106 protein-coding genes, 1 tRNA gene, 2 pseudogenes and 1 riboswitch (1 of these 110 running past the window's edge) are annotated in these 115,343 nt (G+C 57.0%); of the genes and pseudogenes, 60 read left to right on the top strand and 49 right to left on the bottom strand.

All coding sequences use genetic code 11. From position 1 onward, the window contains the following. From DS906_RS11805 to DS906_RS11785, 5 genes are all read right to left on the bottom strand, one after another. Positions 1-820 carry the start of a Na/Pi cotransporter family protein gene (locus DS906_RS11805; RefSeq protein WP_113790364.1) on the bottom strand. It extends 866 nt beyond the left edge of the window, so the window shows 820 of its 1,686 coding nt (coding positions 1-820); its start codon is at positions 818-820; the stop codon falls past the left edge of the window. Between the two features lie 148 nt (positions 821-968). Next, positions 969-2,003 carry a TRAP transporter substrate-binding protein gene (locus tag DS906_RS11800; RefSeq protein ID WP_113790363.1) on the bottom strand — a complete coding sequence of 345 codons (1,035 nt, stop codon included), beginning with the start codon at positions 2,001-2,003 and terminating at the stop codon, positions 969-971. 50 nt (positions 2,004-2,053) lie between these two features. Continuing rightward, positions 2,054-3,373: a TRAP transporter large permease subunit gene (locus DS906_RS11795; protein ID WP_113790362.1), complete on the bottom strand. Its 1,320-nt coding sequence runs from the start codon at positions 3,371-3,373 to the stop codon at positions 2,054-2,056. After that, positions 3,370-3,954, bottom strand: coding sequence for a TRAP transporter small permease subunit (locus DS906_RS11790; RefSeq protein WP_113790361.1), 585 nt, complete (start codon positions 3,952-3,954; stop codon positions 3,370-3,372). Before DS906_RS11790 ends, DS906_RS11795 begins: the two co-directional genes overlap by 4 nt. Next, positions 3,951-4,673, bottom strand: a complete 723-nt coding sequence (locus DS906_RS11785) for an N-formylglutamate amidohydrolase (RefSeq protein WP_233494765.1) — start codon at positions 4,671-4,673, stop codon at positions 3,951-3,953. Before DS906_RS11785 ends, DS906_RS11790 begins: the two co-directional genes overlap by 4 nt. A gap of 187 nt (positions 4,674-4,860) precedes the next feature. Between DS906_RS11785 and DS906_RS11780 the strand changes: the two genes are divergently transcribed. Both DS906_RS11780 and DS906_RS11775 read left to right on the top strand, forming a co-directional pair. Further along, positions 4,861-5,730 (top strand): MurR/RpiR family transcriptional regulator, encoded by an 870-nt coding sequence (locus DS906_RS11780; RefSeq protein ID WP_113790360.1) that lies wholly within the window; start codon positions 4,861-4,863, stop codon positions 5,728-5,730. A 78-nt stretch (positions 5,731-5,808) separates the two neighbouring features. Beyond that, a pseudogene (locus tag DS906_RS11775) lies at positions 5,809-6,564 on the top strand (hypothetical protein); the annotation flags it as partial. 7 nt (positions 6,565-6,571) lie between these two features. Here the strand turns inward: DS906_RS11775 and DS906_RS11770 are convergent. After that, a complete protein-coding gene (locus DS906_RS11770; protein WP_113790359.1) occupies positions 6,572-7,246 on the bottom strand; it encodes a TIGR04283 family arsenosugar biosynthesis glycosyltransferase in 675 nt (224 codons plus the stop codon). 74 nt (positions 7,247-7,320) lie between these two features. Here DS906_RS11770 and DS906_RS11765 point away from each other — a divergent pair, with 74 nt between their 5' ends. Together DS906_RS11765 and DS906_RS11760 are read left to right on the top strand one after the other, a co-directional pair. After that, the gene (locus tag DS906_RS11765; RefSeq protein ID WP_113790358.1) at positions 7,321-8,058 is read left to right on the top strand and encodes a folate-binding protein YgfZ; all 738 of its coding nucleotides are present in this window, start codon (positions 7,321-7,323) and stop codon (positions 8,056-8,058) included. A gap of 106 nt (positions 8,059-8,164) precedes the next feature. Then, positions 8,165-9,109, top strand: coding sequence for an ABC transporter transmembrane domain-containing protein (locus tag DS906_RS11760; RefSeq protein WP_113790357.1), 945 nt, complete (start codon positions 8,165-8,167; stop codon positions 9,107-9,109). Positions 9,110-9,168: 59 nt separating this feature from the next. Here DS906_RS11760 and efp read toward each other — a convergent pair whose 3' ends face one another. Then, positions 9,169-9,732 carry an elongation factor P gene (gene efp / locus DS906_RS11755; RefSeq protein ID WP_058274164.1) on the bottom strand — a complete coding sequence of 188 codons (564 nt, stop codon included), beginning with the start codon at positions 9,730-9,732 and terminating at the stop codon, positions 9,169-9,171. 218 nt (positions 9,733-9,950) lie between these two features. Between efp and DS906_RS11750 the strand changes: the two genes are divergently transcribed. Then, positions 9,951-10,271, top strand: coding sequence for a DUF6280 family protein (locus tag DS906_RS11750; protein ID WP_008757056.1), 321 nt, complete (start codon positions 9,951-9,953; stop codon positions 10,269-10,271). Between the two features lie 67 nt (positions 10,272-10,338). Here DS906_RS11750 and DS906_RS11745 read toward each other — a convergent pair whose 3' ends face one another. Further along, positions 10,339-10,908: a cobalamin biosynthesis protein CobQ gene (locus tag DS906_RS11745; RefSeq protein ID WP_113790356.1), complete on the bottom strand. Its 570-nt coding sequence runs from the start codon at positions 10,906-10,908 to the stop codon at positions 10,339-10,341. A gap of 60 nt (positions 10,909-10,968) precedes the next feature. Here DS906_RS11745 and DS906_RS11740 point away from each other — a divergent pair, with 60 nt between their 5' ends. Further along, the gene (locus tag DS906_RS11740; RefSeq protein WP_113790355.1) at positions 10,969-12,426 is read left to right on the top strand and encodes a cobyric acid synthase; all 1,458 of its coding nucleotides are present in this window, start codon (positions 10,969-10,971) and stop codon (positions 12,424-12,426) included. 3 nt (positions 12,427-12,429) lie between these two features. Here the strand turns inward: DS906_RS11740 and DS906_RS11735 are convergent, their stop codons facing one another. From DS906_RS11735 to DS906_RS11725, 3 genes are all read right to left on the bottom strand, one after another. Beyond that, positions 12,430-13,194, bottom strand: coding sequence for a hypothetical protein (locus DS906_RS11735; RefSeq protein ID WP_113790354.1), 765 nt, complete (start codon positions 13,192-13,194; stop codon positions 12,430-12,432). Positions 13,195-13,268: 74 nt separating this feature from the next. Then, entirely contained in the window at positions 13,269-14,687 is a 1,419-nt protein-coding gene (locus DS906_RS11730; protein ID WP_113790353.1) for a TolC family outer membrane protein, read from the bottom strand. A gap of 95 nt (positions 14,688-14,782) precedes the next feature. Continuing rightward, positions 14,783-15,436, bottom strand: a complete 654-nt coding sequence (locus DS906_RS11725; RefSeq protein ID WP_113790399.1) for a protein-L-isoaspartate O-methyltransferase — start codon at positions 15,434-15,436, stop codon at positions 14,783-14,785. Between the two features lie 227 nt (positions 15,437-15,663). On the opposite strand from DS906_RS11725, the gene DS906_RS11720 reads away from it, so the two are divergent. Continuing rightward, positions 15,664-15,737, top strand: a tRNA-Cys gene (locus DS906_RS11720). Between the two features lie 427 nt (positions 15,738-16,164). On the opposite strand, the gene DS906_RS22205 is transcribed toward DS906_RS11720, so the two are convergent. The 6 genes from DS906_RS22205 to DS906_RS11690 form a co-directional block, all read right to left on the bottom strand. After that, positions 16,165-16,341 carry a hypothetical protein gene (locus DS906_RS22205; RefSeq protein WP_158541318.1) on the bottom strand — a complete coding sequence of 59 codons (177 nt, stop codon included), beginning with the start codon at positions 16,339-16,341 and terminating at the stop codon, positions 16,165-16,167. Then, positions 16,338-16,889: a hypothetical protein gene (locus tag DS906_RS11715; RefSeq protein WP_113790352.1), complete on the bottom strand. Its 552-nt coding sequence runs from the start codon at positions 16,887-16,889 to the stop codon at positions 16,338-16,340. The genes DS906_RS22205 and DS906_RS11715 overlap by 4 nt, the downstream gene beginning before the upstream one ends. A 209-nt stretch (positions 16,890-17,098) precedes the next feature. Continuing rightward, a complete protein-coding gene (locus DS906_RS22730) occupies positions 17,099-17,446 on the bottom strand; it encodes a cupredoxin domain-containing protein (protein ID WP_113790350.1) in 348 nt (115 codons plus the stop codon). Next, entirely contained in the window at positions 17,446-17,967 is a 522-nt protein-coding gene (locus DS906_RS11700; protein WP_113790398.1) for a DUF4142 domain-containing protein, read from the bottom strand. Before DS906_RS11700 ends, DS906_RS22730 begins: the two co-directional genes overlap by 1 nt. A gap of 182 nt (positions 17,968-18,149) precedes the next feature. Continuing rightward, positions 18,150-18,701, bottom strand: coding sequence for a carboxymuconolactone decarboxylase family protein (locus DS906_RS11695; RefSeq protein WP_113790349.1), 552 nt, complete (start codon positions 18,699-18,701; stop codon positions 18,150-18,152). A 109-nt stretch (positions 18,702-18,810) separates the two neighbouring features. Then, on the bottom strand, positions 18,811-19,221 hold the full coding sequence (locus DS906_RS11690; RefSeq protein ID WP_113790348.1) for a VOC family protein: 411 nt from the start codon (positions 19,219-19,221) through the stop codon (positions 18,811-18,813). A 126-nt stretch (positions 19,222-19,347) separates the two neighbouring features. Here DS906_RS11690 and DS906_RS11685 point away from each other — a divergent pair, with 126 nt between their 5' ends. Continuing rightward, positions 19,348-20,250: a LysR family transcriptional regulator gene (locus tag DS906_RS11685; RefSeq protein ID WP_113790347.1), complete on the top strand. Its 903-nt coding sequence runs from the start codon at positions 19,348-19,350 to the stop codon at positions 20,248-20,250. Positions 20,251-20,314: 64 nt separating this feature from the next. Here the strand turns inward: DS906_RS11685 and DS906_RS11680 are convergent, their stop codons facing one another. Next, positions 20,315-20,623 carry a hypothetical protein gene (locus DS906_RS11680; protein ID WP_147235235.1) on the bottom strand — a complete coding sequence of 103 codons (309 nt, stop codon included), beginning with the start codon at positions 20,621-20,623 and terminating at the stop codon, positions 20,315-20,317. A 174-nt stretch (positions 20,624-20,797) separates the two neighbouring features. Beyond that, the gene (locus DS906_RS11675; RefSeq protein WP_147235233.1) at positions 20,798-21,100 is read right to left on the bottom strand and encodes a hypothetical protein; all 303 of its coding nucleotides are present in this window, start codon (positions 21,098-21,100) and stop codon (positions 20,798-20,800) included. Positions 21,101-21,117: 17 nt separating this feature from the next. Here DS906_RS11675 and DS906_RS11670 point away from each other — a divergent pair, with 17 nt between their 5' ends. The 5 genes from DS906_RS11670 (at position 21,118) to DS906_RS11650 (ending at position 25,335) form a co-directional block, all read left to right on the top strand. Beyond that, positions 21,118-21,867, top strand: coding sequence for a glucose 1-dehydrogenase (locus DS906_RS11670; RefSeq protein WP_113790344.1), 750 nt, complete (start codon positions 21,118-21,120; stop codon positions 21,865-21,867). A 53-nt stretch (positions 21,868-21,920) separates the two neighbouring features. Then, complete coding sequence (locus DS906_RS11665; RefSeq protein ID WP_113790343.1) at positions 21,921-22,295, top strand: nuclear transport factor 2 family protein; 375 nt, start codon at positions 21,921-21,923, stop codon at positions 22,293-22,295. 92 nt (positions 22,296-22,387) lie between these two features. After that, positions 22,388-24,043 (top strand): pyridoxamine 5'-phosphate oxidase family protein, encoded by a 1,656-nt coding sequence (locus DS906_RS11660; protein ID WP_113790342.1) that lies wholly within the window; start codon positions 22,388-22,390, stop codon positions 24,041-24,043. 120 nt (positions 24,044-24,163) lie between these two features. Next, complete coding sequence (locus tag DS906_RS11655; protein ID WP_113790341.1) at positions 24,164-24,586, top strand: hypothetical protein; 423 nt, start codon at positions 24,164-24,166, stop codon at positions 24,584-24,586. Further along, on the top strand, positions 24,586-25,335 hold the full coding sequence (locus tag DS906_RS11650; protein WP_113790340.1) for an SDR family NAD(P)-dependent oxidoreductase: 750 nt from the start codon (positions 24,586-24,588) through the stop codon (positions 25,333-25,335). The genes DS906_RS11655 and DS906_RS11650 overlap by 1 nt, the downstream gene beginning before the upstream one ends. Positions 25,336-25,869: 534 nt before the next feature. On the opposite strand, the gene DS906_RS11645 is transcribed toward DS906_RS11650, so the two are convergent. The 3 genes from DS906_RS11645 to DS906_RS11635 form a co-directional block, all read right to left on the bottom strand. Then, complete coding sequence (locus DS906_RS11645; protein ID WP_113790339.1) at positions 25,870-27,162, bottom strand: type II toxin-antitoxin system HipA family toxin; 1,293 nt, start codon at positions 27,160-27,162, stop codon at positions 25,870-25,872. Beyond that, positions 27,162-27,407: a helix-turn-helix domain-containing protein gene (locus tag DS906_RS11640; RefSeq protein WP_036560649.1), complete on the bottom strand. Its 246-nt coding sequence runs from the start codon at positions 27,405-27,407 to the stop codon at positions 27,162-27,164. Before DS906_RS11640 ends, DS906_RS11645 begins: the two co-directional genes overlap by 1 nt. Before the next feature lie 97 nt (positions 27,408-27,504). Beyond that, positions 27,505-28,368 (bottom strand): hypothetical protein, encoded by an 864-nt coding sequence (locus DS906_RS11635; protein WP_113790338.1) that lies wholly within the window; start codon positions 28,366-28,368, stop codon positions 27,505-27,507. A gap of 1,103 nt (positions 28,369-29,471) precedes the next feature. Here DS906_RS11635 and DS906_RS11625 point away from each other — a divergent pair. Then, positions 29,472-30,386, top strand: coding sequence for a Hachiman antiphage defense system protein HamA (locus tag DS906_RS11625; RefSeq protein ID WP_199528553.1), 915 nt, complete (start codon positions 29,472-29,474; stop codon positions 30,384-30,386). Next, positions 30,376-33,501 carry a DEAD/DEAH box helicase gene (locus tag DS906_RS11620; protein ID WP_113790336.1) on the top strand — a complete coding sequence of 1,042 codons (3,126 nt, stop codon included), beginning with the start codon at positions 30,376-30,378 and terminating at the stop codon, positions 33,499-33,501. The genes DS906_RS11625 and DS906_RS11620 overlap by 11 nt, the downstream gene beginning before the upstream one ends. A gap of 181 nt (positions 33,502-33,682) precedes the next feature. Here DS906_RS11620 and DS906_RS11615 read toward each other — a convergent pair whose 3' ends face one another. Together DS906_RS11615 and DS906_RS22490 are read right to left on the bottom strand one after the other, a co-directional pair. Next, complete coding sequence (locus DS906_RS11615; RefSeq protein ID WP_113790335.1) at positions 33,683-34,957, bottom strand: McrC family protein; 1,275 nt, start codon at positions 34,955-34,957, stop codon at positions 33,683-33,685. Beyond that, positions 34,954-37,911: an AAA family ATPase gene (locus DS906_RS22490; RefSeq protein ID WP_113790334.1), complete on the bottom strand. Its 2,958-nt coding sequence runs from the start codon at positions 37,909-37,911 to the stop codon at positions 34,954-34,956. The genes DS906_RS11615 and DS906_RS22490 overlap by 4 nt, the downstream gene beginning before the upstream one ends. Before the next feature lie 656 nt (positions 37,912-38,567). On the opposite strand from DS906_RS22490, the gene DS906_RS11605 reads away from it, so the two are divergent. Beyond that, positions 38,568-39,494, top strand: a complete 927-nt coding sequence (locus DS906_RS11605) for a Fic family protein (RefSeq protein WP_158541316.1) — start codon at positions 38,568-38,570, stop codon at positions 39,492-39,494. A 68-nt stretch (positions 39,495-39,562) separates the two neighbouring features. Here DS906_RS11605 and DS906_RS11600 read toward each other — a convergent pair whose 3' ends face one another. From DS906_RS11600 to DS906_RS11570, 6 genes are all read right to left on the bottom strand, one after another. Beyond that, positions 39,563-42,961 (bottom strand): AAA domain-containing protein, encoded by a 3,399-nt coding sequence (locus DS906_RS11600; RefSeq protein ID WP_158541315.1) that lies wholly within the window; start codon positions 42,959-42,961, stop codon positions 39,563-39,565. Positions 42,962-43,454: 493 nt separating this feature from the next. Next, the gene (locus DS906_RS11595) at positions 43,455-43,877 is read right to left on the bottom strand and encodes a hypothetical protein (protein ID WP_113790331.1); all 423 of its coding nucleotides are present in this window, start codon (positions 43,875-43,877) and stop codon (positions 43,455-43,457) included. Between the two features lie 186 nt (positions 43,878-44,063). Further along, entirely contained in the window at positions 44,064-44,354 is a 291-nt protein-coding gene (locus DS906_RS11590) for a hypothetical protein (protein ID WP_113790330.1), read from the bottom strand. After that, the gene (locus DS906_RS11585) at positions 44,351-45,871 is read right to left on the bottom strand and encodes a YfjI family protein (protein WP_113790329.1); all 1,521 of its coding nucleotides are present in this window, start codon (positions 45,869-45,871) and stop codon (positions 44,351-44,353) included. Before DS906_RS11585 ends, DS906_RS11590 begins: the two co-directional genes overlap by 4 nt. Before the next feature lie 416 nt (positions 45,872-46,287). Continuing rightward, on the bottom strand, positions 46,288-46,953 hold the full coding sequence (locus DS906_RS11575; RefSeq protein WP_113790327.1) for a hypothetical protein: 666 nt from the start codon (positions 46,951-46,953) through the stop codon (positions 46,288-46,290). Positions 46,954-46,965: 12 nt separating this feature from the next. Beyond that, on the bottom strand, positions 46,966-48,138 hold the full coding sequence (locus DS906_RS11570) for a tyrosine-type recombinase/integrase (protein ID WP_369934725.1): 1,173 nt from the start codon (positions 48,136-48,138) through the stop codon (positions 46,966-46,968). Between the two features lie 773 nt (positions 48,139-48,911). Beyond that, a riboswitch (cobalamin riboswitch) is annotated at positions 48,912-49,122 on the top strand. 83 nt (positions 49,123-49,205) lie between these two features. Here DS906_RS11570 and DS906_RS11565 point away from each other — a divergent pair. From DS906_RS11565 to cobJ, 7 genes are read left to right on the top strand one after another with little or no spacing between them, the layout of a single operon-like run. Next, positions 49,206-49,595, top strand: coding sequence for a DUF1636 domain-containing protein (locus DS906_RS11565; protein WP_113790325.1), 390 nt, complete (start codon positions 49,206-49,208; stop codon positions 49,593-49,595). After that, on the top strand, positions 49,592-50,647 hold the full coding sequence (gene cobW / locus DS906_RS11560) for a cobalamin biosynthesis protein CobW (RefSeq protein ID WP_113790324.1): 1,056 nt from the start codon (positions 49,592-49,594) through the stop codon (positions 50,645-50,647). The genes DS906_RS11565 and cobW overlap by 4 nt, the downstream gene beginning before the upstream one ends. Before the next feature lie 3 nt (positions 50,648-50,650). After that, positions 50,651-53,944 (top strand): cobaltochelatase subunit CobN, encoded by a 3,294-nt coding sequence (gene cobN, locus DS906_RS11555; RefSeq protein WP_113790323.1) that lies wholly within the window; start codon positions 50,651-50,653, stop codon positions 53,942-53,944. Next, positions 53,941-55,068 carry a cobalamin biosynthesis protein CobG gene (locus tag DS906_RS11550; protein WP_113790322.1) on the top strand — a complete coding sequence of 376 codons (1,128 nt, stop codon included), beginning with the start codon at positions 53,941-53,943 and terminating at the stop codon, positions 55,066-55,068. The genes cobN and DS906_RS11550 overlap by 4 nt, the downstream gene beginning before the upstream one ends. Beyond that, positions 55,068-55,697 (top strand): precorrin-8X methylmutase, encoded by a 630-nt coding sequence (locus DS906_RS11545; RefSeq protein WP_113790321.1) that lies wholly within the window; start codon positions 55,068-55,070, stop codon positions 55,695-55,697. Before DS906_RS11550 ends, DS906_RS11545 begins: the two co-directional genes overlap by 1 nt. After that, a complete protein-coding gene (locus DS906_RS11540; RefSeq protein ID WP_113790320.1) occupies positions 55,694-56,422 on the top strand; it encodes a precorrin-2 C(20)-methyltransferase in 729 nt (242 codons plus the stop codon). Before DS906_RS11545 ends, DS906_RS11540 begins: the two co-directional genes overlap by 4 nt. Continuing rightward, positions 56,419-57,171 carry a precorrin-3B C(17)-methyltransferase gene (gene cobJ, locus DS906_RS11535; protein WP_113790319.1) on the top strand — a complete coding sequence of 251 codons (753 nt, stop codon included), beginning with the start codon at positions 56,419-56,421 and terminating at the stop codon, positions 57,169-57,171. The genes DS906_RS11540 and cobJ overlap by 4 nt, the downstream gene beginning before the upstream one ends. On the opposite strand, the gene DS906_RS11530 is transcribed toward cobJ, so the two are convergent. Then, positions 57,144-57,893 (bottom strand): cobalt-precorrin-6A reductase, encoded by a 750-nt coding sequence (locus DS906_RS11530; RefSeq protein WP_113790318.1) that lies wholly within the window; start codon positions 57,891-57,893, stop codon positions 57,144-57,146. The genes cobJ and DS906_RS11530 overlap by 28 nt on opposite strands. On the opposite strand from DS906_RS11530, the gene cbiE reads away from it, so the two are divergent. The 13 genes from cbiE to mdoH all read left to right on the top strand — a co-directional run bounded on the left by cbiE (position 57,892) and on the right by mdoH (position 72,620). Next, positions 57,892-59,091, top strand: coding sequence for a precorrin-6y C5,15-methyltransferase (decarboxylating) subunit CbiE (gene cbiE / locus DS906_RS11525; protein ID WP_113790317.1), 1,200 nt, complete (start codon positions 57,892-57,894; stop codon positions 59,089-59,091). The genes DS906_RS11530 and cbiE overlap by 2 nt on opposite strands. Then, positions 59,088-59,456 (top strand): cobalamin biosynthesis protein, encoded by a 369-nt coding sequence (locus DS906_RS11520; protein WP_113790316.1) that lies wholly within the window; start codon positions 59,088-59,090, stop codon positions 59,454-59,456. The genes cbiE and DS906_RS11520 overlap by 4 nt, the downstream gene beginning before the upstream one ends. After that, positions 59,453-60,247 carry a precorrin-4 C(11)-methyltransferase gene (gene cobM, locus DS906_RS11515; RefSeq protein WP_113790315.1) on the top strand — a complete coding sequence of 265 codons (795 nt, stop codon included), beginning with the start codon at positions 59,453-59,455 and terminating at the stop codon, positions 60,245-60,247. The genes DS906_RS11520 and cobM overlap by 4 nt, the downstream gene beginning before the upstream one ends. Next, positions 60,240-61,568 carry a cobyrinate a,c-diamide synthase gene (locus DS906_RS11510; RefSeq protein WP_113790314.1) on the top strand — a complete coding sequence of 443 codons (1,329 nt, stop codon included), beginning with the start codon at positions 60,240-60,242 and terminating at the stop codon, positions 61,566-61,568. The genes cobM and DS906_RS11510 overlap by 8 nt, the downstream gene beginning before the upstream one ends. Further along, the gene (gene cobA, locus DS906_RS11505; RefSeq protein ID WP_113790313.1) at positions 61,565-62,293 is read left to right on the top strand and encodes a uroporphyrinogen-III C-methyltransferase; all 729 of its coding nucleotides are present in this window, start codon (positions 61,565-61,567) and stop codon (positions 62,291-62,293) included. Before DS906_RS11510 ends, cobA begins: the two co-directional genes overlap by 4 nt. Then, on the top strand, positions 62,286-63,029 hold the full coding sequence (gene cobF, locus DS906_RS11500) for a precorrin-6A synthase (deacetylating) (RefSeq protein WP_113790312.1): 744 nt from the start codon (positions 62,286-62,288) through the stop codon (positions 63,027-63,029). The genes cobA and cobF overlap by 8 nt, the downstream gene beginning before the upstream one ends. 100 nt (positions 63,030-63,129) lie before the next feature. Beyond that, entirely contained in the window at positions 63,130-63,588 is a 459-nt protein-coding gene (locus DS906_RS11495) for a DUF302 domain-containing protein (RefSeq protein WP_113790311.1), read from the top strand. A gap of 78 nt (positions 63,589-63,666) precedes the next feature. Next, the gene (locus DS906_RS11490; protein WP_113790310.1) at positions 63,667-65,286 is read left to right on the top strand and encodes a thiamine pyrophosphate-binding protein; all 1,620 of its coding nucleotides are present in this window, start codon (positions 63,667-63,669) and stop codon (positions 65,284-65,286) included. After that, positions 65,273-66,457, top strand: a complete 1,185-nt coding sequence (locus tag DS906_RS11485) for a CaiB/BaiF CoA-transferase family protein (protein WP_113790309.1) — start codon at positions 65,273-65,275, stop codon at positions 66,455-66,457. The genes DS906_RS11490 and DS906_RS11485 overlap by 14 nt, the downstream gene beginning before the upstream one ends. Positions 66,458-66,638: 181 nt before the next feature. After that, entirely contained in the window at positions 66,639-68,009 is a 1,371-nt protein-coding gene (locus DS906_RS11480; RefSeq protein WP_113790308.1) for a tetratricopeptide repeat protein, read from the top strand. A gap of 32 nt (positions 68,010-68,041) precedes the next feature. Next, positions 68,042-69,259: an OpgC family protein gene (locus DS906_RS11475; RefSeq protein ID WP_113790307.1), complete on the top strand. Its 1,218-nt coding sequence runs from the start codon at positions 68,042-68,044 to the stop codon at positions 69,257-69,259. Then, positions 69,256-70,755 (top strand): glucan biosynthesis protein, encoded by a 1,500-nt coding sequence (locus DS906_RS11470; RefSeq protein ID WP_113790306.1) that lies wholly within the window; start codon positions 69,256-69,258, stop codon positions 70,753-70,755. The genes DS906_RS11475 and DS906_RS11470 overlap by 4 nt, the downstream gene beginning before the upstream one ends. Then, complete coding sequence (gene mdoH / locus DS906_RS11465; protein WP_113790305.1) at positions 70,752-72,620, top strand: glucans biosynthesis glucosyltransferase MdoH; 1,869 nt, start codon at positions 70,752-70,754, stop codon at positions 72,618-72,620. Before DS906_RS11470 ends, mdoH begins: the two co-directional genes overlap by 4 nt. Here mdoH and DS906_RS11460 read toward each other — a convergent pair whose 3' ends face one another. Then, the gene (locus tag DS906_RS11460) at positions 72,621-73,436 is read right to left on the bottom strand and encodes a PHB depolymerase family esterase (RefSeq protein ID WP_113790304.1); all 816 of its coding nucleotides are present in this window, start codon (positions 73,434-73,436) and stop codon (positions 72,621-72,623) included. Continuing rightward, entirely contained in the window at positions 73,433-73,906 is a 474-nt protein-coding gene (locus DS906_RS11455) for a rhodanese-like domain-containing protein (RefSeq protein WP_113790303.1), read from the bottom strand. Before DS906_RS11455 ends, DS906_RS11460 begins: the two co-directional genes overlap by 4 nt. 218 nt (positions 73,907-74,124) lie before the next feature. On the opposite strand from DS906_RS11455, the gene DS906_RS11450 reads away from it, so the two are divergent. From DS906_RS11450 to selD, 7 genes are read left to right on the top strand one after another with little or no spacing between them, the layout of a single operon-like run. Further along, entirely contained in the window at positions 74,125-76,995 is a 2,871-nt protein-coding gene (locus DS906_RS11450; protein ID WP_113790302.1) for a monovalent cation/H+ antiporter subunit A, read from the top strand. After that, positions 76,995-77,354 (top strand): Na+/H+ antiporter subunit C, encoded by a 360-nt coding sequence (locus DS906_RS11445; RefSeq protein ID WP_108860216.1) that lies wholly within the window; start codon positions 76,995-76,997, stop codon positions 77,352-77,354. The genes DS906_RS11450 and DS906_RS11445 overlap by 1 nt, the downstream gene beginning before the upstream one ends. After that, complete coding sequence (locus DS906_RS11440) at positions 77,351-78,895, top strand: monovalent cation/H+ antiporter subunit D (protein WP_113790301.1); 1,545 nt, start codon at positions 77,351-77,353, stop codon at positions 78,893-78,895. The genes DS906_RS11445 and DS906_RS11440 overlap by 4 nt, the downstream gene beginning before the upstream one ends. Further along, positions 78,892-79,392, top strand: a complete 501-nt coding sequence (locus DS906_RS11435; RefSeq protein ID WP_369934673.1) for a Na+/H+ antiporter subunit E — start codon at positions 78,892-78,894, stop codon at positions 79,390-79,392. Before DS906_RS11440 ends, DS906_RS11435 begins: the two co-directional genes overlap by 4 nt. Continuing rightward, complete coding sequence (locus DS906_RS11430) at positions 79,389-79,658, top strand: K+/H+ antiporter subunit F (RefSeq protein WP_113790300.1); 270 nt, start codon at positions 79,389-79,391, stop codon at positions 79,656-79,658. Before DS906_RS11435 ends, DS906_RS11430 begins: the two co-directional genes overlap by 4 nt. 7 nt (positions 79,659-79,665) lie before the next feature. Continuing rightward, on the top strand, positions 79,666-80,052 hold the full coding sequence (locus DS906_RS11425) for a Na+/H+ antiporter subunit G (protein WP_113790299.1): 387 nt from the start codon (positions 79,666-79,668) through the stop codon (positions 80,050-80,052). A gap of 5 nt (positions 80,053-80,057) precedes the next feature. Beyond that, positions 80,058-82,217, top strand: coding sequence for a selenide, water dikinase SelD (selD, locus tag DS906_RS11420; protein WP_113790298.1), 2,160 nt, complete (start codon positions 80,058-80,060; stop codon positions 82,215-82,217). Here the strand turns inward: selD and mnmH are convergent. From mnmH to DS906_RS11405, 3 genes are all read right to left on the bottom strand, one after another. Next, positions 82,208-83,260 (bottom strand): tRNA 2-selenouridine(34) synthase MnmH, encoded by a 1,053-nt coding sequence (mnmH, locus tag DS906_RS11415; RefSeq protein WP_113790297.1) that lies wholly within the window; start codon positions 83,258-83,260, stop codon positions 82,208-82,210. The two genes, selD and mnmH, sit on opposite strands and share 10 nt — an antisense overlap. Before the next feature lie 42 nt (positions 83,261-83,302). Next, positions 83,303-83,968 carry an SOS response-associated peptidase gene (locus tag DS906_RS11410; protein ID WP_113790296.1) on the bottom strand — a complete coding sequence of 222 codons (666 nt, stop codon included), beginning with the start codon at positions 83,966-83,968 and terminating at the stop codon, positions 83,303-83,305. Between the two features lie 131 nt (positions 83,969-84,099). Beyond that, positions 84,100-85,677 carry a bifunctional UDP-sugar hydrolase/5'-nucleotidase gene (locus DS906_RS11405; protein WP_113790295.1) on the bottom strand — a complete coding sequence of 526 codons (1,578 nt, stop codon included), beginning with the start codon at positions 85,675-85,677 and terminating at the stop codon, positions 84,100-84,102. Positions 85,678-85,785: 108 nt separating this feature from the next. Between DS906_RS11405 and DS906_RS11400 the strand changes: the two genes are divergently transcribed. The 4 genes from DS906_RS11400 to arsC are packed head-to-tail and all read left to right on the top strand — an operon-like array spanning position 85,786 to position 87,945. Beyond that, positions 85,786-86,124, top strand: coding sequence for a DUF952 domain-containing protein (locus DS906_RS11400; RefSeq protein WP_113790294.1), 339 nt, complete (start codon positions 85,786-85,788; stop codon positions 86,122-86,124). After that, complete coding sequence (locus tag DS906_RS11395) at positions 86,121-86,552, top strand: DUF1330 domain-containing protein (RefSeq protein ID WP_113790293.1); 432 nt, start codon at positions 86,121-86,123, stop codon at positions 86,550-86,552. The genes DS906_RS11400 and DS906_RS11395 overlap by 4 nt, the downstream gene beginning before the upstream one ends. Next, on the top strand, positions 86,549-87,607 hold the full coding sequence (locus DS906_RS11390; protein WP_113790292.1) for a quinone-dependent dihydroorotate dehydrogenase: 1,059 nt from the start codon (positions 86,549-86,551) through the stop codon (positions 87,605-87,607). Before DS906_RS11395 ends, DS906_RS11390 begins: the two co-directional genes overlap by 4 nt. Further along, positions 87,604-87,945, top strand: a complete 342-nt coding sequence (gene arsC / locus DS906_RS11385; protein ID WP_113790291.1) for an arsenate reductase (glutaredoxin) — start codon at positions 87,604-87,606, stop codon at positions 87,943-87,945. Before DS906_RS11390 ends, arsC begins: the two co-directional genes overlap by 4 nt. Here the strand turns inward: arsC and DS906_RS11380 are convergent. The 3 genes from DS906_RS11380 to DS906_RS11370 are packed head-to-tail and all read right to left on the bottom strand — an operon-like array spanning position 87,942 to position 90,202. Next, positions 87,942-89,258 (bottom strand): MATE family efflux transporter, encoded by a 1,317-nt coding sequence (locus DS906_RS11380; RefSeq protein WP_113790290.1) that lies wholly within the window; start codon positions 89,256-89,258, stop codon positions 87,942-87,944. The genes arsC and DS906_RS11380 overlap by 4 nt on opposite strands. Before the next feature lie 6 nt (positions 89,259-89,264). Next, complete coding sequence (locus DS906_RS11375) at positions 89,265-89,783, bottom strand: PaaI family thioesterase (RefSeq protein WP_113790289.1); 519 nt, start codon at positions 89,781-89,783, stop codon at positions 89,265-89,267. Further along, a complete protein-coding gene (locus DS906_RS11370) occupies positions 89,783-90,202 on the bottom strand; it encodes a PaaI family thioesterase (RefSeq protein WP_113790396.1) in 420 nt (139 codons plus the stop codon). The genes DS906_RS11375 and DS906_RS11370 overlap by 1 nt, the downstream gene beginning before the upstream one ends. Positions 90,203-90,319: 117 nt before the next feature. Between DS906_RS11370 and DS906_RS11365 the strand changes: the two genes are divergently transcribed. The 8 genes from DS906_RS11365 (at position 90,320) to DS906_RS11330 (ending at position 98,151) form a co-directional block, all read left to right on the top strand. Further along, on the top strand, positions 90,320-90,688 hold the full coding sequence (locus DS906_RS11365; RefSeq protein WP_113790288.1) for a MerR family DNA-binding transcriptional regulator: 369 nt from the start codon (positions 90,320-90,322) through the stop codon (positions 90,686-90,688). Positions 90,689-90,972: 284 nt separating this feature from the next. Next, complete coding sequence (locus tag DS906_RS11360; protein WP_058274210.1) at positions 90,973-91,374, top strand: MerR family DNA-binding transcriptional regulator; 402 nt, start codon at positions 90,973-90,975, stop codon at positions 91,372-91,374. Between the two features lie 49 nt (positions 91,375-91,423). Then, positions 91,424-93,205, top strand: coding sequence for an acyl-CoA dehydrogenase C-terminal domain-containing protein (locus DS906_RS11355; RefSeq protein ID WP_113790287.1), 1,782 nt, complete (start codon positions 91,424-91,426; stop codon positions 93,203-93,205). A 54-nt stretch (positions 93,206-93,259) separates the two neighbouring features. Continuing rightward, positions 93,260-93,472: a hypothetical protein gene (locus DS906_RS11350; protein WP_058274212.1), complete on the top strand. Its 213-nt coding sequence runs from the start codon at positions 93,260-93,262 to the stop codon at positions 93,470-93,472. Between the two features lie 135 nt (positions 93,473-93,607). Continuing rightward, a complete protein-coding gene (locus DS906_RS11345; protein ID WP_113790286.1) occupies positions 93,608-94,246 on the top strand; it encodes a glutathione S-transferase family protein in 639 nt (212 codons plus the stop codon). 11 nt (positions 94,247-94,257) lie between these two features. Beyond that, on the top strand, positions 94,258-95,469 hold the full coding sequence (locus DS906_RS11340; RefSeq protein ID WP_113790285.1) for an acetyl-CoA C-acetyltransferase: 1,212 nt from the start codon (positions 94,258-94,260) through the stop codon (positions 95,467-95,469). Next, positions 95,469-95,957, top strand: coding sequence for a cupin domain-containing protein (locus DS906_RS11335; RefSeq protein WP_113790284.1), 489 nt, complete (start codon positions 95,469-95,471; stop codon positions 95,955-95,957). Before DS906_RS11340 ends, DS906_RS11335 begins: the two co-directional genes overlap by 1 nt. After that, positions 95,950-98,151, top strand: a complete 2,202-nt coding sequence (locus tag DS906_RS11330) for a 3-hydroxyacyl-CoA dehydrogenase NAD-binding domain-containing protein (RefSeq protein WP_113790283.1) — start codon at positions 95,950-95,952, stop codon at positions 98,149-98,151. Before DS906_RS11335 ends, DS906_RS11330 begins: the two co-directional genes overlap by 8 nt. Before the next feature lie 63 nt (positions 98,152-98,214). Here the strand turns inward: DS906_RS11330 and DS906_RS11325 are convergent, their stop codons facing one another. Both DS906_RS11325 and DS906_RS11320 read right to left on the bottom strand, forming a co-directional pair. Next, positions 98,215-98,973 (bottom strand): Hint domain-containing protein, encoded by a 759-nt coding sequence (locus tag DS906_RS11325; RefSeq protein ID WP_233494762.1) that lies wholly within the window; start codon positions 98,971-98,973, stop codon positions 98,215-98,217. 322 nt (positions 98,974-99,295) lie between these two features. After that, positions 99,296-100,231, bottom strand: coding sequence for a DMT family transporter (locus DS906_RS11320; RefSeq protein WP_113790281.1), 936 nt, complete (start codon positions 100,229-100,231; stop codon positions 99,296-99,298). A 153-nt stretch (positions 100,232-100,384) separates the two neighbouring features. On the opposite strand from DS906_RS11320, the gene DS906_RS11315 reads away from it, so the two are divergent. Then, positions 100,385-101,398, top strand: coding sequence for a hypothetical protein (locus tag DS906_RS11315; protein WP_113790280.1), 1,014 nt, complete (start codon positions 100,385-100,387; stop codon positions 101,396-101,398). 5 nt (positions 101,399-101,403) lie between these two features. On the opposite strand, the gene upp is transcribed toward DS906_RS11315, so the two are convergent. The 7 genes from upp to DS906_RS11280 form a co-directional block, all read right to left on the bottom strand. Further along, positions 101,404-102,036, bottom strand: a complete 633-nt coding sequence (upp, locus tag DS906_RS11310; RefSeq protein ID WP_058274218.1) for a uracil phosphoribosyltransferase — start codon at positions 102,034-102,036, stop codon at positions 101,404-101,406. Then, positions 102,033-103,019 carry an adenosine deaminase gene (locus DS906_RS11305; protein WP_113790279.1) on the bottom strand — a complete coding sequence of 329 codons (987 nt, stop codon included), beginning with the start codon at positions 103,017-103,019 and terminating at the stop codon, positions 102,033-102,035. The genes upp and DS906_RS11305 overlap by 4 nt, the downstream gene beginning before the upstream one ends. Further along, the gene (locus DS906_RS11300; RefSeq protein ID WP_113790278.1) at positions 103,016-104,227 is read right to left on the bottom strand and encodes a phosphopentomutase; all 1,212 of its coding nucleotides are present in this window, start codon (positions 104,225-104,227) and stop codon (positions 103,016-103,018) included. The genes DS906_RS11305 and DS906_RS11300 overlap by 4 nt, the downstream gene beginning before the upstream one ends. Then, complete coding sequence (locus tag DS906_RS11295) at positions 104,224-105,531, bottom strand: thymidine phosphorylase (RefSeq protein ID WP_113790277.1); 1,308 nt, start codon at positions 105,529-105,531, stop codon at positions 104,224-104,226. Before DS906_RS11295 ends, DS906_RS11300 begins: the two co-directional genes overlap by 4 nt. Before the next feature lie 4 nt (positions 105,532-105,535). Further along, positions 105,536-105,928, bottom strand: coding sequence for a cytidine deaminase (locus DS906_RS11290; RefSeq protein ID WP_113790276.1), 393 nt, complete (start codon positions 105,926-105,928; stop codon positions 105,536-105,538). 103 nt (positions 105,929-106,031) lie between these two features. After that, complete coding sequence (locus DS906_RS11285) at positions 106,032-107,135, bottom strand: cupin domain-containing protein (protein ID WP_113790275.1); 1,104 nt, start codon at positions 107,133-107,135, stop codon at positions 106,032-106,034. After that, the gene (locus DS906_RS11280; RefSeq protein ID WP_113790274.1) at positions 107,098-107,802 is read right to left on the bottom strand and encodes a hypothetical protein; all 705 of its coding nucleotides are present in this window, start codon (positions 107,800-107,802) and stop codon (positions 107,098-107,100) included. The genes DS906_RS11285 and DS906_RS11280 overlap by 38 nt, the downstream gene beginning before the upstream one ends. Positions 107,803-107,987: 185 nt before the next feature. Here DS906_RS11280 and DS906_RS11275 point away from each other — a divergent pair, with 185 nt between their 5' ends. From DS906_RS11275 to DS906_RS11260, 3 genes are all read left to right on the top strand, one after another. After that, positions 107,988-110,261 carry an NADP-dependent malic enzyme gene (locus tag DS906_RS11275; protein ID WP_113790273.1) on the top strand — a complete coding sequence of 758 codons (2,274 nt, stop codon included), beginning with the start codon at positions 107,988-107,990 and terminating at the stop codon, positions 110,259-110,261. Positions 110,262-110,535: 274 nt separating this feature from the next. Further along, the gene (gene prpE / locus DS906_RS11265) at positions 110,536-112,425 is read left to right on the top strand and encodes a propionate-CoA ligase PrpE (RefSeq protein WP_113790271.1); all 1,890 of its coding nucleotides are present in this window, start codon (positions 110,536-110,538) and stop codon (positions 112,423-112,425) included. 91 nt (positions 112,426-112,516) lie between these two features. Next, entirely contained in the window at positions 112,517-113,950 is a 1,434-nt protein-coding gene (locus tag DS906_RS11260) for an amidase family protein (RefSeq protein ID WP_113790270.1), read from the top strand. Between the two features lie 258 nt (positions 113,951-114,208). On the opposite strand, the gene DS906_RS11255 is transcribed toward DS906_RS11260, so the two are convergent. Further along, positions 114,209-114,970: an NAD kinase gene (locus DS906_RS11255; protein ID WP_233494761.1), complete on the bottom strand. Its 762-nt coding sequence runs from the start codon at positions 114,968-114,970 to the stop codon at positions 114,209-114,211. Positions 114,971-115,138: 168 nt separating this feature from the next. Between DS906_RS11255 and glyA the strand changes: the two are divergent. After that, positions 115,139-115,343 (top strand): annotated as a pseudogene (glyA, locus tag DS906_RS11250) (serine hydroxymethyltransferase); the annotation flags it as partial.

Genomic DNA, 115,343 nt, shown 5'->3' with positions numbered 1-115,343 from the left:
CCGGGCTCGTCACCAATAGCGCTTCGTGCAATCCGCCAACATTGACAACGATCAGCATCACCAGCGCCGCGCTGCCCCGCAGTAGCAGGTTGGCCAGAGGGATGCGCCGGGCTGAGACGGTCATATCGCGCGTCAACCACATTGGAATGAAGGCCGAACCCAGATTTGCGCCCAACACCAGTGACAACCCGGCAGCAAAAGGTATCGCACCGATTTGAACCAAGGCGACGCACATCAGGATCGTCGCGACCGAACTGTGCATGACAAAGGCCAGCACTGCGCCGACAATGAAGGCACTGAAATAGTCGGTCTCAAGATACCCTGCGATTGCGGGCAAAAACGCACTTTCGCGGATCGGCTCAACTGCTTCGCGCAGGAACTGAAGCGAAATCAGGATAAAGGCGACGCCCAGAACGATCCGCCCCATAAGCCGAACATTCGACCGTTCGGATTTCAGATACAGCCAGCCGCCCAAGGCCAGCAATGCGGGTTGAAGCCAGCCCAGATCATAGGACAGAACCTGAATGACCAGCGCGGCACCCAGATCAGCACCCAGCACACCTGCCAGCGCCATCCCAAACGTCACCATCCCCGCCGCAGCGAAACCTGTTAGCAAGACCGTAACCGCGGCCGAGCTTTGCAGGATGGTCGCCAAAACCATACCTGCCCCCCCTGCAACAAAACTGTTGGAGTGGCGCGTCAGGATCGACTGGAACAGCGCGCCAAAACGCCGTTCGATACCAGTGCGTACCAGACGCACGGCAAATAGCAGCAACATGGTTGCGGCAAAAATCTCAATCAAAAAGCTCGCGATAGCCATATGTTCAAACCTCGTCTGACCGGTGCGCACAAATGTGCTTCCGGTTTCGTTTTTCTATTCTTGGAACAGACGAGAGCATAAATGGTGTCGCTTATTGATGTCCAATCCCGACGCACGGGGTGCCCCACGCGTCGGGAAGAAGGGTTTCTTAAGTGTAACGATAGGGCCGACCGGCCTTTAGCATCTCGGCGTTGTAACGCTTGAAGATGTCGACAACTTTCGCTTTGGTCTCGGACTCGGCGGCTACTTCGTCCCAGAACTTCACGGCGGCTTCCTCAACGGTTACCCATTCTTCGTCCGGGATCGTTGTCAGTTGCATCTTGGTGCCGTTGACGCGCAGATTTGCCTCACCACCCCAATACCACCACTGACGGTAGTAGTGCGACTGATCACAGCAGACCTTGAACAGAGTCTGCAGATCTTCGGGCAGCTCGTTCCAGCGGTCCATATTGGCAAAGAAGTGACCCGCCCAAGCACCCGACACGTTGTTGGTCAGGAAGTAGTTGGTCACATCGGCCCAGCCGACGGTGTAGTCTTCGGTGATGCCCGACCAAGCGATACCGTCCAGTTCGCCCGTTTGAACCGCAACCTCGATGTCTTCCCACGGCAGGGTTACCGGCACGACGCCGAACTGAGACAGGAAGCGCCCCGCCGTCGGGAAGGTGAAGATGCGCTTGCCCTTCATATCCGCCAACGAATTGATCGGGTCTTTGGTCGCAAAGTGGCATGGGTCCCATGCACCGGCGCTGATGTGCTTGACGCCGACCTTCGAGTATTCCTCGTCCCAAATCTCGTTCAGGCCCCACTGGTTGAACAGCACAGGCACGTCCAGAGAATAGCGCGAAGCGAATGGGAAATAGCCACCGAACACTGTGACTTCGGTCGGTGATGCCATCGAGTCATCGTCCGACTGAACCGCGTCGATAGTGCCTTTCTGCATCGCGCGGAACAGCTCTCCCGTGGGAACCAGCTGATCAGCATAGAACAGCTCGATCTGCATCCGGTCACCGGCGATCTGGTTGAACATCTTGATCGCAGGATCAATCACATGCTCAGCCAGCGCAGGACCTGCATAGGTCTGCATCCGCCATGTAATCTTGTTCTGCGCCAAGGCAGGCGTCGCCAGTGGTGCGGCTGCTACGCCGACCCCAGCGGTTTTCAGAAACTTACGTCTTGTCGTCATGTCAATTCCTCTCCGTTAAAGTTCCTGTGCCCGTTCACCGAGCATTCTTGTTAATTTCCATATACATATCCGGGCAACCACAGAGCGATTTCCGGGAAAATCATGATAATTGTCAGCGCCAGCACCATCACCGCGACAAAGGGGAAGATCGAGCCATAGATGTCCCGCAGAGTGATCTCGGGTGGGGCCATCGCGCGCATCAGGAACAAGTTATAGCCGAAGGGCGGCGTCATATAGGCGATCTGCGTCGTGATCGTATAAAGCACCCCGTACCAGATCAGATCAAAGCCCAACTCGCCGACCAGTGGGACATAAAGCGGTGCCACGATGACCAACATCGCCGTGTCGTCCAGGAACGTGCCCATGACGATAAAGCTCAGCTGCATCAAAATCAGGATCATCCAAGGCGACAAGCCCAGTTGATCGGTGAACAGATTGTCGATGGCTTTCACCGCACCCAGCCCGTCAAATACGGCCCCAAAGCCCAGCGCGGCCAGAATGATCCACATGAACATGCAAGAAATGGCCAGCGTTTGCTTGGTGCAATCCTCAAAGATTTTCCATGTCATGCGGCGTTTGATGACGGACACCGCCAAGGCGGTCAGCGCCCCAATGGCTGAGCTTTCGACCAGTGACGTCCAGCCATTCACAAACGGCACCATCATCGCCGCAAAGATGATCAGCGGCAGCGCCCCTGCCCCCAGCAGCCGGATCTTCTCGGCCCACGGCACCTCATGCGCGTCTTCCATCGCAGGGCCAAGCTCGGGCTGAATGCGGCAGCGGATCCAGATGTACAGAATGAACATCGCGGCCATCAGCAGGCCGGGGATAATCCCCGCCAGCCACAGTTGCCCAACAGGTTGCCGCGCGATCATCGCATAGAGGACCAGAACCACCGAGGGTGGAACCAGAATACCAAGACTGGACCCCGCCTGAATGACCCCGGTCACCATCGTCTTGTCGTAGCCGCGCCGAAGCAGTTCCGGCAGCGCAATGGTCGCGCCAATGGCCATACCTGCAACGCTCAGGCCGTTCATGGCCGAGACCAGCACCATCAACCCGATGGTGCCGATGGCCAGACCACCATTGATGGGCCCCATCCAGACGTGGAACATCTTATACAAGTCATCCGCCAGCCGGCTTTCGCTGAGCACATAGCCCATGAAAATAAACATCGGCAGCGTCAGCAGCGGATACCATTTCATCAGCTTCATCGCGGCCGAGAACGTGATGTCCTGCCCGCCTGTGCCCCACAAAGCCAGCGCAGCGATGGTAGCCACCGCACCGATCGCACCAAAGACACGCTGACCTGTGAAAAGCATCAGCATCATCAGTGCGAACATGAAGATGGCGATATATTCCTGGCTCATGCCCGCGAAACCCCGATTTCCTGCCCGTTGATCCGGGCTATGTCTTTGAAAAATTCCGATATCGCCTGCAGCAGCATCAGGAAGAAGCCGAACACCATGATGGTTTTGACCGGCCAGATATACGGCCGCCACGCCGTTGATGAGCGTTCAAGCCGGCCAATTTCCTCACTGCCCGTCAACAGTCCGAAAAAGTAGGAGACCGGTTCATCACCCCAATAGCCAAGGCTGTAGGCCGTCGAACCCAGCCCGCCATAAAACAGAACTCCCAGATAGAAGATCAGCAGCAGAACGGTGAAGGCATCGAACCAGGCTTTCCGGTGCGGGCTCCAGTTGTGATAAAACAAGTCCATGCGTACGTTCGATCCCAGCTGGATCGAATACGGTCCGCCCATAATGTAATAGGTCACCATCGCAAACTGCGCCATTTCTAGCGTCCAATGCGATGGCACGAAAAACGTTTTCGAGATCGAGGACCACAGCAGGATGCCCATCATCACGAACAGGCCCCACATCATGACCCGCCCGATCCGGTAGTTGACCGCATCAACGATCCGCACATATGACGCCATCGCTTTGATCACGCCGCGCCCCCTTTCTGAAACTCTGCAAGGGTCCGCGCGATCCATGACGCCAGACAGTCGGCCATCGCCTCTTGCTGCTCGGGCGTTTGTATCAGGTCATTGCGGATCTCGATCATGACGTTCAACAGCCCGTTCGGCAGCGCCTGCGCGTCAAGGGTATGGGCAACTCCGTCCGCCGCCGAATACGGCTCGTTCAAGCAAGTCTCATAGGGTTGGTCGGCGGGTGCTGTCATCATCATTGCCTGGGCGAACCGGTCGTCCGTCCCGTGTAATATGCCCAGTTCCACCTCACGCGTCTGACCATGATAGACTGGTGTAAAGCTGTGGACCGTGACCATAAGTTCAAGCGTATCCCCGTTTTGAGAGATTAGTTCAGACAGCGCCCTGCTGAAGGGTTGGTAGATGCTCTCAATCCTGCTTTCGCGCTCTTCCTCGGACAGATCGACATTAGCTGGGATTTGATAGTCCTCGCTGCGCGCCGGCATGGCCCCTGCGGCTTCGGGCGGGCGATTGCAGTCATAGACCAGCCGGGACACCCCGCCATACAACAGCGGTGCCGACAGGCGTGCCGCCATCAGCTTGGCCACAGCCAATGCCCCCGGATCCCACGCGATGTGGCTTTGAAGCGCGTCCACGGGCAATCCCATATCACCCAAAAACGCGGGAATGCGGCTGGACGCGTGTTCGCAGACCAGCATTACCGAAAGGGGACCATCCACTGTGTCCGTGTGAACGACTGTTCCGAAGTCCAAAATACCGCCTTGTGATTCCAATTAAGATGCGTGTGGAAAAATTTCCACAAGAGACCTTAACCTGTCAATATTTTTCCTGTACAAATTTCACCACTCTTGATCTTGCTGAATAATTATTCACACTAAGATCGAAAAGATACAGGAGGAACGCCGCGTGCGGGTGACGGACAGGCTGCTGGCCCAGAAAGACAAGATGACTCCATCCGAGCGGCAGCTGGTCAGTGTATTGCTGGACGACTACCCCATGGCCGGCCTTGGCAGTATTACCGAATTGGCCAGCACGGCCTCGGTTTCGACCACGACCGTCGCACGGATGCTGCAGAAAACCGGCTTTGACGGCTATCCGCAGTTTCAGGCCGCCCTGCGGGGTGAGGTGAAAGAGATGATCTCGGGCCCGGTCGCAAAACGTGACCTGTGGCAGAACGACCTGCCCGAAGAACACATCCTGAACCGGTATTCCCAACAGACTCTCGCCAATCAAAAACGCACGATTGATGAGGTCGACCCCGGTGAATTCGACAGCTTCTGCAATCTGTTATGTGATCCAAACCGGCGCATATTCATAACCGGCGGGCGCATTACCGGTACGTTGGCACAATACCTGTACCTGCACCTGCAGATGATCCGCCCGGATGTCCGACTGCTGCCCGTTGCGGCATCGTGGACGCATGACTTGCTGGACATACGCAAGGATGATGTGCTGGTGACGCTAGACGTGCGCCGCTATGAAAACGCGTCACTACTGATCGGCCAGTTGTGCCATGAACGTGGGGCCGAAATCGTCCTGTTCACTGATCAATGGCGCTCACCCATTCACCGGTTGGCAAAGCACACCTTTGCAGCACGCATTGCCGTGCCGTCCGCGTGGGATTCAATGGCAGCCATTCTGGTTCTGATGGAATGCGTCATCGCCGAAGTACAAGAAAGGCTGTGGGATTCGGTTAAAGAGCGCACGGATGAGCTGGAACAGGCATTTGACCGGACCAAACTGTTCCGGAAATTCGGCCAAAGCTCGGGCTCATAACGGCTTTTTACCACCCAAAAGGAACAACTGAGCGTGAGGAGTGTTGCCAGCCGCATGGCAGGCCGTCACTTTGAAGGCATGAGTTTCGTGACCCAAAACCAACTGCCGCTTTTGATCCTGTTCTTTCTGATTGGATTGATTGGCACCGCCTTTCTTTTCCGTAAACCCGCCGGGCATCGTGCCTGGAAACTAGCGGACCTCGTCTGGGTTGTGCTGGGTGGAGTTGGCGCGCTGGTCGCGGTTTTGGCCGGACTTTACACTTCGGATAGCTCGCGACTGGACCGCCAGATAGACGTGGCTTATGCCGCTGGGCTGGCCTTTGACCGCGATGCCGCGCGATTCCGGTTGCGGTTTTGCGACCCGGCTTTTGACCCGGATACCGAAGTGCTGTGCGAAAAGGTCGAATTCCTGTCGGCCTCAACCGCCAGTAATGCCGACCTGCCATTGTTCATCGCAGTCACAAATGAGGTCGCGCCACTGCAGGGGCTGCATTTTCTGTTTGGCGGTCAGGCAAAAGACGAACAGGACGAAATGCGCGCAATGGCCGACAAGGCTGATGCGTTCAACATCGATCAGTTCCTAGTCTTTACCACGTTGGACGACATGACTCAGGCCGCGATCGACAATATGCGCCGCAAGGTCCCCGCGATTGCTGGCGATTACCTGATCCTGGCGCAAAGCTATGATGATCTGGTGGAACAGGTCGGCAAGTTGAAGGACGAATGGGAATATCTGCAGGACAATGCGCATATACTTGTGCTGCAGATCATCGCGCTATGTCTGGTCAGTTTCGCGGCGCCTTTCCGGTTGGGCAAATCCGTGGTCGAGCTGCGCGCGTCGCTCAGCGCCGATAGTCCTGCGCCAACTTCGCAGGATCTGCCCCCAGAAAATACCGCGTCAGAGTCCACAGGTTCCGCCCTCCCCGACGCAACCAGCCCGCACGCTCATAGCGATCCGCGCTCGTAACGGCCCGGCTGGGCAGCAAAGTGATGCCGCGCAAGCTCCGGACCAAAGCGACGTCCTCCATCAAGGGTTGATCAGGAAAACCCCCCACCTTTCGATACATCGCACCCGGGACCAACAGGCCCTGATCGCCATACGGCAGGCTAAACAGACGACTGCGCACGTTGGCCCAGCCCGCCACCCATGTCGGCGCAAAGCCCGACGCCCGAAACGCCAAGCGAAACGCCGCCGGGGTTCCAGTGCCAAGGTGGTCGCCTACGACCTTGCTCCACCCCGCTTGCAAAACCGTGTCCGCGTGCAGGACCAACAGCCAGTCCCCTTTGGCTGCGGCGCATCCTCGGGCCAATTGCCCCCCGCGCGAAGGTGGCCCTGTCACAATCTCAGCCCCGGCCTCATCCGCAATCTTTAGCGTCTGATCAGTCGACCCACCGTCCGAGACGATCAATTCGCGGATCAGCCCCGCATGCAGGCCTTCCATCAAGGCCGCAAGGGTCGCGGGAAGGGTTCCTTCCGACTTAAGGGTCGGGATAACGATGCTAATCGGCGCAGGCACGGCGGAAACCCTCTGGTCATGGCAGCGGAAACTCCTATATCACGAGGTCCGAGGAAAAGACGAGGACAACCCAGATGCCCAACCGCCGAATATTGCGCCTGAGCGGCTCGGACACCGACAGCTTTCTTCAAGGGTTGATCACCAACGATATTGCAGGGTTGGACAATGGGCTGGTCTACGCCGCCCTACTGACCCCACAAGGCAAATACCTGGCGGACTTCTTCCTGAAGCGCGAGGGTGACGCGGTTTTGCTGGATGTTGCCGAAGTCCTTGCCGATGGATTTGCCAAACGGTTGGGCATGTACAAGCTACGCGCAGATGTCAGTATTGAAGACAGCGGCCTGAGCCTGCAGCGCGGCACTGGCCCTGCCCCCGAAGGCGCCCTGCCCGACCCAAGGCACCCGGATATGGGTTGGAGGGCATATACAGAGGGTGCAGAAAGCGATGACGGCACCGATTGGGATGCAATCCGCGTGCGGCACTGCATTCCCGAAACCGGAATCGAACTGACCCCTGACAGCTATATTCTTGAGGCCGGGTTCGAGGCGCTAAACGGCTTGGACTTCAAGAAAGGCTGTTATGTCGGGCAAGAAGTCACCGCGCGGATGAAACACAAGACTGAACTGCGCAAAGGTCTGCGCAGCGTTAGCGTCGCTGGGTCTGCAGCGGTTGGAACTGCGATTACTTCCGGCGGAAAACCGGCCGGTACATTGTTCACCCAATCCAATGGCCGCGGGATCGCCTATTTGCGATTGGACCGCGTGGGTGACGACATGCAGGCCGGCGACGCCACCATACAGTTGGACACTTAACGTGTTGCCGAACCGGCACGGCTGATCAGCTGACTGAATTGGCGTGGTTTGAACATAGCCAAGTGCGCTGTCACACTGGTTTGAATTCAGCAATCCGGATGCACGTATGTTCCAGCTATACAGGGCAATCTGGCGCGCCAGCGCCGGACGACAGATCATCCTCATCGTTCTGTCCATCGCAATCGCGGGTCTGGCTGCAGTTCCGCTGGAGTTTCAGCGCGACATCATCAACCACCTAACCTCGGCCGACGTAAGCACGGACAGGCTGATCTACCTGGGTGCTGGAATGATGTCGGTCATCTTACTCAGCCTCGCCCTAAAGTGGCTTTTGAGCTATCGCGCGGGAACGTTGGGCGAAGACCTGATCCGCATGATCCGCCAAAGGCTGCTGCTGCGCGCCTCAGATATCAATGTCTCGGGCGAAACGATGCGCACGGGCACAATGACCACGGCGATTTCAGCCGAGGCAGAAGAGCTGGGGAAATTCGCGGGCGGCGCGTTCTCGGACCCGGTCGTTCAAATCGGCACGTTGATCAGTGTGATCGGCTATATCTCGTCAACGCAACCGGGGCTGGGCATGATCGCCTTTTCGATGATCGTGCCGCAGATCATCATCGTGCTGGTGTCCCAACGCAAGGTGAACGTGTTTGTCGCCGAGCGTGTCCGGATATTGCGCGGAGCCACGGACAAGTTGAACATCGAGCAGATCAATGAAATCGCGCGCGAGGTTGAGGCGCAGTTCGACGATATCTACGAAACACGGCGCAGGATGTTCATCTGGAAGCTTTCGGCCAAGTTTCTACTGAGCGTCATAAACGGAGCCGGAACCGTCGGCGTCCTTATGTTGGGTGGTTATTTGGTTCTGAACGGGAAAACGGATGTCGGCACTGTGGTCGCCGCCACAAGCGGCCTCAGCCGCATTCAGGGCCCCACGGCATTCCTGATCGCCTTTTACCGGCAGGTCAGCGCCAATCGCATCAAGTATGAACTGATGCTTGAACTGTTTGGCCCCAACCCCGAACGGTATCGCCAAATCAGACGGGGCAGCTGACAAATAAAACCGCGCGGCACGGGTCCACACGGTTCTTCTTTACTCTGGCAAACGCGTGGTTAGGCGCGTTCGGAATAATCCATGGTTTCGGTGTTCACAACGATCATCTCATCCTGACCGACAAATGGCGGCACCATGACTTTGACACCGTTGTCCAGAATGGCCGGCTTGAACGAATTCGCGGCGGTCTGACCTTTGACCACAGGCTCGGTCTCAACGATCTTGCAGGTCACTTTCTGAGGCACCGTAGCGTTCAGAGCCTCGCTTTCATAAAATTCGACGACAATTGTCATGCCGTCCTGCAGAAACGGGCGGCGTTCGCCCAGCAGTTCCGCAGGCAGTTCGATCTGCTCATATGTCTCGGAATCCATGAAAACCAGCATGCCGTCAGATTCGTACAGAAACTGCTGGTCTTTCTGCTCAAGACGCACGCGTTCCACTTTGTCAGCCGAGCGGAACCGCTCGTTCAATTTCGAACCATTGCGCAGATTGCGCAGTTCGACCTGTGCAAAAGCGCCGCCTTTACCGGGCTTTACGTGGTCAACTTTGACTGCGGCCCATAGCCCGCCGTTATGCTCAAGCACATTTCCGGGGCGAATTTCGTTCCCATTTATCTTGGGCATGACTTAAATCCTTCACAAACGGTTGATGCGTCAGTTCCCGCTCCTATATCTGGCGGGAACACACCTGACAAGATGACGAGACTTAGTGCTGCACCTGCAGCAAGCTATGCAAATGACGCAACGCAACTATGCATTTTAAGTGTATCCGAATCGCACTTAATCGGTCATAAGAACCGTCACGCCGAAAATGCAAGAGCAAGAACAACAAGGAAGACGAGATGAGAGATTTCGTTGACGGCACTGCCTTTAACAACGAGCAAGGCAATCGTGCACGCAAACTTTTCGCGGCTGTCGTACTGGCTGCGCTGGATGACGCTATTGCCGATGACAAAAAATATGGCAATGGCCCGGAACAAATCGCCCGCTGGGCGCGCTCTCGTGATGGTCGCGAGGTCCTGTCCTGCGCGGGTATCGACCCGAATGAGCGCGTTGTTGGCGGACTGATGGAGTTCGTTGGACGTGGTGTCCGCACCTCGGTTGCGCTGTCGCGTGAAGAAAGCGAACGTCGCAACGCGGCCCAACAAGCAGAAGCCGCCTGATCCAAGGCGACTTTCGCATGAAAAAGCGCGCTCCCTAGCTGGGAGCGCGCTTTTCTTATGCCATCAGTCAAAAGAACAACAACCACTGCCGCGCGACCCATAGTTCGGCCATCAGCAGCACGGCAAAGAACGCTTTCGCCCAGATGGATATGCCGCGACGCCACAAAATGGCGTAACACGCGACACAAAGCACGGCCGAAATTGGCGCCACCCATAAGGCATGATGTGTGCTGTCCCAATAGCTGACGGGGCTGTGAAACACCCAATCACTGAATGGCCAGAACTGCGGCCGCCCATCCCCGGCATGCAGCAGAAAATCCATCGAAAGATGCAGCAACCCGGCGGACGCCCCAACGGCCCAGACCTTCCAGCGCATCCATACCCCGAAAAGCAAGGCAATCCCCCAAAGGACAAAGGAATTGTCGATCGCAAACACCGTCTGCCAGCCGTCGGAAAAATAAAGCTGGTCGAAGACCACGCTTGGTGGAATCCCAAGTACGTAAAGGGACGTGCCCGCCATCAGGTAAAGCGACAGGTCCGGCAATAGCGAACCCAACAGAGCGGCCCACAGGATACGTCCCTGGGCTGGGCGGGCAAAGGCGGCAGCTCCGATCAAAAGATGCGCTGGCGTGTTCAACTTTGGCTTTTCCTTTGCCCGCAAATCAGGTCATCTGCGCGTCAACATAGGAGACAGGCCATGGTTCGGTCCATCATGATTCAGGGCACCGGCAGCAATGTCGGGAAATCGGTTCTAGTGGCCGGTCTGGCGCGGGCTTTCACCCGGCGCGGGTTACGTGTTGCACCGTTCAAACCACAGAACATGTCGAACAATGCCGCCGTCACCGAAAATGGCGGCGAGATCGGGCGCGCGCAGGCCCTGCAAGCGCTGGCGGCGCGGCGTGCGACGCATACAGACATGAACCCGATTCTGCTGAAGCCGGAAACCGACACTGGTGCTCAGATCATCGTTCAGGGTCAACGCGCCGGCACGATGAAAGCGGGCGATTACCGCAAGGGTAAATCCAAACTGCTGGGCGCAGCGCTTGAAAGCTTTGGCCGTTTGTGCAGCGACGCGGATCTTGTCTTGATCGAAGGCGCGGGCAGCCCGGCCGAAACCAACCTGCGCAAGGGTGACATCGCCAATATGGGATTTGCGCGCGCTGCAGGCGTACCCGTTATTCTGGTAGGTGACATTCACCGCGGGGGTGTCATTGCCCAGATCGTAGGCACCCAGGCGGTATTGGATGCAGGCGATCTGGAGATGATCCGGGGTTTTGCCGTCAATCGGTTCAAAGGCGACGTATCCCTTTTCGATGAAGGTCGCGATGAAATCGCTGCACGTACCGGATGGCCCTGTCTGGGCATCGTTCCCTGGTTCCATGACGCGTGGAAACTGCCAGCCGAGGATATGATGGATATCCGGTCCCACTCTGGCGGGGCTTGCAAGGTGGTTGTTCCGCAGTTGGAACGCATGGCAAATTTTGACGACCTCGACCCTTTGTCTGCCGAACCCGGTGTCTCGGTCGAGATCGTGCCAGAAGGGCGCCCCCTGCCCGGTGATGCCGATTTGGTACTGCTGCCCGGCAGCAAATCCACCATTGGCGATCTGGCTTATTTCCGGGCCCAGGGCTGGGATATCGACCTATATGCCCATGTCCGCCGGGGCGGCCATGTTCTGGGCCTGTGCGGCGGCTATCAAATGCTGGGCAAGACGATCGCTGATCCGGATGGCGTCGACGGACAACCGGGGACTGTGGAAGGGTTGGGCCTGCTGGATGTTGAGACCGTGATGGCAGGGAAGAAACAGGTAACACTCACATCGGCCCGCGCCCTTGGCGGAGGAGAACCGGTGTCGGGCTACGAAATCCACATGGGCCGTACCGAAGGCCCTGATTGCGCCCACGCTTGGCTAGAGGTCGAGGGGCGGCCAGAAGGTGCCGCAAACGCCTCTGGTCGTATCCGCGGCAGTTACCTGCACGGTATCTTCAGCTCGGATGCATTCCGCGCGTCATACCTGTCGCAGTTGGGCGTGATCTCGGACTTGGCCTATGAAGACGGGGTCGAAGAGACGCTGGACGCGCTGGCGGATCACCTTGAACAGAATATGGATCTGGACCGCCTGCTGGCGCTTGCAGAAACGCCCCAAAGGGCCTGAGCGCTACTCGAGGTCCTGCTCGGCCAGGGCCTTGTAGATTTCGCGCCGAACCATCTTGCGGACGTTGCGGGTGATGCGTTCGCCCAAAACACCCTGCAATTCTTCACGGACAACATCAGCGATCATTTTGCGCAATGCGTCTTCGCTTATGCCAGCTATCGCTGAGTCTTCCGCTGTTGCTTCGACGGGGTGAACAGGTGGTGCGGTGATCACCTCGGGGTCGCGAACGAAAGTTGCCCTGGTCGTCGCCACAGCTTCTTTGGCCTTTGCCTGAGTGGGTTCGGCTTTCTTTCCCTCGGTATCCGTAAATTCTTTGCGCGCGCTGAATTCAAGGGCCTTCGCCGGAGTACCGGAGTACTCGTCTTCGCTGTCGCCGTCCGGCTCCCACTGGTCCTCAGTGCGTGCAATCGCCGCCTCTAGGGCTTCGATCTTTGCGCTCAGGCTGTTGGTCGGGTTTTTGGGCGGCTCTGGCGCGGCTTGTTCTTTGTTGGCGGGGTCTTCACGATTTACGATATCGCACGCGCGTAGAAGCATCGGCTTGACCGACGCGTCGGCCGTGTAGCCTGCTTTGGCTTCGGCTTCAATCTCCGGGCTGTCTTGAATGCTGGACGTTCCGCCGACTCGCAATGCATCGGTAAGCACCAATCGCCCGGGCTTGCGGGCGATTGAAGGCGTCGGCTCCGAGGTTTGTTCACCTCTTTCACCGACCAGCCGTTTGATCGAGGACAGCACGTCCTCTACTCTGCCGTTCACGACTTTTTCCGTCATTGTTCTCTACCGCTCTATCCTCAGGATTGAGTGTAGCCAAACAAACCGGGCGTCACAACAGATAGTATTGGCCCTTAGTCGCGACGCAACGCTTTGAGAACACGATCCAGGTCTTTGCTTTGCCTGCTGACCTGAGCCGGCGCTTTCTTGACCAGGTTGTAGTACAGCGTCGGATCATAGATCTGCACGGCCAGTCCCAGACGTTCGGCAGTCAACAGACCCTGTGCCTGCACTAGCTGGTAAGCTGCACGCGAACGCTCGATACGCGACGCAACCTCGGCCAGCTGCGCATCCAGCAGATCCTGCTGGGCGTTCAAAACGTCCAGCGTGGTCCGTGCACCCAGAGTGGCCTCTTCGCGGATACCGTCAAACGCCACTTTCGATGCGCGAACCCGTTCGCTCGACGCCCGCAAACTTGCAGATGCCGCCTGAAAACGGGCATAGGCTTCCGTCACACCCTGAGTGATATCTTTTTGCACATTCAATAGGTTGGCGCGCGAAGCATCCCGTGTAGCCATGGCACGGCGCACGCTTGCAGCCAAACGACCACCAGCGTAAATCGGCTGACTGAAGTTCAGCGAAACACTGCCGTCTTCGATATTGTCATCGTTGTCATAGGTCTCAGTGATACCGGCGTCGGCGTTCAGGCTGACATTCGGACCCAGATTGGCGCGCTGTTGCGCAACGATCAGGTCGAAGGCACGCACCTGATGCTGTGCCGAAAGAATGGCGGGGTGATTGCGCTGCGCCAGGCTGACGGCCTGCGGTTCCGAGCCTGGCAGATTTGGCAGGCTCGGTTGACCAGCTGTGCGTCCGGGCGATTTGCCAACGGCATTGACGTATTCCGCCCGCGCCGTGTCGAGGTTACCGCGGGCAACGGCCAGATCAGCTTGCGAGCTTGCAAGCTGAGCTTGTGACAGCGCAACGTCCGTACGCGTGACTTCGCCTACATCGAACCGGTCCTGCGATGCGCGCAGTTCTTCGGCCGACACGTCGACGTTGTTCAGGCGAATCTGTACGGTTTCTTCCTGCAGAAGCACTTCGAGATACGCATTGGCACCGCGGAAAAGAACCTGCTGTTCGATATCAACAAGGGTCTGTCTGGTCGACAGCACCGTTTCTTGCGCCGATTGCTTGCCCAGAACAGCAGCCCCACCATCATAGAGCAGTTGGCTGAGAGTTAGCCCTGTAAAGAAGTTGTTCGGGTCGGTTCTTGTCACCACATCGCTGATGTTGCGACGGTTGTAGTTGCTGCTAACAGCAACCGTCCAGTTGATGATCGGTCGAAGCGCTGACAATGCGATTGCCACGTCTTCGTCCGCTGCACGCAACAATGCACGGTTCTGTTCCAGCAACCCGCTAGTATTGTACGCGCCAATGAATGCGTCAGTAATATTGTCGGCCCAAACGGCCCGTCCCGGTACAAAGCTAAGTGCGACCCCCGCAGTCAGCGCCAGCGCCTTGACCAGCTTTCCTCCCGCCATAGAACTCATAACGAAATCCTCTCAAATCAAAATTACGCTGCTCTGCCGACAGTTTGCGCGTTTGTGTTCAACTAATCAAGGCGGCAGAACAATCCGCCATAAAACTATAGCGAAAATACACGGCCCGTGGAAAATGCCTGCAAAATCGGTGCATTGGCATTAAACGCGTCCCGCCAGGTCACACGATCCCCGGATTTATGGCCAATACGGACGATCCCCAGTGCACCTTGGACAAAAAGGCACGCAATTCGCCCATGGTCCTTAAGTTGCGCGATCAACGCATCCGGAACCTGTTCCACACCACCCTGGATCATAATCACGTCATAGGGCCCATGTTCGGGGGCACCTTGTTCAAGCGGGCCGACATGGACAATCGCATTGTCTGCCTCCGCCTCCATCAGGATAGACTGAGATTCGGCCGCCAGACTTTCGTCTTCCTCTACGGCAACAACCAGCTGTGCCATGCGCGCGGCAACAGCGGTCGAATACCCCAAGGCCGGAGCAATATCCAAAACCGACTCGTCGTTCGAAATGTTCAAAATGTCCAAAATCTTAGCCAGGGTCCGCGGCTCCAACATGCAGCGCCCTTCACCCAGTTCGATCAACCCCTCGACATAGGCGGCCTCGCGCTGTGCATCCGGTACGAAATTTTCGCGCTTGACGGTCAGCATCGCGTCTATGATGGGAAACTTCGTGACATCAGAAGGACGTATCTGCGTATCGACCATCGTCCGGCGGCGGGCTGCGAAATCTGTCATTGGATCGCTCATCTTGTTCCCTTGGGTGATTGAGTTCTGCCACATCCTTGAAAAACCGGCAACGGCCCAGACATGGAAAGTTACCAATCTTCACAAGATACAACGTCGCAACCGAAGACTAAGATTGCACCCGGCCCTGAAAATTGCGCTCCCCCCTCTGGACGCTCCTGTCGAAAGCTGCTAGAACGCCGGTCACACCACGGCAAGTATTTGATTTTACTTGAAAAGGCGAGTTGGCGGAGTGGTGACGCAGCGGATTGCAAATCCGTGTACACCGGTTCGATTCCGGTACTCGCCTCCAAACAAAATCAATGACTTAGCCGAATTCTCGAAGCTAAATGCGAATTTCAAACACGGATATTTGAAATTATTGCCCTGAGCCATCCTTACAGCTCCAACTTCCAGCGAAAGCGCATGTGCGAGACATTGAGGTGGCTGACCGACCTTCACGGGCAATCAAAAGACCAAAACACAACGTTTTCAGCACTGTTTCCGCATCGCTGCCGTTCATAGAAAACCAATTTAGGTCTGGAGTGCGGGACAATCCGGACTTATGCCATCGCAGCGAATGCAAGTGCAGAAAGTTCAAAGTGACGTTCGCGCGTGCAGCAGCAGCTTTTCGGCGATGCAGCGGTTTTCCCCGGAGCGGTCGTTCAACAGGGCTCAGGTAGGCGGATTCCAATCCGATCATTCGCTGCGGTTGAATTCTACGATTCTGATGCGCGGCCTTATGGGCCTTTGAGATCGCTAACAATCTTTTCCAACTCGGACACTCTCCGATTGAGATCGCCTATTGCTTGATCAACAGGATCGAAATCGAGCGCTTCGTCGAAAGCTTGCAACCATCCGAACAGTCTTTTCCAGCCGGTGATGCCGGCATTTCTGCTTTGGGATAATATCGTCATGGGGTTTTCCTTTGCTGGTTGGCCAGGGGTGTGAAGCCGCTGGTCACGCGGCGATAGGCGACGGCCTGCGAAATCAGGCCGAACAACATCGGGAGAATGAAACCTTGGCCGATAGGCACGGCGGAGATATCGCCGCCTTCCGACATTGCCGCGCCAACGACTATCATTGTGTTTGCGGCGCCGATGGTCAGGGCCAACAAAAGGGCTCTCGCCGGAATGCGGTGAGACAGAGCTGTGCGGAGGAATGTGTCGCGCGGGAACTTGGCCAGTTGTCGTTGGCATATTTCCCGGCTTGCCTGGCGTACACCGAGGACTTGCGAAATTGACGCCACCGCGAATGGCATCACGTAGGCAGTCGCGAGAGGTAGAACCTGCAGACGATTTTCGCCTAAGAGGGCATCCGTCTGGTTCACAAGCGTGAGCAAGCTTCCGAGGATCAGCGCGACAGCCCCTGCTCGGCGGGCGACAGCTATGTCGACGAATGAATAGAGTGACGGCTGACCCGAATCTGCGTAACAGTTTGGTTGGATTTGATAATTGGCAATCATGTGATCTATCCAGTACTTTTCAGATTGGTCTTAATACTCGCCAAGCGGCCAAGACCGAGTGCGTTGGCCAAAATCAGTTTGGCAGTTTCTTCCACCTCATTGTCGGTGTCAGATCCGAATGGGAAGCCGTGGACGGTCATGGCCGTACGCTGGACAGCCAACCTGCCCACCTGAGGGAAAATTGCTCTGGCAATGCCCATCGGTTCATTTCACGCAATTTCGAACGAACCCTTCATATGAGGGTGAAAGGCGCAAAAGTAGCTGGTTTCCATACCCTCAACGACAGTAACTTCTGCGCTGGCACCTTTCGCGAGTTCTTCTGTATCCCATCCAAATTCATCTGCCGTCGCAGTGTGCGGCGCGAGATCTTCGTTTGTCCATTTGATGACGTCTCCAAATCTGACCCGGATGCGATCCGGGACAAATTTAAAGCTCTGGATTTTGAGTTCATGGACGGTTGGCTGACCAGCGGCTGGCGTCTTGGGCACCAAGGGTAGGGCGATCACTGATGCAACCGCCCCCGCTATCGCTTTGCGTCTGGTGACGAGCGCCACCATTAGTTAACCGCATTAACCATCATTTCAGCATGGCCTTCATGGACTTTGAAGATGTCGAGCCCCTGTTGAAACAACGCTTTCACTTCGGCGTTGTCGATGTTCGGGATCATAGTCCCTTCGACCAGGTCATTTACTGTTTGGTGATAGGCCAATTCGTTCGCCGCGTAGGCTTTGTCGAATTCCGCGCCACGCAGTTCTGACAAGTCGTTGATGATCGTTTCAGCGCCTTCATTGAGAGCCTGGCTGAAGAAGTTGTCCTGTGCGGTTGCACCCAGCTTATCAAGCAGACCAAGAGCGGCTGCATTCACAGCCGTGTGGTCGCTGATCATGGTGTTTGCGAACGTATGAATTTCAGGATTGGCCGAGATCGCAAGCGCCAGATGAGCATAGCGGATATCGATGTTGTCGGCTGTATAAGCGACATGCGCCATTTCAAGATCGTTGAGGTCTGCAACTTCTTGGGCCGATGCGGCACCGATCATCAGAGAACCTGCAAACAGTGCAGTGGTGAGTGTTTTCATAAACATTTTGTTTCCTTTGAGTTTGGTTGATGAGTGTGATCGCGGGCATGGGGCGGCGGCGGGGAGAGGCCGCTGCCCGCGATCGATCCGGGCACTTGGGACGAGAGCCGGATATTTGCGTCTGGGTTAGATCAGTGCGTCATCACGACAGTTGATGCCGCACCGGCATTAAGTTGATCCGGTCATGCGGCCTTGGATTGTTCGAATTCGACCGCCGGGAAATCAACAACAGTCTCAGCGACATGGTTGAAATAGTTGGTAAAAAGGTTGGTCGCGACGTTTGCGACGATCTCGACAATCGCGCCGTCGTCGTGACCGGCGGACCGCACATTCGCGATGTCTTCGTTGGTGACAAAGCCACGTTTGACGACGATCTGGCGCGCAAAAATAAGAGCCGCATCGAGTTTGGGATCGTTTGAGCCGCCGTTATAGCGGCGCTCGATCTCCTCGGGCCCAACCTTCAGGCTTTTCGAGATAGCTGCATGAGCCGATGTGCAATATTCGCACCCATTTGCACCGGCGACGGTCAAAGCGATCGCCTCGCGGGTCTGAGCGTCAAATTGACCGCCGGACAACGCGTCACCGAAGGCCAGATGTGCCATCAGGACTGCCGGTGCATTCGCCATGGTTTTAAAAAGATTTGGCGTCATGCCGATCTTCTTTTTGATGCCGTCGAGAAGTTCTTTTGCGTCGCCGGTAGCTGTGGCGGGGTCAATTGCGTTGAGTCTGGGCATGTTCGTTCTCCGTTTTGGTGATGTTTGAATTCTGGACATATGTCCGGTGCTCGAGCGCCAGAGTTCCGGCGTCCGCTCGTCTCTTCCAGGTCTTCTGTGTTGATCTGCCTCAGTTGGCAGGCGCGACGATCTCCATGCGGATTCCACCAGGGATCGTACACATCATATGGTTTGTGGGCCCGCCCATGAGCGGTTCCGGCGAAAATTCGACGTCGACGTTTTCGGTCAATTCCAGTTTTGCGTGGATATCGGTCAGTGTTTTCTGATCATCGACCTTGAGAGCGAAATGGTGCAGCCCGATTACGTTTTTGCGATCGAACGGCACAGCAGTTTTCGGGTCGACTGCCTGCCAAAGCGTGATCATTGTCGAGCCGTCGCTCAAAAATACTGCCGGGTAATCCGGTATCTCTCCAAGCTGCTCGAAACCGAGAGTGTCGACGAAAAAGGCACGCGTTTCCGCCAAGTTCGGAACGGTCAGTCCGATGTGATGTGCACCTCTGGTTACTGCTGTATCTGGCATCGTCGATGTCCTCTCTGCTTAGGTTTGCGCGGTTGTGGCTGTTTCGATGACGCTAATCTCGGGCTTTCCACAGCGATAAAGAACAGGCATTGTTGACAAGAGATTATTTCAAAGGGTGGAACAATCATGGATCGCCTGCAGACCATGTCGGTATTTGTCACGGTCGCGGAGGAGGAGAGCTTCGCGGCAGCAAGCAGGCGCCTGAACATGTCTCCACCATCGGTTACGAGGGCGGTGTCAAACCTTGAGGAGCGGCTTGGCGCGAGGCTGTTGCATCGCACGACGCGCTCTTTGCAGCTCACGGACGCAGGAACGCGCTATCTCGGTGACTGCCGTCGCATCTTGTCCGACATAGTAGAAGCAGATGAACACGCATCGGGCGCTCATGCGGCGCCACGCGGCCTCGTTTCTGTGACAGCTTCGGTGCCCTTTGGCGGCATGGTACTGGCGCCGGTCTTGAATAGCTTGCTGGATCGCTTCCCGGATATTTCGCTCTCGGTGATGCTGGTAGACCGGATTGTGCATTTAATGGATGAAGGAATTGATGTCGCGGTGAGGATCGCCGAACTGCCAGATTCAACACTTTCGGCCATTCGCGTTGGCCAGGTACGACGCGCTTTGTGTGCATCGCCCGAATATCTGGCGAAGAGCGGGCGTCCCAAAACCCTCGAAGATCTCCTAGACCACGAACTCATTGACTTCACAAATATGGCGCAAGGCGGAGAGTGGTTGTTTTCAAAAGACGGGAAAGTCGAACATTTCAAGCCTAAGGCCCGGCTCCACGTCAATAAGGCGGATGTGGCCATCTCGGCCGCCATCGCGGGGCGAGGACTGACACGGGTTCTCTCCTACATGACGCTCGAACACATAAAGGCCGGTGCGCTCGAATTCGTACTTGAAGACTATGAACAGCCAGCGATACCGGTGCATATCGTGCACAAAGAGAGTGGCCAAACAACAGCGCGTGTGCGCGCTGTTGTTGATCATCTGGTCGATCATCTTAGGAAGAGCCCCGCACTAAACCACTGAACAGCGGTGCCGATGCGGCCGTGCTACATGGAGAGAGCAGTGGCAATCTCAACCCTCGGCCTGGTTAGGTTGGATTACCAGCGAGTGATCCAATCTCATGCCAGCTGTCTCCACCGGCAACGACGCAACTGTGGCCTTCGGGGGTCGATGCGAGCACAGTCCACGAACCCGTCTCGCTGATGAGCAATTCGAACATGGATTTGCCGTTTGGGGTAAGACCGCGACCGTAAACGCGTTCGTCATATTGTTTCTCAAGTTTGTCGAGTGTTTCGGTGCGTAGCCCGCAGCTCTGTTGCGCATGAGCATCTGCAGCTGTGAAGAACATCGCGCTGACTGCGAAAAGACCGATAAGGGAACGTGATTTCGTTGACATTGTGGTCTCCTTTTCTTGTGACCGGGGCGGTCTAAAAGTTCCGATGTCTGTATTCTCGGCTCCTTCAACGAAATAATGAACACCCATTCCTGGAAAGGCATTATTGCCGGATGCGCAACGGTCGCGTCAGGCGGGTAATTCGAAACCCGTAAGTGCATAATTGAGGTTTGCAGATCAAAGGGACCTTGCATCGATCGATCCCAAAAGGTGATTCATCGGTGCGCCTTTCTGCATCCGATCCAGATCTGTCAGCAATCGTGACAAAATTGACTTGGCGACTTTCAATCCACCAGCATTGCGCAAACTGAAATGATCAATTGCCAATTTAGCGCGTTCTGCTGAACAGTCGAAAAGCCCAAGTTCCACGGTATCGAAACAAATCAAGCCAGAGCGGCGTTTAGTAGCCTCCGGTTGCCGTCTCGAAACCCGGCTCAAATCTATCGCTGGTGGTTGTGGTTGGCACCATGGTTTTGTCATGGACAAGGAAGAATTGGATGAACAAATTAATCGGAAAGGTCGCGGTAATCACTGGCGGCACCAGTGGGATTGGGCTGGCCACCGCACATCGCTTGATTTCCGACGGCGCTCGGGTCGTCATCACCGGACGTGACCAGCGCACTTTGGATGCCGCCGTTGCGGAGCTAGGCGACCGTGCCAGGGGCATTCGCGGGGATGTCGCAAATCTCAATGATCTGGATCATCTGTTTTCCGAGATACGCGAGGAATACGGCCGGGTCGATGTGCTCTTTGCAAATGCCGGGATTGCTCCGTTTTCACCATTCGAGGCAGTGACGGAAGAGCACTTCGACAGTTTGTTCCAGATAAACGTCCGGGGTCTCTTTTTCACGGTTCAGAAGGCGCTGCCAATTCTTTCAATAAATGCGTCGGTTATTCTCAACGCCTCTGTCGTCGCTCAGTCGGGGTTGCCAAACACGAGCGTTTATGCGGCAACGAAGGCTGCGGTTCGTTCGCTTGGCCGCACGCTGGCTGCCGAACTCTCGCCCCGCGGCATCCGCGTCAACGTTGTCAGCCCAGGGTTGATCGAGACATCGCTGTGGGAAAAAGTCGGACTGAGCAAAAACGAAGTCGACGCATTCGCGACCCAAGTCACTGAACAAACACCGCTTCGCCGCGCCGGAAAGCCGCAGGAAATCGCCGCAACAGTGGCCTTTCTCGCCTCCGATGACGCAAGCTATTTCACCGGAGCGGATCTCGTCGCTGATGGCGGAATGGTACAGGTCTAGGACGGGCTTCAGCGCAGACAAATTGTTACATCAACACAGCAGGAGTGAACGCGATGAATGAGTTGACCGCAATTGCACAACACCATGATGCGATCGGCAAAGTCCTTGACCAGTACATCAAAGGTGCAATGTCCGGCAAAGGCGATGACATGAAACCTGCTTTCCATGCGGACGCCACAGTTTTCGGATATGTCGGAGACAATCTTCTTGCTGGGCCAATCCAGGAACTTTTTTCCTGGAACGACGAGAACGGTCCCGCGACAATGCTCGAGGTGAAGCAAACCAGCATTGATCTCGCCGACAGCGTCGCAACGGCGCGGCTTGAATTGATAAACTGGACCGGCCTTCGATTTACTGATCTGTTCACGCTGCTCAATGTCGATGGGCAATGGAAGATCATGAACAAGGTGTTTCACCTGCATGTTTGAGAACACTCTGATCAGCAATGGGATAACAAAACCAGCCCATACAAATCATCACATGTTTGAACTTCGACGCCTGCCAACGCTTGGAGGTCTGGATGACTGAACAGAAAAAGAAACCAAGCGGAGCCTCCCCATTTCATCATGGCGAGCGCGCAGTCCAAAAAAGGCTTGGCGTCCGTGACATCGAGGATTGGGCGCAAAAGGTCGTTCGCGATTTTTTGCCGGATCAACACCGTGACTTTCACACCGCCTTGCCATTTCTTGTAGCGGCGGCCCGCGATGAAGAGGGTCGCCCCTGGGCAACCCTGCTGGAGGGGCCGGACGGCTTTGTCACCTCTCCAGATCTTCGACATCTGGTGATTGAGGCCAAACCGTCGAATGGCGACGCGCTGGAACATGCGTTCGTTGCGGGTGCGGACGTCGGTATACTCGGCATTGAACTGGCGACACGGCGACGCAATCGGGTCAATGGGCGGGTATCGGAAGATCGAACCAATAGCATCACGTTTGCTGTTGAACAATCGTTTGGCAACTGCCCGCAATATATCCGGGAACGCGAATGGCACAGGGTTGGTGTTGCGCAGCCTAAGGCAGCAAAACTCGGCTCCAGCCTTACAGTCAGTCAACGAGAATGGATTGGATCGGCTGATACGTTCTTCATCGCGACGGGTTATCGCGGCGACGGTGAAAGCCCGACTTTTGGCATGGATGCGTCACACAGAGGCGGAGATCGCGGCTTTGTTCAGGTTGTCAATGAAAACCAGCTGCAATTTCCGGACTACGCGGGCAACAATCACTACAACACAATTGGTAATCTCGTTCTTGATCCGAGGGCGGGTTACCTCTTTATCGATTTTGAAAACAGCAGTTTGCTGCAACTTACGGGGACTGCCTCGATCGATTGGGAGCCCGATGATCTGACTGCGTTTCCAGGCGCTCGACGATTGATTACTCTAGATATCGAGGAAGTTGTCGAATTACCGTCCGCCGTTGGACTTCGTTGGCAGGTAGACGCCGACTCGGTGCGCTCGCTGCGATTGATCGCAAAGACATCTGAAAGCGAAGACGTCACGTCCTTTGTTTTTGAAGCCCGCGATGGTGGGCCACTCCCCGCGTTTGAACCGGGGCAGCATCTGCCCATCGAGCTCGATATTCCCGGTGCAAACGAACCAGCGCGACGCACCTATTCTTTGTCCAGCGCCCCGAAGGATGACCGCTACAGGATAACCGTTAAGCGTGAGCCGAAGGGGTTGGTATCAAGATACATCCACGACCATGTTGAGCCGGGTTCGATTATTGAGAGCCGCCATCCGGCCGGCGACTTCATGATGACATGTAACATCTGTCCGCTTGTTCTGATCAGTGCCGGTGTCGGTATCACGCCGATGGTGAGTATCCTGCGTGCGGTCGCCGCTGAAAACAGCAACCGACCTGTTTGGTTTGTTCACGGTGCCAGGGATGGCCGGCATCATCCGTTCGCTGGGGAAGTCCGCGATCTCGTTGCGGATCGTCCCAATATCAAATCACATGTCCTGTACAGTCGACCGCAAATTGAGGACACAATCGGCACGCACTACGATGCTAAGGGCCGCGTCACTGGCAAACTCATTGCCGAATTGGTTAGCAATGTCGATGCGCACTACTTTCTATGCGGTCCAACGTCGTTCATCGCTCAAATTCGTACAGATCTGGAGGAACAAGGCATTCCGGTTGAGCAAATCCATTATGAGACATTCGGCTCAATTGGGTGATGTTGATGTATCGAGTCGGCGGCGCATGGAAGAGGCATCTGCGACCGGTCGACATTACACCCAACAGGACCTCAACTTGGTAAATTCATATCGAACAATATGAAAAATGGAGAAAAAGAGATGCAAGATACATTGGGATGGATCAAGAATGGGGTCAGGCTTCAAGACGGCAGCGCCCTTGCCGACTGGGAACTGATATATCAAGACGACAGATGGCGTTGGCAGTATGACACCCATGAACTGACGTTCGGTATTTATCACCATGATGGGCAATACTGGAAGCTGTATCAGGTCCGGTTTGTGGCACAGGGTGCAAGCCAATACAGCTATTCCTTTGGCGGGCAGGCCTGCCGCATGGTGCAGGTGGAATATACCAAACGTGCGCGATCCACTCATTCGCATATGCTGATGGATAAAGGCCAAGTGCAGTGGATCCGCACATATGAGTATGATCCGGAAATCATGAAGGTTGTCCGACACGGTGACGAAAGCGAAAAGTACGGCGCGCCGTTCACGGAGATCGAAGACCAGAGGGCGGCCTGATGCTGTCTTCCAGTTTGCCCCTTTGCATCATTACAGGTGTCGGTGATGCAACAGGTACGTCTGTCGTGCGCAGGTTCGCATCCAGCGGCTACAACGTGGCAATGATTGCCCGGAATGAAGGTCGCATCGCGGCACTGGAACAGGAGATCGAGACGGCTTTTGCGTTTCCATGCGACATTTCGGATTTGCAGGCATTTGAGAATACGCTGTCCCGAATTCGCAGCTCCTTCGGCATTCCGCAGGTTCTGATCCATAATGCTGTTGCCCACACTTTCGGACGTCTCATGGAGGTTGATCCGTCAGAGCTGGAGAAGAATTTTCGTGTCAATACGACGGCACTTCTGCACTTTGTCAGGTTTTTTGTCCCGGACATGGTGGACCGAGGCACCGGCACGATCCTTGCGACAGGCAATACCGCTTCGCTGCGGGGGGTGCCGAACTACGTTCTATTCGCCCCTACTAAGGCTGCGCAACGGGTTCTGTGCGAGGCCCTCGCGCGGGACCTTGGACCGCAGGGGATACATGTGGGCTACGTTATCGTCGATGCTGCCATCGATGTAAGTTGGTTGGGGGAAACCGACGCCGATCGCCCGGGCTGGCTTACACCTCCCGCAGATTGGCCACACAAGCGCAAAGATTTTTTTGCCGATCCAAATGGTATCGCCAACGAGATATTCCACATGGCACATCAGGATCGGACGGTCTGGTCGTTTGAAACAACGATCCGGCCGTTTGCCGAACCCTGGTGAGTTGACCGCCAGTGACCAAACGGCCGTTTGGCCAATCACTCAATACTTTGCTTAGCGCAATTCACCGCTTCAAGTGTGCGTTGAATATCCTCTTTAGAAGTAACCCATGTCGTTGTACCCCCGCCATGCCTCGCGCACCTCTGCCCATTCCTGATTTTGGCTGGTTTTCAGGCCGCTACACTTCCGCATGAAACGCTCACGGGCTTGGGTGAACTGATTAGGGTGCAGACACAGCCGAGCGCGTGGGCTGGACTGAAACCCGCAACCTCATGAAAGTCTGGAATCCGCCCTTCGCGTCGGATGCTGCGGTCGGCTTAAAGGTTTGGGAAGGGCTCTCACTTAGCCTTCGCTGCAATCCGCTCTAAGGTCCGCATTGGCGCCCCTCACACGGAAAATCCGCTGGGTCGAATAGAGCGAGGCCTTTGCAACCCAACAATCGTGGCGTTCTCCGGACCTACATACGTGTTACTGCAGGAATTCGGCCTGCCACCCGATATGACCCTCGGATCATAAAACGAAAATATGATCTGCGGATCATACGGCATGAAAGGCAACTGCACGGCGTCGTATGCCTGCAGCGATGGCTTCCGCCAAAGGCTGTGGAAACCCATCCGGCAGGTCTGCGAGTGTCTTGTCCAAGGCGGGTTCAAGCTCAGACGCGACGCCCGACAAGATCTCTTCCGCTAGCGCCACACCAAAACCTGCCGCCTTCGCAGCCTGCAGGAAATGACGCGGTACCACCTCGTTGATCCGGTAGTGTCCGTCGACGGCCATCGCGAGGCGCATCCGGTTCTGGCGGATTTGACCGTCATCCACGGCTTTCTGAGCGCTCAGCACATCGTAGAGTGGGGTCATGCGGAACCCGCCGGGGCGCAATGCGATGCTAAAATTCTTTGCGTGCCCGTCTGTCGCTCCCAAGAGCCAAAAAAGCACCTGCGCACGGAAGAACGCGCGCTGATCTGTTTCTGGGTCGTCACTGCCCGTCAGCAACCCGATCCCTTCGGTGATCCCCGGCCCGCCATCCATTTGATATTTCTGGCTGGGTGGAACTGTGAGCGCCTGACAAAAATCCTCCTGCGGCAGGCGGATCAAGCGGCCGTCTTTGGTCCAGCGCCGGTCAAACCGCGTCACAACAAGGCTCCGCACGTCTTCAAAGTCGGCAATCTCGACTTCAGCCACATCCATGCCCATGGCGCGACAGAGGTTCATGCAGAAAAATTCGTTCTCAACACTGTCAGACAAATCAATCCCCGCTGGCAGGACGCCAAGCTGCGTCTTTAGGATATGAGTTGTAGGGGTAAGTCCCGATGGACGTATCCACGCGCCCTCATGGCGCAGCAGCGCCGTTTTCTCCTGCGCCCCTGCGATGGAAATGCGAAAGTCGTCTTCCTCATCCAAGCCAAGCGGAGCGCTTGCAAGGTTGCGCAGCATATCCGCTATCTGCGCTTCAGATACTGGCTCACCCTCGAGTGCACCAACTTCGGGGATCTCACCCGAAACAAACTGCAAAGCCCCCACGCAATCGCGCCCGATCTTCTCCAGCATGTGCCATGCGTCCGTACCGCCAGCACGCACCCGAGCGGCAACGCGTTCGCGTATCGCCTGATTATCCGGCAGCAGGTTTTCCAAATAAGCGATTACAGGTCCGCCTTGGTGCGCCTCTTCGCGCAACGGCAGGGAGAGCGAGATGGGCATGGCGTGTTCCCACGACAGCCAGTCCGGATCATATATGAAGCTGATTGCACCTGAACCTGCAAGACGCAAGGCCCCCACCAGCCTTCCATTCAGAAGCACCTGCATCGTGCCACTACGCCCGTGTTTTGCCATCAGAAGATGTCCTCAATCTCAAGCGAACCACCGCGCTCCACCAATCGGAACTCAAGCCCAAGCGCGGCCATGACGGCGAGCACAGTGGCGAGCTTGGTTCCCGCGTCACCATTCTCGAGCGACGAAATCGTCGCAACGCGCAAATTCGTGCGCGCGCTGATATCGCTTTGGGTCCAGCCGCGCGCTTTGCGCGTCCGGCGGAGTGCCTCGCCGATCTGCTCGGCCGTTCGTGCTGTGAGGTCCATGATGCGGCTCCTTTTACGGCACAGCGTAAATCAGAACAAATTACGCTACAACGTAAATATCTACTTTTTACGCCACAGCGTAACAACCGAGCCACACTCACGCCTGCAGCACCGCAGCGCGAACCTGTTCGGGCGTCACCATCCTTGACGCGATCAAGTCCTCGATCTGCCGGTTTGTGATGTGGCGGCACAGGGGATGGCGCTCGTGGATCCACTCGGCGAGGCTGGCGCGCCCCTTGGCTTCGGCCTCTCGCGCCTTCTCGCGGTCGGCTTGGATCTGGGCAAGCCCCTTCTCCCATCGGCGCATCTTGAACCAGTTGTCCGAGAAACAAACCTTGCTGCGGGTGTAGCCCTCGATTTCCTTCGCATAGGCTTTGACCGCCTGCTTCAGATCATCGGGTTTCACTCCGGCTTTCACGGCCCCTGCGATCAGGCGCAGACTGGTTCGCCGGTCTCGGATCCTGTCCTCAGGATAGGCCGCCAGGATCTTCTCAGATTCAAGATCTTCGACCTCCGCCGCCGCCTCGCGCTTGCGCGTAGGTGGTTTATGGATGGTTTTAGGATGGTTTGGGGTCCACCGTGAACCCCGTACCCCGTTCACTGTGGACCCCGTACCGGGTTCAGGCTGGACGGGGTTCACAGTGACCCCCGTCTCAATGTCGGGCTCGGCCGTGGGTTCGAGCGCAGCCACGCGCTCCAGAACGATACGGTAAATGACGGTGTAGCCGTTCTTGCAGTGCCGCCGCCCCGTCTCGATCAGAATGCCTTCGCGCAAGAAGTCGATGATGGTGCGCTTGACCGTGCTCTCGCTGAGCTCCGTGTGGCGCTGGATTGTCCCCTTGGAACACCAGATACCAGAGCCGTCGTCGCTCGCCTTATCGGCCAGGAACATGATGATCTGCTTGCGCGCGGCGCTGCCAAAGCGGCGCTCGGCGCATTCATTTGCGATGCGCCAGCTCATTGGACCACCTCACCGGTCCGAGGCCACGAAAAAGCCGACTGAGCGTTTGCGAAGAGACACTGGCCCATGCTAATGTTCGGTGAAAGCTGACAGGCTTTTTCTATTTGGCCCCGGTTCACAGTTGCCGCTGTGACGGGGCCTTTTTCGTTTTGAACCGGCGAATTTGGCTTTGAAACTTTCGCTTTTTGTTCACTTTTTGTCAGGGGGCATTTTGCGCCCCTAAGCCGTTGTTTTTGATTTATCTCTTTCTGGATTGCAAATCCGTGTACACCGGTTCGATTCCGGTACTCGCCTCCACGTTTATAAAATAAGTTGCTGTTTTTATTATATTTCCCTGCAACCATCACCACAGCGCCGGACACGTACCCGCCCAAGACTGCAAGTCAATCAATTTGCCGGCAGCCTTTTGGCCAACTATTTTGAAAAGACTTTATGTGACTATCAGGGCCTTTTTTGCCTCGCATGACCGAAGAATGCCTCCGTGGCTCAACTAGTGGTACACGTCATTCAAAAAATAGCGGGTCCCCGCGAGAATGGCTTGCGAAACCAACGAATTCCCGGCAAATGAGAAGAGCTTGTAGGGCCATAGTCGTGCCTGAAAGCATCAATAGCTCAGCTGGTAGAGCAGGCCCTTCGCAAGGACAAGGCCCAGGGTTTAAGGCCCTCTTGAGGCACCACTTTCTCGCTTAAATGTAACAACTTTTGGCCCAAAGCTGCCGATTGCCGCGCCAACGATGAGCGCCTGTTTTCGCCAATGCACGACGTGCGTAACAGGTGCAGTTTCAGATTTGCTGAAAGTATGAAAACTTCAGGCATTTTCCGGAAAGCGGTTGTACAAGAGGCGATGGCATCCCCCGAGAAAGCGGTGCCCCAATGCCAATGACATCCACCTCTCTCCTGCTGTTTTAGCATGGCGGCAATGTGATCCACGCCAAACTGGGATTTCTTCATTCAACAAGTCACTAGTTGGGACAGACACTACCAATACGGGTATCAAGATAAGACCTGAACCATTATTCCATTGCCATGGCGAAACATACATATAATTGTTCAAGCGACCAACGTTTGCTCAAAGATAACAAACGTGCTCACATGCTCCAAAGTTGAAACAATTTGAAGTAACCACATTGATAAATTCCACTGAAAAAGTTGCAAAACAACAAGATAGCATAGAATCGGATGCGCCGCATATGAAGTGGCTTAAGCCTCGGTCGGGATCATACACAACCACAGATGGTACTCCCATTGAGGTTTGGGATTTCGTTTATCCAGAGGATTCAGAGGCCTTTTCACAATGGGCGCGCCATTTCCGCAATCACTACTGTCCGGACGAACATATCGATATCCTCAGGACGCCCGAGCAAACTCGAGGGCAATATCTGACCGAAGTCAAGTTTCCGACTAAGACCGGAGGTCTAGGGCCAGCAACAAGAGCTGGCGATTTCGGGGAAATTTTGGTTGCTGATTTTTTGCAATGGGTTCGTGGATACAAGGTACCGCGAGTGCGCTGGAGCTCAAAAATTATTCAAAACGAGTCACCGAAAGGAAGCGATGTAGTCGGTTTTTTTTTGAACGACCCAAATGGCCCCCAAACCGAAGACAAGCTAGTGGTTTACGAAGTGAAAACAAAGTTTTCACAGTCAAAAGAGAACAGGCTTCAAACTGCAATCAACGACTCTGCCAAAGACTACCTTCGCATCGGAGAGTCACTGAACTTCATTAAACAAAAGATGCTAGACAGAAATGATATGGAAGGAGTCTCGATGGTTGGGCGCTTCCAGAATCCGACCGATAATCCATATCTGGAGCAGTACGGTGCAGCCGAAATAATTTCAACGGAGTTGGAGTGTCTAGCAACCAGCTGCGCGGCGAACTGTCAGGCTGTTCCCGTCAACAAAGGTTCCGAAAAAGTTGCTCCGCATCCATACCTAAAAAACCTTGAACTCATCGTGATTTCTGGAAGTGAACTAATGAAGCTCACACATAGACTGTACGAGGTCGCTGCTAATGAGGCCTGAAGCTACATCACGCAAGGTTTTGGGCATTACTCAAGCTAAGGCAAAAATGTATGAGTACGGTCTTCCAGTTGACAAACACATCTCTATCCCCGCCGATCCTCAAAAACTGTTTGTATTAACTATCGGTTTGCTTGGTGACGTTGTATCCCAGATTGCTGGTGGTGAAGTTGACGAAGTCAAACTTTCGGAGCTACAGATAAACGCAGCCTTCTCAGCTAGTTACTTCGACTCATTTGAAGGATCGAAGTTGAATTCCAGCCTCGATCCTTACACTAGACTGCTCGGAGCCACAGCATTCTACTTGGCTAGTCTGCCGGGTAGCGCAAAGGTATTGTCTTCAAGGTTCGAAGACGATGAACTTTTTGCTGAGGGTGTGGAAAACCTGCTTTCTTGGTTAATTGAAGGAAACTACGACAAAGACTATGGCGGCGGAGAGGGAGAATTCAGCCCGTTGCTTGATACGTGCCATTCTTCTATCCAAAAATTTTTTATTGAAGGCCAAGGAGAGGAACAGGCCGCATTTGCATCGGATAGCTTGCGCAATTTCGCGCACGATCACGGAAGCCCACGCCAACTCTTATTGGCCGATTGCGTCGCTGCAGTCGTTAAAAGAAAGCTTGAAAACTCGAGCTGGTATTCCCTTCCAAATTACACCGACGCAAGCCGGGATTCCTGGGCACCGATGCTAAGTGGGTCGAATTCAGTTCCTGAACTTTGGCCAGCTCAGCACTTACTCGGCAAAGCCAATGTCTTTCGAGGAGATTCTGCTGTTATCCAAATGCCTACCAGCTCAGGTAAAACCAAATCTGTAGAAATCATTATCCGAAGTGCATTCTTCGAACGTGGAAATCTGGCCGTGATTATCGCCCCCTTTCGCGCCTTGTGTCACGAAATCAGAGATGAACTTGCATATGCGTTTAGTGACAGTAGCGCGGATGTCATCGAACTCTCCGATGCACTGACTACAGATTTCGAACTCAATGAGTTTTTTGGCAAAAAACAGATCGTTGTTCTGACACCTGAAAAATTACTGTATGTTCTTCGGCTGCACCCAGAAATAGGTCCAAAAATTGACCTGGCGGTTTTCGATGAAGGCCACCAGTTTGACAGCGGTACACGCGGGATAACTTATGAACTTCTGCTAACGACATTACGAAGCTTGCTTCCCGACACTTGCCAAAAAGTTCTAATTTCAGCAGTGATAAAGAATGCCCCTGAAATAGGCGAGTGGCTTAATCGAAACGAAAACGTGGTTTCAAGCACCCTTCTAGCCCCCTCAAGTAAGGCGGTTGGCTTTGTAAGTTGGGAAGATCCGCTTGGCCGAGTGGTATACGTCTCGAATACAGATATCGACTCTGAAGAGTTTTTCGTTCCATGGGTCCTAGAAAGAAAGAAACTACCTGAACAAAAGAGGGACAAGAAGGAACACTTCTTCCCAGAAAAAGAAGACCCACAGTCAATCGCTATTGATTTAGGTTTGAAGCTTTTTCCTAACGGCGGAGTCGCAATTTTCTGTGGACGAAAAGAGTCTGTTGTCAAGGTATGCCAAAAGGTCGCTAACCTAATCAGACGCGGAGCACTAGAACAAACTCCGTTGAGCGTTTCAGATACCGACGAAGTTGAGAAACTATCGAATTTGGTGAGTAAGAATATAGGAGAGAAATGCCCAACATTTAATGCATCACAGATTGGAATATTCTCGCATCAAGGAGACACACCTCAAGGGATTAGATTGGCTGTCGAGCACGCTATGAGAAGTGCGAAAATCAGCTTTGTTGTGTGCACATCGACCTTGGCGCAAGGAGTCAATCTTCCCATCCGATACCTAATTGTTTCAGGAGTTCGCCAAGGCAAAGATAGAATAAAAGTCAGGGATTTTCAAAACTTAGCTGGACGCGCCGGGCGTGCCGGAATGCACACCGAAGGCACTATACTGTTCTCGGACCCAAAAGTGTTTGATGGGAAGAATAAATTCAGAACAGCATGGCGCTGGGAAGAAACAAAGCAACTCTTTGATCCCATTCAGTCGGAGCCATGCATCAGCAATTTGACCTCCATTTTTCATCCACTGCAAAGCCCGGACAGAAGGTCGGAAATCGCAATGGATGCTCTCGACTTCGCAAAGGCATACATAGACGATCCGGAAGCTGTTGAAAGTTGGGCCACCAAAATTTCAGATTTGCACCCAGACATCAAGTTCGAGCGAGCGGACTTATCCAATCAAATTCAATGGAGAGCCAGTTTAATATCTGCAATTGAGAGCTTTCTTGTTTCAAACTGGCCGGAAACTGAAGCAGCGCGAAGCCAAGATTTCGCTTCTGAGTTGGCCAAAGGTACGCTCGCCTATCATTTGGCAGATGATGAAACGCGTGCGGCCATCTTGGAACTCTTCATTTTGCTTTCAGACAACGTTTCTGTTGCTATTGGCCAGCTACCGCGGGTTAAGCATTTTGGGAGGACCTTATACGGTCTGCATGATGCCAGAGCCATTTCGTCTTGGTTAGATGCTCACTTGGCAGAGCTTCGGGAAAAAGAAAGCCTCGATGAACTAGCTGATTTAATATGGCCATTGCTTGCAGACATCATTCGAAATGAAACCGCAAAAAAAATATCAAAGCCCGATTTACTACCTCATGTTATGACAATGTGGATAAATGGTCATTCGTATTTTGAGATATGGAATTACCTAACGTCTTTGGGGGCGAAACTGACTTGGGGTTCGAACTTCAGGAACCTCACGGTTCAACATATCGTAAACTTATGCGATGGTGCGTTCGCATTTGACGGAACGTTAGTCATTGGTGCGATCATCGAATTAGTTGACCAGCAACAATTGGATGACATGGACGATCAAAACTTGATCGAGCGTCTTCAACTGTTCTTAAAAGCACTCAAGTACGGATTGCCAAACCAAACTTGCGTTTCTTTACATGAGATTGGCTTTACCGACAGAGTGGTCGTACGTCATTTGTTCGACGCTTTGGGACAGCTTCTGATTGAAGACAAACAAACGCTCAAAAGTATTTTTCGCAGCAATCCTGAAGGTTGGATGTCATCAGTGACTGTATTCCCCTCGTACTTTGTCGAGAAGATGCGAGGGATATGCCAACTTTAGATATGCTCTCAAAGCTCTATAAGGTGTCATGATATTTTCGTTCACAATCTGTAATTAGAGCTTGAGAAACGTTCCGCAATTCCCCCGAGCCCAAGAAGTAAAACGGATCCCGTGAACGTTGAAAATCTGTCCTGCGTGCCGCGCTTTCGAAACCTTCTGTGACCATGGCTGAGGGCCTTGGTCAGTCGTTTCGATTTTCAAAAAAGAGCAACCGAAGATGCTGGATGATCTGATGCGGACGACCGACGTCCACGCATGCCGCCTGCAGCAAGCGCCTAGTGCCGGCCACATTCCATTCCTTCAGCACACCCGGTTCACCTAGGTGGCTGTCCCATGGAAAAAGAAGGATCAGCCGATCGGCATCGTAAGCATGGGCGTAGGCGAGCATCTGATAAACATCGGATTGTGAAACCTGCCGGTTCCTAGCGTCTTCAGTATCAAGACGCTTCCACTTCGTATCAACGATCACGGGTCCATGTTCGGTCTCTATGACCACATCGGGTCTGAGTGAAAATGCCCCAGCCCCCCCAGGAAGGTGTCTCAAAGCAAAATGCCTGCGGTCTTGGAGACGAACAGGTAATGGTGACAAAGCGCGCTTTAAGCTTCGACCAATGAACTTCTCAAACAGGTTGTTCATCGGGAAGAGCAGAGAGAACCCAGATGGCCCGCCAGAAGCCGTACTCTGCCAATCACCGGACAAAAACAACTTTGCAAGACCGTACACGCTATGGAACGCCCTATTTGTACGGTCCAGGCGAACCGGCTCTGCAAGCGGTCTAGCGCTGGTTCCTGCATGCTCAAGTCGGCTTAACAACTCATCCAGCCGCCGAAGGTTTTCGGAAGTTCGAGCAAGTTTTGCTAGCCGGAGTACCGCCGCCTTCAGAACCCGGTTGATCGGAGTATCTTCACTTAGCTCGTCAAACCTGCACGCCAGCCGGTCCGGGCGCGCTGCGTGTATCGTCAACTGGCGCTTTACAAGCAGACTGCCGCGGAACACGGGAAGGTCGTCCTCTCGCTCTAAGTATTGCCGCGAAAGGCCATGCTTAACTGCTGCAAGCAATCTCTCGCAGAACAGACGGATTAGCAGTTCGAGCAGGTCGTGCCTTTGGGTTTGCAAAGACGACAGTTCACCTTCCGAAACGCGCAGGTCATAGGCGACGGCAAGCATGCGAATTAGTGCACTGCGAACGGCGCCGTCTTCGCCTTCAATTTTTGGGAGTATTTCTAAAGTAATGCCTGGGATCGACAGAATTCCCGTGACCTGCTGGGCTCTCAATCCATGATGGGTTCTGGTCAAGACACCAGTTTCTGGCAACCTTAATTGGCGCGCAGCTTGTACCGCCAAACCGTGCAGTTTGTCGGCTTGAGTTTCTAGAAGGCCGCCATCCCCTACGCGCAGTTCCTGCCATTCGCGCCGAGTAATGGTTGGTAGAGGTTTGGACCCGAGAGCAGTCATTCAGAATCGACCGGCTCTGCACCAACAATGGCTTCCGCATATGCCGCTAACCCGTATGAGCCTTCGCTTAAGTAACGATCCACAAACTTCCAACGCTCCTCGCCATAGTCATCGATTCCGGGTGGCGTCGGGATTTTTTCACGCCGCAAGAAGCTGTCTCCACCACCAAGCACGGCCCGAACACGGTCAAGGTCCTCATGGAAGTATTCGCGCAGAAGAGGCATTATTTTGTTCGACATAACTGCATCGAGTTCAGGGAGGGTCGTTGCGCCCATCAACCAGGCGTGACCAATAAGTTGGTCCGTTCCAAGGAACCATTCCAAACGCGAATTTATGCTTTCGAGCACAGACGCGACATCAACGCCGTCAATCTCTTTGAGGACATTCGGCTTCGGTGGCATTGCCACGAATTGAAAGCGCCGTCTCAGGGCGGTGTCGAGCAGAGCAATTGACCTATCAGCCGTATTCATTGTCCCGATGATGTGAAGGTTTGATGGCAGCGTGAATGCCTCGCCCGAGTGCGGCAACGTCACAGAGATTTCGTTTGGTGCACCGGATCTCTTGTCCTCTTCCAGGAGCGTTATGAGCTCACCCATAACCTTTGAAATGTTAGCGCGGTTAATTTCATCGATAATCAAGACATGCGGTGGCGGCGGCCCTGCATCAGTTTTGACTTGTAGATAAGGTAACAAAGCTTCCCAATGCACAGCTTTGGGCGTCAGACCGTAGACAGACTGTTGTGAGAAGTTTCTGTCGAGGACATCGGAAACAGGAATTCCATCTCCGGTCTCGTCTTTCCAAATCCAGCGAACTGCTCGATTGTGGTGGTATTCGTCAGTTTCGCGCCTTACAAACCGATATGGGCCGGCTACAACACCTACTGCTTGGAGCCGCTTATTTCCGTGGCTCGCCAGAATAAGATCGCCCTCTGACATTGCGGCGCGCAGCTGAAATGGAAAGAGGATATTGGGATTGTTTCCGTGCGCGTCTTCCTCGCCGGGCTCCTGACGCCACCGGGAAGCTATCGCGTCATAACTACTGAATTCAGCGCCCGACCAATCGACGTCACCACCGTAACCAAGCAAAATGTGTCCCTGTTCTAGGCACTCTTCACGTAAATAGTCATCTTCGGGATTGTTGCTGCGCCCCAATGAAACTTTGAAGACCTTCCGTCCTGTTGGGTCAAAGGCCTCTCCTGTCGTGCTTGGTAGCTTTCTTGCTCGCTCTGCGATCCTTTTGAGCACACCATCCACAGGTTGGAGACGAAACCCTGTGCTCGAAGTCTCGTCGTCGCTTTCTCCAGTTTCTGGTCTCAGCCCTTCAACAAACTCTTCGTATCCATACGTCTGATGAAAAGTAACGAATTCGACCCTCTTTTGTTTTACGAGCTGGTCATAACGTTCCCGTAGCTCCCCATTTTCAGTGGGAGCCAGGCCATCACAGATTTCCACGGCACGCCATGCAGTGACATATGTCTTCCCAGTTCCCGGGGGGCCGTAGAAGATAGTGTTGAGAGATTTGGTCCGCATTGGGTACGCCTCTCGGCGTTCGATTGCGGCGTTCACATCAGGCAAATCAACCAGCTTTCTCCCTGCGACCTTCTGATATGCCTTATTGAGCAGGGTCACCAAGGACCGGGGCGCTTTGGATAGATACGCGCCTTGATTTAATTCGAGCTTCCGATTGTAGAACAGGCCGTGGCCGTCTTCGGTCTCCAAAAGGGCGCGCAGTTCTGGTCCGATTTCCGGGTCCTTGAAAAACACATAACGCGCTAGTTCGGGATCCAGAGGTTCGAATTCACGTAGTTGGACGCGATAGCCAGGTTGGTCTGCCCAATCGGTGTCCGGGAGGCCCACAAACTGATCATTCACCTCCTCAGCAACTACGGACTTGCCTGTGAAACCGAGGTTGTCTGTCAGGTGCAGGACGATATCACCAGGTGCCACCAAGCGCATGCTTGAATAGATGTCGTGCCCTTTGTTGTTGCGTTGTGGCGACCAGAGCGCCTTGCCAAGACGGTGCTCCCCCGACTGGCGATCAGGCCTGTCTTTTACGATCGTCTTTTCAATCCAAATGTTCAGCCCCTCGGTGGGTTTCTCATTGCCGGCGCCAGTCTTACGCTTTTTTGAATCTTTGTCCTCTTTTCCCCATCTCTCCCTTAGACTCTTGTCATAGAAATCAATCTCTGATGTGCCGTATTCTGTTTCCAATTTCTTGCGGATTGAGAGGATTGTTCTATCCAAATTGCATGGAGTTTTATTAATTTTGAAGAAGTCCTGATCCTGATCTAGGATTTCAGCAAAAGAGCTGTAGAGTTGCTTTTTGTGATTTCTGCTGCAAATCCGCTCGAAATATGACGGATAGCAAAAATACAAAAACATGTGGCGAAACGCTCTAACCGAACTGCCATCATTGCTTGCGACCCATTCACATAGCTCCCACGGGGCGTCATCGAACAACTTCGCACATTGCTCGTCCGGCATCTGTTTCCAAGCAACAAGCAACTCAATAAGAAAACCGTACTCATCAGGGATCTTTGTAAGAAATGCAGTCCCTGGGTTGGCGACGCCAGCCAACGCGTCTGCATTAAGGGCCGCAGTCTGCGGGAGCCGGTCACCCGAAAGCTCCCAGACCTCTCGAATGCGGTCCGTCTTGGTCGCGGCACCAAAGTAGCTATCGCCGACGAACATAAGCAACAACCACAACGTCTCAGCTGCGAGTTTGGAAACTTCCGGTCTTGCCCCTTCTAATTGAACGGCGAGCTTTTCATAGAATTTTTGATCGCCCAAGATTGGGTTATCGACAAAATGTGTCCTTAGCTCAGCAAAATTTTCTGCGGTCCAAAGTACCAGATCGGAAAATATGCTGCCATTGCCCAGTAGACACCTGGTCTTCCATGCGCCCGCCTGAGCAAGAACTGCTGGTGTTGTTTCATATCCCGTCCAAGTCGCCATTTTTTATCACAAATTTCCGTTCAACTGCAATTTCGTGTCAACTATAACGAGCCAAACGCGGCATGGTAGTGGATTGTGTCGAACCAATATTACGACGAAGCTGTCAAGCCCCAGATTCGTTCGCAAACTCGCTCGAACCCGGAATGGCTCGTACGCCGGCCGTGCCGAGAGCGTCGAGGGGGTGGGGTTTGCCGGGTTTTAAGGGTTTGGTGCGGCTACTTCTCGTAGCGCTGGTGGCCATAGAAAGCGCTTACAGGCACAAGTTAACACATAGGTGCTTAAGCGACCTGCGTCGGAAGAACGATTAAAACTCATACTCCGACATCTCAAACTCCGAATGAGGTTTGTAAAGTCTATGAAAACAATGATAAATCACCCAAGCTAGTTTTAATGGAAAGCCTTGGAAACACAAAACTATGAGTGCGCAGGATACGGAACTTAAACTCCATTTCTGGAGAGGCGGGTCACTTAACGCTGAGCGTCTTGCTGCTTCGATCTTGAGACTCGAAGGTTTTCGTAATGTTGAGCCCCAAGCCCCGCTGGGGGGACCTGACGGGCGATGTGACATCTTCTGCAACAAAGGGGGCTATACATACGTTGGAGCTGTTTACTTCCCTCCTACCGAACAGGATTTTCAATCTGTTGGGGACAAGTTCATGCATGACCTTGAAGGTGCCATCGATCGCAATCGTTCAGCATTTGTTTTTCTGACCAACCAACGCCTCACGCTTGGAAATCGAAAAGAGCTAAAAGAAAGGGCGAGAAAACAAGGGATTGAGTCTGAGGTCTACGATGTAGAAAAAATCGCAGGTGTGCTGAATAACCCGACGGGCTATGGAATACGCGCCGCTTTTCTCGGGATTCCGATGTCTAGCGATGAACAACTCGCTTTTTTCGCACAAAGAGAGGGAACGCTTGAATTAGATCTAACCCTGCACATGGAAGAGATAAAAAGGGTTGCAGAAATGGTGCGCCGACTGAGAGCACAGAGTCAGCATGTGGCGCAAACTGTAGCTTTCGCCCTGGGAGGAACGGCCGAAGAAGGCTTTGATGAACTTTTGAGATCAGTGGACCCGCTTTCTGTTGGCGAACTGACGGCTGAACCGACTGCAGGGCTCATATCGAACTCAATTTCACCTGAAATTATACTTCTCATTCACAGAATGGTGGGGTTCGAACTACCTTCTCGAACCATAGGCCGATTTAGAGACGCCACAGTTGAGATTCGTAAGCTTGGGGATGAGACTCCGTATGTGAAGCCACCCGATCATACGCTTGTACCAACGCTGCTAATCAAACTTTGCAAAAACTGGTTGGAAGAGATTACATCCGCGCAGAGCGAGAAAGAGAAGCTGAAAGCCATCGCGAAGTTCCACGCTGACTTTTTGAGAATTCATCCATTCTCGGATGGGAACGGTCGCGTTGCTCGCGCCATAATGCTGCAGCAATGCGTGGACGTTTTTCAAGTGGTCGACATGAGTAAACTGGATCGTGGCGCAGAGTATGCACGAGCTTTGAGCGCAGCCGATGTCGGCAACATAGAGGCACTTTCAGAGATTGTTAGAAGGGTCGTCGCCAACTAAGGCGGACAGTAGTATTCAACTAGCGTTGGAATCTTGACTTAACATAATGGACCCTGTCGGCCTTGCGGCTAATTCTCTCGACCACCGAGGCTCTGAAAAATCGTGTTAATCTCCGACTCCAAATGCTGGCCTCTGTAAACAAATGAGGTCTCGTGCCGCGCGTACTTTCCGTATCGATCGGCGCTAAGCCAGTTGTAAGATCCAATTGCCAACAAGTTGTCGTCGACTGCTACGATCTTGCTATGCAGTCGAGGTACTTCGTGAAGTTGAACTCCGATATTGGCGAGGCTGTATTTGGCCAATGACATCTGGGTTTGACCTTCATTTGTCGTATGGGAGTTTAGAAGGGGATCTGAGAATACATCCACCTTGGCACCCCGGCCTATCGCCTTTGCGAAAGCGGTTAGGAAGCCGACGTTCTCCATAGTCCGTGCAATGATCCACGGACTGACGATCGAGTATTGGTGCCCGTTCCCAGCGAGGGCATCAATCAAGAACGCGTCGTGCTCTGCAGCATCGCGAAGCATCTGGAGCTCGCCACTATCATCCTGCAGATCGCTCCTGGGCTCAGTTTCAAACTCAAGTGCATTCTCCGTTGAGCTGAAAAGGAAATCACCAAGCATCGAGCGAGGTGATCCCGGAGAGGCAGTTGCCAAAACGTCCATGTCCCCGAAGACAAGACAACTGTCTTTAGCGCGGGACACAGTAACATTGAGCATGCTAGCCGAGGCGTCGATGAAATTGCCATCTGCATGTTTCGAGTAGACAGGAGAGAAGATAACCACAGGTCGCTCTGCACCCTGTAGTGAATGAACCGTACCGATTGTCATACCATCGCGTAAATCGACGGAGATACCTCTGTTCGCACAGGCTGTCCGAATTTCACGCACTTGTCGGCCAAATGGCGTCACGACGCCAACAATTTGCTCGAGGCGTGCCTGATAGCGGCTTTCCAATTCCGATCTATTGGCATCCAGCCATGCAGCAATCGTCCGAGCCTCAAGCAAGTTTGCGCGACTACTTCCTATTCGAATTGCTCGTCCATCTACGTGCAAATATCCTAAACCCGGCAATTTGGCGTCTGGGGGAACTGGACCTCGAAGTGGACGCAGTTTGCCTTTATAACACAGTGCATTGCTGTAACCTATGATCTCGTCATAGCAGCGCCGATGTTCAAAGAGGTACAGCCCTTTCTCAAGTTCTGAATATGGTGAAACCTTGCAAGCTTCCTGCGCAATCCTCATGGCGCTGCCGGACGTTGTGCAAAAACCTCTCGCCGACAACTCACTCCAATCTTCGTCGTTTTGGAGCAACCCAACTTCTCGTAGGTTTCCGACATCTACCGGCTTCGGTACGGATGAGATGGGTTCAATCTGCCGAGTGTCGCCAATCACAAGAGCACGTTTAGCCAGAGAAAAGCTCGCCCCGGAGACTTCCGGCAAGACTTGTCCAGCCTCATCCACAATCAACAGATCAATAAAGCTATACAGATAGTCTTTCGCCCATTTACCTCCGGTTTTGCGACTGTAAGTTAATTTTCCCGGCAAGCTGGCGAATGTGGCAACAGCACAAGGTGTTAGCATCATGCGTCTATGCCAGCGAGGAACGAGCGTCGCCTTCCCTCTCTTGTTTGAGGAGCCTGCGATGCCTGCGAGGTCTTCCTCCATAGACAGCAACCAACGCCCTTCCCAATAGTGCGTTGCGAGCAGAAATAGTCTAAAGCGAATGCTCAAATCGGCGGCGCGCTCTAAGTCCAAGTCTTCCACGGCTTCGTCAACAGCACATTTCGCGCGATGCCAGCGTTTCTCAGCGTTCGCGAGTGCGACCCGAAGACGACGAGCATTTTCTAGGTCCTGCTCGGCCTGTTTTGCCAACTGCTCGACAGAACGAAGTTTTCCAGTGACATGAGCTTCAACGTCCGCAACACGATTGAACCCATCGGCGTCCGGCATGAACTCGTGGATCGTCTGTTGCGCCGATAACACCCGTTTTCTTTTGATGGCTGGCAGAAAACCTAAGATCGCCGTTACTGAAGACTCGGCTGCTAGATGCTTTTCCAAGGCAGTTTTTGCGGCTTTGATCCGTTCATCGTTACGCTGTGCCTCTGCTACCGCCTCAGTTAGCCTTTCTTCTGCTTCGTTAGGGTTCTCACCGAGAACCGCTTTTTCAGCTTCCTTTGCCTCTTTGAGGGTCTTGGCAGCCTGATCCAGTTCGGAAAGCTTCTGTGCCTCTTTTGCCATTTCCTTCTGAATGGTTTCGACAACGAGCTCTACGTGAGCTTCGGACAGATCAGAAAATGCGAGCTGCGCTTTTTGAAGATACTCTTCCTTGGCTCGTGAGAAATATTCGACACTTTCGCAGGCTGTTTGAAAATCTTCTGTTTGATACTTCTTTGCCGCTTCCAACTTACGAGAGTGCGACGGAAGGAATATTCCGAAACTCCAGATATCTGGTAGCCATCGTCCGGCAAATGGACCTTCTCCCTTGGCGAAGTCTTTTCCAAAGGCATCAATGATGTTTGTAACCGCCTGGTTGTTGGTGGACGCAGCAACGACGATCGGCGGTTCCTTACCTTTGAGTGCAGCTTTGATCCATAGGCTAGCCACCGCCGAAAGCAGCATTGTCGTCTTGCCTGTGCCTGGCGGTCCATTCACGGCGATAACTTCCGCAGGAGACGTCACGTCAAGGTAGGCCAATACCTGACGCTGATTCTCAGAGAGAGGAAAATGCGGATTGGAGTGGCCTAAGCGGCGACCGAATTCACTCTCAACCTTAGGGTCCGGAGGAGATTTCGATTTGCTAGGAACAGCGATTTGCCCCAATAAAGGCGCATCTGGCTTCTCACTAAGCAACTTGTCGTAGAGATCTACGATGTTGCGGATTGTGGCACTGGCATCTTCCGCCAACTCGAGAAAACCGAAGCCCATAGACTGGTAGTCTTCGTCGCCATTCGGCCAGCCGTCTGCGACAGCATCAACCATTTGACGACAGTGCCCCAGGTATTCTTGCCACGCGTTTTCATCGATCATGTCAGGCAAGGGTGTCTCGGTCAGAAAATCATCGAGGTCGTCAACACTACCGATTGAAAATTCGCCGGATGGAAGCGGTGAGAGGACATCTCGTGCCAATGCGTTGCGCAATGGGGTGATCTGGCCATCACGATCAACTGTTGCTTCCGTCACAACTGGTGCAACGATCTCGGGTAAGCCGTCGACACGCGCTGCGCCGTGCGAGGACTTTCGAGCCATGACGAGCGGCCAAAATCTCACGGCAACGTTCTTGGCCGATTTTTGGCCCCCAAAGACCCTTTCCAGGATTGCATCCGGCAGTGTTCCCGAACGGACCGCCTCCCCAGGCACCTCGATGAACCGTTTTCGGTCCCGTTGGGTGAACTTACCGTCCCCTAAGGCACTGTCCGCTAACGAAACACGCCAATATTTGAGGATCTTCTCTGTCTTTTTGTCCATAATTCGCTTTTTCGCCGCGGATGTACGCGGTTGATTGATTGGTAGCCGAGCCGACAGCATAGGTAAACCGACGAGTCGGACAAAAAACCGAATTGAAATGCTAGCGCATTGTTTTGGAAAGATTATGGCGCAGTGGCGTTTACTTAGCCAGGATTAAAGGCTCGGGACTTCACTAAATCGCCGCGATATCCTTACCTAAAGCCTACGGAAGTGAACGAGAATGGATGGATGGGGCGGCAGGCATCTAGCAATGCTGAAGTGCCCCGTCTACTGGGAGCAGACGAAACGCTTCCTTAAAGGCGAAAAAAAACCCGCTGCCTGAATACGAGATTCCGGAGCAACTCCGAGGATTAGCACCAAACCGCTGGCAACGCATTTGTTGGCAGAGTTTTGCGATTTGTTCGCTTTTCGCCCATTGTAAAGAAACCACGATTGGCGGCCTTGAGTTCGCCACCGTCGTGTTACTCCTAACGTTGTTCTGACAAACTCAGATTTAAGCTTTTTCCCAGAGTATGAGCTGCGTTGAGTCGGGATAATGCCAGGAAGGATAATCCGGTACCGTTACCCGCAGGCCAAAATTCATACAGGCCTGCTCTAATTCTTTTTCATCTAGATGGTTCGCAATACTAACCCACACAGCGGGCTTACCGTCCCTATTCCAAAGTGACGTCTTGTGATCCGCGGGCAAGTTAAGTGGGAACTTAACGCTCGCTCCCTTTTGGTATTCAGGATGTGCACGCCCCAGAAGGCGACCCCACCAGCGGGTCCCGCCAGCCTTTGTCAGTCCAAGCGTTCGCGCCCAGATTTCACGCATTTGCTCTCCGATTTGAAGCGCCGTTTGAGGGTCGGATTCAGTGAACCGTGCGGCAAGGTCCATGTAATTCTCTGGCATTGAGTCTTGATCAAGTTTGCTCATTTATCACCTCTGATTTTTTCTGATTTTCTGGCAGACATCGCGTTTTAGAACCGAACCTATCGCCAACAACAATAAGAACTCAATCCTCAATCCTCTGAAAAATATACACTCTTTTCTAACACGGGGAGCGAACTACCCGCATGTATCTCAGGCACTGAAAGGACCCAAGTCCGCCTTTTCAAAAATTCAGAGTTCACTTCCAGATTTGCGGGCCAGAAACTCTGCCAGAGCTCGCGGAAGCCCTCCATCATATTCCATAATCGCAACACGTTCCTCGAATAGGTCTTCCGGCAGCGATAAAGGTTTACAAGCGGGAGGAGCTCTTTGCGGCATCTGCGGCAATTGCGGCAATTGCGGCAAAAACCTTGTCGGCTTCTTAGAATTTGAAGCCCTATCGTTTCTCTGATCTCCCGCAACGAAAACTTCTTCCATGTTTTCGAAACAAGCCCTGACGGCACCGTATCTTGCATCGCTCATCTCTCATTGCCGGAACGCACAATTCGCCAAAAAGTTTTGCTGTTTGCCCCGTCGATAAACTGCTTACCTTTTCCGCGTACAAGCCAACCGTGTGCCTCGAGCTTTTGGATGCACTGCGACAACGTGTTACCATCGCGGAGATGGCCAGGCCCCTTTTTCATAAGCGTCCGCTTGTCGACAAACTCCCCACCCCAGTTGTTGTGAAGCCAACGGCGTATCGTTTCAGCATCGCACAGATCCTGCTCAGGTCGACCTGTGTCGGTGATCCGCTGCATCTCCGATAGGTACCACTCCATCATTGCAACACCATTCACCATAGCTTGCGCAGCGACCTCGTCGGCTCCCTCGTTTGAAAAAATACTTTGGATACCAGCGATACGGGCCGCCATTTCGGGCGCTTTCGCCGCAAAGCCAGACATGTATTCGAATGCACCGCCCTCTCCCGAGGCGCTTTCAACCCGGTTGTAAAAGACCTCCAGCAAATTGCGGGCCTCATCTGAAAGTTTAAGGCGTCGTGGATTTAGTTCAGCGCGTGTATCAGGGTGCAACGGAAGTTCGAGACCCAACAGCTGGGTCACCCGCGCATCAAAATTCGCCAACAGCAACTTCGCCAGCTCCAGAAGCTCTTCGTGTGCAGCGCCTTTTCGGATCATTCGAGATCCAATCTTGCTGCTTGGCCACGCGACGAGAACACGAGAGAGGAGGCCTTGATCTTTCATCGTCGGGTCGCCAACCACGCTCTGCGCCACTCCAGGCTGGATCATCAAATGAAGCGACACACGTTTCCCGCAAAGCCAGACGGGTTCTGCCGACGCCCTGCTTTTGCTTAGGGGTGCCCCGTCCCAAAGTTTAGAGAAACCAGCGGCAGTTTTAAGGGCGTTCTCGCGTTTCATGCTGTGGCCACCAAAAAACTGCCCACCCTCGTCTGTCATTACAGCCACCGAAGGATGGCCGTTCTCCAACTGTCGGAAAAGTCCTTCAATCGTTGGATCGCTAATCCTGATCGCGGGAAACAGCGGAGGTTCCGGCGGGAGGTCCAGGTCTTCACCATCGAGATCAGTCTCAATTACCTCAAAGTCTTTCGAGGAAGAGCGTCTACGACTTTTTTGGTACTCGAGCTTTTCAGCTTCGTATTTCCTCTTTTTACGGGTGTAGATGCGCATGCGTTCCTGATCAATCCGGCCGATTGCGGCCGTAGCCAATGAATCGCAGGCGGACTTGCGTTCTCCTGACTGAGCCACCGTCAGTGCGAAGCAGCTGATAGGGACATATCCTTGAAGAGTTTCCACATCCGCAAACGCTTGCGTGGCAACGCTGGCAACCGTCAAAACACTTTGCATTGCAATAGCGTCTGGCGCTTGAGTAAGCATTGCTATGGCCTTGCCAGGGTCTGCCAGAGGACCAAGCGCCTGCCAAGGAACAGGTTCCGCGTCTCTCAACTCCCCAAACAGAGGCGTTGGGTCCATTTCTTGCGCGGGGGCATAGCTTTCCCGTTTGCTGAACTTTGCAGTTAGCATTCCTAATCTCCAAATTGTCGATAACAGAGCTTCTTCGCTCAGATTTTATTAATAGGGGTCGGCGCCAAAGCTAGTGGCAGAGCCAGCGCGAATTGAGATTCAAAGTCTAGCACCTTAGCAACTCATACCCTGCCCATTGCCTACCATTATGCGGCTTCTGCAAGGCTGGTCTCCCAGGCCTCAATTGAGGAGAGCTTCCAACGCGTGCACCCAGGGGACAAGCTGACAGCGCGCGGAAAGCCTGGGTTTGATCTGTGCCAGCGCCACACTGTCTGCCGGGTGACATTGAAGCGAACAGCTAGATCAGTGTCAGAAAGAAACGTTTCGTTCATTGGTTTCACCTTTTGTTACTGCTGAAACCAACATGTCTACGAAGTGCGGTACCCGCAAAGTAAATGAATTGACGGCCAGTTATTTTACCGAAGCCTCAGGCGAGCTCGATACAAGTTCTCAAAGCGTTTTGCTCTGCTGTCCTGGTGAGCAAAGCCTTCTTTGAAAGCCATCTGACGCGCGGCCTCTGGGATACTGAGTCCCCGAACCACCATGACGCGCATTTCATCTAGAACTCCAGCGTCCTTGCGCCATTTCGGCCGGATTTCGACTTTTCTGCCCGATTTTTTCTTTACCTCAGCCGGCTCCAGCACTGCTAGTAGATCAGAGATCTCCGGCAGAGGTTTCGACATAATATCCGCTGTTTCAAAAAACTTCTGGAAGCGCCGGAGCTGATCCTGGTCGGGGCTTTCCATGCCGGCACGTAAGTTACTCCATCGCTCGGCAAACTCGAGAAATTTGACAGGAATTTTGATGCCGTCGGAGTTCAGAAGCCCCGACAGCGGCCCTTCTTCCAGCTCTTTACGCAAGCGTGCTCTCACGTTCTGATACTCGCCTATAGCTTTCAGGCGATCAATTTCGCGTAGCGCCGCACGTTTTGCCTCGATTTCTGGGTTATTGGTCTTCTTGCCTTCTGGTACCGGATGGAGCGTCTCTTCAATTTCCAATTCGTCCATTGCAGCAATGTAGTATTCCTTTGTCTCGAGAAGCTCGTTGAGCCCCAAGTTTTTCAAATGTTCTACCTGCGCCATTGCCTTGCCTCTCTAGTGTTTCCCCAGCAAAAACTGCCCCCAAGCCTCCATCATCGCTCGGCGCTTTTCCAGCTGGTCGGAGCGATCATAGGCTTGCTGGACCTTGTTTCCCACTTTGTGTGCGAGCGCGATTTCTGCCATATCCCCATCAAACTGCGTGCGTTCTGCCACCCATGTACGAAACGTCGACCGCAACCCATGTGGAACAGCGGGCTTGTCGCTGCGCGCATCGATAAACCCCTTGTAGTTTTCTCGTTCATCCGCGGCATGGATTTTCCGCATAACCGCCGCAAGAGACGCATCGGAGAAAGCCCCGCCGCGGGGGGCCCAGAACACCAGCGGGCTATTTGCAGTGCGTGGCAAAGCCTGCAAGATGTTTAGCGTTTGAGGTGTCAGAGGCACGTGATGCGGTCGGCCGGACGGGCGGATCTTGGAGGACTGCCGACCGGGCTGGATGGTCCACAGCCCACGATCTAAGTCAACTTCATCCCAAGTCGCAAAACGAATGGCGCCAGTACGCGCAGCCGTTAAGGCCTGAAATTCTAACGCACGCGCGCTGATTCCAGACCGTGCCTGCAAGGCGGCAAACCATCGTGCTGCATCATCAAGTTTTAGGGCCGGGTAATTCCGCCCACCAGTTAGCTTAGTTGGGGCTGGCAAAACCATGTCGAGATTGCCGCGCCACCTGGCGGGATTTTCTCCGCTGCGATGTCCGGCCACCGTCGCGTAATCCAACACCCGCTCGATCCTTTGCCTGACTTTCGAAGCGGTCTCGGTCTTGTCCATCCAGATCGGCCGGAGTGTCTCCAACACGTCCTGCAAAGTAATGTCGGTTACGGCCATATCCCCGAGGGTCGGGATTGCATGCCTTTCCAACGAAGCGCGCCACTGTTTGCGATGTAGGGCGCTGTTGAATTCGACGGTTTTCTCTTCCGCGTAGGTTTCAACCGCCTGCTGAAATGTCAAAAGCCTGCGTCGGGTGGCTTGCCTTTCTGCAATGGGATCGATGCCTTGCCTCAGCATATCCCGCGCTTCGCGCGCATATTCGCGAGCCTTCGCTAAAGGAACGTCTGGATAAGGCCCTAAGCCGGCCTCCCGACGTCGCCCATTGTGGCGGTAGCGAAATACCCAGGACCTTGCGCCGGTTCCGGTCACTTGCAGTGCTAGCCCGGCAACGCCACCCACAGCATGCACGCCTGGGTGCGAAAGACGTTTGACCTCAAGAGCCCCCAGCTCCTTAGCCCGCTTCGGCAAAGGTCTGCCTATTATTCAAGCAGGGAATCGAACTTGGCATAAAAACCTATCCCCCTCCTACCCATCCAAAAATATGTGACACACTGCTATTTCATGCGACAGGTGCGGACAAGGGGTTTCCGGCAACTTATTGAAAATAAATCTAAATGAGACCGTTTGCGACAGCGTTTCGCAAGTGGTACTCGCCTCCATTTGTTTCCAAGCAATTAGCTTTCTGCTCTGCTGTCACAAAGTCGGGCGTTTACAGTTTGATATCAGGTGTTTCCTGGCTTCCGGAACAACGCATCAATCGGCGGTGATGTCTGAGGCTACATGCCTAAGTGTGTTGAAAGTACTGCCAAAGGTTTAATACCCCCTGCTTTGAACAAGCGACGTAGCGTATAGTGCGTGGGGTGGTTGAGGGAATTGTTTTGCCTCTGCCCAGTCCGTTCCAGTTTGCTATGTATATAGCCCAAAGGTTTGCACCAAACGCGAATGCCCAAGGCGTGCTTGTTGCGATTGCGGGTCCAGCGATTCCATTTACACAACCGCACTACCTGATTGCCAAACCGAGAAGCGCTCAATCATCTGCAGCGGCCGGGCAGAATTGCGCCTGGTTGCGTGATCGGATCGCATCGGATGCCGCTGACTGACTTCGGCAAGTCGCTTTTCTGACGTAGCGGGTTTTCAAACCCCAGTCGTGCTTGACAAGCCCCCTGCCCGTGCCGCATGTCGCATGCGTTGGTGTCCATCCCCGGATGGATGAAAAGGGAATGTGCCAGCGGTTATTCCGCCAAGCACAGCCGCCCCCGCGACCGTGACCGGAGAGGGTGCCCAAAGCCACTGGCCCAATAGGCCGGGAAGGCGGGACATCCGACAGAGGCCCGCCTCTGACATCCGCAAGCCGGGAGACCTGCCAGCACCCGAAGTTGAAACCGGGCGGGGTGTTCCGGTGTCGGGTCCATGTGCAGACGCGTGGCCCGCATGAAACCCCGTCCCCCGTATAAAGGATGAGGGGGATGAGAGACGTGACCGAGACCGCACCAGTCGAGTTACTGGTCTGCACGACATGCCGCCGTGGGTTACCTACCGAAGATGACGCCCAGCGACCCGGCACTTTGCTGCATAAAGCACTTGAACAGGCTGGCTTGCCGGACGGCGTCGACCTGAAACCGGTGGAATGTCTGTCGAACTGTGATCAGGGATGCTCGATCGTTTTGCGTGGCGGCCCGTCCCGATGGACCTTCGTTTATGAAAACCTCGACGAAACCGACCATGTCGAGACCATCGTTGAAGGCGTCACCAAATATCTGGCCGCTGAAGACGGTCTGGTGAAATGGCGCGAACGCCCCGAACATTTCCGCAAAAACTGTGCGGCCCGCATTCCCCCGATTGGAGCCCTGAAATGAGCAATCTCGAAAAACTCCCCGTCACTGTGATCACTGGCTTTCTCGGCTCGGGTAAAACCACGCTGGTCAAACACCTGATGCAGAACCCGCAGGGCAAGCGCCTGGCCGTTATCGTCAACGAGTTTGGCGATGTGGGTGTAGATGGCGATATCCTGAAATCCTGCGCCATTCCGGATTGCCCGGCAGAAAACATCATGGAACTTGCCAATGGCTGCATCTGCTGCACCGTGGCCGATGATTTCATCCCAACCATCGAGGCACTGATGGCGCTGGAGCCGCGCCCCGATCACATCCTGATCGAAACGTCTGGACTGGCGCTACCAAAACCGCTGCTAAAAGCCTTCGACTGGCCCGATATCCGCTCGAAAATCACCGTTGATGGTGTGATTGCGCTGGCCGATGCCGAGGCCGTCGCCGCTGGTCGTTTTGCTCCGAATGTCGAAGCCGTGGACGCCCAGCGCCTGGCCGACGACTCGATTGATCATGAAACGCCGCTGTCTGAGGTGTTCGAGGATCAGATCTCCTGCGCGGATATCATCCTGCTGACCAAGCCTGATCTGGCCGGCCCGGAGGGTGTGGCAAAGGCCAAAGAGATCATCGCGGCCGAGGCCCCTCGCCCGCTGCCGGTGGTTGAAGTCGCCGAAGGTGCCGTGGACGTGCGCGTCGTGCTGGGGCTGGAAGCGGCCGCCGAGGATGACATGGACGCACGCCCTTCGCATCACGATGGCCATCACGACCACGAGCACGACGATTTCGAAAGCATCATCGTCGAGTTGCCCGAACAGACCGATCCGGCCCAGCTGGTCGCCAACATTGAACGTCTGGCCAATGAGCTGAACATCCTGCGCGTCAAAGGCTATGCTGCCGTTCAGGGCAAACCCATGCGACTGCTGGTGCAGGCCGTTGGTGCCCGCGTACGTCACCAGTATGACCGCCCGTGGGAGCCCGGCGAAGAGCGCCGCTCGCGTCTGGTGGTCATTGCCGAGCATGACGACATCAAAGAGGCCGCCATCCGCGATATCCTCGTGGGTGTGACCGAGGCCGCCGAGTAAGCCATGCACGTCGTCTTCCGCGAAAGCCACGGGTTAGAAGAGACCGAAACCCCAACCGATCTGGGCCAGAGCCCGGCGGATCTGGTGGTGCTGTCCTTTTCGGACAGCGACCTTGGCGCTTTCGCGGCAGGATGGCATCGCGGTGGTGGTGCCGAAGGGCGGATGCCGACGATGCGGTTGGCCAATCTGACAGCGTTAAAACACCCGCTGTCCGTCGACACCTATGTCGAGCAAACGCTTGAGGGCGCCAAGGGCATTCTGATCCGTTTGATCGGAGGCGTCCCTTACTGGTCCTACGGCTTGCAGCAAGTTCTGGCGCTGGCACAGGCCGAGGGCATCGCGCTGGCCGTCCTACCCGCCGACGGGCGCGAGGATACTCGGCTGGATGACTACTCGACCCTGCCCGTCTCGACCCTGCGGCGGCTTGCGCATCTGTGTGACACCGGCGGTGAGGTTGCGGCGCAGGCAGCTCTTGCCCAGATGGCGCTTGCGGCGGGGCTTTATGCCGGGCCGGTGATGGGGGCAAAAACCTTGCCAGAGTGCGGCGTTTGGTGCCCAGATCGTGGCGTAATCCCGATAGACAAAGCGTTCACCATCGACGCAAAGCGTATCTTGGTAACGTTCTACCGGGCTTACCTTACCTCGGCGGATACCGCCCCGGTCGCAACCCTGATCCGCAGCCTGCGCGCGCGCGGGTTCGAGGCCGCCGGTCTGTTCGCTCCCTCGCTAAAAGCACCTGCAGCCGCCGATTGGCTGCGCGAGAACATCGCCTCCCTTGAACCGTCGGCCATCATCAACGCAACCTCGTTCTCAGGCAAAGGCGCATCCGGCACCTCTCCACTGGACGCCGCCAATGTGCCGGTTTTTCAGGTTGCTCTCGCTACGTCCCGTCGCAAAGCCTGGACCGAGGCGGAACGCGGTCTTTCGCCCGCCGATCTGGCTATGCACGTTGTCCTGCCCGAAGTGGACGGTCGGATCTCGGCAGGCATTGCCTCGTTCAAGGAACCGGGCAAGCGTGACCCTCATCTGGAGTATTCCCGCTTTGCTCACCGGGCCGAGCCTGAACGGATCGAGGCCATCATCGACAGGGTCACCGGCTGGCTGAACCTGAACGACAAACCCAAAGGGGATCAGGCGCCCGCCTTGGTGCTGTCCACCTATCCCGGCAAGGATTGGCAGATGGCTCATGCAGTAGGCCTTGATGCTTTGGCTTCAGCCGAGGCGATGCTGGCCGACCTGCAGGGCGAAGGGTATGACACTGCGCCTGCCGAACCGATTTCTGATACGCTGCTAGATGCGCGGATTTCGTGGCCGCTTGACGCATATCTCAACGCGCTGGCAAAACTGCCGGAGCAACTGCGCGCAGACCTCGAAACCGTCTGGGGTAAGCCCGAAGACGATCCCGGCTTTGCAGATGGCGCGTTCCAGTTCACCGCCCTGCGCCGCGGCAAGGCGCTGGTCGCGTTGCAACCCGAACGCGGCACGCCCGAATTGCGTGATGACGATTATCATGACCTGTCGCGTACCCCGCGCCACAGCTACGTGGCCTTCTACCTTTGGCTGCGCAAAGGTCTTAGTGCGGATGCACTGATCCATATCGGCGCGCATGGCACGCTGGAATGGCTGCCCGGCAAATCGGTCGCCTTGTCCAATGAGTGTTGGCCTGAGGCACTGATCGGTGATCTGCCGGTGATTTATCCGTTTATTGTCAACGACCCTGGCGAAGCCGCGCAGGCCAAGCGCCGGATCGGGGCCGTTACGCTAGGCCACATCCCACCGCCGATGAAAGAAAGCGGCACCCCGGATCGGATGGTTCGGCTGGAATCGCTGCTGGACGAATTCTCGAACGCTGATGGCTTGGACCCCAAACGTCGCGACCGCCTGCAAGAAGATATCCGGGATGAGGCGCAAGCCATCGGGCTGGAGAGCGACCTTGGTCTCGATCAGGCAAGCTGCATCGCCGAGGCGATCACCCGCATCGACCGTTTCGTCTGTGACATCAAGGAAAGCCAGTTCGGAGACGGGCTGCATATCTTTGGACGTGTGCCTGAAGCCACCGCCAATTTTGACACGGCCCCTTCGGCCGATGCCGAACGCAAGGCATTGATCGACGCGCTGGCTGGCAAACGGATCGAGGCAGGCCCGTCCGGGTCCCCCTACCGCGGACGGTCAGACGTACTGCCCACCGGGCGCAATCTGTATACCACCGATCCGCGCTCAGTCCCCACCCGTGCGGCCTATACCCAAGGCGTGAAGCTGGCCGAAGAATTGGTGCGGCGACACCTGCAGGAAGAGGGCGATTATCCCAAGGGGCTAATCGTTGATCTCTGGGGTTCAGCCACGATGCGCACGGCGGGTGAAGAGTTTGCCATGGCGCTGCACTTGCTGGGCGTCAAACCCGTTTGGGACAAAGGGTCCGAGCGGGTGTCGGGCATCGAAGTGCTACCCATCACTGACCTCAGTCGCCCACGTCTGGACGTGACCTTGCGCGTCTCAGGCTTGTTCCGCGATGTGTTCCCGACCCTGTCAGCGCTTTATGGTCAAGCTGTTCGCGCGTTGTCGGATCGCGATGAAGCCCCGGACTGGAACCCTTATGCCGGACAGGCCCCGGCGGCGCGCGTCTTTGGCCCGGCCCCGGGCAGCTATGGCGTGAACATGACCCAGCTATCCGAAATCTATACGGATGAGGCCCGCGCGCAGGCAGGTGCGGCATGGCTTGAGGCCAGCTCTTTCGCTTTGGAAGGCGAACACATCACACAGGATATGGACGGCATTACCAAACGGGTTACGAATGCCGACAGTTTCGTGCACCTACAGGATCTGACCGAAACCGATCTGCTGTTGGCCAACGACTATGCCACGCATGAGGCCGGATTCGCTGCCGCCAAGACAGTCACCGGTGGTACGGCGCAGCTATACCATCTGGACAACACCAACCCAGATAACCCGCGCGCCCGAACGCTGCCCGAAGAAATCAGCCGTGTGGTTCACGCCCGTGCCGCCAATCCCGGTTGGATCGCAGGTATGCAAAGGCATGGCTTCCGGGGCGCTGCCGAAATTGCGGCGACGCTGGATCACATGGCGTCTTTCGCGCATCTGTCTGGCACGGTCGCGCCGCATCTGTTCGACCTCTATCACGACGCCACTTTGGGCGACGCCGAGGTCGACGCGTTTTTGCAAGAGGCCAACCCGCGCGCGTATCAGGCGATGCAGGACAGATTCCGCGCGTTGTTGGACGCGGGCCTTTGGAACACCCGCCGCAACTCGATCCGGGCCGATCTGGAGGGGCTGGGATGAGCGCCCCGGTCGTTCAGGGTTGGTGCCCCGGCGCGCATCGGCCGATGATGTCGGGCGATGGTCTTGTGGTTCGGGTGCGCCCGCGCCTGGCCCGTTTGAGCGCCGAACAAACACGTGGTCTTTGTGAGTTGGCCGAGCGATTCGGCAATGGCACAATCGACCTGACCAACCGCGCCAATTTACAGCTGCGCGGGGTCAAGGAAGACGATCATCCGGTATTGCTGGCCGAACTGGCAGCGCTGAACCTTTTGGATGCCGCGCCCGGGATTGAAGTGCGCCGCAATATCCTGGTGTCGCCCCTGTACCGATCAAATGATCGAACCGCACGGCTGACCCAGGAACTGATCGACAGGCTGGAGGAATTGCCAACCCTGCCCGCCAAATTCGGCTTTGCCATCGACACAGGCCCCAAGCGCCTGTTGGCGGCGGATTCGGCCGATATCCGGGTTGAAACAGGCACCGATGGCCTCATCCTGCGCGCCGACGGGGCCAAGACTGGCCGTCGGATTACAGAAACCAACGCGATTGACCGGCTTATCGCTCTGGCCGAATGGTTTTCTAAGCGTTTCACACCGGAAGCGCGCCGCATGGCTCGGGTGGTCGCGACGCAGGAATTGCCTGCGGAGTGGCAGGGCAGCGCGCTCGGTGACATCGGCGCACCGCCGCAACCCGGCGCGTGCGATCTGGGTGCGCTTTATGGGGCCGCGTTCGGGCAATTGCCTGCGCGGCAGCTCTTAGACCTTGTTACAAACAGCGGAGCCACTGCCCTGCGCGTCACTCCGTGGCGACTGATCCTGCTGGAAGGCGGGGCGGCGATACAAGCACCGGACTTTGTCTTAGATGGCACCGACCCGCTGATGACAACCGACGCCTGCCCCGGAGCACCATTCTGCCCGCAGGCACAGGTGGAAACCCGCGAAGTTGCCCGCGTCTTGGCCGCCCAAATCCCGGGAAGTTTGCATGTATCCGGTTGCGCCAAAGGCTGCGCGCGCATGGGTCCGGCAAATGTCACACTGGTTGGCAATGACGGACGATTTGATCTTGTCAAAAACGGTCGCGCGGGGGATGAGCCGTCCCAACGCGGGCTGACACCCGAAACACTTATGACTATGGACCTCACCTGATGCCCTATGAATACGAAACCGACGGCGCAGCGATCTATAAGCAAAGCTTTGCCACGATCCGGTCTGAGGCTGATCTGGCGCGCTTTGACGCTGATGAAGAGCAGGTTGCGGTTCGCATGATCCACGCCGCCGGAATGGTCGGTCTGGAAGAATTCGTACATTTTTCGCCCGGTTTCGTGCCAGCCGCACGGACCGCGTTGGAGAATGGCGCGCCTATCCTGTGCGACGCCCGGATGGTCAGCGAAGGTGTGACCCGGTTCCGCCTGCCCACCGAAAATCCGGTGATCTGCACCCTGCATGACGAGCGCGTGCGCCCGTTGGCCGCCGAGATGAGCAACACCCGCTCTGCCGCCGCGCTGGAGCTTTGGCGCCCGCATCTGGAAGGCGCTCTGGTCGCTATCGGCAATGCGCCGACCGCTCTGTTCCACTTGCTGAATATGCTGGAAGACCCCGACTGCCCCCGCCCGGCCGCTATCATCGGGTGCCCGGTGGGCTTTGTCGGTGCCGTCGAATCCAAGGACGCATTGTGGGAGGCGCAGCCTGTGCCCTCTTGCATTGTCAAAGGCCGTCTGGGCGGCAGCGCCATCACCGTCGCCGCAATCAACGCCATTGCGAGCCGCACCGAATGAGCGCCGGCAAGATATACGGCGTAGGCCTTGGTCCCGGTGATCCGGACCTGATGAGCGTGCGGGCCGACCGGCTGCTGCGCAATGCACGGCACGTGGCGTTCTTTCGCAAGCCTGGTCGCAGCGGTCAGGCACGCAAGATCGTCAATGGGATGATCCCGGACAGCGCTGTTGAATTTCCCATGGAATACCCTGTCACTACGGAAATTCCACTGGCTGATCCGCGCTATAACGAACTGCTCTCGGCCTTTTACAAAGACTGCGCCACGCATCTCAAAGCTCTGTCGGATCAGGGTGAGGATGTGGTGGTTCTGTGCGAGGGTGATCCGTTTTTCTATGGGTCTTTCATGCATCTTTACAGCCGCTTGCGCGATCAGGCTGATGTAGAGGTCGTGCCAGCCATTACCGGCATGTCCGGCGCATGGACAGCAACGGGTAACCCGATCACCTGGGGCGATGATGTGCTTACAGTACTGGTCGGCACCCTGCCCGAAGAAGATCTGGCAATTCGCATGGCGCAGACCGACGCGTTGGTTGTCATGAAAATCGGGCGCAATATAGACAAGGTGAAGCGTGCGCTGAAAACAGCCGGTTTGTATGACCGCGCATGGATCGTCGAGTTTGCACAGATGCCGAACCAGGTGGTGACGAAACTGTCCGAGGCATGCGAAAAAGTGACGCCCTATTTCTCGATCATCATCGTGCATGGTCAGGGACGGCGGCCATGAGCGGTTGGGTCAAGATTGCGGGTCTGGGGCCTGGTAACGAAGATCTCGTAACTCCCGAGGTTTCAGCTGCGTTGATGGATGCCACGGACGTGGTCGGGTACATCCCCTATGTCGCGCGCGTGGCGGAACGCCCCGGCCTGACGCTGCACGCCAGCGACAACCGGGTTGAGATCGACCGATCCCAACACGCGTTGCAGATGGCGGCTGAGGGGAAACGGGTGGTCGTGGTATCCTCGGGCGATCCCGGTGTGTTCGCCATGGCGGCGGCCGTGTTCGAAGCACTGGAAAACGGTCCAGCCGAGTGGCGTAACGTCCACATAGACGTCCTTCCCGGCATAACCGCGATGCTAGCGGCATCCGCCCGGGCCGGGGCACCGCTGGGGCATGATTTCTGTGCCATCAACCTCAGCGACAATCTGAAACCCTGGTCGCTGGTTGAAAAACGTCTTCGCCTAGCTGCTCAGGCGGATTTCGCGATGGCGTTTTACAACCCGCGCTCAAAGTCCCGCCCGGAAGGCTTTGTAAAAACACTGGAAATCCTGCGCGAAGAATGCGAGCCCGAGCGCCTGATCCTGTTCGCGCGCGCCGTATCCCGCGCTGACGAGGCGATCCGGATTTCGACACTCGCCGAGGCGACACCTGATATGGCCGACATGCAAACCGTCGTCATTGTCGGGTCATCCCTGACGCGCGTCATCAACCGTGAGATCGCGCCGATCGTCTATACCCCGAGGTTCACCCCGGAATGAGCCAACCAGTCCAGAACCTGCGTCACGTTCGGCAATTCGGTCCTTTGCGGAAGGGTCGGCCTGTCGATCATCAGCACCGGTACGCCCAGAGTGCGCGCGGCATCCAGCTTGGCGCGTGCACCAGTGCCGCCAGAGTTCTTGGACACAACCAGTTCAATGCCATGCTGCAGCATCAGCGCCCGGTCCCCTGCTTCGGTGAACGGCCCGCGCGACACGATTGCCTCGCAATCGGGCAGCGGCAGTGCATCCGGTTTATCCACCAGCCTCAGCAAGAAGTGATGTTGGGGCTGAGCCGCGAAATCTTCAAGGTGCAGGCGGCCAACAGCCAGAAAAACGCGCCGTTTAGAACCGCTCAAGGCGGTAACCGCCGCGCCTATATCAGAAACGTGCTGCCAACGATCTCCGTCCTGCGCGCGCCATGCCGGGCGCGTCAAAGCGGCCAGGGGCACCCCGGCCTCGCGACACGCGGAAATGGCGTTTGCGCTCATTTGCGCGGCAAAGGGATGGGTGGCATCGACTACATGAGTGATCGCGTGGTCCACCAGGTAACGGGCCAGGCCTTCGACGCCGCCGAACCCTCCAACACGCACCGGCAGGGGCTGCGGCCTTGGATTGTCCACTCGTCCGGCATAGGAATAGGTCGCCGGGGTGCCCTGCTCGGCCAAGGTTTTGGCCAGTGCATTGGCCTCGGTCGTGCCACCAAGGATCAGGAGGTTGGTCATGCATGAAGCTCCGTGGCTAAGCGTTTTGGGCTTGGGCGAAGATGGACTGGATGGCCTGTCACCCGCAAGTCGTCAAGTACTGGAGCGTGCCGAAATCATCATGGGCCCGCCGCGCCATTTGGCACTGATCCCCGAAACTGGTGCGCAGCGCGTAGATTGGCCTGTGCCCTTTTCCGACGGCCTGCCGATCCTGACCGGGTTTCGCTGTCGGCCAACGGTTGTTCTGGCCTCGGGCGATCCGTTCTGGTTCGGCGCAGGTTCGGTAATCGCGCGCAATTTCGACGCCGGAGAATGGACAGCCCATCCGGGGCAGTCCACGTTCTCGCTGGCCGCCGCGCGTCTGGGCTGGCCGTTGGAAAGTACGCAGACATTCGGTCTGCACGCCGCCCCGCTGACCCGTCTGCGCCCGCATCTTTCGCCTGGATTGCGCGCCATCCTGCTGCTGCGCAACGGCGCTGCGGTGGCCGAGCTTGCGACATATCTGAACGAAACTGGGTTTGCCGATACGCAATTGCATGTCATGGAAGCCCTTGGCGGCCCCCGCGAACGGTCGCGCAGCGTGTCGCTGACCGAAGCCCTGCTGGGCGGGTTCGACCATCCAGTCTGCGTTGGGCTTGAAGTTGCGGGTGAAGGACAGGCGCTGCCCAAGGCCTCGGGTAAGCCGGATGATATCTTCGAGAATGATGGCCAGATCACCAAACGCCCCGTGCGGGCGCTGACCCTGTCGGCGCTGGCCCCCAAGCGTGGCGAGCATCTGTGGGATATCGGCGGCGGCACCGGCTCGATCAGTATCGAGTGGCTGATGTGCGACCCGACCCTGACCGCAACCACGATCGAACCCCGCGAGGATCGCGCGGACCGCATTCGCCGAAATGCCGACACGTTAGGGCAAGACCGGCTGCAAGTTGTGCATGGCACAGCGCCGACCGCACTGGACGGCCTTGGGTTTCCGGATGTGGTATTCATCGGCGGCGGCCTGAGTACCGAATTGCTGAATTGGCTGCACGCCGCCCTGCCCGCCGGCACCAGATTGGTCGCCAATGCTGTGACGCTGGAAAGCGAAGCCTTACTGGCGCAATGGCACGAAAAACTGGGCGGGGAGCTTTTGCGCATCGAACTGGCGCAGGCTTCGGCACTAGGACCTCGGCGCGGCTGGAGATCCGCCTATCCGGTGGTGCAGTGGAGCGTGATCTTATGATCGTTGCGGGGTTGGGGTTTTCATCAACGGCGACCGTGGACAGCCTGCGCGCCGTATTTGAGCGGGCCAGCGTTGGGCAAAACGTCGACGCGCTGGCCACTGTTGCCGACAAGGAAGGTCACGCCGCGCTGTCGGAGTTTGCCGCAGAGATCGCCCTGCCCCTGCATTTCATCGCTGCTGCCGATCTGGCGGGACAGCGCACTCTCACCTGCTCGAACCGCAGCCGTGCCACCTATGGCACCGGCAGCGTAGCCGAAGCATCCGCCCTTGCCGCCGCCGGGACAGGCGCGCGGCTGACCTCACCCAGACAGATTTCGGACGACCGGCTTGCAACCTGCGCCGTCGCCATCGGAGGACAAACATGACCGTTCATTTCATCGGCGCCGGACCCGGCGCTGCCGACCTTCTGACTCTGCGGGGGCGTGATATCATCGCGTCGTGCCCGGTGTGCCTGTATGCAGGATCGCTAGTGCCAGAAGAGATTCTGGGCCACTGCCCCGAAGGCGCCAAGATCATCAACACCGCGCCAATGGATCTGGATCAGATCATGGCCGAGATTGAGGCGGCGCATAAAGCCGGTCAGGACATTGCACGCCTGCATTCGGGCGATCTGTCGGTTTGGTCGGCAATGGGTGAACAGATCCGGCGATTGAAAGCGATGGGCATTCCAGTCAGCGTGACCCCCGGTGTCCCATCTTTTGCGGCCGCAGCGGCATCTCTAGGAACGGAACTGACCTTGCCCGGACTGGCGCAATCTGTGGTTCTGACCCGGACGCCCGGCCGCGCGTCCTCTATGCCCGAAGGCGAAACGCTTGAGAACTTTGCCCGGACCGGCGCGACGCTGGCCATTCACCTGTCGATCGGAAATCTGGACAACGTGATCGCGGACCTAACCCCGGCCTATGGAGCAGACTGCCCGGTGGCAGTGGTATACCGCGCCAGCTGGCCGGATGAACGGATCATTCGCGCCACATTGGCGACCCTGAAAGACGCGCTGGACGAGAGTATCTCTCGCACCGCTCTGATCATGGTTGGCCCGGCGCTTGCGGGCGAAGGCTTTGACGAAAGCTGTCTGTATTCAAAAGATTACGACCGCCGGTATCGCCCGCAAAGCGCGGACAGCCCGTGGTCAAGCTGGAGCCCCGAGAATGAATGACGGGATGACCAACCCTCCGGGATTACTGATTTCCGCGCCGTCTTCCGGGACGGGCAAAACCACCGTCATGCTGGGTCTTCTGCGTGCGCTTGCCGAGGATGGCCTGACGGTGCAACCGTTCAAGAGCGGACCGGACTATATCGATCCAGCCTTTCACCGTGCCGCAGCCGGACGCGCCTCTTTCAATCTGGACAGCTGGGCGATGGCCGATCCGCTGCTGAACGCGATTTCTGCCCAAGCCGAGGGCGCGGATATCGTCGTGGCCGAAGGTTCGATGGGCCTGTTCGACGGCGTTGCCAAGCCCGGAGAGCTTGGGCACGGATCAAGCGCAGAAACCGCGCAGCGTATGGGCTGGCCCGTGGTTTTGGTGCTGGATGTGGGCGGTCAGGCCCAATCAGCGGCGGCCACTGCGCTGGGATTTCGGATGTACAATCCAGACCTGCCCTTTGCCGGTGTGATCCTGAACCGCTGCGCCAGCCCGCGTCACGAACGCCTGACTCGTTTGGGAATGGAGCGCGCGGGCCTGCCGGTACTGGGCGTGTTGCCTCGGCGTGGAGATCTGACCCTGCCCGAGCGGCATCTTGGGTTGATTCAGGCGGTAGAGCACCCGGATCTGGAAAGCGCGATTGCTGGATACGCCACATTCTTGCGCGAGCATGTGGATCTTGAGGCGATCAAAGCTGCGGCCTCCTCAGGACCCAATGGGCCATCGTCAGCCGCGCTGCCGCGGCCCCCGGCACAGCGGATCGCGCTGGCACGAGATGCGGCGTTTTCGTTCACCTACCCGCATTTGCTGGAAGGCTGGCGCGCAGCAGGAGCGGAAATCATGCCGTTTTCACCGCTGGCCAACGAAGCCCCGGCTGCGGATGCCGATCTGGTCTGGTTGCCTGGTGGCTATCCTGAACTGCACGCAGGCACTTTGGCCGCCGCCGACTCATTCCTGAGCGGTCTGCGCCAGCACGCGGACACAAAACCCGTTCATGGTGAGTGCGGTGGCTATATGGCATTGGGCGAGGCACTGGTCGACAAGGAAGGGGTCCGGCATCAGATGGCGGGTCTGCTTGGGCTTGTGACGTCCTATGAGAAGCGCAAGTTCAATCTTGGGTATCGCAAGGCGCAATTGCTGGCCCCGATGGCAGGTTATGCCGCTGATGCGACATTGCGCGGCCATGAGTTCCACTATTCCTCGATCCTCGAGCAACCCGACGCGCCTTTGGCACGGGTATTCGATGCCGAAGGGGTTGAGGGACCACAAACCGGATCAATTCGCCGCCATGTGACCGGAACATTCTTTCATCTGATCGCAGAGGCGCAGGCATGAGCGGTTTCGTTTCGTTCATTGGCTCCGGTCCCGGAGATCCGGAACTGCTGACGCTTAAGGCCGTGGACCGGATGCAAAAGGCAGACGCGGTGTTGTTTGACGATCTTAGCAGTGGCCCAATCCTGAGCCATGCGCATCAGGACGCAGATCTTGTCGGGGTTGGCAAACGCGCTGGCCGCCCCTCACCGAAACAAGACCACGTCAGCCGCCTGTTGGTGGATTACGCCAAAACCGGTGCCCGCGTCGTGCGACTGAAATCAGGCGATGGCGGTCTGTTTGGACGTCTGGAAGAAGAACTGGTGGCGCTACGCGAGGCCGGGATCGAATACGAGATTATCCCCGGCATCCCTTCGGCGGTTGCCGCAGCAGCGGCAGCTGGCATTCCCCTGACGCGGCGGCTCACGGCGCGTCGCGTGCAATTCGTCACCGGCCACGATGTCAGTGGCAAGCTGCCCGATGATCTGAATCTGACCGCCCTTGCCGACCCAGATGCCACTACCGTTGTATTCATGGGCAAGCGCACATTTCCTATACTGGTCAAGGCACTGAATGAACATGGCTTGCCGCTGGAGACGCCGGCGCTGATGGCCGAATCCGTTTCGACCCCGGATCAGGTGCTACACCGATCCACGGTTGGTGAGTTGGCGGACAAGCTGGGCGCTGAGATCGGCACGGCCCCTGCCCTGATCCTCTATGGCCCTCTGGCAGAGACCGACTATGTTTGACTTAACTCTGATCGGTATTGGCACCGGCAATCCGGACCACCTGACGTTTCAAGGCGCTAGTGCAATTCGGGACGCAGACCTGATCCTGATCCCGCGCAAGGGCGAGAACAAGGCCGATTTGGCCGGTTTGCGGGAAAAGATTATCGCTCAGGTGACCGACACCGCGCCACAGATCGCATATTTTGATATTCCCAAACGGCGAGCCAATGATGGCTATCTGCGCGGCGTTGATGAATGGCACGATGCCATCGCTCTGCGGTGGCAGGAGGCGATCGCGGCGCATCGTGATGCAAAGCGGGTTGCCCTTTTGATCTGGGGCGATCCCTCGCTTTACGATAGTTCGCTGCGCATCGCTTCGCGGCTGCAACCCCAACCGGAGACGCGCGTAATCCCTGGTATCACTGCGCTTCAGGCACTGACCGCGGCGCATGCGATACCGATTAACGATCTGGGAGCGCCGTATGTCGTGACCACCGGTCGGCGCATTCGGGTTGAAGGCTGGCCGCTAAACGCCTCGAAAGTGGCTGTTATGCTGGACGGCGAGTGTTCGTTTCAAAGCCTTGAGATGGCCGACTACGAAATCTGGTGGGGCGCTTATGTGGGGATGAAGGAAGAAATCCTGATCCACGGTCCTTTGGCTGATATGGCGTCGCAGATTGTCGAAACGCGGGCAAAAGCGCGGGCGGATTATGGCTGGATCATGGACATTTATCTGCTGAAAAGGCGTGTGGACTGATCCGAAGGCAACTTCTGCGGCTGCTACCCACGGGATTGTGACTGCGCGAAATACGAGTTTCTGGCATCAATTTCGTACCCATACCCATGAGGACAGCACGATGAAGGCTATTTCGACCGTACTGTGTTTACTGGCCCTTCCCGCGCTGGCACAAGAACCGCTGTCGGGCTGGGCCGTTCATTCCACCGACAAAAGCTATGATGCGTTGGTCGCGGATACGAAGACCGCTGTCAAAGAAAACGGTCTGATTGTTGTAACGCAGGCCGGGCCCACCAAGGCGGCGGCGGCCCGTGGCATCATCATTCCCGGAAACTTAGTGATCGGTGCCTTTAACAACGACTATGCAGTTCGGGTTCTGGAAACTTCGGTCAACGCAATGATCGAAGCGCCCATCCGGTTCTACGTGACCGAGAATGCGGACGGCACGGCGGCTTTGTCCTACAAAACCCCAAGCCACGTCTTTGCCCCCTATGCCCAGCAAGGCGGTAAGCCACTGCAAGAAATTGCGGCAGAGCTGGATGAAAAGTTTCAGGCAGTGGCGGAATCCGCAGTCAATTAGTCACACTGCCGTGAACCTGCTTGCGTCCGGACGCGTCCTCCGCAATCTGCAATGACGTATTATTTCGGAGCATAACTAATGCAGGACCTTTCGCCCCGCGCCGCGGACCTTTTGGCCCAAAGACTTTACGAGGCCGGATGCCGCCATGCCTTTGGTATGCCCGGTGGCGAGGTTCTGACGTTGGTGGATGCGCTGGAACAGGCGGGGATCACCTTTCACCTGACCAAGCACGAAAACGCCGCCGGATTCATGGCCGAAGCCGTGCATCACCGCGACGGCGCACCTGCCATTCTGGTGGCGACGCTTGGCCCCGGCGCGATGAACGGGATCAACGTGGTCGCCAACGCCTTGCAGGATCGGGTGCCGATGATCGTGCTGACCGGTTGCGTCGATGCGGATGAAGCGCTGACTTATACCCATCAGGTTATGGATCACGCACAGGTCTATCGCTCGATCACCAAAGGAACCTTTAAACTGACGGCACAGGGCGCGGATATCGTGGCAGACAAGGCCGTATCGCTGGCCAACCAGCCGCGCCCCGGACCCGTGCATATCGATATTCCGATCTCGGTTGCGGATATGCGCGTATCCAGCGTCAAGAAGCGGCGGCTGGTCAAGGCTGCCGCCGTCGCGCCCGAGGGCAATTGCCTTGAGAAAGCGCGCCGTTGGGTGGCTGACGCGGAACGTCCCATTGCGATTGTGGGGCTGGACGTGCTGTATGACGGATCGCGCAATGTTGTGCAGGCGTTTCTGGAACATTTCGGCATCCCCTTTGTAACCACCTACAAAGCCAAGGGAGTTGTGCCCGAAGATCACCCTTTGTGTCTTGGAGGGGCCGGGTTGTCACCGCTGGCCGACAAACATCTTCTGCCGCTTGTTGAACAGGCCGATCTGGTCTTGTGTCTTGGCTACGATCCGATCGAGATGCGCCCCGGCTGGCGCGAGGTCTGGGACCCCGAGGAAAAGCGCGTTATCGACATCTCGGCTGTGATCAATGACCACTATATGCATCAGGCCAGCCTGAATATGGTCGCCGATACGGGTGCCACGTTGGAGGCCATGGCAAAGGGCAATCCTGCCCGCGATACGTGGCCGGGCGGTGAACCCGCGCAGGTCAAAGCCGCGCTGGCTGAGGCGTTCCCGACCGATGAGGAATGGGGCCCCGCCGCCGTCATCGCCGAAGCCCGCGCAACCCTGCCTGCCGAAACACTGGCCACGGCTGACAGCGGCGCACATCGCATTCTGCTGAGCCAGATGTGGGATTGTTCCGAGGAACGCGGGCTGATCCAGTCCTCGGCGCTGTGTACCATGGGCTGCGCCGTGCCAATGGCGATTGGTCTGAAACTGGCTGAACCAAACCGCCCGATTATCAGTTTTTCGGGCGACGCCGGGTTCCTGATGGTCGCCGGAGAGCTGTCGACCGCCGCCGAAATGGGCGGAAACCCGATCTTTCTGGTCTTTGTCGATGCAAGCCTCGCGTTGATCGAGCTGAAACAACGTCAGCGCCAGATGGGCAACAGAGGTGTGGATTTCGACCGCCATGACTTTGCCGCCATGGGCCGGGCGTTTGGCGGCAACGGTCACACCGTTCGCAACCGCGAGGAACTGCGCACTGCCCTGAATGAGGCGATGAAGGCCAACTCTTTCACCGTGATTGCCGCCGAAATTGACCGTGGAGGCTATGATGGCCGGATCTGAAGGACCGCTGAAGGGCGTTAAAATCCTGGACCTCAGTCGCATTTTGGCCGGACCGACCTGCACGCAGTTGCTGGGCGATCTGGGGGCCAGCGTGATCAAGATCGAAAACCCCGCGACCGGCGGGGATGACACCCGCCAATGGGGCCCTCCTTACGTCGAAGATGCGCAAGGCAACCGGTCCGATCTAAGCGCTTATTTCATGTCGGCCAACCGCAACAAGAAATCCGTGGCTATCGACATCACCACGACCGAGGGACAGTCTGAAATCAAACGGTTGGCCTCGCATGCGGACATTCTGATCGAAAACTTCAAACCCGGCGGATTGGCGAAATACGGTCTGGACTACGCCTCGTTGTCGCAAGACTTTCCCAGCCTCGTCTATTGCTCGATCTCAGGCTACGGCCAGACCGGGCCAAATGCGTCCAAGCCGGGCTATGACCTGATGGCACAGGGGTACGGCGGGATCATGTCGCTGACAGGCGAACCCGATGGCGCGCCGATGAAGGTGGGCGTGGGCATCGCCGATGTCATGTGCGGAATGTACGCAAGTGTCGGCATTCTGGCCGCCCTGCGCCACCGCGATCAGACCGGCGAAGGCCAGCAGATTGATCTGGCGCTGGTAGATGCGCAGATCGCGTGGCTGATCAACGAAGGTGCAAACTATCTGACCTCGGGCACCGTGCCCCAGCGGCGCGGCAACGGGCACCCTAACATCGTGCCTTATGACGTCTATGAAACCGCCGATGGCCACGTCATTTTGGCCGTCGGAAATGACAGTCAGTTCCGGCGCTTTTGCGAATTCATCGATCACCCCGATATGGCGGATGACCCGCGTTTCGCCACCAACCCAGCCCGTCTGGAAAATCGTGACGCGTTAAACGCCGTGTTGCGTCCGGTGGTGAAAACCCACGCGTCTGAGACCATGATTGCTCAGCTCGAAGCTCGCAAGGTTCCGGTTGGCCCGGTACAGACTTTGGATCAGGTTTTTGCAACCGATCAGGTCGAAGCCCGCCAGATGCAGATCGCGATGCAGGCCGCACCGGGTGACGTTCAACTGATCGGGAATCCGCTGAAACTGTCGCGCACACCTGTAACATATCGGGCTGCTCCGCCCGTCTTTGGGGCGGATACGCAGGCCATTCTAGGCGCTGAAAACCCCTTTGACGATTGAAACACTGTGCCCGTTTCGGCGGCATGTTGCTGAAACATGCCCTTGAATCGGCGGTTTTTTTCAATTTTTGCCCACACGGCATTTCACCAATTCGAGAGCAGGGCCGATACTGATACGACCCGCCCACAGTCTCTGATACATCAAGTGCTGTAGATATTCTCGATTGGATCGGAACATGAACATGAAGCAAGACGTTTTCGGACAGATGAACACCCTCAGCCACCCGGCAAGTGCCGAGGCCTGGGATGGTGTTCTGCTTGGGTTCATGGCCCATGCCGCCGTGACGCCGCAGCATCTTGGCAAAGTTCTGGAGCTTGAACCCGATTTTGCCCTGGGTCACGCAGTCAAAGGCTTGTTCATGGTCCTGTTGGGCCGTCGCGAGATGATGCCGGTCGCCGTCGAAGCAATGGCAGCCGCCAACAGTGCCATGGAACGCCAGCCGGTTTCAGCGCGCGAACGGCTGTATGTCGAAGCGCTGGGTCTGTATCTGGCTGACCTGCCCACGCAGGCCATTCAAAAATTCGAAGAGATTCTGCGCGACCACCCACAAGACTCGCTGGCAATGAAGCTCAGCCACGCGACGCGATTTGTACTTGGCGACGCGGAAGGCATGCGCCGGTCGATCGAGCGGATTCTGCCCGCGTACGAACCCGATCATGCGGGTCGTGGATATTTGCTGGGCTGTCATTCCTTCGCTCTGGAAGAAACCGGTGCCTACGAAAAAGCCGAGATCGCAGGGCGGCAGGCGCTGTGGATGGTGTCGGACGATGCCTGGGGTTTGCACGCCGTTGCACATGTGCACGAGATGACAGGCAACGCGCAGCTGGGCCTTGATTGGCTGGCCGGACGCGAAGGGGCTTGGACCCACTGCAACAACTTCCGCTATCACGTCTGGTGGCACAAGGCGCTGATGCATCTGGATCTGGGTCAGGTCGATCAGGTGATGGAGCTGTATGACAACTACATCCGTCAGGACAAAACCGACGACTACCGCGATATCTCGAACGCCACGTCCCTGCTGTCACGGCTGGAACTTGAGGGCGTCAATGTGGGCAACCGCTGGGAAGAACTGGCGGATCTCAGCGCCGCGCGGACCGAAGATGGCTGTCTGATCTTTGCCGATCTTCACTATCTTCTGGCACTGACCGGCGACAACCGCCCAGAGGCGACCGGCAAGATGTTGCAGCGTATTCAGAAAGATGCGCAACGCAATCAGGGGGACACCCCGATCCGCATGTCCGATCCTGGCATTGCGGCGGCCAAGGGGCTTGAGGCCTTTGGCGAAGGCCTTTACGGCGACGCCTTCGACTTTTTGTCGAACGCCCGTTCAGGTATGCAATTGGCAGGTGGAAGCCACGCCCAACGTGATGTATTCGAGCGCATCACAATTGATTCCGGCCTGCGCGCCGGCCGTCTGGATGCTGTCGAGCGCATTCTGGACGACCGTCGCGCCAAAAGAGCCGGGGGCGAAGACAATTACGCTCTTGCGCGCCGCACATTGATCGATGCGGCACGCGACAACGGAGACGCACAAAGCGTCCCGGCTGAATAACAAAAACTAAGACCAAGAAGGACAGAATACGTATGGCGACAGTTTCGCCCGCTTCTGATTTTGCGCCAGTGGCTGCCTCTGCGGCGGCCCCTGCCCGCACGCGCGACCCGCGCCTGGATTTCTATCGCGGCATCGCGATGTTCATCATCCTGATCGCCCATATCCCGAACGATCCATGGGCTAAGTGGATTCCCGCGCGGTTTGGATTCTCGGACGCGACCGAGATTTTCGTGTTCTGCTCGGGCATGGCGTCGGCGATTGCCTTTGGCGGAGCGTTCCTGCGCAAGGGGTGGTGGATGGGAACGGCGCGCGTGTCGTTCCGTATTTGGCAGGTCTACTGGGCGCATATCTGCCTGTTCTTTTTTGTCGCCATGTCGATGGCGGCGCTGGATCAATCGGGGCTGTTTGAAAAGACCTACGTTTCGTCTTTGAACCTGCAGCACTTCTTCAACGATCCTGCGCCTCAGATCGTGGGTTTGTTCACGCTGACCTATGTTCCGAACTATTTCGACATTCTTCCGATGTACTTGGTGGTTCTGGCGATGATGCCCATGTTTCTGGGCCTCTACCGGATCGGGTTTTGGGCGGTCGCCGCAGCATCCGTCGCGATTTGGCTGGTCGCGCAAACCGACGTTCTGGACCTACCGGCCGAGCCGTGGTCGGAGCGGCAGTGGTTCTTCAACCCCTTCGGCTGGCAACTGCTGTTCTTCACTGGTTTTGCCTTCATGCGCGGCTGGATACCTGCCCCCCCGGTATCGAAAACCTTGATCTGGGCGGCAGCACTGTTCCTGATCTTCTCGATGCCCTTTGGTTCGTGGAAGGTATTCACATGGATCAACGCGGCGGCCCCCGATCTGGCTGACGAAATCCGCAAGGTCTGGCCGGTCACGAAAGAGTTCCGCGACAAAACCGATTTTGGCCTGTTCCGCTATCTGCATTTCCTGTCACTCGCGTATCTGGGCTGGGTTGTCGCCGGGGAACATGGACATCGCCTGATTGCAACCGGTCAGGGCACAGCGGCCAAAGTCTGGCAGTTCCTGCTGACCGTCATCACCAAAGTTGGGCAGCAATCATTGGCCGTGTTCGTATTTTCGATGGCTGCAGCACGACTTATCGGCGTCGGTCTAGACCTGAGTGGGCGGGATGTTGCCAGTGTTTTCGTCGCCAACATGATTGGCTTTGCGATGATCATCGGCGTGGCATACATGGCCGCTTGGTTTAAGTCACAACCTTGGAAGTCTAAGAAATGAATTTTACACGTCGCGCATTTTTGGTCTCAACGTCGGCGCTCGCATTTGCGCCCGCGACCTTCGCCACCGGCGGTGAGGTCCCATTTGACCGCAATGTTGTCATCGAGATGGCCCGCGATCTGGCCAGCCGACCCTATGCGGAACGCGAAATGGTTCCGCAGGAATGGGTGGATCTGACATATCAGCAATACCGCTCGATCCGGTTCCGGCTGGACCGCGCGCTTTGGTTTGAAACGGAAACACCCTTCAACGTCGATTTCTTCACACCGGGCCTATACTTCCCGCGCACTGTTAAAGTTGAAACCGTTGAAAATGGAATGGCCACTCCGGTCGCGTTTGATCTTGAGATGTTCGACAAATCCGAGGACGTTCCGGAACTGCCAATCGACGACACGCTGGGCTTTTCCGGCCTGCGTCTGCGCACCGAAATGCACCGCCCCGGCCAGACCGATGAGTTCTGCGTCTGGCAAGGCGCCAGCTATTTCCGCGCCATTGGCTTGCATGAGGTCTATGGCCTCTCTGCCCGTGGTCTGGCCCTGAAAACCGGTGACCCGGATGGTGAGGAATTCCCCGAGTTCATCCGATTTTGGCTGGAGCGCCCAAAACCCGGCCAACGCGATATGGTCGTCCACGCGCTGATGGACAGCCCCAGCGTGACTGGTGCTTATCGGTTCAACGTCACAGCCGGCTCGGATTGCGTGATGGATATCGAAGCCACGCTGTTCCCGCGTGAGGACCTGAGCCACGTCGGTATCGCCCCCGGCACGTCGATGTTCCTGTTTGATCAGACCAACCACAGCCGGTTCGACGACTTCCGTCCTGCCGTACACGACAGCGATGGTCTGTTGGTGCGCAACGGTGCCGGAGAGGTTCTGTGGCGGCCATTGGCGAACCCGACCCGCCTGCAGATTTCGTCGTTCGTCGACACCAACCCGCGCGGCTTTGGCTTGTTGCAGCGCAAGCGTGAGTTTGCGGATTACGCGGATCTTGAGGCGAATTACCACAAGCGCCCCAGCCTGTGGGTCGAACCCGGTGCGGATTGGGGCAAAGGTGCGGTCACGCTGGTTGAAATTCCCGCTGATCAGGAAATCTACGATAACATCGTCGCTTACTGGCGCCCTGCCGAACCCTATACGGCTGGCAGCCAGGTCGACCTGTCCTATCGCCTGATCTGGGGGGATGAGCCCCAGCGCACACCGATGGCGCGCGTGATCAATACCGCAATGGGCGACAACACCTTTGGCGAAGGGCGTCTGGCCGTCATTGACTTTGAAGAAAGCGAGTTGTTCGACGACCCAGAGGCGATGACCATTTTCGTGGACTCGCCGCATGCTGAAACATCCGAAGGTGTGCTGCAGCGCAACCCCGATACAGGCGGTTTGCGGCTGGCGTTTTCGTTCGAGCCCGGCGACCGCGACCATGTCGAGCTGCGCGCGCAGTTGCTGAAAGACAAACAGCCAGCCTCTGAAGTCTGGCTCTACCGTTGGACCTCATGACCAGAGATCTTCATATCATGCCGCCCGAGACGCCTCTGGCCATGCCCGCGCAGGATTTCAGCGCAGGGTTTCGGGATGCACAGGTTCCTGATGCCAAACGTCCCTCGGCCGGGTTCTGGCGTGCGCTGGCGTTTTCGCCCGCAATGGCGGCGACGCTGGGCCTGCTATGGGTGATGACGGACTGGTTCGACGCCGAAGGCATCAACCTGATCGAAGCCATCCTTCTGGCGCTGATCTCGTTCAACTTCTTCTGGATCTCCTTCACGGTCTGCACTGTGTTGCTGGGCATGGTTTCCCTGTCCCGGCAGGAGCGCCCCGTGCGTCAGGGTCGCGCCCAACCCTTGCGTGTTGCCCTGTTGACGCCGGTCTATAACGAGGTGCCCTGGAACGTGCTGGGCAATGCCCGGACCATGCTTGAAGATTTGCAGGCGCGCGGTGGGCAGCATCACTATGCCATGTTCATCCTCTCGGACACGCGCGACCCCGAGATCGCGGCACAGGAGCAAGCCAGTGTCGAGGCGCTGCGTACCACCCTCGCCCCCGGGCTGGAACTGTATTACCGCCGTCGCGAACAAAACACCGACCGCAAGGTTGGCAACATCGCCGACTGGGTCAGCCGCTGGGGTGCCGAGTGGAATGCGATGCTGGTATTGGATGCCGACAGTCTGATGACCGGTCGCGCCATCGCCCGTTTGACCGACGCATTGGCCCGGGATCCGGGCGCAGGTTTGATCCAGAGCTATCCTCAGCTGATCGGGGCACAATCGGTCTTTGCGCGAATGCAGCAGTTCGCCAATGGCGTCTATGGCATCGCTTTTGCCGAAGGGCTTGCGCGCTGGTGCGGGCAGGAAGGCAACTATTGGGGTCACAACGCCATTATCCGCACCTCTGCCTTCGCCAACTGTGCGGGTTTGCCTAAACTGCGAGCACTGAACGGTCAGGAAAAACTGATCATGAGCCATGACTTCGTCGAGGCCGGTCTGTTGCGTCGGGCCGGCTGGGGCGTGCGGTTCCTGCCCCGCATTCGCGGGTCCTATGAAGAAACACCGCCGACACTGATTGATCACGCTTTGCGCGATCGACGCTGGTGTCAGGGCAATTTGCAGCACCTGAAACTGTTGGGATCGACCGGGTTTCAGTCGGTGTCACGGTTCCATATGTTCCACGGTGCAGTCGGCTATCTGATGTCGCCGCTGTGGTTTGCGCTGCTGGTGATGTGGGCACTTATTGGTCAGGGTGAGGATGCCTCGGTCCTGCATTATTTCAGCCCTGACAATCCAATGTTCCCGCAATGGCCCGAGATGACGGAAACCCGCCATGTACTGATCATTCTGGTCATGTACGCAATGCTGCTTGCGCCAAAGGTGCTGGGTGTTCTGGCCCTGCCGCTCAGCGGTGTGCGCTATGCCGAATTCGGCGGCGGGCGCAAATTCCTGACCTCATTCCTGGCTGAGGTTGTTCTGTCGATCCTCTACGCCCCTATTCTGATGGTGCAGCAGATGATCGCCGTCATTCGCACCACCTTTGGCATCCAAAAGGGCTGGTCCCCACAGGCGCGGGATGGCGGCAGCTATGGTCTGCGCACGCTGATTCTTTGCCACACGGTCGAAACGATCAGCGGCGTTGCCCTTAGCGCGGGGATCCTGTCCGGTCTTGTATCAGTCTGGTTGGCCCCGATTGCGATCAGCCTTGCCCTTGCCATTCCCTTGTCGGCGCTTAGCGGCGTTTCGGCCGGTGCAGCCCGCCGTATGGTTGGCATGAAAGAGGACTATAACGAGCCTGCAATCACACGCTCGGCCCGTCGCTACAGGGATGAACTGAAGAAGGTGATCGAGGGCAAGGGCGTAATGACCCCTGCCGAGTGATCACCCACCCGGCAGACCTTCGTACCAATCGATCATCATGTCGGCCCAGCCTTTGGGCACCATGTGACCGCCGGGAAACAGCGCAAACTCCAGCGCGCTGCCGTCGTCACATCCGCTCCAGTAGCGGCGCATGAAAGGTCCGGTAGTCGAGAACCCGCTGGGCTTAGTATCGACACAACCATTTGCGATACGCCAAATCTCGAGCCCGGCGAAGATATCGCCCTGATGAAACCGGCCACCGCCCAGCAAGCGCCCTTCCAGCGGCACCACGTTGTCAGTCCAGCCATGGGTGTGGAACATCCGCACCGGGCCATCGCAAGTTTCAGGATCCGGACGCCAGAACCCTCCAGAGACGGGCACATAGGCCGAGAATGTATCGGGCGCGGCGCAGGCAAGGTAGTAAACCATGAACGCGCCCGCCGAAAACCCACCCAGAACGACCCGGTCCGTATCCACACCAAACCGATCCGCGGCATCCTGAACCGCCCCGGTCAAAAAGGTGGTTTCATCGCGTCCTTCCCAACCCGGAAAGAAGTTCCAGCTTTGCCGCCCGTTGCGCTCCGACCCTTCTGGCGCCATCACCGCATACCCGCGCGCCAGCAGCGGTTCCACCATGCCACGGTTTTTCAACGTACCGGTGGCGGTGCCACCATAGCCGTGCAGAAACACCACCAGCGGTGGGTTCTCATCCTTTGGCAATTCGATATGGTACCCGCCCGAGGCGGTTTCGCACATTCCCTCCAGATCGGCACAGGCGGCCAGCCCCGGCTGCCCGACCAGCGCCAAACCCGTTGCCAGTGTTAATTCCCGGATCATACTGCACTCCTGTCGTAGTCGCGAACCGGCAATCCGGCGCGCACCCATCCCGGCCCGGCGGCCGACCCCAACATGCCTTCGGGCACATCAATGATATTCGTAAATCCTGCCTCGGTCAGCCGGTTGCTCAACCGCGCCGAGCGCACACCCCGCGCACAGATCAACGCAATTGCCGCGCCCTTGTCACCTTTGACGAGCTGCGTCAGCGCGGGAATGAAATCGTCACGGCGCATGTCCAAAGATTTTGCGCCCTCACCGATCCCGGTGGACTGCCACTCTTTCGGGGTGCGAATGTCCAGCAACAACACGTCCCCGGCCACCGCCTGCCTATGCGCATCCTGCACGCCAAGTTGCCGTCCCGCATAGTCAGGCGGAATAAGCCGGTATTCGCGTATCGCAAATCCCCCCGCGACTGCGGCACAGCCTCCGATCAAGATCCACCTGCGGGATCGCTTTACGTTTCGGGCCACGTCGCACCCTCCTGACCTGACACCGGGTTTCTATCACAGCGCAGAATTGGAATCCGCGCCGAATTTATCCTGGCAGTTCAAGTTCGCGTCATTTTTGCAGGCAAAAGCCGCAGCCTCGCTGTGTTGGCACGTAGCAAATAAGTTGTATTAGCTGGACAGTAAGAAAATTATCCTTACAAAATCAGTACTACTTGACCGCCCAGAACGGAGTATCGCACTTGTCCCTATTCCTCATCGCGGCCCTTCCTTTTCTCGGCGCTGTCTTTCCAGCCCTTCTGATCAGGGCAGGACGAAATGCAGCTGCTTCTGCTGCTGGGTTGACCACATTTCTGGCGCTGATGGGTCTGCTGATCCACATCCCGTCTGTGATGCGAGGCGATGTTGTGACCGCCCGGTTCGAATGGATACCAGCCCTTGGATTGAACGCAAATTTCATGCTGGATGGCTTGGGATTTTTGTTTGCCTTGTTGATCCTCGGGATCGGGTTACTGATCATCCTCTACGCACGGTTTTACCTGTCGCGCGAGGACCCGATGGGGCAGTTTTACACCTATCTTCTGCTGTTTCAGGGCGCGATGGTCGGGATTGTTCTGTCGGACAACATACTGCTTTTGCTTGTCTTTTGGGAGCTTACATCGCTTAGCTCCTTCCTGTTGATCGGATATTGGAAGCACCTGCCCGAAGGACGTCAAGGCGCGCGGATGGCGCTTGCGGTGACCGGCTCTGGCGGGTTGGCGATGATTGCTGGGATGCTGATCCTGGGCAACATCGTCGGGTCCTATGACCTAAGCGTAATTTTGCAGAACAAAGAGCTGATCCAGGCGTCGCCCTATTACCTGCCCGCGTTGATCCTGATCCTGCTGGGTTGCTTTACCAAGTCGGCGCAATTCCCATTCCATTTCTGGCTGCCCCACGCCATGGCGGCTCCGACACCTGTTTCGGCCTACCTGCACTCGGCCACCATGGTGAAGGCCGGGTTGTTCCTGATGGCACGCATGTGGCCCGTTTTGGCCGGCACCGACGCCTGGTTCTACATTGTTGCCACAACTGGACTTATCACCATGCTGATGGGTGCGGTGATCGCGTTGTTCAAGGATGACCTCAAGGCCCTACTCGCGTTTTCGACCGTGTCGCATCTGGGATTGGTCACCATGTTGCTGGGCTTTGGCACAAAGTTCGCCGCCGTGGCCGCGATCTTTCACATCATCAACCATGCCACGTTCAAGGCAGCCCTGTTCATGACCGCCGGGATAGTGGACCATGAGACCGGCACCCGCGATATCAAGAGGCTGGGTGGTTTACGCCACCTGATGCCAATTACGTTTACGATTGGCACAATCGCTGCCCTGTCGATGGCGGGCATACCACCCCTGAACGGGTTTCTGTCCAAGGAAATGATGCTGGAAGAGACCGTTCACACCACATGGCTGCACTCTCATTATCTTGTGCCGGGTCTGGCATTGTTGGCGGCGCTGTTTTCAGCGGCCTATTCCTTCCGGTTTGTCAGCCATGTGTTCCTGGGTCCGGAACGGCATGATTACCCGGCCCATCCGCATGATCCGCCAGTTGGTCTTTGGTTGGCTCCTGCCTTCCTTGTCGTGCTGGTGGTACTGATCGGGCTGAACTCTGCCGCAATCGTGGGGCCCCTGGTCGCTGTTGTGTCCAGCGCGGTCATTGGCGGTGAGAAGCTGCCGTACTATTCGCTGAAACTGTGGCACGGCTTTACGCCTGCCCTCTATATGTCCGTGGTCGCGACACTGGGCGGTCTGTTCCTGCTTAGCTTGCATCGGCATGAAGAGAAAATCTGGAATGCTCTGCCGCGTCCCGAGGCCAAGGTGATCTTTGACACTGTGATCAGCGTGCTGACAAGACTCAGTCGGTTGATCACCGATACTTTGCACAACGGCGTCCTTAGCCGCTATGCCATCATCATGATCGGCTTCACCCTCGCGCTGGGTTATTATGCCTATACAACCGGAACGATCGGCCCCGAAACGCGAAAGGCGCTGCCCATTCAGATCATCCCGCTTATCGGATGGATCTGCCTTGTGGGTGCAACGCTGGCGATTATGTGGTTCCACCGCAATCGCCTGTTGTCGTTGGTACTGATTGGTGTTGTCGGCCTGATCGTTTCTATGGCCTTCAACTATCTGTCCGCCCCGGATCTGGCGCTGACGCAGATCTCGGTCGAAGTGGTCACGATGATCCTGCTGCTGCTGTCACTGAATTTCCTGCCCACGGATACGCCCTGGGACAGCAGCGCCGCACGACGCTGGCGCGACGCGGCTATTTCAGTCGTGGCGGGCATTGGTTCAGGCGCGTTGATCTATGCGCTGCTGCTGCGGGATTTTGCCTTTCCGACGATTTCCGAATTCCATCTGGCGAATTCGTACAAAGGTGGTGGCGGCACCAATGTGGTCAACGTCATCCTCGTGGACTTCAGGGGCTTTGATACCTTTGGCGAAATCATCGTTCTGGGCATTGCCGCGCTGATCATCTTTGCCCTGACCGAGGCTGTTTTGGGCACCAATGTCCGCAGCTACCTGCTGAACCGGAAACCGCATTGGCCGCAATCGGGGGACTCGCATCCGTTGATGATGGTGGTCGTGACTCGGATGATGATGCCCATCGCGCTGATGGTCGGGGCCTATATCTTTTTCCGCGGCCACAATCAGCCGGGCGGAGGCTTCATTGCTGGCCTTGTCGTCGCAATCGCCTTCCTGATGCAATACATGGCCAGCGGCTATACCTGGGCAATCGAACGCCAGAGGTTCTACTACCATGGCTCTATCGGCTGGGGCGTGCTGATTGCCGCGGCCACGGGTCTGGGTGCCTGGTTTAACGATCGTCCGTTCCTGACCAGCGATTTTGGCTATATTCACTGGCCACCGCTGGAAGAGTTCGAATGGGCCACCGCCATCCTGTTCGACACCGGCGTTTTCCTTGCTGTTCTTGGGGCGGTGATGCTGGCGCTGGACAGCCTGTCCCGATTTGCGTGGCAACCGGGTATGGCGCAGGAATTCCCGATGGATATCAACCCATTGCGCGATAATCAGCCGCAAGAAGAAGAAAACAAGGAGCAGGTCTGATGGAAGCGCTCGTAGCCTCTGCCGTTGGCGTCATGACTGCTGCTGGGATATTCCTGATCCTGCGCCGCCGGACCTTCCCTGTCATTCTGGGCCTGTCTCTGCTGACTTACGCCGTGAACGTGTTCCTGTTCGCTACGGGCCGGTTGGCTTTGGACGCGCCAGCCGTTTTGAACAAATACAAAGAGGTACCCTATACCGATCCGCTGCCGCAGGCTTTGGTGCTAACGGCCATCGTGATCTCGTTCGGGATGACCGCGGTGATCGTGATGATCGCGCTCAGCGCCTACCTGTCCTCGAAGGATGACCATATCGACATGAACGCCCATGACAGCGTTGACGCGCCGGGAGAAGACGCATGAACCATTGGATCGTTGCGCCAATCGTCCTGCCCGCGATCCTGGCCCCGTTCATCATCATGGTCCTGCGCTTTCACCTGGACCTGCAACGCATCTTTTCGGTCGCTGGGGTGGTGGCCCTTATTGGTATTGCCCTGACCATCACCGCACAGGCCGCAGGTGGCGATATTCAGGTCTATGAACTGGGTAACTGGCCCGCGCCCTTTGGTATCGTTCTGGTGCTGGACCGGCTATCGGCCATGATGGTGCTTTTGACTGCGCTGTTGGCATTGCCGATCGTGCTTTATGCTATCGCCTCTGGCTGGGACGACCGGGGTAAACATTTTCACGCCCTGTTCCACTTTCAACTGATGGGCGTCTGTGGCGCATTCCTGACCGGCGATGCCTTTAACCTGTTCGTGTTCTTTGAAGTTCTGCTGATCGCCTCCTATGGCCTGATGACGCATGGGGGCGGTTCAGTACGGCTGAAGGCTGGCGTGCAGTATGTGGCCTATAACCTGCTTGGTTCCACCCTGTTCTTGTTTGCTCTGGGCACGCTTTATGCGGTGACCGGAACGTTGAACATGGCAGACATGGCGGTGCGGGTGGCCGAGTTGCCAGCGGACGACACCGCCTTGCTGCGTGTCGGTGCGGTTTTGCTGCTGCTGGTATTCTGCATCAAGGCTGCCGTGCTACCGCTACACTTTTGGCTGCCCGCCAGCTATGCCAGCGCGCCTCTGCCGGTCGCTGCTTTGTTTGCGATCATGACTAAAGTCGGCGCCTACTCGATCCTGCGAATGTACACGCTGGGTTTCGGCCCTGAGGTAGAGGCAACGCAGGGTCTTGTCGGCGCATGGCTGCAACCTGCCGCCTTGGTGACGCTGGCCGTTGGCGCCATCGGTATTCTAGGCGCGCAGCATATTGCGCGTATGGTTGCGTTCTGTGCCATCACCTCGATGGGAACGTTGCTCATTGCGATCTCGCTGTTTACTGAGACGGCCACAGCAGCCGCGCTGTATTACGTCTATCATTCGACGCTTGCCACAGCGCTCATGTTCCTAGTCGCTGACCTAGTGATGGAGCGCAGAGGCGGGGCGATTGTCCCAACCGCGCCTATGCCGCAATCCGGTCTGATCTCGGCCCTGTTCTTCGTGGGTGCCATTGCGCTGGCGGGTATGCCACCGCTGTCGGGCTTTGTCGGCAAGCTGCTGGTCCTGGATGCCGCACGTGACGCGCCGGATGCAAATGCGATCTGGGCCGTGATCCTGATCGGTTCTTTTGTCACCATCGTCGGCCTTGCTCGGGCGGGCTCGTTGATTTTCTGGAAAAGTCATGATGCCCAGTACAACACCGAAACAGACCCGGACAACGAAGAAGAAGCTGCACCGGCACCCGCGCCCGAGCCGAACCCCGGCCTTGCCTTCACGGCCGTGTTCGCGATGGCGATAGGCCTCGTGCTGCTGACCCTGTTTGCGGGACCTGCGCTGGAGTATACCGCTAAGACGGCTGAACAATTGTTCACACCCGAGAACTACATCGCAGCCGTATTGGGAGGCGACACATGATCAGATTTCTGCACCGGATTTTCCCGCACCCGCATCTGACGTTCCTGCTGACCATTGTTTGGGTCCTGCTGGCCAATAACATGACCCTGAACTCTCTGGTTTTTGGCCTGATCTTGGGGATCATCATCCCGTTTATCACGCAGCCCTACTGGCCCGACCGCCCTAAGCTGCGCAACTGGCCAATGGTCGTCGAGTACATTCTGGTCGTGCTGTGGGACATCGTGATCGCCAACATCACCGTCGCCCGGATCATCCTGTTCAAACGCGACGCAGATCGTCAGCCGGCCTGGATCAGTGTGCCTCTGGAATTGCGCACGCCCGAGGCGATCACAGTGCTGGCGGGTACAATCACCATGACCCCCGGAACCGTCAGCAGCGATCTGTCCGCACAAGGGCATAACCTGCTGGTGCATTGTCTGGATGCGCCCGACCCTGACGCCGTGCGCGATCAGATCAAAAGCCGCTACGAACGTCGCCTGAAGGAGATATTCGAATGATCGTCTACGCAATCTGGTTTGCTTTTGCCTGCTTCGGAACGGCCATCATGATGTGTCTGTGGCGTATCATCACGGCGGACGGCGTCGGCACCCGCGTTCTGGCACTGGATACGATGGTCATCAACACGATCGCGCTGTTGATCCTTTATGGCCTGAGTCTAGGAACAGAGGTCTTCTTTGAATCGGCCATGATTATTGCAATGCTGGGTTTTGTCTCAACGGTTGCCTACGCGCGCTTTATGCTGCGCGGCAATATTATTGAGTGAGGGCGGAATGGGTTTCATCTTCGAAATATTGATCGCCTTCTTCCTGGTCATCTCAGGCATCTTCGGCTTTGTCGGGTCCTACGGCATGATCAAGCTGAAAGACCCGATGTCCCGCCTGCACGCCCCCACCAAGGCGACGACCCTGGGCGTGGGTGGCGTGTTGCTGGCATCGATCTGCCACTCGGTTCTGATCGAACAGCACCTGTCGCTGCACGAGCTTCTGATCACATTGTTCCTGTTCCTGACCGCGCCGATCACAGCCCTGTTCATTGCCAAATGGCACATTCACCGTCATGAAAAGCCCAGCGATCTGCCAGATGCGGGCGAGGACGAACTTTGGGCCACGCACGCGGTTGAGCAAGTCGAAGACGTCCCTGATCACAGCAAGTCCTGAGTTTGATGCACCACCCACCGCTGCCCCTAACCCGCGATCTGGTTCTAATCGGCGGCGGTCACACTCATGCATTGTTGCTGCGCAAGTGGGGCATGAACCCCCTGCCCGGCGCGCGAGTGACGGTAATCAACCCCGGCCCCACCGCGCCATATTCGGGAATGCTACCGGGCTTTGTCGCCGGGCACTACGCACGTCAGGACTTGAACATAGATCTGGTCAAACTGGCCCGCTTTGCCGGCGCGCGGATCATTCTGGGCGCGGTTTCCGGCATCGACCCAGACCGGCACGAGGTTCATGTGCCAGACCGTCCCCCGGTGGCGTTTGATATAGCATCGGTCAATGTCGGAATTACATCGGACATGCCCGCCCTGCCCGGCTTTGACCAACATGCCGTTCCGGCCAAACCGCTGGGTCCGTTTGCTGCCAGATGGGCAGAATACCTGGAAGGATCAGATGACGCCACGGCCGCGGTGATCGGCGGCGGGGTGGCCGGGGCCGAGCTTATCATGGCTATGGCCTTTGCCTTGCGCACCAAGGGGCGCACCGCGCACCTGACCCTGATTGACAACGCACATGCCTTGACGGCGACCCATCCGAAGTCCGAGCAGACCATTCGCAAAGCGATGGCTGATCTGGGCATCGAAGTGATCGAACAGGCATCTGTTTCGCACATCGCTCAGGATCATGTCGCGTTGCGGGATGGCCGCCAAATCCCGGCCAGCTTTGTGACCGGTGCAGCCGGTGCAAAACCGTATGACTGGATCGCGCATACAGAGCTGGATCTTCAGGACGGCTTCATCCGCGTCGACGCGCAGTTGCAATCCAGCGACCCTGCCATTTTTGCGGCGGGTGACTGCGCACATCTGACTGAAAACCCCCGCCCCAAAGCTGGAGTTTACGCGGTGCGCGAAGCCCCCATACTATTCCAAAACCTAAGGGCCGCCTTAGGGTCAGATGCCATGCGGCGGTATGAGCCACAAAAAGATTACCTCAAGCTGATTTCATTAGGCGGCAAGTCTGCACTGGGAGAACGGCTGGGGACCTCGTTCAGCGGGCCGTTGATGTGGAAATGGAAAAACCACATCGACCAGAGTTTTATGGACAAGTTTCGCAACCTGCCGCAGATGAAGCGTCCGTCCTTGCCCCGCCATCACGCGGCCGGTTTGACCGAGGCCTTGGGCGACAAACCCATGTGCGGGGGCTGCGGTGCCAAGGTTGGGCGAGGCGCGTTGCAATCCGCGCTTGCCGATCTGCCCGCCCCTGTTCGTGCGGACGTGAAACCACTGCCCGGCGATGATGCCGCCCTGTTGCAGACCGGGGGTACCCGTCAGGTCATGACCTCGGACCATCTGCGCAGCTTCGTGGACGATCCCGCCTTGATGACGCGCATTGCAGCGGTTCACGCGCTCGGGGATATCTGGGCCATGGGGGCCAAACCGCAGGCCGCCACAGCGACGATCATCCTACCCCGCATGTCGCCAACCCTTCAGCATCGCACCATGGCCGAGATCATGGCCACGGCCAGCGACGTCATCCGTGACGCCGGGGCCGAGATTGTCGGCGGCCACAGCTCGATGGGTGACGAGATGACGATAGGGTTCACCCTGACGGGCCTGTGCGACGCCGACCCGATCACACTATCCGGCGCCAAACCCGGTGATGCTTTGATCCTGACCAAATCATTGGGCAGCGGCGTTCTGATGGCGGCAGAGATGGCGGGCGCAGCAAAGGGCGAATGGGTTGCGGCGGCCCTTGCGCATATGGTGCAACCACAAGGCAGGGCTTCGGAAATACTGGCAGATGCACATGCGATGACCGATGTAACGGGATTTGGTCTGGCTGGGCACCTGTTGGGCATGACCGAGGCCTCGGGTTGCGGTGCCACCCTGGATCTGGAGGCAGTTCCGTTAATGGATGGTGCGCGGGAACTGGCCGCGCAGGGCATCCGGTCAACCTTATTCGAAGACAATCGAGCGATTACGCCCGAATTACCGACGGGCGGCAAAGTCGACCTGCTGTATGATCCTCAGACTGCCGGAGGCTTACTGGCCGCGGCACCAGCAGATCAAGGACAGATAATCTGCGAAGCTTTGCGCGAAGTGGGGTATCCTGCCGTAATCATTGGGCACATGACCGATGGACCCGGGCTTCGGATTCAAACCTGACCCAGGATGGCTTCGATCTGCGCTGCTGTTGCAGACAAGCCAGCATGATCCAGCGCCGACGCATGGATATTCGCGATAACGTCTGAACTGCGCACTCGGGCAGACTTGGCATATGCAGGATCATAGTGCTGCTCGATCAACGCCTGAGTCAGTGCGCGTTTGTCGCCAGCGTCAATCAGGTCCAGCCAACCGTCCACCACGTCATGCCCGCGGTGAATCCGCAGCGGCGAAAGGCAATCGCGCAGGCGATCATGATCCGACAAAACGTCATCATAGGCGGACACCAGATAGTTCGAACGCGCCTGAATGGACGCTGTGATCTGAATGCGTGGGGCTTGGCGCAAGGCCGCCCAAAGCGTCGGCGGCAGGATCAGAGTCCCGATTTTTGACGACTCCGCCTCGACCACCGCGGGGCGCGACAGGTCCAGACGGCATAGCGCAGCCGACAGGGCGGACTCGAACGCTTTTTGACTGGGTTGGCCGCCGGGCATCTCACCCAGCAAGGACCCACGGTGGTTGGCCAACCCCTCCAGGTCCACAACCTGAACGCCGCGAGTCGCAAGATGCACTAATAGTTCGGTCTTCGCCGTGCCGGTATATCCGTCCAGCGCAATCAGGTGATGCGGCAGCGGGTCATCATAGAGATACCGTTTCACCAAGCGGCGATAGCTGCGATAGCCACCCTCGACCACTTCGGCCCGCCAGCCGATCTGTTGTAGCATCCATGTGAACGAACCCGATCTTTGCCCACCGCGCCAGCAATACACCAGAGGTCGCCATGCTCCTTCATGATGGGACAGGCTGTTCTCGATGTGATTGGCCGCATTCCGAAACACCAGCGCGGCCCCCAGTTTGCGCGCCAGAAAGGGGCTTTCCTGAACATAGATTGTGCCGACACGGGCGCGTTCTTCGTTGTCGAGAACAGGCAGGCTGATGGCGCCGGGAAGGTGGTCTTCGTCAAATTCCGCCGGGCTGCGCACGTCGATCACCGTGTCGAATTCATGCGCATATAGATCGGGCAAACTGTCGAATTTCAGAACCATGTCAGAGGTCTATCCCGCAAAGCCGTGAATGAAAAGGCAGGGCTAAGTTTCGATCGGTTCAATCAATTCCGGCCCGCTTGCGCGGTTCGAATTCACGGTCGGGCTGACGCGTCGATAGCCGAGGACATCTTCGTCCCCTGGCTGCATCAGACGCGCGGCCCCTTTTCCGGCCTCCCCCAGCCACAGCGGCCAGTCATCGGGTTCCAGAATCAAAGGCATGCGATGATGGATCGCGCTGAGGTGGCGATTGGCCTTCGTCGTGACGATGGCGCAGGTGCCCTGCCGCGCATCTTCAGGCCCCCAATCCTGCCAAACACCGGCAAAGGCAATCGGTGCGTTGTCCTGACGGAAAATGTACCACGGCAACCGGTCGCCTTGTTCCGTCTTGGTCCATTCATAGAACCCCGTCGCGGCGATCAGGCAACGGCGTTCGCGGCACGCGGCGCGAAAGGCGGGTTTTTCGGCAAGCGTTTCCGCCCGCGCGTTGATCAACAGAGGTCCTGCGTTTTCCGCCTTGTACCAATGGGGCAAAAACCCCCAGCGCAGCGGATCAAGCGTGCGCCCGGTTTGCCCCGCGCGCACCACATGCACCTGATTGGTGGGGCACACATTGAAATTCGGCACTGCGGGCAATGTATTGGCTGGACGCGCCGCAAAAAGCTGCGCCATCGCATCGTTGGGAAGCGTTACAGCAAACCGTCCACACATGCGCCTTAGCTCCGGGTTTTATGTCACCTGTCCGCAAGATGGCCCAGCCTGTCCGCCGTTGGCAAGCCGAGTTTGGGCATGAAAAAAGGCCGCGTCAAACGCGGCCTTTTGGGGTGTTTGTCGAAGCAAGATTACTTCTGCTTGATCCGCCCATCCAGATAGGGCGTGTAAGGCGCGTTTTCGGCCAGGTATTCCGCCGTTACATCAGCAAGATCGGGTCCAAAGTCATAGGCGTTCTTGTCGTCGCCCTCGAACATCTTATAGCCGTCACCGCCATTGCGGACGTAGTTGTTGGTGACCACAAGATAAGTCGCGGCCGGATCGATGGGAACAAACCCGTCTCCGTCGGCAACCATGACCTCAGCGATACGCCCTTCGTTCGGCGTAACGGCCGGGTCCCAAGTGAAGGTCAGACCTGCAACCTGCGGAAAGCGGCCTTTGACCTCTTCCACCTGGCTGACGCCGTTTTCCAGCGCATCGATGACGCCCTGGCCACTGATCTCAAAGGTCGAGAGCGTGTTCTGGAACGGCAGCACGGTCAGTACTTCGCCCATGGTCACGTCGCCCGGATCAATCGAAGCCCGCAGACCGCCCGAGTTGGCAATCGCGATCTTGACGCCCTGATCAGCAACTCTTGCCAACATTGCGTCGGCCACAAGGTTGCCCATCTGGCATTCCTGAACACGGCAAATAGCACGGTCGCCTTCGATAGCATCGGCAGAGTTTGCAACCACCTTGTTGCGGATTTCATCCAACGGCACGGCTAGCTCGGCAATACGATCCAGAGCGGCCTGATCCTCGGTGACTGTGTTGTCCATGATCAGCGGCTCGCCAGCGGCCTCGACCACGTTGCCGTCATCGTCAAAGGTCACATTCAGCTCGCCCAGAAATTTACCGTAGGCATAGGCCTGAACAATCTGCACACCGTTTACCACGGTCGGATACGGACCTGCGGCCTTGTCCGACGTGTTCGACAGATAGGTGTTCGAGTGGCCACCTACGATCACGTCAACTCCGGTGGTTTCCTGCGCGACGCGCTGATCCACACCATAGCCCGAGTGGCTGAGAACTATGATCTTGTTGACGCCTTCACCTGTCAACTTGTCGACTTCGGCCTGAACCGCAGGCACCGGGTCCGAGAACGAGATATTCGGACCGGGCGAGGCAAGCTCATCAGTGTCGATAGGTGTCAGGCCGATCAGGCCGATCTTTTCGCCGCCAACTTCGATCACGGTCGATTTCTTGATCTTGTCGGTCAGCAACTCTTCGTCCGCAATATCCGCATTGGACATTAGAACCGGGAAATCGACCGAGTCGATAAAGCCGCGCAGAACCTCGGGGCCGTCGTCGAATTCGTGGTTACCCACCGTCATCGCGTTGTAGCCCAGTTTGTTCATGAACTCAGCCGCGACTTTGCCCTTGTAATAGGTATAGAACAGCGATCCCTGGAACTGGTCGCCACCATCAACCAGGATCGAGTTCTCAGCACGTGCGCGTGCATCAGTTACCGCCGTGACCAGACGCGCAGACCCACCGAAACACTTGCCTTCGGCGCTGTCTTCATCACCGCAACCGCTGTCGTATTTGTTGATCGGCTCAAAACGCGAGTGGAAATCGTTGGTGTGCAGAATCGTCAGTTTGTACTCGGCAAATGCCATGCCTGCGGTCAGGCTGAGCGCGGCGGCAGATGTCAAAAGACGGGTGAGCATAGTTTAACTCCCTATTGTTAATTGCGGAGATGTTGCGACGCGAAACGCCGAGAGTCAAAGGGGGAAATCCGGCTTGATTCTACCCGTGGCCCGGTGCATCACGACCGCATGCTGATTTACAAAATTTTTCGGGCCGATGAATGGGCCACGTTACAGGCGCAAGGCGCATCAGACGGGGCACCGATTGATGTCTCTGACGGATATGTTCATTTCTCGACCGCCAAGCAGGCCGCAGAAACAGCTGCCAAACACTTTGCCGGTGTCGAAGGGCTGACCCTGCTGGCATGTGACGCTAATGCGATGGGCGACGACCTCAAATGGGAGGTTTCACGCGGTGGCGCGCTTTTCCCGCATCTTTATCGGCAGATCAAAATGACCGATGTTGTCTGGTCGCGCGCCCTGCCCTTTGATGGAATCGCTCACCAGTTTCCCAAGGATATGGAATGACCAATTTTGTCGATCCAGACCGCGCCCAGTTTGAGGCCTTCAAAGACCTTGATCGGGACCACCCGATCGAGATGCTGAACTTGGTGAAGTTCCGCGACGCTGCTGAGTATCCTGCGGGGCACAGTCTCGCGGATGTCGGGCTGACCGGCGCGCAGGCTTACGGCAAGTACGGCTCGGAAACCGCGCCGATCATAGCGCGCCTTGGCGCTTCAATCCTGTGGCGCGGCGTGTTTCAGACGACACTGATCGGCCCGCAGGACGAAGACTGGGACGCAGTGTTCATCGTCCGCTATCCCACTGCGAATGCGTTTCTGGAAATGGTGACGGACCCGGTTTACCAAAAGGCTGTGGTGCACCGCCAAGCCGCCGTCGAAACCTCGCGCCTAATACGATGCGCCCCTACCTGTGGCGGAGAGGCATTCGGATGAAACTGACTGAAAAACTGGGGCTAGCAGCCCTGCACCGCTTGGATCCTGAGGCAGCCCACGGATTATCGATCAAGGCGCTAAAGGCCGGATTGGGCCCTGCGCCGGGTCCGGTGACGTCCACTCGATTGCGCACCGAAGTGGCGGGATTGGACCTGCCGAATCCCGTTGGTCTGGCCGCAGGATTCGACAAGAATGGTGAGGTTCTTGCGCCTCTGTCCCGCGCGGGGTTCGGGTTTATCGAGGTCGGTGCCGTGACCCCGCGCCCGCAGCCCGGCAACCCGAAACCACGTCTGTTCCGCCTGACCCAGGACATGGCCGCCATCAACCGGTTCGGGTTCAACAACGAAGGCATGGAGGTCATGGCCCGCCGTCTCACCAACCGTCCGAAGGACGCCGTGATTGGTCTGAACCTTGGCGCGAACAAGGACAGCGATGACCGCCCCGGCGATTTCGCCAAAGTCCTGGCCCATTGCGCCGCGCATCTGGATTTTGCCACGGTCAACGTCTCATCCCCGAATACGGAAAAGCTGCGTGATCTTCAGGGCAAGGCAGCCCTGAGTGCTTTGCTAAGCGGCGTGATTGAGACGCGCAACGCACTGCCCCGCCCCTTGCCAATCTTCCTGAAGATTGCTCCGGATTTGACCGAAGGCGAATTGCAAGACATCGCCGATGTGGCCCGAGAAACCGGCGTGGATGCGGTGATTGCCACCAACACCACCCTATCACGCGATGGTCTGCGCAGTGCACATAAGGGTGAAGCAGGCGGCCTGTCCGGCGCACCTTTGTTCCAGAAATCGACCCGCGTTCTGGCACGTCTCAGCCAATTGACCGACGGGAAAATCCCGTTGATTGGCGTTGGCGGGATCGGGACGGCAAAGCAGGCTTACGCCAAGATTTGCGCCGGGGCATCGGCTGTGCAGTTCTATACGGCCATGGTCTATGGCGGCATTTCACTGGCCGCAGAAATAGCCGAAGGTCTGGATGACCTACTGGCGCAAGACGGGTTCACATCCGTCGCACAGGCCGTTGGCAGCAAAAGAGAGGACTGGCTGTGATTGAATATTGGCATAACCCGCGCTGTTCAAAATCCCGCGCCGGTCTGGCATTGCTGGAGGAAAAAGGCGCGGCTGTCGAGATTCGCAAATATCTGGAGGATGCGCCGTCGTCTGATGAGCTGCGCGCGGTGTTGTCCCAATTGGGAATTCCGGCCATCGAGATGATGCGGACAGGCGAAAAGCGGTTCAAGGAACTGGGCCTGTCAAAAACAACGCCCGATGATGACCTGATCCAGGCTATGGCGGAAAACCCCATCCTGATCGAGCGTCCTCTGGCCATTGCCGGCGACAAGGCCGCGATTGGTCGTCCGCCCGAAAACCTGCTGTCGCTGCTTTAAGCGATCTGCGCTTCCAGCTTAGGGTAACGCCATCCCAACGTGACCCCGCGCACGATGTTCAGGACCATCAGCGCGGCCCAAAGCCCATGGTTACCGAACGTCGGCACCAACAGGAACAGGGCCACCACATAGATCGCGACGGACTGGATCATCGCCTGCCGCATGGCGCGGGTCCAGGTCGCCCCGATATAGATGCCGTCGAACATCCAGCTGGCCACGCCGATCACCGGCGCAAGGGCCGCCCAGAGCAGGAACTCGCGCGCTGCAATCCGCACTTCGGGTGAGGTTGACATCAGATCAATCAGGGATGGTCCGGTCAGAAAAAACACAAGACCCAGGGCAAACGCACCTCCGACGCCCCATTGCGACGCCATGATCGACGCGCGCCGTACCTGGGCGCGATCACGTGCACCGACCGCACTGCCCACCAGCGCCTCGGCTGAGAAGGCGAATCCGTCCAAGGCAAAGGCCGTGATCTCAAGAAATTGCAGCAGCACCTGATTTGCCGCCAGATTGACGTCCCCCAGATCTGAACCAACAAACAAAAAAGTGGTAAACGCACCGGTCAAAAGCACCGAACGCACCATGATGTCGCCGTTCACCTGCATCATTCGGCGCAAACGCGCAGGGTCGAAAATCCTGGGCCAGTCGCGCCACTGATTTCCAGCGAAAGCGTCGTGGCACAACCAGAGACCAAGCGCCAATCCGGTCCATTCGGCGATCAGCGTCGCGATGGCGACACCTTCGACACCCCAGCCAAGACCAAGAACAAACCAGAGATCCAGAACGATGTTCAGGCCGTTCATCCAGATCTGCAAAACGAACACACCCTTGGTGCGCTCGACCGCGATCAGCCAACCTGTCACGGCATAAAGCGCAATCGTAGCCGGGGCACCCCAGATACGGATCTCCAGATAGGCGCGGGTCAGCGACTCGACCTCTGGACTGGCTGGCGACAGGGCGAACGCCCCCCAAAACAACCAGACTTGCGTCAGGATAAAGAACAGGCCCGCCGCGCCGCCCAACAATAGCCCGCGCATCAGCAAGGCACCGGTTTCTGCCGTGTCCCCTGCGCCGCGCGCCTGAGCGGCAAGACCGGTTGTTCCCATACGCAGGAACCCGAACACCCAGTAGATGGTGGCTAGAATAACGGCTCCCATGCCGACAGCGCCTATCGGGGCTGCCTGCCCCAACTGCCCTACAACACCGGTATCCACCGCCCCCAGAATTGGGACCGTTGCATTGGACAATACGATCGGTGCTGCAATCCTGAGCACCCGCTTATGCGTAATGGGTGCCGAAGCGTCCTGCATGGCGCATTATTTTCCGTCTACGTTGGGCTGTGGCATCAGGAAATGCCCCGAAGCCTGTGCAAAGAGCTTCGCGTGATTGTCCTGCCAGGCCTCGACCCGGACAGAGGCATAGCGACGCCCGGCCCGACTGATGAACGCGCGCGCATAGGCATCACGCGGCAGGCCTGACCGCAGATAGTCGACGGTGAAATCTACAGTTTTCGGAAAACGTACCTTTTCATAGTCAGCGATATCACTGGCATTCAGTTCCCCGCTTTCGATCTTGGGCAGCAAGAACTCCCAACTCAGCGTGATAACGGCCGTGACTTCTAGAAACGCCGCCGTGACGCCGCCGTGCAATGCGGGCAGTAACGGGTTGCCGATCAGTTTCTGGTCGAAGTTCAACACGCTAGTCAGTTCATCACCGCGGCGATCAAAGCCGATGTCGAGGAACCGGATGTAAGGCACACCATCGACAATCGCGTTCAACGCCGCATCCCGGCGTTGTTTTACGACCTGGACGGGTTCGGGGCGAGTACGCGCCATTACAGACCCTCCACCGTGAATGACCCTGCCGCTGTGGCCACGGGAAGACCTTCGTCTTCATCCATCGCCGTCGCGCGCACAAAGGCGACGTTCCGTGTGATATGGTAGCATGTCGCCTGGGTCGTTATCGTCTGTCCCGGTGTCGCCGCCCGCATATAGTCGATCCTCAGATCAATTGTCGCCGTACCGCCGGGAGCCGACGGATGGCTCATGACGGCGGCACCACAACAGGTATCCAAAGCCGCGAAAACAGCTCCACCATGAATCACCCCGGTGCGCGGATCGCCAACAAGTTCTTTGCTGTACGGCATTGTAATACCCGCTTCGCCATTTCCGATTGAGGTCAGCTTCAGACCCAACGCCCTTGCATGCGGGATCGCCTCGATGAACTGGCGCGCAATTGCGGCTTTGTCGACCATGTACTTGAATCCGTTCTTTTGGTTTATCCCTTTATGAGCCCGTGTCCGCCAAAAGAGCAAGCCCGCCGGTTGCGCTTGCCGCTGACAGAACATAGGCTGCGCCAGAGGAGATCAGGAATGTCCGACAACCGTTTGTCATTCAAAGAGATGTGCGCCGAGTACGATGTGACTCCACGTACCCTGCGCTACTATGAATACATCGAATTGCTGCAACCCGATCGGGAAGGCAGGTCGCGATTTTATGGTCCGCGGGAATGCGCACGCATGACTTTGATCCTGCGCGGCCGCAAATATGGGTTTTCACTGGAAGATATCCGGCAGTGGCTGCTGATCTATGAAAATGAGGGTAACGAGATCCAAATGCGTGCTTTTGTCGACGTCGCCGATAAGCAGATCGTCGAATTGAACCAGCAAAAGCAGCAATTGGACGAGGCAATTGATGCCCTGACCGAGATGCGCGATCAGACGGCCAAATCGCTAAAGTGATTCCGGCGGCGCACCGTCGCGCACCTAAGAAATCGAAAAGACATACGCATACTCCGGGGGTGTTTTAAGGCGCGCCAGGTCGCTCTGTGGGTATTGGCGTCCTCAAATTCCGTTACGTTAAACCTGAAAAAGTCAGAAATCCGCGACTTGACGCGCGGGGCAGTTACGTAAACTTATTTTGTGACGCTGCGTTCACATTACGTGAACGTCACCTACGTGTTGTAACGTGCGCATCGACTGCGCAACTGACTTTCATAGACGCCAGTGACGAGAGTGCTGAAACCATGACCGAAGATCTGATGACCATCCGCGAAATGTGCGAGACATATGATGTCACGCCCCGCACGTTGCGGTTTTACGAGGCCAAAGAGCTTTTGTTTCCGATCCGCGAAGGTCAGAAACGGCTGTTCACCAAAAGTGATCGTGCCCGCCTGAAACTGATCCTGCGCGGCAAGCGCTTTGGATTCAGCCTGGAAGAAATTCGCCAACTTCTGGACCTTTACCATGTCGGCGACCAACAGATGACTCAGATATCGCGCACCTATGAAATTGCGTGCGAGCGTCTGGAAGACATGGAAGCGCGCCGTGAGGAACTGACCCAGGCGATCGACGATCTGAAAGAACAGTTGCGCTGGGGCGAGAAAGTCATCGCCTCGGTTAAACAAGACAAAAAGGCTGCCGAGTAACCCCCTCGCCTGCCTACCACCCGGACATATGAATTAAAGGGAGCTTCACATGCCCGTCTACAACGCGCCAACCAAAGATATGCAGTTCATTCTGCACAATGTTCTGAACATCTCGGACTCCGACGTTCCGGGGTACAGCGAGCTTGAAGCCGAATTCACCGGCGCTGTTCTGGAAGAAGCAGGCAAAGTTGCCACCAACGTTCTGCACCCGCTGAACGTGGTCGGTGACACCGAAGGATGCCGTTTGGAAAACGGTGTGGTTTATACGCCCACGGGCTTCAAAGACGCGTTTGAGCAGGTCAAAGAAGGCGGCTGGACTGGTCTGGATATGCCCGAGGAATACGGCGGCCAGAATATGCCATACGTCCTGGGCACCGCCGTCGGTGAGATGTTCTCGGCTGCGAACCAGGCATTCGTGATGTATCAGGGCCTGACGCACGGCGCGGCGTCAGCGATCCTGGCGCACGGAACCGACGAACAGAAAGACAAATACCTGCCCAATATGGTCAGCTGCGAATGGACCGGCACCATGAACCTGACGGAACCGCATTGCGGCACCGATCTGGGCCTGATGCGCACCAAGGCGGAACCGCAGGGCGACGGCAGCTATAAGATTTCGGGCCAAAAGATATTTATCTCGTCCGGCGATCACGACATGGCTGACAACATCATCCACCTGGTGTTGGCCAAGATCCCCGGCGGCCCCGAAGGCATCAAGGGCGTCTCCCTGTTCATCGTGCCCAAGTTCATCGTCAATGAAGATGGTACGCCGGGCGAGCGTAACGGTGTCTCGGTCGGCAAGATCGAAGAGAAGATGGGTATCCACGGCAACTCGACCTGCGTCATGAACTATGACGAAGCCACCGGCTGGCTGCTGGGCGAAGAGCACAAAGGCATGCGTGCCATGTTCACCATGATGAACGAAGCGCGCCTGGGTGTGGGCATGCAGGGTCTGTCGCAGGCCGAAGCCGCCTACCAGAATGCTGTAGAATACGCCAAGGACCGCCTGCAGGGCCGTGACGTGACTGGTGTAAAGAACCCGGACGGCCCCGCCGATCCGCTGATCGTGCACCCGGATATCCGCCGCAACCTTATGGATCAGAAAAGCTTTACCGAGGGCGCGCGCGCGTTCATCCTGTGGGGGGCGACTATGATCGACAAAGCACACCGGTCAAATGACAAGGACGCGGATGGGCTAATTTCGCTGCTCACGCCGGTCATCAAAGGCTTTCTGACCGATCAGGGCTATGACATGACCGTTCAGGCACAGCAGGTCTATGGCGGCCATGGCTACATCGAAGAATGGGGCATGTCGCAATACACCCGCGACGCTCGTATCGCAATGATCTACGAAGGTGCAAACGGGGTTCAGGCGCTGGATCTGGTCGGTCGTAAGCTGGCGCAAGACGGCGGTAAGCACGTCATGGCGTTCTTCGACATGGTCAAGACATTCTGCAAAGAAAACGGCGGTAAAGACGAAGCCTATGACAAGGCCTTCATCGAACCGCTGAAGGCTGCGTCCAAGGATCTGCAGTCTGCGGGAATGTACTTCATGCAGGAAGGCATGAAGAACCCGAACAATGCTCTGTCCGGTTCTTATGACTTCATGCACATGTTCGGACATGTCTGCCTGGGCCTGATGTGGGCGCAGATGGCCAAAGCCGCGCAAGATGCGCTGGATGGCGGCGCGTCGGACAAAGAGTTCTATGAGACCAAGATCAACACCGGGCGCTTCTACATGGCGCGCCGCTTGCCTGCTACAGGCATGCATCTGGCACGCATCCAGACGGGCGCGGACACGGTCATGGCTCTGGGCGCGGCGAACTTCTGATCTCAGTCTGGGTCCGGGTGATATTGCCCGGACCCAGCTTACCGGAGGAACCACATGCCAAAGCGTTTTCGACTAACCCGCCGCTTTCCCGTCGCAATGACCGAAGACGGGTATCGCAAGCTAAAAGCGTTCGCGCGTGATGCTGGATTGGACGAAGGAGAGGCGCTGTCGTTTCTATTCGAGAATTTCAACAGCGTGATCAACGAGGACAACCTGACCCATCGCCTGCGTATCTTCAATTCCGAGTTGGATGACCGCAAGCGTTAAACACTACAACCAGCTTCACTCTGGTGGGCGTGTTTTCAGCAAGACAATGCCATTTGGCGCTCTGCCAAGCGGATCGTCTTTCTCGAAATACGCGAGTTTCGACTTCGCACCGTACGCCTTGGGAGGGGCGATCGCATGACAATCGAACTTCATTGCTTCGGAGAAAGCGGAAACAGCTACAAGGCTGCCTTGGCCCTGGAAATGTCCGGGCTGGACTGGGAACCGGTTTTTGTAGACTTCTTCAAAGGCGTGACACGTACTCCCGAATACCGCGCCGAAGTCAATGAAATGGGCGAAGCGCCCGTGCTGGTCGATGGCGATTTCCGGACCAGCCAATCGGGCGCCATTCAGGCCTATGTGACCGAGATTTCCGGCAAGTTCGGCGGCAAGAACCGGGATGAGAACTATGACATTCTGCGCTGGGTGCTGTGGGACAATCACAAGCTCAGCTCAATGGCTGGCTTGACCCGTTTCCTGATCAACTTCTTGCCGGAACAACATCAAAATCCTGATGTTATTGCCTTCAATCAAGGTCGCCTCAAAGCGGCTTATGACGTTCTGAACGCTCATCTTGAAGGTCGCGATTGGATTGTTGGTGATGACGTCACGAATGCCGATCTCAGCTGCTGCAGCTATCTGTATTACCCTGAACCATTCGGCTTTGACCGCGCCGACTGGCCCCATATCGACGCCTGGCTGACCCGCTTGTCGGAACAGCCAGGCTGGAAACACCCCTATGACCTGATGCCCGGCAAACCGTCGGATCGAGCTTAAGGAGAGACCCCATGACCGAAGCTTATATTTATGACGCCCTGCGCACCCCGCGCGGTAAGGGCCGCAAGGATGGCAGCCTGCACGAGGTAACCTCGGTACGCCTGTCCGCCCTGACCCTGAATGCGATGAAAGAGCGCAACAATCTGGAGGGCCACGCCGTTGAGGACGTGATCTGGGGCAATGTCACGCAGGTGATGGAACAAGGCGGCTGTCTGGCACGCTCGGCTGTTCTGGCCTCGGACCTGGACCAGTCGATCCCCGGTCTGGCGATCAACCGTTTCTGTGCGTCCGGCATGGAGGCGGTGAACCTGGCGGCAAACCAGGTCAAGGGCGGCGCGGGCCAAGCGTACATCGCAGGTGGCGTGGAAATGATGGGCCGCGTGGCCATGGGCAGTGACGGCGCGGCAATTGCCGTTGACCCCTCGCTGGCGATGGACACCTATTTCGTGCCGCAGGGTATCTCGGCCGACATTATTGCAACCGAGTATGGCTTTAGCCGTGATGACGCTGACGCGTTGGCGATGGAATCGCAGCGCCGAGCCGCGGAAGCATGGGCAGACAACCGTTTTGAAAAATCGGTTATCACCATCAAGGATCAGAACGGCCTGACCATTCTGGACCGCGACGAATACATGCGCCCCGGCACTGACATGCAAAGCCTTGGTGGCCTGAACCCGGCCTTCCAGATGATGGGCGAACAGATGCCCGGCTTTGATAAGGTGGCGATGCTGAAATACCCGCATCTGGAAAAGATCAACCACATCCACCACGCGGGCAACAGCTCGGGCATCGTGGACGGTGCTGCCGCGGTTCTGATTGGCAACAAGGAATTTGGTGAGAAATATGGTCTGAAGCCGCGCGCCCGCATCATGGCGACCGCCAAGATTGGTACCGATCCGACCATCATGCTGACCGGCCCGGTTCCGGTGACCGAGAAAATTCTGGCCGACAACGGAATGAAAATCAGCGATCTGGACCTGTTCGAAGTGAACGAAGCTTTTGCCTCAGTTGTTTTGCGGTTCCAGCAGGCGTTTGATGTCGATCCCGGTTTGGTCAACGTCAACGGCGGCTCGATCGCTATGGGTCACCCACTGGGCGCAACCGGCGCGATGATCATCGGCACTCTGCTGGACGAGTTGGAGCGGCAGGACAAGGAAACCGGTCTGGCAACGCTCTGCATTGCATCCGGCATGGGTGCGGCAACAATCATCGAGCGCGTCTGATGCCCAAGCTGGATCTCTCTCAGATCCCGTTTCTGGGCGGCTCGTCCTATCCCGGCAAACTGGCTGAGGCGACCACGGGTCGCTTCGTCCAGCGTGTGGGCGATGCGGGCGGATTGTCCCAATACGGGGTCAACATCGTGCGGCTTGAACCGCAGGGCCTGTCCTCACTGCGCCACTACCACATGGAGCAGGACGAGTTTGCCATCATGCTCAGCGGCACCTGCGTGTTGGTCGATGACGATGGCGAGCATGAGATGCAGCCCGGCGATTGCGCCACTTGGCCAGCAGGTGAGGCCAACGGCCATCACCTTGTGAACAAAGCCGATGCGCCCGCGACCTTTCTGGTGGTGGGCACGCGGACCCCGACAGAAACCGCGTATTACAGCGACTTAGACATGATGGTGAAGGATGATGAGAACGGATTCTCCTTCACCCGCAAAGATGGCAGCCCGCTGACGGCTGACCAGATTGGAGATGACAATGACTGATTTCACTCTGAGCAAAGACGCAGACGGCGTCGCCACTGTTACATGGGACGTGCCCGGGAAAACCATGAACGTGATGTCCTTTGACGGGCTGGCGCAGCTGAGCGATCAGATCGATCAGGCGCTGGCCGATGATGAAGTCAAAGGCATCATCATCACTTCGGGCAAGGAAGGCTCGTTCGCTGGCGGCATGGATCTGAATTTGCTGGCCGTGATGAAAGAGCGAGCAGGCGACAACCCAGCCAAAGGTCTGTTCGAAGGCACGATGGATATGCACGCGCTGCTGCGCAAGATCGAGTTGGCGGGCATGGACCCCAAGACCAAGAAAGGTGGAAAGCCGATTGCCACCGTTCTTCCGGGCACCGCTGCGGGCATCGGTATGGAACTGCCGCTGTCCACGCATCGCATCTTTGCAGCCGAGAACCCCAAAGCGAAATACGGCCTGCCCGAGATCATGGTCGGCATCTTCCCCGGCGCTGGTGGCACCACCCGGATGGTCCGCAAGGTTGGCGCGATTGCGGCGGCACCGCTGTTGCTGGAAGGCAAGATGCTGGACGTCAAGAAAGCCAAGGGCGCTGGCTATATCGACGAGATCGCAGCCGACCCAATGGCCGCAGCCAAGGAATGGGTGCTGAACGCCAAGGACGCGGATATCGTCAAACCCTGGGATGCCAAGGGCTACAAGATGCCCGGCGGTGCCCCCTACCACCCTGCCGGTTTCATGAACTTTGTCGGCGCATCGGCGATGGTGAACGGCAAAACCCAAGGCGCCTTCCCTGCGGCTAAGGCTCTGCTGAGCGCGGTTTACGAAGGCGCGCTGGTCGATTTCGACACCGCGCTAAAGATCGAAGCGCGCTGGTTTACGTCTGTTTTGATGAACCCGTCTTCGGGCGCAATGATCCGTTCGCTTTTCCTGAACAAGGAAGCGCTGGAAAAAGGTGCTGTTCGCCCCGCAGGCGTGCCCGATCAGCGGGTCAAGAAGATCGGCGTTCTGGGCGCGGGCATGATGGGTGCCGGTATCGCGCTGGTCTCGGCTCAGGCCGGTATGGAAGTGGTTCTGATCGACCGCGACCAAGAGGCGGCGGATAAAGGCAAGGCCTACACCGAGAGCTACCTGGACAAGGGTATGAAGCGCGGCAAGGTCACCGCTGAGAAGAAAGAGGCCATGCTGGCCCGCATCACCGCTACACCGGATCTGGACAATCTCAAGGGCTGCGACCTGATCATCGAAGCGGTGTTTGAAGACGTCGGCGTAAAGGCCGAGATGACCAAGAAGGTCGAGGCGATCATCCCTGAGGATTGCATCTTTGCTTCGAACACCTCGACCCTGCCGATCAGCGATCTAGCCAAGGCGAGCGTGCGTCCGGATCAGTTCATCGGCATCCACTTCTTCTCGCCGGTCGAGAAGATGTTCCTGGTCGAGATCATCAAGGGCAAAGAAACCGGTGATCGCGCGGTGGCCAAGGCGCTGGACTATGTCCGCCAGATCCGCAAGACGCCGATCGTGGTCAACGATGCACGCTTCTTCTACGCAAACCGTTGCATCATTCCATACATCAACGAAGGTTTGCGCATGATCACCGAGGGCGTCAGCCCTGTGCTGATTGACAACGCCGCGCGTCAGTTGGGCTTTCCCGTTGGGCCAATCCAGCTGAACGATGAAACCTCGATTGATCTGGGTGCCAAGATTGCTCGCGCCACCAAAGCTGCGATGGGCGATGCCTATCCGGAAAGCCCTGGCGATGATCTGATCTTCTGGATGGAGGAAGAGGGTCGCCTGGGCCGCAAAGCAAACGCGGGCTTCTTTGACTATGACGAAAAGGGCAAGCGCACCGAGTACTGGAGGGGTCTGCAGGAGAAATACCCGCATGCCGAGGACCAGCCTGACCTGATCGAAGTGCAGGAACGACTGATGTTCGCGCAGGTTCTGGAAGCGGTCCGCGCGCTGGAAGAAGGCGTTCTGGAGGACATCCGCGAAGGCGACGTGGGCGCAATCCTTGGCTGGGGCTTTGCACCTTGGTCGGGTGGTCCGCTCAGCTGGCTGGATATCATTGGCACGCCCTACGCCGCCGAGCGTTGCGACCAGTTGACGGCACAGTATGGCGAACGCTTCGCCTGCCCGCCGCTGCTGCGTGAGATGGCTGAGAAAGGCCAGAGCTTCTATGGTCGCTTTGACCCCGAAGCAAAAGCTGCCTAAAAAATTGACGCTGGTGCGGGTTACCGCGCCAGCGCCATACTTTAATCAATAGCTTTAAAAAAATTAGAATATCGGAGCAGGCCGCCCCGGCCGCCCAGGACGTCGCGTGCCCATAACAGGCCGCGCCGGAAATATCGGGTTCTGCATGATCGGCGCCGGTAGCGCGCCCAGTGAGTTCGCAAGCACTGCAATATCCCTGCTATGCGCGACCATGTCGATCAGATCTTCGGTCCGCTCGGCATCGACCACCTTGTATGAGGCGTTCGCGGGCCGGCTGTTCGACCCAAAGCGGCCCGCAGGACAAAAGGCGCGCAAGCCACCCTCAATATAGATCACTTCGTCTTGCTCAAAGAACAACGAACAAACTTCAAAGAGCAATGATGGCGCGCTGGACGAAAGTCGAAACGTTCCACTGAGAACCCGCGCAGGCACCACGGGCATGCTGATCGGCAGCGTGATCGGACCCTGGCTCAGCTTGGTGTTGTCCAACGCCACGCCCTGCTCTGGCATCAACCAGACCGGATCGCCGTTGTACAAGGTGTTCGACGGCACACGGACAGGTAAGTTTTCCGACCTGGACTCGCTGGCGGCGATTGCTATGCAATCCGTCGCAACCCGCGAGACTTCCCTGAACCCGTTGTCCATCGTGCGGATCAGATCGCCTACTTGCAATCCTTCAACGGGCTGCCAGCCGCGATCCGTCGCGATCTTTGTTCCGTGGACAAAACCACCCCGACGCGCGTTCAGCGAAACCGCAGGGTTGTCCTGCACTTGATGGTTCGGAACGGCCTCATAACTCAAAACACTCTGTACTTTTAACACGTGTCGCACCCACTTCTGACACAAAAACAACTACTCATAACGACTAGCACGACTTAACCATGGGCGACTTAATTTAGACACATTGCCGCCCAATTTGGGCTCTTAAAGCCGTGAAAAACAACAATTCTTTGAACAACACTGCGCAATTGGTAAAAATTGGCAGATTTTTGGAAACTATAATTAGCACCAGCGGTCATCCGTGCCGCCGAATCTGTCTGAGCCCGTCGGCTGAAATCGCGCGGGTCGTGTGACACCCATCGGTATCCAGTCTGAATGATCCCCGCTTGCCCACCCAAAACAAATGGCTGGCCTCAGGATACGGTTAAACCGGTTCTGCCCGGGCAGCCTCGCGCCCTGCACGCCATCCCAACAGGGCACCCGCGATTGCAATCAAACCAATCCCGGCAATCTGCATCGGCCCGATTGCCTGCCCGAAGGCCGCAAAAGCAAAGAGCGGACCAAAGATCATGACCGAGTACTCAAAGACCGCGACATAGGACGGCTCGCCCACCTGATAGGCCTTGATCAACATGAAGACGGCAATCGTGGAACCAACCGCCTGTATTGCGATCCACAGCAATGCGGGCTGCATCTGCCAGACCCACCCCCGGGCGGCGAAGCCGTCGGGGCCATCCGGCGCGGCCACCGGAATCAGCTCGAGAACCAGAAGACCGATCCCCCCGGCCGCCCCCAGCGTGATGATCATCGCGGCCAACAGAGCGACAGTGCTTTCATCCGAACAGTGGCTGCGCGTGATAACGGCACTCAACGCGTAGAACAGGCCCCCGGCGACCGGCAACAGGCTGCGGGTATCGAAATCGTAGGGGTCAAGCTGTAACACGCACAGAATTCCCACAAACCCCAGTAGAACCGCAACAATACGCCAAGGACCAATCCGCTGCTTCATTGCCAGGGCCGAGATCAAGAGGACAAAAATCGGCGATGTGAACAACCCGGCCAGCGCCTGCGCAATCGGCATGACCGCAAGCGATGCGAAATAGAACAACATGGCCAGGGTGATCAGTACGCTGCGCAGAATCACCGGACCAAATCGTTTCGGGCGCATACTGCCCAGCCCCAAAAGCGACAGACCAAAAATCAGCGGCAACATTAGCAACGCGCGGCTCAGGTGAAATTGCCACAGGCCAACCGTTTCCGCCAACAGGATCACCACATTGTCGATCACCCCGATGATCGCCATGGCGCTGATCATCAGCACCGATGCCAGTATCGGTGAGGTCTGAGTGTCCGCCTGCATCTTTCGCCTCGGTAAAATGGTGGGGCACGACAGGACAACCCTGCACGTGTCGTTGTATCCAGCACATTTATCGCAGACGGCGCAACTGGTTTGCGCCCTTTGAATTTACCATGTTAAGCTGGGGCAAAATAATAACGAGCAAACTTCACCTTGATGACGGCTCTGAAACAGTACGAACGGATCGAAGCCACCGGTCTGTGGCGCCCCTCGCCCGACGTGCAGCGGCGCGAGGTTGTGGTGTCGATTGGCGAAGCAACGCTGACGATTTCTGATTTCAACGATCGGGCATTGACCCATTGGTCATTGGCTGCGCTGGAACGACAGAACCCAGGACTTTATCCCGCAATCTTTAACCCGGACGGCGACCCCGACGAAACGCTGGAGCTGGAAGAAACAGAGACCACGATGATCGCGGCGATCGACCGTTTGCAAAAGGCAATTGATCGGTCGCGCCCGCATCCCGGACGGTTGCGCTGGCTTAGTGTTGCGGGAGTGGTTGCTGCAGTTGCCGCACTATTGCTGTTTTGGGTTCCGGCCGCACTGCAAAGCCACGTCGTTTCTGTTGTCCCCGAGATCAAGCGATACGATATCGGGGATGCGATCCTGCACCGAATTGAACGGGTTTCGGGTGTTTCGTGCACCTCCGAGGATGCACAGGCTGCGTTGGATCAACTGGCAGCCCGAACCGGAGTGCGAGAGGTCGTTATTCTGCCCGCTGGGGTACAAACAAGCCTCGGCCTGCCTGGTGGGATCATTCTGTTGAACCGCTCATTGGTTGAAGATCACGAGGACCCATCCATCGCCGCCGGTTACATCATCGCCGAACGCGCGCGGGCTGCCGCACAGGATCCCTTGGACGAAGTACTGGACCGAACCGGCCCAACTACGGCGTTTCGCCTGCTGACAACCGGAGAGCTGACGCCCGAGATCGTTGACGCCTATACCGAACAGGTCTTGTCAGAACCGCGCCCAACTTTGTCCGATCAAGCTTTGCTAGAGGTTTTTGCCCAGGCGGCGCTGCCTTCAACGCCATATGCCTATGCTGTGGATGTCACGGGGGAAGACACTCTAGGCTTGATCGAGGCCGACCCGATGGCCGGGCGCCCGCTGCCGCAAGTGCTGCCGGACCGCGATTGGGTCCGGCTGCAGAATATCTGTGGCGAGTAAACCGATTACTTGGTGCCAAACATCCGGTCGCCGGCATCGCCCAACCCAGGCATGATATACCCTTTTGAGTTCAGCTCGCGATCCAGCGACGCCGTGACGATGTTCACGTCAGGATGCGCCTCTTTCATGCGGGCGACGCCTTCGGGCGCGGCCAACAGGCAGAGGAAACGGATATCCGTCGCCCCGGCTTCTTTCAGCAAATCAATCGCCGCAGCCGAGCTGTTGCCGGTTGCCAGCATCGGATCAACCGCGATGACCAGCCGATCCTTCAGACCTTCAGGCGCTTTGAAGTAGTATTGCACAGGCTTCAGGGTTTCTTCGTCGCGGTACAGCCCGACAAACCCGACACGGGCCGAGGGAACCAGTTCCAGCACCCCGTCCAGCATTCCGTTGCCCGCACGCAGGATCGACACCAGAGCCAGTTTTTTACCGGCCAGAATGGGGGCGTCCATTTCCTCCATTGGGGTTTCGATGTGGCGGGTGGTCAGCTTCAGTTCACGCGTGACCTCATAGGCCAGCAACAGGGTGATTTCGCGCAGCAGCTGTCGGAAAACAGCGGTCGAGGTGCCCTTGTCCCGCATGAGCGTCAGTTTGTGCTGCACCAGCGGGTGGTCAACGACGGTCAGGTGTTCGCTCATGTTCTCTCCAGTCTTTTCTTGACCCGTTCGCGGGTTTCATCATCGCAGAAGGCCGCGTTCAGGGCTGTGTCGTTCAGGGCCGCAAAATCCTCGGCGTCCCAGCCAAAGGCCTGATGCAACATCTCATATTCGCGCCGCATGGTGGTATGGAAAAACGGCGGATCGTCGGTGGAAACTGTGACGTTCACGCCCTGATCGCGCAACCGGGCAATCGGATGTGCCGCAAAATCGGGAAACAGGCCCAGAACCACGTTGGAACCGGGGCAGACTTCAAGCGTGACTTCGCGGTCGACAAGTTCCCGGATCAGATCGTCGTCCTCGATGGCCCGCACGCCGTGGCCGACCCGTTCGACACCGAGGTCCCGAACAGCATCGCGTACGCTTTCGGGCCCGCCGAACTCTCCGGCATGGGTGGTCAGGCGCAACCCAGCTTCGCGAGCGCATTCAAAGGCCCATTTGTAATCGCCCTGCGTCCCGACGCCCTCATTACCGCCCATGCCAAACCCGGTGATCCAGTCACCGGCGGTTTCCGCTGCGCAATAGGCGCTTTGTTTCGCCTGTTCGGGTCCGAAATGCCGGACGCACGTGACAACGCCGCGCAGGGTGATATCGAACTTGCGCTCGGCCTCGTCTGCCGCATCCTGAATGGCGTTCAGATAGTCACGCCAGGCGTGCACATCCCCGCCGCCGCAGAAATCAGGGCTGAGGAAAGTTTCCGAATAGACCACCCCATTCGCAGCACTTTCCTCCAGAATGGCCAAAGTCAGACGGCGGAAATCCTCGGGTGATTTAAGCACCTCGCAGGCGGCCTCGTAGACACTGAGAAAGTGGGCGAAGTCGCGGAAGTCATAACTTCCGTCTGATTTAAAAATACCGCTCAGGTCTATGCGCTTTTCATGCGCAAGCTGGCGGATGAATTCAGGCGGTGCTGCCCCTTCATGGTGCAGGTGCAACTCGATTTTGGGTAGGTCTGCGACGGTCATAGAAAACTCTTCCCCGGCCCTTGTGCCGGAATGTTCAGATGGTGTGCGATACTTGCGGCGACATCGGCAAAATCGACGGCCCCGATTTTGCCCGTGCCCTGCCCCGCGATCAGAACGGGCGCCTGTTCGCGCGTGTGGTCGGTTCCGATCCAACTGGGGTCATTGCCGTGATCGGCGGTCAAAAGCATAAGATCGCCCGGGCGCAGCTTGTTCAGAATCAAACCGATCTCGCGGTCGAACCATTCCAAGGCGCGGGCATAGCCGCTGATATCACGGCGGTGGCCATAGAGGCTGTCGAATTCAACAAAATTGGCGAAGGTCAGGCTGCCTTCTTCGGCCTGATCGACCAAATCGGACAAGTGGCCCATCAACTCGGCATCCGACCCTTTGCGTAGCGTGTCGATCCCCTGCATCGAGAAGATGTCACCGATCTTGCCCACCGCATGGACGCGGCGTCCCGCATCCTGCACCCAATTGGTCAAAACCGGCGCCGGCGGCAGGATAGCAAAATCCTTTCGGTTGGTGGTGCGGGTAAAGCCCTGATCGGGTGAGCCTATGAATGGTCGCGCGATCACCCGCCCCACTTTCATCTCATGCAACCGCGGGGCAAGCGCCTTGCACATGTCCAGCAGGCGGTCGAGGCCAAAGCTCTCTTCATGTGCCGCGATCTGGAACACGCTGTCGGCGGAAGTGTAGCAGATTGGCCAACCGGTCCGCATATGCTCGGCTCCCAATTCGGCGATAATGGTCGTGCCCGAGGCGTGACAGTCACCCAGAATACCGTCTGTACCGGCCACCTCAGCTGCAGCACGGGATAGATCAGCAGGGAAGGTTGGCGGGGTATCCGGGAAATAATGCCAATCCCACGGCACCGGCAGACCGGCCAGCTCCCAGTGGCCCGAAGGCGTATCCTTGCCCAGTGAATGCTCTGTCGCGCACCCCCAGCGCCCAGACGGATCGACCTCCAAGCCCGGCGTTTCTGACCCCGATGCCAACCGCGTTGCGGCCCCCAGTCCCAGCGCATCCAAGTTTGGCAGGTACAGTGGACCTGAGCGCCCGTCATCAGCCCGCCCTTCGGCGCAGGCCTGTGAAATATGGGCCAGTGTGTTTGCACCCGTGTCCGACACATCGCCATTAAAGAACCGATCAGCATCCGGCGCGCCGCCGATGCCAACCGAGTCCATCACCACAAGAAACGCGCGGGTCACGGCGTAATCCTTTCGTGGACAAGAGTGGGCTCTGCCGGGGCATCGGCACCTATCGTGATCGCGCTGAGAACGCTCTCGGCGGCCCGCCGCGCGGCATCCTCCCGCGAAGCGTGGATTACCGCCAAAGGCGCGCCCTTCTCGACTTTGTCGCCCAGCCGGACGATGTCAGACAGACCCACGGCCGGGTTGATGACGTCGTCTTCAACCTGCCGTCCGCCGCCCAGTGCAACAACTGTCAGGCCCAGCGCCTCACCGTTAATGGCAGTGATGTGCCCGTTGGTCGGTGCCGGAACTTCAAGGATCACGCTGGCCTCTGGCAAGTACCGGGACCAGTTGTCAACAAACTGCAGCGGCGCGCCTACGGCTGCCATCATACGCCCAAAGCGTTCCGCCGCACGACCATCGCGGATGACATCCGTGATCTTGTCGCGCCCTTCATCGGCAGTTGCGAACATCCCCGCATCCGCCAGCAGAACCCCGCCCAATTCGGCCGAGATTTCGGCCAGCGGGGCATAGGGGTCTTGCGTCATGACCTTCATCACCTCGGCCACCTCCAGTGCATTCCCCAGCGCAGGCGCCAAAGGTTGGTGCATATCGGTGATGACGGCCGAGGTCCGGCAACCTGCTGCATTCGCAGTTTCCGACAGGGCCTTTGCCAGTTTGCGCGCATCATCCAACGTTTTCATAAACGCGCCGCTGCCGACCTTGACGTCCAGCACCAAAGCCTCGGGGCTGGCGGCCAGTTTCTTGGACAGGATCGACGCTGTGATCAGGTCCAGGCTTTCAACGGTCGCCGTCACATCACGGATCGCATAAAGGCGTTTGTCTGCCGGGGCGATCTGCCCCGTGGCCCCGACAATGGCTGCGCCGGTTTCGCGCAAAATCTGCGTCAGGCGGTCCTGACCGATCTGGGTGCTGACGCCGGGAATGGCCTCAAGCTTGTCCAGCGTACCGCCAGTATGACCCAGACCCCGTCCCGAGATCATGGGGACATAAGCCCCCATCTCAGCCAGAGCAGGGGCGAGCACAAGGCTTACGCTATCTCCCACCCCACCGGTCGAGTGTTTGTCGATTACCGGGCCATCGAAATCCCAGCTCAGCACGTCGCCGCTGTCGCGCATTGCAATCGTCAGATCGGCGCGCCCTTTGGTGCCCAATCCGCCCATGCAGACGGCCATGGCGAAAGCGCCCGCTTGAGCGTCGCTGACTCCGCCATCGGCCAATCCTTGCGCGAACCAGTTCAGCTCATCTCCGGTCGGCACTTCGTTCCGGCGCAGTTTTGCAATGATCGAACGGGCGTCCATCGGATCAGACGTCCTCCATGTGCGAGGCGTCGAATGCGCCGGGCAACAATTGCCCAATCGTGGTTACAAACTCGGTGCCATCCACCGTCGCCAGCGTCACCTTGACATCCCGCTTGCCAAATTCGGCCAGCTTTTGCCGGCAACCGCCACACGGCGGCACCGGTTGCGGGCTTGAGGCAACAACATAGACCTCGGACAGTTCCTGTTCGCCCGCAGCGACCATCGCGGCAATAGCTCCGGCCTCGGCACAGGTGCCCTCGGGATACGCCACATTTTCCACGTTACAGCCGGAATAGACCGCACCGTCTGCGGACCGGATCGCCGCCCCAACCTTGAAGTTGGAATAAGGCGCATAGGCTTTTTCCCGGACAGACAGTGCTGCATCTTTCAAAGTCATGGCGATTCCCCGTTTTTGATCAACTGGTCAGAAAATCACACCCTAAAGGAAACTGCCCGGGGAGTTGAACCCCCGCGCGCAAGATTCCCAGGCAAATTCTCACCTAACCCAGGTTGGTATTGAAGACCCCCGGAAGGGTGACTTCAAGCAATTCGACATCATCGGAAGGTTCGGACAGTTTGGTGCGCATGCCAGGCGGGATCACGAACGCATCCCCTTGTTCCAGACGGTAGGGGTCGCGCCCTTCACCTTCCAGAGTTACCTCACCCGTCATGACGAAGGTAAAATGGATATCCGTGTCATGCGTCGCCCAGACCGGTTCACCCTGCCCTTTTCGTACGACCTGCACGCCTGCAACACCCTTGGTATTCTCGGCAATTGTCGTGTCGTGACAGATGTATCCTGGCTGGCGGAATGGTCCCCACTCTGAATTCTCGGCTTTGTTATAAACAAAACGCTGCCCTTGCCATTCGCGGTCCGGGCGGAAATTCGGCGTAGGCAGTTCCATCTCGTGGTCGATTTCGGTGACATGTTCGGCGGGAACACCGATTTCGATAACCTGAACATTATCCGAGGCTTCAAGAACCCGGTGGCGGATTTCTGGGGGTTGGATAAAGCAATCCCCGGCTGTCAGGCGCATTTTGTCGCCCTGATCCTCGTAGACGACGTCGACCCAACCATGGATGCAGAAGATCAGTTGAAACCCGACCTTGTGGAAATGCACCATATCCGGCACCGGGCCGCCATCGGGGATACGGATATGGCTGGCGATGATCGATCCACCCAGCCGATCTGGCACCAGATCGCGGTAATGCATCCCCGCCCGCCCGATGATCCAGGGCGCCTGATCCTTGAGCCTGCGAACCACAAAGGAATGCACCGTTTCTGGCATCACCAATGGGGGATTCAGTTCATCAATCTCGACCCGTGTACCATTGGGCGCGACCAGAGTCCGCTGTCCGCCCGCAAAACCGTCAGGATCGTCTGTCAGGATGCGGATCGTGCCTGCCGCCTCAGGCGCATCCCTCTCAACCCGAAGGCGCAACCCGTGGCCTGAAAACACGGCAACACTCGGATCGTCGGCGGGATAGATCATATCCATCCTCATTCCGAGGGTCTTCGTGAAAAACGGGATATCGTCGCGCAGTTCGCCGGTGGGCAGTCGGATTTCAGCGCGCGTCTGGCTGTTGTTTCTGGTCGAGGTCATTCAGCGTCTCTTCGGCATCGGATTTTGGCCATCCGATCAGAACAGAGGCCAAAATGCCAATCGAAAAGAACATCTCAAGCGTTTCTTCCAGAACAAAGAACCGCACAGTCATAAGTGTGGACAGATCTGCCTGGTAGATTCCGGAAACTTCCTCGAGCAGCTGAGCGGTTACCGCCAGCAATCCCGCCAGCACGAAAATTACGAAAAAAGGCGCCCGTCGCTTTACCGCCCGCCATGCCGTCGGGGCTCCATGCCATAGGGCACCTCCGATTACGATGACGGTCAGAACAACCCGGACCGACGTCATATCAAGCACACTGTCCAAACCGTTAAGGACCCAATATGGTAGGCTGTCGACTGGATAGACATCCGCCTCAAGCTCTCTTTCCGCAAGCAACAGACAGACCAGCGCGATATAAAGACGGGTGATGCCGGGATAGCGCCAGAGCGCGGCCAAGCCCGCGGCAAAAAGCCCAGCGGCCGAGATCGTTTCGAACAATCCGCCCTCTTCGTTCAGAGCAAGGGCTTGAACCGGCCAGATACTGACGGCGGCAAGGACAAGGATGGCGATCAGCAAAACCGATACGTAAGCGGCGCGATCCTGACCAACGGCAACTTGCTCCGACGGGAAGGCAGTCCCGCCCTGAAATTCATCTTTATAGCTCATTTATGGCTTTCAGTGCTCGACAGGTCTAGGTTGGTTCCAAAGTTGCCCGAATGTAAAAGCAATACGACGCTTTTCAACGGGATGTCGGTGAACTTTAGCGAAACTGTTGCAAAATGACGTAGCGTAGCCAAAGCCGGGGAAATAGTTTAACACTAAATCAAATTTTCTGAGGAGTTGAGTCACCGATGTCGGACACACCCAGCCTGCGGCAGGCCGCGCTAGAATATCACGCCCACCCAAAGCCCGGTAAGCTTGAAATCAAAGCGACAAAACCGATGGCGAACGGCCGCGATCTGGCACGTGCCTATTCGCCCGGTGTGGCAGAGGCCAGCCTGGAAATCAAAGCGGATCCCGCCAACGCCGAGCTGTATACCGCACGCGGGAACCTGGTAGCGGTCGTCTCGAACGGGACAGCTGTTTTGGGGCTGGGAAACATCGGCGCGCTTGCCTCCAAACCAGTGATGGAAGGCAAGGCCGTCCTGTTCAAGAAATTCGCCGGGATCGATTGCTTTGACATCGAGGTCGATCAACCCGACCCCGAGAAACTGGCCGATATCGTTTGCGCATTGGAACCGACCTTTGGCGCGATCAACCTTGAAGACATCAAAGCGCCTGACTGTTTTATTGTCGAAAAGCTGTGCCGTGAACGGATGAATATCCCTGTCTTTCATGACGACCAGCACGGCACCGCGATTGTCGTGGGTGCCGCGGCCAAGAATGCGCTGCACGTCGCCGGCAAAAATTTTGAAGACGTCAAGGTTGTCTCAACCGGTGGCGGCGCGGCTGGAATTGCCTGCCTGATGATGCTGGTCAAACTGGGCGTCAAGCGCGAGAATATCTGGCTGTGCGACATTCACGGGCTTGTCTATGAAGGCCGTGAAGAGGACATGAACCCGCACAAGGATCAATTCGCACAAAAAACGGATTTGCGCACGCTGGACGATGTAATCGGCGATGCAGACCTGTTCCTTGGCCTTAGCGGGCCGAACGTCCTGAAGCCTGAGATGGTTGAGAAGATGACCAAGCGCCCGATCATCTTCGCGCTGGCTAATCCAAGCCCGGAAATTTTGCCACAAGCGGCACGCGAAGTCGCGCCAGACGCGATCATCGCCACGGGCCGCAGCGACTTTCCCAATCAGGTCAACAACGTTCTGTGTTTCCCCTTCATATTCCGGGGCGCGCTGGATGTGGGCGCGACCGAGATCAACGACGAAATGCAGATCGCTTGCGTGGACGGGATCGCCGAGATGGCCCGCGCCACGACCAGCGCCGAGGCGGCTGCGGCCTATAAAGGTGAGCAACTGACTTTTGGCCCCGATTATCTGATCCCTAAACCCTTTGACCCGCGCCTTGTCGGCGTCGTGTCCTCGGCCGTTGCCAAAGCTGCGATGGAAAGCGGTGTGGCCAAGCGCCCGATCGACGACTTCGAGGCATACAAAGAGCGGCTGAATCAGTCCGTATTCAAGTCTGCCCTGCTGATGCGCCCGGTCTTTGAGGCCGCGGCCGTAGCCTCGCGCCGGATCGTGTTTGCCGAGGGTGAGGACGAGCGCGTTCTGCGCGCAGCTCAGGCCATTCTCGAGGAAACAACCGAAACCCCGATCCTGATCGGCCGCCCCGAAGTGATCAACGCACGATGCGAGCGGTTGGGGCTGACGGTCCGTCCCGGCAAGGACTTCCAGATCGTGAACCCGCAAGACGACCCGCGATATTATGACTATTGGAACTCGTATCACGAGATCATGCAGCGCCGCGGCGTCACGCCGGATCTGGCCAAGGCGATCATGCGCACGAACAACACGGCCATTGCGGCTATCATGGTGCAACGCGGTGAGGCAGACAGCATGATCTGCGGCACCTTTGGCGAGTATCGTTGGCACCTGAACTACGTAGAACAGGTTCTGGGCGATGGCGATCTTCACCCGCATGGCGCGCTGTCGCTGATGATCCTCGAGGACGGACCGCTGTTCATTGCCGATACCCATGTTCGGCAGCTACCCACCCCAGAAGAGCTTGCCGAGTCGACCATTGGCGCCGCGCGCCATGTTCGTCGGTTCGGGATCGAGGCCAAGATCGCCTTCTGTTCGCAATCGCAGTTTGGAAACCAAGCAGAGGGATCAGGCAAAAGGTTGCGGGCGGCAATTGATATCCTCGACGCCGAGCCGCGCGATTTCACATATGAAGGTGAAATGAACCTGGATCTGGCCCTCGACCCTGAACTGCGTTCGCGGATCTTCCCGAACTCGCGCCTGAAAGGAACGGCAAACGTTCTGATCTTTGCCCATGCAGATGCGGCGAGCGGAGTACGCAATATCCTGAAAATGAAGGCCGATGGTCTGGAAGTCGGTCCTATCCTGATGGGCATGGGCAACAAGGCGCATATCGTGACACCGTCGATCACAGCACGCGGTTTGCTGAATATGGCGGCGATCGCGGGTACACCCGTAACGCATTACGGTTAATTTACCTGAACACAGTATTCAGGGCGCCAGTATCGGCGCCCTGTTTGATTCAAAGCAGGCAAAAATTTGCACGCCAAAATATTCAACTTTGCAAAAGCGCAAAATCGATCTTCAAAAGTCAGCAAAAAGGCGATGATTTGCAAAAATTTGCAGGCCAACCTGCGGATTCTTGCAAATTTTTTGCGATAAAGTGACGCTCCGTCAAAGCGCTCGCTTGTGCGGTGCCCCCTGGCCACATAACACATTTCTCAAGGAGATTTAGGAGGAGTTCACCGTGGCATATCAGGACATTTACGAAGGCTGGAAATCGGACCCAGAGGCTTTTTGGATGAACGCCGCAAAGGCAATTGACTGGATTCAACCGCCGACCAAAGCCCTGTTTGACGACAACGCCCCTTTGTATGAGTGGTTCAGCGATGCCAAGGTGAACACTTGCTGGAACGCGGTCGACCGGCATGTCGAAAACGGCCGCGGCGATCAGGCCGCAATCATCTATGACAGCCCGATTACCCACACCAAGCGCGAGATTTCATATGTCGAACTGCGCAACCGCGTGGCCAATCTGGCCGGGGCATTGCGCGCCAAGGGCGTCGAAAAGGGCGACCGTGTCATTATCTATATGCCGATGATCCCCGAAGCGCTGGAGGCCATGCTCGCCTGCGCCCGTCTGGGAGCCGTGCACTCGGTGGTTTTCGGCGGTTTTGCCAGCAATGAGCTGGCTGTCCGGATCGACGACGCCAAGCCCAAGGCGATCATCGCCGCATCCTGCGGGATGGAACCAGGTCGCGTCGTGCATTACAAGCCGCTGCTGGACGGGGCCATCGACATGGCCAACCACAAGCCAGAGTTCTGCGTGGTCTTCCAGCGCGAACAGGAAGTGGCACAATTAATTGAAGGGCGCGACTACAATTGGCATGGCTTCCAATATGGTGTCGAACCGGCAGAATGCGTTCCAGTCGATGGCAATGATCCGGCGTACATCCTGTATACTTCCGGCACCACCGGCGCGCCCAAGGGCGTTGTACGCCCGACTGCAGGCCATTTGGTGGCGCTGAACTGGACGATGAAGAACATCTACGATGTCGATCCGGGCGACGTGTTCTGGGCGGCCTCGGATGTGGGCTGGGTCGTTGGACACTCCTACATTTGTTACGCCCCGCTCATACACGGAAACACGACGATTGTGTTCGAAGGCAAACCCGTTGGCACGCCCGATGCAGGCACGTTCTGGCGGGTGATTTCCGAGCACAAGGTCAAAAGTTTTTTCACCGCCCCGACCGCCATCCGCGCCGTGAAGCGTGAAGACCCCAAGGGGGAAATACTGGCGAAGTATGACCTCTCCTGCTTGCGCGCGTTGTATCTGGCAGGTGAGCGGGCTGATCCCGATACGATCGAATGGGCGCAGGACGCGCTGAAGGTGCCGGTGATCGATCATTGGTGGCAGACCGAAACAGGGTGGACCATCGCCGGCAACCCACTGGGGATTGAGGAACTGCAGGTCAAGCTGGGCTCGCCCGCCAAACCGATGCCGGGCTATGACGTGCAGATATTGGACGAAGGTGGTCATCCGATGAAACCTGGTGAGCTGGGCGCAATTGCGATCAAGCTCCCCCTGCCCCCGGGCACCTTGCCAACGCTGTGGAATGCCGAGGATCGGTTCAAAAGTTCATACCTGAACCAATTCCCCGGTTATTACGAGACCGGCGATGCAGGCATGGTCGACGAGGATGGGTACCTTTACATCATGGCGCGCACCGATGACGTGATCAACGTCGCTGGCCACCGCCTGTCGACCGGCGGGATGGAAGAGGTTCTGGCCGCCCACCCCGACGTAGCCGAATGTGCAGTGATCGGTGTGACGGACCAGTTGAAAGGTCAAATGCCGGTGGGGTTCCTTTGCCTGAACGCCGGCTGTGACCGCGACCATGGCGAGGTGGTTCAAGACGTCGTCAAACTGGTGCGCGAAAAGATCGGGCCGGTCGCAGCGTTCAAACTAGCCGTGGTGGTAGACCGCCTTCCCAAGACCCGCTCGGGTAAGATCCTGCGCGGAACGATGGTGTCGATTGCGGACAGCAAGGACTACAAGATGCCAGCCACCATCGATGACCCGGCTATTCTGGACGAGATCACCGACGCGTTGAAAACCCTTGGCTACGCTCAGTAGCAGACATGCGGGCGACGATCCGTCGCCCGCATGTCTTTCTCTTGCAACCTGAAACAAGCCCCCTACTGTCATCCCAAGACAGCGAGGGCCCATGACACAAACCGATATCTGGCGGCTGAACGCCACCGACCTGACTACCTTAACCCGCAGCGGTGAGTTGAGCGCATTAGAGGTCACCCAAAATGCCATCGACCGGATGCATCAGGTAAACCTAGACCTGAATGCGGTGGTCGAGGACCTGAGCACCGAAGCGCTGGAACGCGCACGTGATCTGGATGCGGCTGTGGCTGGCGGCGCCCCTGCTGGTCCGCTGCACGGTGTTCCTGTCACCATCAAGATTAACGTCGATCAAAAGGGGCGCGCGACCTCAAACGGTGTGGTGGCCCTGAAAGATGTAATCGCACCCGACGATGCGCCCGTTGTGCGCAACCTGCAGAATGCCGGGGCCATCGTGATCGGACGGACGAACACGCCGGAATTCTCATTCCGCGCCGATACCGACAACCCGCTGCATGGACGGACACATAACCCGTGGGGCCGCCATATCTCGCCCGGTGGGTCTTCGGGCGGGGCCGGTGCGGGCGTGATGGCAGGGATAGGTGCGCTTGCGCACGGCAACGACATCGGCGGCAGTCTGCGGTTTCCCGCGGCGGCCAATGGCGCGGTCACAGTCAAACCAGGGCTGGGGCGCGTCCCTGCGTGGAACCCCAGCCAACAGGTCGAACGCGGAATTCTGGCACAATCCATGTCGGTCCAGGGGCTGATCACCCGCTCGGCCTCCGACTTGCATCTGTCCATGCCCAGCCTGATCGCCGCCGACCCGCGCGATCCGTTTCACGTTTCAATGCCGTGGCGCGGGGAAGCCATGGAAGATCCGATCAAAGTGGCCTTCACCAAAAACACCTTCGGCTATGCGCTGCACCCCGAGGTCGACAAGGCGTTGGACACGGCCCGCGATGCGCTGGTCGACGCCGGTTATCTAGTGGAAGAGATCGACCCGCCGGATGTATTCGAGTGTGGTCGGTCAGGGTATCGCGCCTTGATGGGCGAAGTCCTGACATTGATGCAAAACGACATCAAGGCAGCAGGATCTGATACCATTCGTGACATCTTTGACGTCTATTTTCAGGAATTCCCGCCCATCGTGGACACCGACCTGATCCGAATGCTGGCCAAACGCAGCCACTATGCCCGTGAATGGTCGTTGTTTATGGAAGACTACGCTTTGGTCCTGTCGCCTTTCCTGCCGCAACCGTTCTTCAAGCCGGATCGGGACACCGAAGGCGTCGAAGGGGTGCACGAGGTTCTTGGCTGCGCCGTGTATTCCTATGCGATGAACTTTCTGGGCCTGCCCGCCGCTTGCGTTCCAGCGCGGCTGGCGGATTTGCCCAGCGGCCCGCAGCCGATCAATGTCCAGATCGCTTCCCGCCGCTGGCGTGAAGATATGGCCGTGGATGCCGCCGCCGCAATTGAGGCGCGCGTCGGTCAGATGTGCTTGCCGTTGTGGGAGAAAATGGGCACGTAGTGCGGCCCAAAACGAAAATAGACCCCGGGTTATTGTGCCCGGGGTCCGCTTACTAAAATAAGCCCAGATATCATTAACGAGCGTAGCACCACCTACCCTCGCCAGCGCGTAAACTGCGCAATCGTTCGAAAACGTCGTTTGGTGGCCACTCACTCCCACCGAGACGTGTTCTCCGGGCAAGTTCAGATTAGCGGAAAGTTAATGAAGCTCATGTGAACTGCTTCACACAAGTTCTAAAAAATTCGTAAGTCCCAAAATTTAGGTGAATTGCTCAGATATCAGGCGCTCTTCCAACCCATGCCCCGGGTCGAACAAAATGCGGTGCTGGATAGCAGGCTCAGAGCGGATCTCGACCCAGTCGATATCAGCGAAAGACACCGAATCTGCATCCGCCATGACCGGGCGTTTGTCTGCATCCAAAACATCAAAACGCACCTTGGCGATCTTGGGCAACAGAGCGCCGCGCCACCGGCGCGGTCTGAACGCAGCAATAGCCGTCAGGGCAAGAACATCTGATCCAATTGGCAGAATCGGCCCATGGGCCGAGTAGTTATAGGCGGTCGATCCGGCGGGCGTGGACAACAACGCGCCATCACAAACCAGCTCATCCATGCGAACACGGCCATCGACGCTTATCCTGAGGCGCGCGGCTTGTGGTCCTGCGCGTAGCAGCGAGACCTCATTGATCGCCAGCGCCTCGTGCGTCTTACCTGACTGATCCATCGCACGCATGGCCAGTGGGTTGATGACTTCTTCCTCGGCTTCATCAAGACGGGCCATCAGGTCGGATTCGTGAAATTCGTTCATCAGAAAGCCGATTGTGCCGCGATTCATGCCATAAACCGGCGTGTCCAGGTGCTGCATGCTGTGCAGCGTATGGAGCATGAACCCGTCGCCGCCCAAAGCCACCACCACATCAGCATCCCGCGGGGCAGCATTACCATAACGTTTTACCAGAGTATCTCGGGCGGTTTGGGCCACTTTGACGTCACTGGCAAGAAAAGCGATTCTCTGGATCATTTGCTGCGGTTTCCGGTCTTGCACATTTGGTTCCGAAACAACCATACCTTTCCCCGATAAGCCAGACTTGACGCCGCAGCGGGCCAATTCGTCGCTTTAAAGCTTTTGCGCATGTACCGTTTCCGATAGGAAATCCGCAAGATTCTTACCCAGCCATGTGGAGCCCCCATGAACGCCAATCTCCGTGATACCGGATTTTTCACCCAGTCCCTGTCTGACCGTGATCCCGAGCTGTTCGGCTCGATCACATCCGAGCTGGGTCGTCAGCGCGACGAGATCGAGCTGATCGCATCCGAAAACATCGTCTCTGCCGCCGTGATGGAAGCGCAAGGCTCGGTGATGACCAACAAATATGCCGAAGGCTATCCCGGTC

The organism is Ruegeria sp. A3M17, from assembly GCF_003318255.1.
In the GTDB taxonomy this organism is placed as follows: Bacteria; Pseudomonadota; Alphaproteobacteria; order Rhodobacterales; family Rhodobacteraceae; genus Ruegeria.
Note: the sequence above shows the minus strand (reverse complement) of the source record. Positions and strands in the feature narration are given on the sequence as shown.

What these genes read in the sequence shown, in the direction of transcription:
- DS906_RS11800 (WP_113790363.1), bottom strand. Translation starts at nt 2,003, where the DNA reads ATGACGACAAGACGTAAGTTTCTGAAAACCGCTGGGGTCGGCGTAGCA.
- DS906_RS11795 (WP_113790362.1), bottom strand. Translation starts at nt 3,373, where the DNA reads ATGAGCCAGGAATATATCGCCATCTTCATGTTCGCACTGATGATGCTG.
- DS906_RS11765 (WP_113790358.1), top strand. Translation starts at nt 7,321, where the DNA reads ATGCCCAACCGCCGAATATTGCGCCTGAGCGGCTCGGACACCGACAGC.
- DS906_RS11760 (WP_113790357.1), top strand. Translation starts at nt 8,165, where the DNA reads ATGTTCCAGCTATACAGGGCAATCTGGCGCGCCAGCGCCGGACGACAG.
- efp (WP_058274164.1), bottom strand. Translation starts at nt 9,732, where the DNA reads ATGCCCAAGATAAATGGGAACGAAATTCGCCCCGGAAATGTGCTTGAG.
- DS906_RS11750 (WP_008757056.1), top strand. Translation starts at nt 9,951, where the DNA reads ATGAGAGATTTCGTTGACGGCACTGCCTTTAACAACGAGCAAGGCAAT.
- DS906_RS11740 (WP_113790355.1), top strand. Translation starts at nt 10,969, where the DNA reads ATGGTTCGGTCCATCATGATTCAGGGCACCGGCAGCAATGTCGGGAAA.
- DS906_RS11735 (WP_113790354.1), bottom strand. Translation starts at nt 13,194, where the DNA reads ATGACGGAAAAAGTCGTGAACGGCAGAGTAGAGGACGTGCTGTCCTCG.
- DS906_RS11730 (WP_113790353.1), bottom strand. Translation starts at nt 14,687, where the DNA reads ATGAGTTCTATGGCGGGAGGAAAGCTGGTCAAGGCGCTGGCGCTGACT.
- DS906_RS11725 (WP_113790399.1), bottom strand. Translation starts at nt 15,436, where the DNA reads ATGACAGATTTCGCAGCCCGCCGCCGGACGATGGTCGATACGCAGATA.
- DS906_RS22205 (WP_158541318.1), bottom strand. Translation starts at nt 16,341, where the DNA reads ATGACGATATTATCCCAAAGCAGAAATGCCGGCATCACCGGCTGGAAA.
- DS906_RS11715 (WP_113790352.1), bottom strand. Translation starts at nt 16,889, where the DNA reads ATGATTGCCAATTATCAAATCCAACCAAACTGTTACGCAGATTCGGGT.
- DS906_RS22730 (WP_113790350.1), bottom strand. Translation starts at nt 17,446, where the DNA reads ATGGTGGCGCTCGTCACCAGACGCAAAGCGATAGCGGGGGCGGTTGCA.
- DS906_RS11700 (WP_113790398.1), bottom strand. Translation starts at nt 17,967, where the DNA reads ATGAAAACACTCACCACTGCACTGTTTGCAGGTTCTCTGATGATCGGT.
- DS906_RS11695 (WP_113790349.1), bottom strand. Translation starts at nt 18,701, where the DNA reads ATGCCCAGACTCAACGCAATTGACCCCGCCACAGCTACCGGCGACGCA.
- DS906_RS11690 (WP_113790348.1), bottom strand. Translation starts at nt 19,221, where the DNA reads ATGCCAGATACAGCAGTAACCAGAGGTGCACATCACATCGGACTGACC.
- DS906_RS11685 (WP_113790347.1), top strand. Translation starts at nt 19,348, where the DNA reads ATGGATCGCCTGCAGACCATGTCGGTATTTGTCACGGTCGCGGAGGAG.
- DS906_RS11680 (WP_147235235.1), bottom strand. Translation starts at nt 20,623, where the DNA reads ATGTCAACGAAATCACGTTCCCTTATCGGTCTTTTCGCAGTCAGCGCG.
- DS906_RS11675 (WP_147235233.1), bottom strand. Translation starts at nt 21,100, where the DNA reads ATGACAAAACCATGGTGCCAACCACAACCACCAGCGATAGATTTGAGC.
- DS906_RS11670 (WP_113790344.1), top strand. Translation starts at nt 21,118, where the DNA reads ATGAACAAATTAATCGGAAAGGTCGCGGTAATCACTGGCGGCACCAGT.
- DS906_RS11665 (WP_113790343.1), top strand. Translation starts at nt 21,921, where the DNA reads ATGAATGAGTTGACCGCAATTGCACAACACCATGATGCGATCGGCAAA.
- DS906_RS11660 (WP_113790342.1), top strand. Translation starts at nt 22,388, where the DNA reads ATGACTGAACAGAAAAAGAAACCAAGCGGAGCCTCCCCATTTCATCAT.
- DS906_RS11655 (WP_113790341.1), top strand. Translation starts at nt 24,164, where the DNA reads ATGCAAGATACATTGGGATGGATCAAGAATGGGGTCAGGCTTCAAGAC.
- DS906_RS11650 (WP_113790340.1), top strand. Translation starts at nt 24,586, where the DNA reads ATGCTGTCTTCCAGTTTGCCCCTTTGCATCATTACAGGTGTCGGTGAT.
- DS906_RS11645 (WP_113790339.1), bottom strand. Translation starts at nt 27,162, where the DNA reads ATGGCAAAACACGGGCGTAGTGGCACGATGCAGGTGCTTCTGAATGGA.
- DS906_RS11640 (WP_036560649.1), bottom strand. Translation starts at nt 27,407, where the DNA reads ATGGACCTCACAGCACGAACGGCCGAGCAGATCGGCGAGGCACTCCGC.
- DS906_RS11635 (WP_113790338.1), bottom strand. Translation starts at nt 28,368, where the DNA reads ATGAGCTGGCGCATCGCAAATGAATGCGCCGAGCGCCGCTTTGGCAGC.
- DS906_RS11620 (WP_113790336.1), top strand. Translation starts at nt 30,376, where the DNA reads ATGAGGCCTGAAGCTACATCACGCAAGGTTTTGGGCATTACTCAAGCT.
- DS906_RS11615 (WP_113790335.1), bottom strand. Translation starts at nt 34,957, where the DNA reads ATGACTGCTCTCGGGTCCAAACCTCTACCAACCATTACTCGGCGCGAA.
- DS906_RS22490 (WP_113790334.1), bottom strand. Translation starts at nt 37,911, where the DNA reads ATGGCGACTTGGACGGGATATGAAACAACACCAGCAGTTCTTGCTCAG.
- DS906_RS11605 (WP_158541316.1), top strand. Translation starts at nt 38,568, where the DNA reads ATGCATGACCTTGAAGGTGCCATCGATCGCAATCGTTCAGCATTTGTT.
- DS906_RS11600 (WP_158541315.1), bottom strand. Translation starts at nt 42,961, where the DNA reads ATGGACAAAAAGACAGAGAAGATCCTCAAATATTGGCGTGTTTCGTTA.
- DS906_RS11595 (WP_113790331.1), bottom strand. Translation starts at nt 43,877, where the DNA reads ATGAGCAAACTTGATCAAGACTCAATGCCAGAGAATTACATGGACCTT.
- DS906_RS11590 (WP_113790330.1), bottom strand. Translation starts at nt 44,354, where the DNA reads ATGAGCGATGCAAGATACGGTGCCGTCAGGGCTTGTTTCGAAAACATG.
- DS906_RS11585 (WP_113790329.1), bottom strand. Translation starts at nt 45,871, where the DNA reads ATGCTAACTGCAAAGTTCAGCAAACGGGAAAGCTATGCCCCCGCGCAA.
- DS906_RS11575 (WP_113790327.1), bottom strand. Translation starts at nt 46,953, where the DNA reads ATGGCGCAGGTAGAACATTTGAAAAACTTGGGGCTCAACGAGCTTCTC.
- DS906_RS11565 (WP_113790325.1), top strand. Translation starts at nt 49,206, where the DNA reads ATGAGAGACGTGACCGAGACCGCACCAGTCGAGTTACTGGTCTGCACG.
- cobW (WP_113790324.1), top strand. Translation starts at nt 49,592, where the DNA reads ATGAGCAATCTCGAAAAACTCCCCGTCACTGTGATCACTGGCTTTCTC.
- cobN (WP_113790323.1), top strand. Translation starts at nt 50,651, where the DNA reads ATGCACGTCGTCTTCCGCGAAAGCCACGGGTTAGAAGAGACCGAAACC.
- DS906_RS11550 (WP_113790322.1), top strand. Translation starts at nt 53,941, where the DNA reads ATGAGCGCCCCGGTCGTTCAGGGTTGGTGCCCCGGCGCGCATCGGCCG.
- DS906_RS11545 (WP_113790321.1), top strand. Translation starts at nt 55,068, where the DNA reads ATGCCCTATGAATACGAAACCGACGGCGCAGCGATCTATAAGCAAAGC.
- DS906_RS11540 (WP_113790320.1), top strand. Translation starts at nt 55,694, where the DNA reads ATGAGCGCCGGCAAGATATACGGCGTAGGCCTTGGTCCCGGTGATCCG.
- cobJ (WP_113790319.1), top strand. Translation starts at nt 56,419, where the DNA reads ATGAGCGGTTGGGTCAAGATTGCGGGTCTGGGGCCTGGTAACGAAGAT.
- cbiE (WP_113790317.1), top strand. Translation starts at nt 57,892, where the DNA reads ATGCATGAAGCTCCGTGGCTAAGCGTTTTGGGCTTGGGCGAAGATGGA.
- DS906_RS11530 (WP_113790318.1), bottom strand. Translation starts at nt 57,893, where the DNA reads ATGACCAACCTCCTGATCCTTGGTGGCACGACCGAGGCCAATGCACTG.
- DS906_RS11520 (WP_113790316.1), top strand. Translation starts at nt 59,088, where the DNA reads ATGATCGTTGCGGGGTTGGGGTTTTCATCAACGGCGACCGTGGACAGC.
- cobM (WP_113790315.1), top strand. Translation starts at nt 59,453, where the DNA reads ATGACCGTTCATTTCATCGGCGCCGGACCCGGCGCTGCCGACCTTCTG.
- DS906_RS11510 (WP_113790314.1), top strand. Translation starts at nt 60,240, where the DNA reads ATGAATGACGGGATGACCAACCCTCCGGGATTACTGATTTCCGCGCCG.
- cobA (WP_113790313.1), top strand. Translation starts at nt 61,565, where the DNA reads ATGAGCGGTTTCGTTTCGTTCATTGGCTCCGGTCCCGGAGATCCGGAA.
- cobF (WP_113790312.1), top strand. Translation starts at nt 62,286, where the DNA reads ATGTTTGACTTAACTCTGATCGGTATTGGCACCGGCAATCCGGACCAC.
- DS906_RS11495 (WP_113790311.1), top strand. Translation starts at nt 63,130, where the DNA reads ATGAAGGCTATTTCGACCGTACTGTGTTTACTGGCCCTTCCCGCGCTG.
- DS906_RS11490 (WP_113790310.1), top strand. Translation starts at nt 63,667, where the DNA reads ATGCAGGACCTTTCGCCCCGCGCCGCGGACCTTTTGGCCCAAAGACTT.
- DS906_RS11485 (WP_113790309.1), top strand. Translation starts at nt 65,273, where the DNA reads ATGGCCGGATCTGAAGGACCGCTGAAGGGCGTTAAAATCCTGGACCTC.
- DS906_RS11480 (WP_113790308.1), top strand. Translation starts at nt 66,639, where the DNA reads ATGAAGCAAGACGTTTTCGGACAGATGAACACCCTCAGCCACCCGGCA.
- DS906_RS11475 (WP_113790307.1), top strand. Translation starts at nt 68,042, where the DNA reads ATGGCGACAGTTTCGCCCGCTTCTGATTTTGCGCCAGTGGCTGCCTCT.
- DS906_RS11470 (WP_113790306.1), top strand. Translation starts at nt 69,256, where the DNA reads ATGAATTTTACACGTCGCGCATTTTTGGTCTCAACGTCGGCGCTCGCA.
- mdoH (WP_113790305.1), top strand. Translation starts at nt 70,752, where the DNA reads ATGACCAGAGATCTTCATATCATGCCGCCCGAGACGCCTCTGGCCATG.
- DS906_RS11460 (WP_113790304.1), bottom strand. Translation starts at nt 73,436, where the DNA reads ATGATCCGGGAATTAACACTGGCAACGGGTTTGGCGCTGGTCGGGCAG.
- DS906_RS11445 (WP_108860216.1), top strand. Translation starts at nt 76,995, where the DNA reads ATGGAAGCGCTCGTAGCCTCTGCCGTTGGCGTCATGACTGCTGCTGGG.
- DS906_RS11440 (WP_113790301.1), top strand. Translation starts at nt 77,351, where the DNA reads ATGAACCATTGGATCGTTGCGCCAATCGTCCTGCCCGCGATCCTGGCC.
- DS906_RS11435 (WP_369934673.1), top strand. Translation starts at nt 78,892, where the DNA reads ATGATCAGATTTCTGCACCGGATTTTCCCGCACCCGCATCTGACGTTC.
- DS906_RS11430 (WP_113790300.1), top strand. Translation starts at nt 79,389, where the DNA reads ATGATCGTCTACGCAATCTGGTTTGCTTTTGCCTGCTTCGGAACGGCC.
- DS906_RS11425 (WP_113790299.1), top strand. Translation starts at nt 79,666, where the DNA reads ATGGGTTTCATCTTCGAAATATTGATCGCCTTCTTCCTGGTCATCTCA.
- selD (WP_113790298.1), top strand. Translation starts at nt 80,058, where the DNA reads ATGCACCACCCACCGCTGCCCCTAACCCGCGATCTGGTTCTAATCGGC.
- mnmH (WP_113790297.1), bottom strand. Translation starts at nt 83,260, where the DNA reads ATGGTTCTGAAATTCGACAGTTTGCCCGATCTATATGCGCATGAATTC.
- DS906_RS11410 (WP_113790296.1), bottom strand. Translation starts at nt 83,968, where the DNA reads ATGTGTGGACGGTTTGCTGTAACGCTTCCCAACGATGCGATGGCGCAG.
- DS906_RS11405 (WP_113790295.1), bottom strand. Translation starts at nt 85,677, where the DNA reads ATGCTCACCCGTCTTTTGACATCTGCCGCCGCGCTCAGCCTGACCGCA.
- DS906_RS11400 (WP_113790294.1), top strand. Translation starts at nt 85,786, where the DNA reads ATGCTGATTTACAAAATTTTTCGGGCCGATGAATGGGCCACGTTACAG.
- DS906_RS11395 (WP_113790293.1), top strand. Translation starts at nt 86,121, where the DNA reads ATGACCAATTTTGTCGATCCAGACCGCGCCCAGTTTGAGGCCTTCAAA.
- DS906_RS11390 (WP_113790292.1), top strand. Translation starts at nt 86,549, where the DNA reads ATGAAACTGACTGAAAAACTGGGGCTAGCAGCCCTGCACCGCTTGGAT.
- DS906_RS11380 (WP_113790290.1), bottom strand. Translation starts at nt 89,258, where the DNA reads ATGCAGGACGCTTCGGCACCCATTACGCATAAGCGGGTGCTCAGGATT.
- DS906_RS11375 (WP_113790289.1), bottom strand. Translation starts at nt 89,783, where the DNA reads ATGGCGCGTACTCGCCCCGAACCCGTCCAGGTCGTAAAACAACGCCGG.
- DS906_RS11370 (WP_113790396.1), bottom strand. Translation starts at nt 90,202, where the DNA reads ATGGTCGACAAAGCCGCAATTGCGCGCCAGTTCATCGAGGCGATCCCG.
- DS906_RS11365 (WP_113790288.1), top strand. Translation starts at nt 90,320, where the DNA reads ATGTCCGACAACCGTTTGTCATTCAAAGAGATGTGCGCCGAGTACGAT.
- DS906_RS11360 (WP_058274210.1), top strand. Translation starts at nt 90,973, where the DNA reads ATGACCGAAGATCTGATGACCATCCGCGAAATGTGCGAGACATATGAT.
- DS906_RS11355 (WP_113790287.1), top strand. Translation starts at nt 91,424, where the DNA reads ATGCCCGTCTACAACGCGCCAACCAAAGATATGCAGTTCATTCTGCAC.
- DS906_RS11350 (WP_058274212.1), top strand. Translation starts at nt 93,260, where the DNA reads ATGCCAAAGCGTTTTCGACTAACCCGCCGCTTTCCCGTCGCAATGACC.
- DS906_RS11345 (WP_113790286.1), top strand. Translation starts at nt 93,608, where the DNA reads ATGACAATCGAACTTCATTGCTTCGGAGAAAGCGGAAACAGCTACAAG.
- DS906_RS11340 (WP_113790285.1), top strand. Translation starts at nt 94,258, where the DNA reads ATGACCGAAGCTTATATTTATGACGCCCTGCGCACCCCGCGCGGTAAG.
- DS906_RS11335 (WP_113790284.1), top strand. Translation starts at nt 95,469, where the DNA reads ATGCCCAAGCTGGATCTCTCTCAGATCCCGTTTCTGGGCGGCTCGTCC.
- DS906_RS11330 (WP_113790283.1), top strand. Translation starts at nt 95,950, where the DNA reads ATGACTGATTTCACTCTGAGCAAAGACGCAGACGGCGTCGCCACTGTT.
- DS906_RS11320 (WP_113790281.1), bottom strand. Translation starts at nt 100,231, where the DNA reads ATGCAGGCGGACACTCAGACCTCACCGATACTGGCATCGGTGCTGATG.
- DS906_RS11315 (WP_113790280.1), top strand. Translation starts at nt 100,385, where the DNA reads ATGACGGCTCTGAAACAGTACGAACGGATCGAAGCCACCGGTCTGTGG.
- upp (WP_058274218.1), bottom strand. Translation starts at nt 102,036, where the DNA reads ATGAGCGAACACCTGACCGTCGTTGACCACCCGCTGGTGCAGCACAAA.
- DS906_RS11305 (WP_113790279.1), bottom strand. Translation starts at nt 103,019, where the DNA reads ATGACCGTCGCAGACCTACCCAAAATCGAGTTGCACCTGCACCATGAA.
- DS906_RS11295 (WP_113790277.1), bottom strand. Translation starts at nt 105,531, where the DNA reads ATGGACGCCCGTTCGATCATTGCAAAACTGCGCCGGAACGAAGTGCCG.
- DS906_RS11290 (WP_113790276.1), bottom strand. Translation starts at nt 105,928, where the DNA reads ATGACTTTGAAAGATGCAGCACTGTCTGTCCGGGAAAAAGCCTATGCG.
- DS906_RS11285 (WP_113790275.1), bottom strand. Translation starts at nt 107,135, where the DNA reads ATGACCTCGACCAGAAACAACAGCCAGACGCGCGCTGAAATCCGACTG.
- DS906_RS11280 (WP_113790274.1), bottom strand. Translation starts at nt 107,802, where the DNA reads ATGAGCTATAAAGATGAATTTCAGGGCGGGACTGCCTTCCCGTCGGAG.
- DS906_RS11275 (WP_113790273.1), top strand. Translation starts at nt 107,988, where the DNA reads ATGTCGGACACACCCAGCCTGCGGCAGGCCGCGCTAGAATATCACGCC.
- DS906_RS11260 (WP_113790270.1), top strand. Translation starts at nt 112,517, where the DNA reads ATGACACAAACCGATATCTGGCGGCTGAACGCCACCGACCTGACTACC.
- DS906_RS11255 (WP_233494761.1), bottom strand. Translation starts at nt 114,970, where the DNA reads ATGATCCAGAGAATCGCTTTTCTTGCCAGTGACGTCAAAGTGGCCCAA.